Raw genomic sequence first — 94591 nt, 5'->3', positions numbered from 1 at the left:
GGGGCAGGTCGCGGGCGTCAGCCGCCGGGGGCGGGTTGCGTGGGGGTCGGTTCCGGGTCGGGTGCGTCCGCGATGACGAAGGCCTCGGTCGCATCACCGGTCTGCGACAGGTTCGAACCATCGGACGTCGTGACGGTGGCGCGGACCTTCACCGACTTCGCACCCAGCGGAGGAGTCGGTGCCGTCTCACCGGCGTTCCAGCCGGCCGGGAACCCAATCGGGAGGTTGCCGTCGTCATCGAGGTACCAGTAGGCGGTGTACCGGACGGTCCCGCCGCTGGGACCGGCCACCGACAGGGGCTGGCCCTGCTGGGCCGTCGTGATGGAGAGCCGGGTGTCGAACGCCGCCGCGGCGCCGGTCCACGATTGGTCGTCGGTGGTGCAGAACGAGCTCCCCGGGCCTCCACAGGCACGGAGGACCAGCTGGGAAGAGATGTTCCGGCCACCGGCGCCGGGAACGCCCGTCCACGATTGGCCGGGCTGGAGCGTCACGGCCTGCCCACCGGTCTCGAGCTGGTAGTGATCCGCGGGCCGTGACGGCGCCGTCAGGGTCACGTTCCAGATGTTGGCGCTCGTCTCAGTGGTGCGGACGTCCGGTCGGCTCGTACCCGACGGGCGTTCGTAGGTCACGGCGTCGACGTACTCGACGTTGCAGAAGTAGCCGTTGGTCACGGTCACCGCGTACCGGGTCGAGCCGCCGCCGACGCCCGAGTCGCGCGTCGGACTCGAACTGCCGAGCGAGTTCGAGGGCGGAGCAGCACAGTCCACGTTGCCGGATCGGAACACGGCGTACCGCAGGCCGGTCCCGCCGGCGGCGTCGCCGGCGCTCCAGCTCACGGTCACCGTCGACCGGCCGGACGAGTCCGCCTGGTCCCCGGCGACCGCCTGGAGGTTCGTCGGCTTGCCCGGCGTCCCGACGGCACTGCCGGTGGCGGACGCGGAGTTCCACTGCACGACGGTGCCGTTGCGGTCGGCGTCGTTGCGAGCGGACACGGTGACCTTGTACTGGGCAGCGCTCTGGGCGCCGGTGAACGAGGTGTTCGTGGCGGTACCGGTGTGCCGCGTGGTCGACAGGCCCGGGCCCTCGACCGTGACGATGTAGTCGTCGACCGCGCTGCCGTTGTTCGGCGCGGACACCTTGCCCCACTTGACGTCGAGCTGGTTCGGTGTCGCCTTGCTCGGCGTGACCGTGATGCCCTTCGGGGGCGCCGGCACGAAGTCCGCACTCATCGGACCCGAGCGGGACGAGGGCTTCGAGTCACCGATCGCGTTGGTCGCCACGACCTGGAACCGGTACGACGCCTTCGGGTCGAGTCCGGTCAGCGTGCACACCGTCGCGGTCCCGCAGTTCTTCGAGACGCCGTTGGTCCCGACGACCCGGTAGCCCGTGATGGGCGAGTTGTTGCCCTGCGGGGTCGACCACGTGAGCGTGACCTGACCGCCGTCGTAGGAACCGGTGCGGGTGGGTGCACCCGGAGCGTCCGGGACGTCCTGCACCGAGATGGTGACGTCGCCCCAGACGTACCGGTCGGGGTCGTTCGTCGCGTCCGCCACCTGGTACTGCAGGTGGGCGTCACCGGGCTTCGCAGTGTCGGCGACCGAGACCTGCAGGCGCGTACGGTCACCGCTCGGGGTCACGGTGACACCGCTCGGCAGCCCGCCGGACAGGCCCCGGATGTTCACGACGCGCAACCGCTCACCCGGGAACGGGTTGGTCGGCTGGTCGTTCGTGAGCACGTCGATGGTGGTGGTCGCCCCGCGCTTCGTCACCGACCGGTCGGCACCGGGCTGGACCACGGGACGGGTGGAGGCGACGACGCCGACGGTGACGGTGCCGGCGCGACCGGCGTTGGCGTCGTCCGCGACACCGATCCCGATCGACGCGGTGGTGTTCTTCTTCGCGGTGTCGGCGACCGAGATCGTGAGCTGCTGCTTCGCGATCGACGCGGTCGTCCCCGCGGCGGGCCGGCCGACGATCGAGTACCGGAGCTCGGGCAGGTCCCTGGGGTACGGGTAGTCGGTCAGCTTCGTCAGGTCGATCTTGCGCGTCTCGCCCGGCTGCATCTCGACCGAGGAGCCCGTGAACGCCGGCGGCTGGTTCGACCGGGGTGTGACCGTGATCGGGAGCACGAGGGTGGCGACGCGGCCCTTGCCGCCGTTCGCCGACGACCCGTCGGTGACCTCGAACGAGATCGACGCCTTGCCGTAGTAGAGCTTCGACGACGTGAACTGCAGCGTCGACGAGTCCACCACCAGGCTCTGCCCGTTGCCGTGGGTGGCCTTGACCGTGCCACGGTCGGTGATCTTCGCGGTCTCCCCGTTCGCCGTCACGACGAAGTCCTGCAGCGGGATGCGGACGGTGGCTTCGCTCTTCACCGTGACCGCACCGGCGCTGCGGTTGATCTGGGGCAGGGCGTCGTCGAAGCCCGGCACGTTGATGAAGCCGTAGGAGACGATGTCCGGGTGGTCGGCCCGGGCGACCGAGAACGGGATCACCTGCGAGTCGTCGGTCAACCGGACGGTGATGCGGCCGTCGTCGGTGGGCGTCGCGGTGTCGCCGTAGCCGGGGACGACCCCGACCCGGAGGTCGGCCGCGGTGCCCTCGGCGAAGAAGACGTTGTCGAGCACGTCGACGGTCACGCTCTGCCGGTGCAGGATGTCCTGTAGGTCGAGGGTCGTGTCGTCGACCTCGGGCCGGAGCGGCTGCGCGTCGGGGTCGACGGTCACCGTGAGGAAGGCCGTGCTCGATCCCCCGCTGCTGTTCGCGACGGTGTAGAGCACCGCGAAGTCACCGCTCTTCGCCGACTCCGGAGGCGTGACGCGGATCTGCTGCTTCCGGAGGACCTTGGCGGTGACGTCCTCTGCCGTCGGCTCGGCCTGCGCGACGGTCAGCTGCCCGCCTTCGGGGTCGGAGTCGTTCTGCAGGACGCGCACCGTCACCGACCCACCGGGGCGGATCGTGACGTGGTCGGCCTCGGCCACGGGGTTCGAGGCCTGCTCGGCGCGGGGTGCGATGCCGACCCGTACGGTGCCGGTGGCACGGGCCCCGAGGGCGTCGACGACGGTGTAGGTGAACTCGTCGGTGCCGGCCGAGTAGTCGCCCGCCTCGTAGGTAAGGGCGTCCGAGGCGACGTCCGAGACCGACCCCTTGTCGGGGTTGGAGCCCACGCCGACCAGCTGGACGGAGTCGCCGTCCGGGTCGATCCCGTTCAACGGCACGCTGACACGCACCGACGACCCGGCGACGACGCGCGCGGTGACGGTCTGCGGGACGGGCGGGTTGTTCGTGGCGGCGTCGCGTTCGCGCACCGAGATCGACACCGCGGCGTCGGCGTACTGGCCGTCCGGGCCGGCGACCCGGTAGACGGCGGTGTAGTTGCCCGGCGTCTTCGGGGCGAGGTACCGCAGGTGGTCGCCGGAGACGAACAGCAGGCCGCCGTCACCGGGGACGTTCTGCACCAGTTCGGGCTGCAGCGTCAACGGCTCGCCCTCGGGCTGGGTGTCGTTGTCGAGCACGTCGATGTTCGCGACGTCACCGACACGGACGGTGGCGCTGTCCGGCTGGGCGACCGGTGGCTGGATGCGGTCGGGCTTCGGGATCTCGACGACCGTGATCGTGCCGGGTGACGACGCCAGGCCGTTCGTCTCCGTGTACCCGAACGAGACCGGGCCGTCGAGGGGCGCCGTGAGCGTGACACGGACCGTGTGCTGGTCGAGGATGCTCGCCTGCACCCCGCTGCCCCGTGGGGGTCCGTCGAGCGCCGTCACGAGCAGCACCCCGCCCGCCGGGTCGATGTCGGTGGCGGTGACGTCCGTGTCCTTGGTGGACAGGGTGTTGACGAACACCGTCTTCGGCGTGGTGATCGGCGCCGTCGAGGCGTCCGGTGGCGCGAGGACGGTCACCCGGACGATGCCGCTCGAGGTCTTGACGCCGTCGGTCACCGTGTACTCGAGCTGGTGGTCGCCCGCCCGCTCCCCCTGCACCCGGAAGGTCCCGGCGTCGTAGCTCGGGGTGACGGTGAGCCCGGACGCCGACGACACGCTCGTCAGCGTCACGGTGCCGTTGCCACCGCGCACGTGGTCGAGCGGCTCGACCGTGAAGGCCTTGCCGGCGTACCCGGACACGGGGAACGGATCGGCGCGCAGCGGGACGGTGCCCTGCTTGGCGACCCGGACCGTCACGGCACCCCGGCCGTCGGCACGTCCGTCGCTCACGACCAGCTGCACGGAGCGCTCGCCGGTCCGGCCGCTGTCGTTCCGGAAGTCGAGCAGGCCGTCCGGCGTGGTGGACACCCGGTCGCCGTTCGACGCGGTCGCCGACTCCAGGTACACCGGGTCGCCGTCCGGGTCGACCCAGTCGCCGAGGACGTTCGAGACGACATGCCCGTTCTGGACGACGTCGGCCGAGGTGTCACGGACCTGCCGCGGCGCCTCGTTCTGACTGTCGGGGCGCACGCTGATCCGGACGGTCGCGGTGTCTGATCCGCCGTTGCCGTCGGTGATCGTGTACGGGAACGTCACGGTCCCCGTGGCGCGCGACGACAGCGTGACCTGCAGGCGTTGACCGTCGCCGACGATCGCGACGCGGCCGGCGGACTTCGAGATGGCGCCGACCTCGCTCACGATGATCGGGTCACCGTTCGGGTCGTAGTCGTTCAGCAGGACCGGGAGGCTCGTGGTGCGTCCCGGACGAGCGCCCAGTTCGTCGTCCACCGCCACCGGCGGCTTCTGGTCCTTGTCGACCTCGGGGTCGTCGTCGGAGACCTGCTCCTGCTGCTGCTCGTCGTCCTGCTTGATCAGGTCGGCCCAGTTGTCGATGAGCTGCCCGCTCCGGTCGATCGCCCAGGAACGGCCGCTCGTCGGGTCGTTGGCGACGACGGTGTCGCCGTTGTGCAGGATCTGCAGTTCGCTCGTGCCGCCGGTGCTCGCCAGCCGCTGCAGCGCGTTGCCGTCACACGTGTCGATCGCCTGTCCGCCCGCCCACGCCGCGTACGTGCAGGAGCCGTCGACGTAGGGCCGCGCGGCTCGTCCGGCCACCTGGAGCGCGGTGGCGTCCACGGTGCCGGAGGCGCTGACACGGACCAGGCCCGCCGTGCCCGCGACCGTGACCTGGGCCGTGCTGTCGGAGGACCGCTGGAGGGCCGGCGACGACCCCACCCGGTCGCCGAGATCGACGGTGCGGCCGTCGACCGACAGGGCACCGCTCGTGCGGTCGAGCACGGCGAGGTGACCGTCGAACGTGGCGACCTGGAAGTCGTCGCCCCGGTCCATGTCGACCTTCCACCGTTCGGCGACGGTGAGTGTCGTGCCGACGTCGACCAGCGACGCCGTCCCGGTCTTCGCGGAATAGACCGCGACGTGGCCGTCGGAGGCGTCGAAGACCGTGTCGGCGCCCAGGGTCAGGTCGGCCTTGGCCGACGCGTCGAACTCGGCGAGGTCGTTCGCGGGGGTCGCCCAGAGCTCGCCCGTGTCGGCGTTGCCGATGACCGCGGTGTCGCCCGCGAAGAAGACCTGGGGCGCTCCCGCCGGCAGCGTGATCGCATCACCCACGGTGGCGTCGGCGACGTCGACCCGGGCGACCGTGCCCTTGGTCTCGTCCACGCTGTACACCGTGGAGCCGCGCTGCAGCACGGACAGGTCGTCGCTGGCCGTCTCGACCGCGGTGTTGAGTTGCAGGATGCCGGTGTTCGCCCGGCCGACCGCGCCGTACTCGGCCGAGGGCACCCAGACCGTGCCGTCGCCGAGGTCGACGCGTTGCGTGTGGTACCCGGTGGAGACGAGGGCGGTGGTCGCGACGACGGCGGCGACGAGCACCGAGGCACCGGTCGTCACGGCGGCGGAGCGGTGCTTCGCGAGGAGGGCGCGGATCACCCGGCGCTCCCGATCGTCGCGCACTTCTGCGCGCTCGCGGCACCCGTCTTGCCGTCGCGGTTCACGGCGACGGCGATGCACTCCTCGTCGCCGCGCTCGCCCGAGACGACGAACGTCGTGCCGGTCTGCTGGCTCGACGACCCGTTGGAGGAGATGACGTAGGTGTCACCGCTGCGCAGCCCGGGGTCTGTCCAGCTGAAGGACACGGACTGCGGCGACGGCGCGGCTCGGACCTCGGCCACGACCGGGATCGCCCCGGCGCCGAGCCGACCGACGACGACGACCGTGGCGATCGCCAGTGCGGCGACCACGACGACGGCGAGGGACGTCGCCCAGACCAGGGTCGAACGGGTCCGGCGCCGGGCACGCGTCACGGACCCGGTGCGGTGCACGGTGCCGACGCTGTGCGACCCTCCGGCCACGACCCCGCCCTGCACCGCGCGGCGGGTGCGACGACGCCCGCCGACCCGGGTGGGTGGCTGCAGTTCACGGATCACGGTGCGCTCACCGTGCGGGGTCGGCGTCGAGATCGCCCAGGCCTCGACCGCGACGTCGGCGGACGTCTGCGGGATGCCGAGCTCGGCCTCGACCTGCTGGAACCCGCGGACGAGTTCGATCACCGTCGCGGGGCGGCCCTGCGGCTTGCGGGACAGCGCCGAGGCGAGCAGGCGCTCCAGCGAGGGCGGCACGTCGGTGCGACCGGTGGGCTTCACGCCGCCCTTGTCGATCCGGTGCATCAGCTCGTTCGCACCGTTCTTGCCGCCGCGGACCTCGAACGGGCTGCGCCCGGCGAGGAGCGAGTACACGGTCGCCGCGAGCGAGTACACCTCGGACTGGATCGTGCCGCGCGACTCGTCGATCAGGACCTCGGGCGCGGACCACGGGATCGACATGCCGATCGGCTCGTCGGGGTCGGTACCCCCGATCGTCGCGGCGATGCCGAAGTCGGAGAGCACGGGGTTGCCGTAGGCCGTCAGCAGGATGTTCGACGGCTTGATGTCGCGGTGCAGCACGCCCTCACGGTGTGCGGTCTCGAGCGCCGACCCGATGCGGATGCCGATCGACAGCACCTCGGACACCGGGATCGGTTCGCGGCGGTAGCGCTCACTGAGGGACGAGGAGCAGAGCTCCATGACCAGGTAGGGCCGACCGTCGGCGGCGACGCTGGCCTGGAGGACGGTGAGGATCGACGGGTGCGTGCTGAGCCGGGCCATCAGGTTGGCCTCGGCCTGGAACATCTGCCGGACACGGTCGTCGACGACCTCGTCCAGCAGCACCTTCACCGCGACCTGTCGTCGGGGCATGTCCTGCTCGTAGAGGAAGACGTCGGCGAAGCCACCGGACCCGAGGACGTGCACAGGACTGAAACCGCCGATCACGGGCGGGTTGGACGGCAGGCGTCTCGCCATGGTCCTCTCCTCCCCCGGCCGAGCGGCCAGCTCTCTCGACGTGGCCATGTCATTGTACGAAGCGTGGGTGACCGACATTCCGCACGCCGATCCCCCACAGCTCGACGTGTTCCCCCAGTTCGGGGGCCAGCTAGTGGCGCGGCAGCGTGTCCTCGAGGTCACCGTCGTCCGGTGCGGCATCGACCTGCAGCACCACCACGGTGACGTTGTCACGACCGCCGGCCACGACGGCGTCGCCGACCAGGCGCTCCGCCAGGTCCTGCGCGCCCGGCTCACGTGCCGCGATGCGCGCGATCCCGGCGTCGCCGAGTTCCTTGGTGAGCCCGTCGGAGCAGACGATGTAGCGGTCGCCGGCCCGAAGGGGCAGGGTCCACCAGTCCGGCGCCGGCGGTTCGCCGAAGCCGACCGCACGCGTGATGACGTTGCTGTCCGGGTGCTGCTCGGCGTCCTCGGCGCGCAGCAGGCCGGCGTCCACCATCTCCTGCACCACCGAGTGGTCGACGGTGACGCGGCGGAGCACACCGTCCTCGATGCGGTAGGTGCGGGAGTCACCGACGTTGAACACGAGCGCCGCGGGCTGCCCGAGCGAGGCCACGAGCGCGATCCCGGTGACGGTGGTGCCCGCGCCGATGGCGTTGCCGCCGGCTGCACGCTCGATGTCGGCGGTCGCGAGGAGCAGCGCACGCTGGATGCCCTGACGCGTGGTGAACGGTTCGGCCGTCACCTGCTCGAGCCGACGCACGACCGCGTCACTGGCACGGTCGCCCGCGAGGTGTCCGCCCATGCCGTCGGCGACGACGAAGAACGGCGCGCCCACGATGTAGCTGTCCTCGTTGTGGTCACGCCGCCGACCGACGTCGGTCGCGGCTCCCCACGAGAGTGTCAGGGTGGCGCCGTCGGCACCGGGGACGTCGATGGCGTGCGCAGTGGCTGCTCGGCCGAGTTCGGTCACGTGTCAGGATCGCTCTCTGGTGGGTCGGGGCGTGCCGTGTGCTGTCTGATCGGAGGGCCACGGGGGAACCGGAGGCAGCCCCTCTGCCGTCGGTGCGACCCGGAGGTACGGCGAGAGGACCTCGATGGCGTTGCCGTCACCGATCTCGACTACCGTACCCGTCAGCGCGACGATCGACGCACCCGAAGCCATGCGGTAGGCGGGTGCCCCGGCCGGGCGGACGACGGTCCCGTTGGTGGACCGGAGGTCCTGCACGACGACGGCTTCGCCCTCGGCGTGCATCCGGACGTGGGACGACGACACCTGCCCGTACGTCGACCGCACGGTCACGAGTTCGGGCTGCGGGCCACGGGTGACCCGCGGCAGCGACGGCCGTCGCCCGATGACCACCGGGTGGTCGAGCCGGAAGGTGCGGTCGCCGATGCGGATCGAGGGCACGCGTGCCGTGGGGGCGGCGGGCAGCGCCGGGACGGCCGGGAGGCCCGGGGCGGCACCCAGGAACGGGCTCGGCCCGGCACCGGGTCGCGCCGGCACCCGGACGACGGTGTCCTCCGGATCGACATCATCCACCGCTGCGGGTGGCTGGTCGGTCGCCCCGGCCGCGGGCCGGATGACCGTGTCACCGAGGACCCCGTCGTCGGAACCGGGGTCAGAGTCGGAGTCGGGACCGGCTCCCGGAACGACGGGACCTGCGCGCCGGATGACAGTGTCGTCGACGGCGTCCGCCGTCCGGTCGCCCAGCGATCGTCGGGGTCGCCGGATGACGGTGTCCTCGATGTCGTCGTCGTACAACCGGAGCCCTCCCAGCGTGGTCTCCCCCACCGTAGACGATCCGGTCGACCCCACGTCATCGACGCACCCACGACGGCCCGCTGCCCGCGACGACCGAGCGCAGGACGAGCCCCGCGAGCGGGTCGTCCGCGCGGGTCTCGAGGGCGTACCGGGCACGCGTCTCCGCCCGGGCCCACGACCCGAGCGCCCACGCACACCAGGCGCCGAGCGACAGGGCGCCGGCAGCGCCCGACGATCCGTCGAACGGGCCGTCCTGCGCCCGCCACACGCGCCACGCATCGGCACACCGGTCACCGGCGAGCCGCACGCGGGCCCGATCGGGAGCCGGGCCGAAACCGTGGAGCGCCGGCGGTGTCGGGTCCGCGAAGGGGTCGAACACCCGGATCGACCGGGGATCGGGCGTGCCCTGCGCCGCGATGAACGGCACCAGGGCCATCCGGGGCGCGAGTGCGCCGCACGCGGTCACCACGGCCGTCGCAGCGGCCGTCGACAGGTCGGCGCGACCGGGCGCGACCAGCGCGGCCGCCGCAGCGGGGAGGGTGACCGCCGCGGCGATCTCGCGAGGGAAACGGACTGCGGAGCCGGGGCCGGACTGTGCCGTGAGAGGGATCATGCACGCCATCGAAACGTGCTGGGAGCCTCCAGGCAGGGTCGCCCCGACCATCTGTGGACCGGAGCGAGCCCGCTCACGCCTGTGGAGGACGAGCCGACCCGGCACCCGCTCAGGCGACGACGGGCTCCAGGCTCTCGGCGACCAGGTCCCAGCCACCCTCGTTGCGCTCGACGACCACGCCGTTCGCGGCCGCCCAACCGACCAGGTCGTCCATGCTGCCGATGCTCGCGCCGGTGCGGGCGAGCAGCGCCACCAGGCGACCCTTCGCGGTCTTGTTCCAGTGGTTCAGCGCACGACGACGACCGGAGCCGTCGACGCTCACCACCCGTGGTGCCACTGCTCCGGACACGGGACCGAGCTGCCGGTACCCCTCGGACCGCAGGTCGAGCACCAGGCCGTCCGCACGGGTCAGCAGGGAACGGGTCGACACCGCGGGCCAGTGCGCGGCCAACCGGATCGAGCCGAGCCGGGAGTCGTGTGAGAGCCGGTACGCCGGGATCGGGTCACCGGCACCGATGGGGCCGAACATCGCGGACTGCACGATCACGTGTTCCGCCCACCACGCACGGGTCGCCGCATCCGCGTCCTGCGCGCTCAACGGGTCGTAGAGGACCCCGGTGTACCGCTCGATCGCGGGCATGGTACCCGAGGTGTCGAGCTCGAGGTTCCGGAGCCGCTCGGCGATCGACTTCGGACCGAGCTTGAGCGCCGTCCTGGCCGAGGACTCCTCGGAACTGACGAAGCGGGCCGCGGTGATCACCGCGGCCCGCTCATCGGCCAGTTCCGGGAACGAGAGCGCACGCAGATCGAGCGTGCGGCTCGTGTCCCCGCCCTCCCGCTTCGTCTCCGAAGGCGGGAGCAGGACGGTCAGTCCGGTCAGGACGCCAGCGCGGCCTGCCGCGCGACGATCGTCACCGTGTCGTGCTCGACCGACAGGAAGCCGTCCTCGGCGTCGACCGCGACGGTCGACCCATCGGCCCGCGTGATGCGGACCTGACCCTGCGCCAGGATCGCGAGCATCGGCTCGTGTCCGGCGAGGATGCCGATCTGGCCCTCTGTCGTCCGTGCGACGACCATGGTGGTGTCGCCCGACCAGACCTCACGGTCCGCCGAGACGACGCTCACGCTGAGACCCGCCATGTCAGCGGTTCTCCTTCTGGATCTGAGCCCACTTCTCTTCCACGTCGTTGATGCCACCGACGTTGAAGAACGCCTGGGTCGCAACGTGGTCGAACTCGCCGTCGGCGATGGCGCGGAAGGACTCGATGGTGTCCTTGAGCGGCACCGTGGAGCCCTCGACACCCGTGAACTTCTTCGCCATGTAGGTGTTCTGCGAGAGGAACTGCTGGATACGACGAGCGCGCTCGACCGTGATCTTGTCCTCTTCGGAGAGCTCATCGACACCGAGGATGGCGATGATCTCCTGCAGTTCCTTGTTCTTCTGGAGGATCTGCTTGACGCGCGTGGCCGTCTCGTAGTGGTCGGCACCCAGGTAGCGCGGGTCCATGATGCGCGACGTCGAGGCCAGCGGGTCGATCGCGGGGTACAGACCCTGCGATGCGATCTCACGGGAGAGCTCGGTCGTCGCGTCGAGGTGCGCGAACGTGGTGGCCGGAGCCGGGTCGGTGTAGTCGTCAGCCGGCACGTAGATCGCCTGCAGCGAGGTGATCGAGTGACCACGCGTCGAGGTGATGCGCTCCTGGAGCACACCCATCTCGTCGGCGAGGTTGGGCTGGTAGCCCACGGCGGACGGCATGCGGCCGAGCAGCGTCGAGACCTCGGAGCCGGCCTGCGTGAAGCGGAAGATGTTGTCGATGAAGAGGAGCACGTCCTGCTTCTGGACATCGCGGAAGTACTCCGCCATCGTCAGCGCCGACAGGGCCACGCGGAGACGCGTTCCCGGCGGCTCGTCCATCTGGCCGAACACGAGGGCCGTCTTGTCGAAGACACCCGCCTCTTCCATCTCACCGATGAGGTCGTTGCCCTCACGGGTGCGCTCACCGACACCGGCGAACACCGACACACCGCCGTGGTCCTGCGCAACGCGCTGGATCATCTCCTGGATGAGGACGGTCTTGCCGACGCCCGCACCACCGAAGAGGCCGATCTTGCCACCCTGCACGTACGGGGTGAGGAGGTCGATGGACTTGATGCCGGTCTCGAACATCGAGGTCTTGGACTCGAGCTGGTCGAAGGCCGGGGCCTTGCGGTGGATCGGCCAGCGCTCGGTGATCTCGAGCTTCTCGTCCGTGTTGAGCACGTTCCCGAGGACGTCGAAGACCTTGCCCTTGGTGACGTCGCCGACGGGGACCGAGATCGGAGCGCCCGAGTCACGGACCTCCTGGCCACGGACCAGGCCGTCGGTCGGCTTCAGGGAGATGGCACGGACGAGGTCGTCGCCGAGGTGCTGCGCGACCTCGAGGCCGATCTCCTGCGACGAGTCACCGATGGTGATGGTCGTGAACAGGAGGTTGTACATCTCCGGGATTGCGTCGTGGGGGAACTCGATGTCGACGACGGGGCCCGTGACACGGGCGATCCGGCCGACACCGGGCGCCGACGACGTCTCGACCGCGGTGGTTGCGGTGTCGGTCATGGCTGGTGCCTTCCTGAGGGTGGGTATCTGTCCGCGAACGACGCGGACTACTTCTTCTTCGACGAGAGGGCGTCGGCGCCGCCGACGATCTCGGAGATCTGCTGGGTGATCTCCGCCTGACGCGCGTTGTTCGCGAGTCGGGTGAAGTCACGGATCAGCGAGTCGGCGTTGTCGCTGGCCGCCTTCATCGCCTTCTGACGCGCAGCGTGCTCGGAAGCAGCCGACTGCAGCATGGCGTTGAAGATGCGGCTCTCGATGTAGACCGGGAGCAGCGAGTCGAGCACCGCATCGGCGTCCGGCTCGAACTCGTAGAGCGGCAGGGGCTCGTTGCCCTCGGGCTCGTCGATGCCCTCGACGACCTCGAGGGGCAGCAGGCGAACGACCTGCGGCTCCTGGGTCGCCAGGCTGATGAACCGGTTGAACACGATGTGGATCTCGTCCACGCCGCCCTCAGCGGTGTCCTGGAGGAACTTCGCCACGACGGCGTCGCCGATCTCCTTGGCCGTCGAGAACTCCGGCTGGTCGGTGTTGCCGACCCACTGCTGCTCGGACGGACGCTCACGGAACGCGAAGTACCCGACGGACTTGCGGCCGACCAGGTAGTAGACGACGTCCTTGCCCTCGCTGCGGAGCAGGGAGGCGAGCTCCTCGCCCTGCTTGAGGACGTTCGTGCTGAACGCGCCGTTGAGGCCGCGGTCCGAGGTGAAGAGCACGACGGCTGCACGGGTCGACGACTCCGGCTCGGTGGTCAGCACGTGGTCGACGTTCGAGAACGTCGCCACGGCCGACACCGCACGCGTGACGGCCCGCGAGTACGGACCGGACGCAGCCATACGGGCCTGCGCCTTCTGGATCCGCGACGCCGAGATCAGCTCCATGGCGCGGGTGACCTTCTTCGTGGTCTTCGCCGACTTGATCCGCTGGCGGTAGACCCGGACCTGCGCTGCCATCTAGCGACGACCCTTGACGATCTGCTCCTGGTCGACGTCCTCGGCGTCAGCCGCGTCGAACTGCTCGGAGCCGAGGGTCTTGCCGTCGCTCGTCTGGAAGCTCTTCGTGAACTCGTCGATCTGCTTGTCCATCTCGGCGACGGTCTCGTCGCTGAGCTGGTTCGTCTCGCGCAGCGTCGTGAGGACGTCGGAGTTGCGACGCAGGTGGTCGAGCAGCTCGGACTCGAAGCGGAGCACGTCCGGCACCGGGACGGTGTCGAGCTTGCCGTTCGTGCCGGCCCAGATCGAGACGACCTGCTCCTCGACCGGGTACGGCGAGTACTGCGGCTGCTTGAGGAGCTCGGTCAGACGCGCACCGCGCTCCAGCTGGCGACGCGACGCCTGGTCGAGGTCGGACGCGAACATCGCGAACGCCTCGAGCGAGCGGTACTGCGCCAGCTCGAGCTTCAGCGTGCCGGAGACCTTCTTGATCGACTTCACCTGGGCGTCACCACCGACGCGGGACACCGAGATGCCCACGTCGACTGCCGGACGCTGGTTCGCGTTGAAGAGGTCCGACTGCAGGAAGATCTGGCCGTCGGTGATGGAGATGACGTTGGTCGGGATGTACGCCGAGACGTCGTTCGCCTTGGTCTCGATGATCGGGAGACCCGTCATCGAACCGGCGCCGAGCTCGTCGGACAGCTTCGCGCAACGCTCCAGCAGACGGGAGTGCAGGTAGAAGACGTCACCCGGGTAGGCCTCGCGGCCCGGCGGACGACGCAGGAGGAGCGACACCGCACGGTAGGCCTCGGCCTGCTTCGACAGGTCATCGAAGATGATGAGGACGTGCTTGCCCTGGTACATCCAGTGCTGGCCGATGGCCGAACCGGTGTACGGGGCGAGGTACTTGAAGCCGGCCGGGTCGGAGGCCGGAGCGGCGACGATGGTGGTGTACTCCATCGCACCGGCGTCCTCGAGCGCACCCTTGACCGAGGCGATCGTGGAGCCCTTCTGACCGATGGCGACGTAGATGCAGCGAACCTGCTTCTCCTCGTCGCCGGACTCCCAGTTGGCCTTCTGGTTGATGATCGTGTCGATCGCGATGGCCGTCTTGCCGGTCTGGCGGTCGCCGATGATCAGCTGACGCTGACCACGGCCGACGGGGATCATCGCGTCGATGGCCTTGATGCCGGTCTGCAGCGGCTGGTGGACCGACTTGCGGGCCATGACGCCGGGAGCCTGGAGTTCGAGGGCACGACGGCCCTCTGCGGCGATCTCGCCGAGACCGTCGATCGGGGCGCCGAGCGGGTCGACGACGCGACCGAGGAAGGCGTCGCCGACGGGGGCGGAGAGGACCTCACCCGTACGGGTGACCTCCATGCCCTCCTCGATGCCGCCGAACTCGCCGAGCACGATGGCGCCGATCTCGTCTTCGTCGAGGTTCTGCGCCAGGCCGAGCGTGCCGTCCGCGAAGCGGATGAGCTCGTTCGCCATGACGCCGGGGAGACCCTCGACGTGGGCGATGCCGTCACCGGCGTCGGTGACGTGCCCGACCTCGGCCGTGGAGGCCTTCGTCGGCTCGTAGTTCGAGACGAAGTCCTTCAGGGCATCACGGATCTCATCGGGGCTGATGGTGATGTCTGCCATGGGATTTTCCTTGTGGTTTTCCGGGGCCCTTCGGCTCCGAGAGGGTGACGCTGCCGGACTCGGCAGTTCCCGTTGTGGACTTGGGGAGGAGCGGCTTCGACCGTACGCCTAGCCGGCGAGCTGGAGCCGGAGCTCCGAGAGTCGCGTGGACACGGTGCCGTCGATGACGTCGCCGCCGATCTGCACCCGGACCCCGCCGACGACCGTGGGGTCGACGACCTGGTTGATGCTGATGTCCTTGCCGTACCGCTCGGACAGACCGCGCGTGACGCGGGCCGACTGGGCGGGGGTCAGTGGCGTCGCCGTGACGACGGTCGCGACGAGCTTGCCGGCCTGCTCGGCCACGATGCGCGAGGCATCACGGACGATCTCACCGATGCGGCGGCCGCGGGGCTGCTGCACCAGGGCCGACACGATCGTGATCGTCTGCTCCGATGCCTTGGCACCGAGGAGCCGCTCGACGAGCGCGCCCTTCTGCTGGGGGCTGCCGAGCTTGGTGCCGAGCGCCAGCTCGAGGCCGGCGTCCGAGCGGACGGCGGTCTCGAAGGCGAACAGCTCCGACTCGATCGACGAGTCCGGACCCGCGGTGGCGGCGACGGCGCGGATGCCCGCGTCCTCGATGCCCGCGAGCAGGTCCTGCTGCGAGGACCAGCGCGAGCCGGCCACCGCGGTCAGGACCGCACGCGTCGCGTCCGACTGTCCGGCGAAGACGCGGTCGATGAGGACCTTCTTGCCGGCCGCGTCGGCCGTGGGGTCGGACAGCAGCCCGAGCAGCTGCGGCGCACCGGCGATCGCACGCCCGGAGGCGAGGATCTCGGCACCCGCGGCCAGGCCGGCGCTCGGACCGAGGTCCGACAGCACCGCCCTGGTGGACGCGAGTGCTTCTCTGGTAGCGCTGCGCATGCTCAGTGTTCCCCCGTCTTCGTGGCCTGCGAGGCCTCGAGGTCGGCGAGGAAGCGGTCGACCACTGCGGTCGACTTGGCGTCGTCCTTGAGCGACTCACCGATCACACCGGACGCGAGGTCCAGCGCGAGGGTGCCCACTTCGGACCGGAGTGCCTGGACGGCGCTTTGGCGCTCGGCCTCGATCTGCGCCTGGGCGTTGGCCGTGATGCGTGCTGCATCGGCGGCCGCCTGCTCGCGGACCTCGTTGCCGATCGCCGTGGCGTCGGCGCGGGCCTGCTCACGGATGCGCGAAGCCTCGGCACGTGCATCGGCGAGCTGCTTGTTGTACTCGTCGAGCGCAGCAGCGGCCTGCTCCTGAGCGGCCTCGGCCTTCTTGATACCGCCCTCGATGGCCTCGGTGCGCTCATCGAGCATCTTCGTGATGCGCGGCGTGACGACACGCCACATCACCAGGAAGATGATGACGAAGGCGAGCGCCGACCACACGATGTCGTACACCGGCGGGATCAGCGGATTGTGCGCTTCCTCCGCCGCGATGATGAGTGCGTTCTGCATCGAGGAACCTTAGTTGGTGAAGATGAAGTACGTGGCGATACCGATGAAGGCCAGGGCCTCGGTGAAGGCGATACCGATGTACATGAGGGTCGTCAGGCGGCCCTGGAGCTCGGGCTGGCGAGCGACGGACTCGATCGTCTTACCGACGACGATGCCGACACCGATGGCCGGGCCGATCGCTGCGAGGCCGTAGCCAACCGTCGCGATGTTGCCGTTGATCTCCGCGAGAACGGTCGTTGCGTCCACGTGTTTTCCTTTCGAGGTGCGGGTCCGACGGTCGCCGGTCCCGTAGGGGGTCAGTGAGGAATCAGTGCTCGTCAGCCAGCGCCAGCTGGATGTAGACGGCGGTGAGGAGCATGAAGACGTAGGCCTGCAGCAGCGCGACGAGGACCTCGAAGAAGCTGAACGCGATGCCGAACGCGATGGTCCCGACGCCGAAGGCCTTGAAGCCGAGCGAAGCGTCGAAGAAGAAGAACTGCGTGGCCGAGAAGAACAGCACGAGGAGCAGGTGCCCCACGACCATGTTCATCAGGAGTCGCAGCGTCAGGGTGACGGGACGGAGCACGAAGGTGGAGACGAGCTCGATCGGCGTCACGATGATGTACAGCGGCCACGGCACCCCGGGCGGGAAGAGCGAGTTCTTGAGGAACGTGCCCGGGTGCTTGCGGAGACCGGCGTAGATGAAGGCGAGGTACGCGACGATCGCCAGGATCATCGGCATCGCGATGCGGCTGGTGCCGGCGAGGTTCATGCCCGGGATCAGACCGGTCAGGTTCATGAACAGCACGCCGAAGAAGATCGTCGCCAGGAGCGGCAGGAAGCGCTTGCCGTCCTTCTCTCCGAGGTTGTCGAAGGTGTTGCGGCGGACGACGTCGAACGCGTACTCGATGAACGCCTGGCCGCGGTTCGGCACGAGCTTCAGTGCACGGGTACCCACGAACGCGAACACCAGCAGAACGGCGACGGCGAAGAAGCGGATGAGGACGACCCGATCGATCTCGAACGGCGTCCCGGCGAAGAAGATCGCATCCGGGAAGAACTCGTTGATCGACGGACCATGGAACTCGGCGGCCTTGCTGCTCCCCGCCGCGACGGTGTCAACCGCAGCGGAGAGGGACAGGGGAAGAGCGTGGGATAGCAGCGCTGTCTCCTGTGTCGGCGCGCGCACATCATGGCACGCGATGGTGGACGTTGTGGAGGCTCGTCCGCCCCGAGCGAAAGGCTCCGGTAGCGGACTTCGAGAAGCCTATCAGGTGCGAGAGGCTTCCCGGCTTCTCAGACGCGGGGGGTCGGGTTCCCAGCGTCCGCGGAGTCGTCGAGGCCGTCGCCCGGCAGCCGGACGCCGATCGGGGTGCGGGCCTTCGCGACGGCGACGACGTCGATCACCAGGGAGCCGACGACCCCCGCGATGATCACGATCGCCAGCACCGGGAAGTCGACCCAGTCGCGGTCCTTGAGCAGGACCAGCAGCACGATGAAGACGATGAACTTGAGCAGCCAGGTGCCCATCACGATGCCGAAGAAGGCACCGGAGATCATCTGGCCCTTCGAGACGCGCAGCGCGACGAGGACACTGACCGCGGTGAGCCCGAGGAACACGACGCTCAGCACGGCGCCGAGCAGTCCCCCGACCAACCCCGGGCCGTCCGCGACGAGGAACCCGATGAGCCCGCCGACCACCGCGAGGGCGACGGCGAGGACCGCTCCCCAGGTGATGATGCGGCGGAACACCGGCCGGACGTGGTCGAGCGCGTTCGGTGCGGTCACGTGATGTCTCCAGGGATGGTGCGGTCGTTGGCGGCCCGGTCGAGCGGGTCGAGGCTGGCGTCCACCACGGCGGCGGAACGGTTGGCGGTCTGGGCGGCGATCTCCGTGCGCTTCCGGCCGAGCGGCGCGAACGTCGCGACGGCGCAGACGGTGAAGCCGACGGACACGAAGACGACGACCCAGTACCAGTCCACGAAGAGGAACAGCAGGCACCCGAAGGCGACGGTCGCAGTCCACGCGTAGAAGATCAGCACCGCGTGGAAGTGCGAGTGCCCCATGTCGAGCAGGCGGTGGTGCAGGTGCTTCCGGTCCGCCGAGAACGGCGACTTGCCCGCGCTGAGCCGTCGGGTGACCGCGAGACCGAAGTCCAGGATCGGGACGATCAGGATCGCGAACGGCAGCAGGATCGGGATGAACGCCGGCAGCAGCGCCTGGCGTGTCTGCACCGCGGCCGGGTCGATGTTGCCCGTGACCGAGACCGCGCTCGTGGCCATCAGGAACCCGACGAGCAGCGCGCCGGCGTCGCCCATGAAGAGCTTGGCGGGGTGCCAGTTCAGGATGAGGAAGCCGAAGCAGGCCCCGACGAGCACCGCGGTGAGCAGCGAGGGCAGGTTGAAGAAGAACTCGGTCTGGACGACCACGCGGTTGATGAAGAACGTGTAGAGGAAGAACACCCCACCGGCGATGATCGCGACGCCGGCCACAAGCCCGTCGAGCCCGTCGATGAAGTTCACCGCGTTCATCACGAGCACCACCGCCAGCACGGTGAAGATCAGACTCATGTACGACGAGCCGACGCCCAGCGTGTTGCCGATGGGCAGCGAGACGATCGCGACGCCCTGCCAGGCGAGGATGCCCGCCGCGATGATCTGCCCGGCGAGCTTCGTCATCCAGTCGAGGTCCCAGATGTCGTCCGCCACACCGAGGACCACGATGATGGTCGCTCCCCCGAGCACCGCGAGGACGCGGCCGGGTTCGGAGAACACGAGCCGGAAGTAGTCGGTCCCCGCGATCGACGGGAACAGGAACCAGGCCGCGAGCAGCGAGACGATGACGCCGATGTACATCGCGATGCCACCGAGCCGCGGCGTCGGGGTGCGGTGCACGTCCCGCTCGCGGACCTGCGGGTACCACTTGTACTTCAGCCCGAGCTTCCAGACGATCAGGCTCATCACGAAGCTCACGACCGCGGCGATGGCCCCCGCGAGCAGGTAGTACTTCATGTGACGAGGTCGGCTCCGACGACCCGGATGATCTCCTCGTCGGGGATCACCCCGTGCCGGACGATGCGGAGCTTCCCGCCGTCCGACAGCCCGGTGGCGTCGACGATGGTCGAGCCGGTGCTGGCCTCGAAGCCGTCGTGCACCTCGACGGGTCCGCCGTCCAGGTAGATCGCGACACTGTCACCGAGCATCCGCTCGGCGGCGTCGACGTCCATCGCGGCCGGGTCGCCGGTAGAGTTCGCGGACGAGACCGCGAGCGGCCCGACCTCCTGCAGGAGCTCGAGGGCGATCCGCGAGTCCGGCATCCGCAGCGCGACCGTGCCGCGCGTCTCGCCGAGGTCCCAGTCGAGCGACGGCTGTGCGTGCAGGATGACGGTCAGCCCGCCCGGCCAGAACTCCGCCACCAGGTCGCGCACCGGCTGCGGGACCTCGCTGGCGAGGGCGTCGAGCGTGGGCGGACCGGGGATGAGCACGGGCGGCGGCGACTGCCGCGTGCGGCCCTTCGCGTCGAGCAGCCGCTGGACGGCCGTCGCGCTGAAGGCGTCCGCGGCGAGGCCGTAGACGGTGTCGGTGGGGACCACGACGAGCTCTCCGCGTCCGAGGGCGGCACGTGCGAGCCGCATCCCGGTCAGGAGCCCGTCGGAGTCGGTGCAGTCGTATCGGGATGCCATGACTCGACGATGATAGTGCGACACAATGGTGGACATCGTGAACGAGACGCCCGCACCCCCGCTCCTGTTCCTCTTCGACATGGACGACGTCCTGGTCCGGTACGACTGGCAGGTGCGCATGGCCGCACTCTCCGAGTTCACCGGACACGAGTTCCAGGAGCTCCGTCGCCGCTGGTGGGACTGCGGTCACGAGATGCGTGCCGAGGCCGGTGGGTTCGCCGACGGCGACGAGTACCTCGCCGCGTTCGAGCGCGCGATGGAGTGCGACGTCCCCGAGGCCGACTGGGCCCGGATACGCGGATCCGCCATGACCGAGCTGCCGGAACGCATCGAGGCGGTCAGGATCGCGAGCGAGCACGGGCGTGTCGGGCTGCTCACCAACAACGGTCCGCTCGCCGGCCGCTGGATCCACGAGTGGGCGCCGTCCCTGCCCGAGGTCTTCGGCGAGCACCTGGACACCTCGAGCAACTTCGGCGCCCGGAAGCCCGAGCCCGAGGTCTTCCAGCGCGCGATCGCCCACCACGGCGTCCCCGCGGAGCGCACCTTCTTCGCCGACGACATGCCCGAGAACATCGCGGGTGCGCGGAGCGTCGGCATCCACGCGGTCCTGGTCGAGCACGACACCGACCTGCGGGAGCACGTCCGCGCCTTCGTCGCGGCGCAGCAGCGCGAGGCCTCCCCCGTCTCGTAGCCCACCACTCCCGTTCCTTCCCATCGCGGTCGCGCTGGAAAGCAGGAACGGGCACACCTGGTCATTCCAGACGACCCGGTACGCCCGATCCCACCAGGTACGCCCGGATCCCGGCACACGCACGCGCGGGTGAGCGACGGGAGGCCCGCCCCACGCCCGCCACGCCCGTTCCTTCCCATCGCGGTCGCGCTGGAAAGCAAGAACGGGCACACCTGGTCATTCCGAACGACCCGGTACACCCGATCCCACCAGGTACGCCCGGATCCACGCGGCACACGCAGCACGGCCGAGCGACGGGAGGCCCGCCCCGCGCCCGCCACGCCCGTTCCTTCCCATCGCGGTCGCGCTGGAAAGCAGGAACGGGCACACCTGGTCATCCCGAACGACCTGGTACGCCCGATCCCACCATGTACGCCCGGATCCCCCCGGCACACGCACGCGCGGCCGAGCGACGGGAGGCCCGGCTCGGCTCCGGCTAGCGCGTCGCGGTGGTCGTACGGTCGCGCCCCGTCAGGTCGACGTGCGTCTCCGGGGTGCGGAACCCCCGGCGCGCCAGGACCTGCCGGACGCCGGCGCCCTGCGGCTCGGCGTGCTCGATGACCAGGACTCCCCCGGGCACCAGCAACCGCCAGGCCGTCTCGGCGAGAGCCCGGACGGCGTCGAGGCCGTCCGGCCCGCCGTACAGGGCCATCGCCGGGTCGTGGTCGCGGACCTCGGGGTCGATCGGGATCGCGTCGTCCGGCACGTACGGCGGGTTCGACACGACGACGGACACGGTGCCGTCGAGTTCCGGCAGCGCGTCGGCGAGGTCGCCCTCGACGAGCCGGACCGTCCCACCGTGGGCGTCGACGTTCCGCCGGGTCCAGGGCAGGGCCTCGGCGGACCGCTCGACGGCGTAGACCACGGCGTTCGGCACCTCGGTGTCCATCGCGATCGCGATCGCACCGCTGCCGGAGCCCAGGTCCACGGCGATCGGCTCGGGGACCGCGGTCGCCCGCAGCGCGTCGATGCCGAACTGCACGACGCCCTCGGTCTCCGGGCGGGGCACGAACACGCCCGGTCCGACGGCCAGGGTGAGCGCACGGAAGTACGCCTGCCCGGTGATGTGCTGCAGCGGCTCACGGGTGGACCGACGGGCGACGGCGTGCCGGAAGCGCTCGACGTGCTCCGGGGCGATGCCGCCGCCGATCAGCGCACGGGCTTGGACAGCTCCGCGCGAGGTGTCGGTCGCCCACGCGAGCAGCAGCTCCGCGTCGACCCGGGGCGTCGGCACGCCGACGGCGACGAGCGCCGCGGTCGCCTGCTCGAGCAGGCGATCCGCGGCGTACGTGAGGGGCGTGTCGGCGGTGATCCGGGCCTCCAGGCTGGGGGTGCGCTTACGCGTCCTGGTCGCCGATGGCGGCCAGACGTGCCTCTTCGTCCGCCTGGATGGCGGACTGGATGACGGGCTCGAGGGCACCGTTCATCACGCGGTCGAGGTCGTACGCCTTGTAGCCGGTGCGGTGGTCCGCGATCCGGTTCTCCGGGAAGTTGTACGTGCGGATGCGCTCCGAACGGTCCATCCCGCGGATCTGCGACTTGCGCGCGTCCGAGGCGATCGCGTCGAGCTCCTCCTGCTGGCGCGCGAGGATGCGTGCGCGGAGCACGCGCATGCCGGCCTCGCGGTTCTGCAGCTGCGACTTCTCGTTCTGCATCGCCACCGTGATGCCCGTGGGCAGGTGAGTGATGCGGACCGCGGAGTCCGTCGTGTTGACGGACTGCCCGCCCGGGCCGGAGGACCGGTAGACGTCGATCTTGAGGTCGTTCTGGTTGATCTGGACCTCTTCGGGCTCGTCCACCTCGGGGAACACCAGCACGCCGGTGGTCGAGGTGTGGATGCGCCCCTGCGACTCGGTCTGCGGCACACGCTGGACGCGGTGCACACCGCCCTCGTACTTCAGGTGCGCCCAGACGCCCTGGGACGGATCGGTCGTGTTCGACTTGATCGCGACCTGGACGTCCTTGTAGCCACCCAGGTCGGACTCGGTGCGCTCGAGGAGCTCGATCTTCCAGCCCTTGGTCTCGGCGTAGTGCGAGTACATGCGCAGGAGGTCGGCCGCGAACAGCGCCGATTCCTCGCCGCCCTCGCCGCCCTTGATCTCCATGATGACGTCACGGCCGTCGTCGGGGTCGCGCGGGATGAGCAACCGCCGGAGACGCTCCTGGCGCTCCGACAGCTGCTCCTCGAGCCCGGGGACCTCGTCCGCGAACGCTGCGTCTTCACGCGCGAGTTCCTGGGCGGCGGCGAGGTCGTCCCCCGCCGCCTGCCAGGCCTCGTACGCGGACTTGATCTGGTTGAGCTCGGCGTACCGCCGGTTCACCTTCTTCGCCCGGGCCGCATCGGCGTGGAGCGCGGGGTCCGACAGCTGCTGTGTCAGGTCCTCGTGTTCCGCCAGCAGCCCCGCTACCGACTCGAACACGCGTTACTCCTGGTGGCCGTTGTGGTGGGCGCCGGTCGAGGGGACCGACTTCTGCACCTGCACCAGGAACTCGACGTTCGACTGCGTCTCCTTGAGGTTCCGCAGCACGATCTCGAGGGCCTGCTGCGGGTCGAGCCCGGCGAGGGCCCGGCGCAGACGCCAGGTGATCTTGACCTCGTCGGCGGAGAGCAGCTGCTCCTCGCGACGGGTGCCCGAGGCGTTCACGTCGACGGCGGGGAAGATCCGCTTGTCGGCGAGGTGACGGTTCAGGCGGAGCTCCATGTTGCCGGTGCCCTTGAACTCCTCGAAGATGACCTCGTCCATCTTGGAGCCGGTCTCGACGAGCGCGGTCGCGAGGATGGTCAGCGAGCCGCCGTCCTCGATGTTGCGCGCGGCGCCGAAGAAGCGCTTCGGCGGGTAGAGCGCAGCCGAGTCGACGCCACCGGAGAGCACGCGGCCCGACGGCGGGGTCGACAGGTTGTACGCACGGCCCAGGCGGGTGATCGAGTCGAGCAGCAGCACGACGTCGTGGCCCAGCTCCACCAGGCGCTTCGCACGCTCGATGGCGAGCTCCGCGACGGTGGTGTGGTCCTCGGCGGGACGGTCGAAGGTCGAGGCGATGACCTCGCCCTTCACCGTGCGCTGCATGTCGGTGACCTCTTCGGGCCGCTCGTCGACGAGGACGACCATCAGGTGCGCCTCGGGGTTGTTCTTGGCGACGGCGTTCGCGATGGCCTGCAGCACGACGGTCTTGCCGGCCTTCGGCGGGGACACGATGAGACCGCGCTGGCCCTTGCCGATCGGCGACACGAGGTCGATGATGCGGGTCGACAGCTTGCCCGGCTCCGTCTCGAGGCGCAGGCGCTCGTTCGGGTACAGCGGGGTGAGGTCGTTGAAGTCGACACGGGCCGCGGCCTCGTCGGCGGACTGGCCGTTGATCGACTCGACGGCCACGAGCGCGTTGTACTTCTGGCGGCTCTGCTGCTCGCCGTCACGCGGCTGCTTGATCGAACCGACGACGGCGTCGCCCTTGCGCAGGTGGTACTTCTTCACCTGGCCGAGGGAGACGTAGACGTCGCTCGGGCCCGGCAGGTACCCGGTGGTGCGGACGAAGGCGTAGTTGTCGAGGACGTCGAGGATGCCCGCGATCGGGATCAGGACGTCGTCCTCGGTGACCTCGGGCTCGAAGTCGTCGTTCTGGCCGCCACGGCCGCGCTTGCGGTCGCGCTGGCGACGGCTGCGGCCGCTCTCGGCCTCGTCGGCGTGCTGTTGCTGCTGCTGCTTCTGCTGGCCGCTCGTCTGCTGCTTCTGCTGACCGGCGTTCTGCTGCTGCTTCTGGTCGGCCTTGTCGTCCTGCTTAGCCTCGGCCTGCTTCGGCTGGTCGTTCTGCTTCTGCTGGCCGCCGTTCTGCTGACCGTTCTGCTGCTCGCCGCCGTTCTGCTTCTGCTGGCCGCCGTTCTGCTGGTCGGCACCGTTCTGCTTCTGCTGGCCGCCGTTCTGGCCGCCGTTCTGCTGCTCGGTGCCGTTCTGCTGCTCGCCGTTCTCGGCGTTCTGGCCACGGCCACGACCGCGACCACGGCTGCGACGACCGCGACGCGAGCCGCCCTCGCCCTGCTCGGAGTTCTGGTCGCCCTGGTCGTTCTGGTCGCCGGACTCGTTCTGGTCCTGGTCGGCCTGGACGGCGGACGTCGGGGCCTGCTGGCCCTGCTGGGCCGCCTGGCTCGGCTGCTCGGCCTCGGCGGGTGCCGACGCCTGCTGGCCCTGGTCGGCGGCGCGCTGCTCGGTGCCACGCTGGTCGGTGCCACGCTGCTCGGCGTTCCGCTGGCCACGGCCGCGACGCTGGGAGCCGGACTGCGCGGCTTCCTGGGCGTCCTTCTCGGCGCGGACCTGGTCGAGCCCGGCGAGGAGGTCCTCGGTGCCGGTCTGGCCGTGGTTGGTGTGCTCGGCGGCCGAGGTCGGCGCGGCGTTCACGGTGCCACCGGACGACGCGCGGCGCGAACGACGGGCACGGCTTGGGGCGGCCGACTCGGCGGGTGCCTCGGGGTCGGCGACGGGTGCCTCGGCAGCGGGCTGCGCGGGGGTCTCGGCGGGCTCCGGCAGGGTCGGCTGCTCGGTGGCGGCCGGCTCGGCGGGGGTCTCGGCGACGACGGCGGCGGCCGGGGCGGCCGGCGTCTCGTCGACGGGACGCTTGTCCTCGATGGAGGCGATCAGGTCGCCCTTGCGGAGCTTGGAGAGCCCGGTGATGCCGAGCGAGGAGGCGATGCGCTGGAGCTCCGGGAGACGGAGGGCACGCAGGTCGCTGGGGATCTCCACCTGGGCGGAGTTGTTGTCGGTCAAGGTCGGTGTTTCCTTTCGAACCGCAGAACGCGGAGAGTTTCCACCGTCCCGGATGCAGGGTGAGCATCGACCGCCGTTCAGACGACGGATCGGGATTCGGTGATCAGAAAGAGATGCACACTCGCGCACCGGACCCTGCGACGTCGCAGGAGCTGTCCTGAGGACGAGCGATCCGTACGGTTACGCGGGTTCGGCTTCGAGCGCCGAGTGCGCTGCCACTGTAGCACCACCGAGATCGACGGCCAGCATGAGCGGCCGCCAGTCGGATTCGGCGTGTCGCTGCACCAGTTCGGCGGCGGTCAGGCGCTGTGCCGGGTCGCTGCCGAGGACGAGCAGGCTCGGCCCGGCACCGGAGACCACCGCGGCGAGGCCGTGCTGCCGGAGCAACCGGATCAGGGCGTCGGTCTCGGGCATGGCGCTGGCGCGGTACGCCTGGTGCAGCCGGTCCTCGGTCGCGGCGAGCAGCAGCTCGGGGCTCTGGATGAGCGCCGCCACGAGCAGCGCCGAACGGGAGACGTTGAACGCGGCGTCGGCGTGCGGGACCTGCTCGGGCTGCAGGGAGCGCGCGAGCTTGGTCGAGAGCGTCGAGGTCGGCACGAACACCACCGGGGCGACACCGCGGTGCACCAGGAGCCGCTTGTAGGCCGGGCCCTCGGCGGTCATCCACGCGATCGTCAGCCCGCCGAAGAGTGCCGGCGCGACGTTGTCCGGGTGGCCCTCCATCTCGGTGGCCAGCGTCAGGAGCGTCGAGGCGTCCAGGTCGACGATGCCCTCGAGGAGCCCACGGGCCGCCATCAGCCCGGCGACGATCGCCGCGGCGGAGGAACCGAGACCGCGGCCGTGCGGGATCGCGTTCGTGGCGTGCAGCTCGAGACCGGGCTGGTCGACACCGGCGTGCTCCAGGCCCCGGCGGACCGCACGGACGACGAGGTTCGTGTCGTCCGTGGCGACCTCGCCGGCACCGACGCCCTCGACGGTGACGGTCGCGCCGGGTTCGGGGCGGACGCGCACCACGACCTCGTCGTAGAGCGAGAGCGCGAGGCCGAGCGAGTCGAAGCCGGGGCCGAGGTTCGCCGACGTGGCCGGCACCCGGACGCGGACCGCCGATCCGGTCGGCAGCGCACGGACCGCCCGTCCGGCCGGTACAGCACTGCGGGCGGTCATGCCCTCACCCGGTCCGGACGAGCGGTCGGAGATCACTGCTCGCTGACCAGACCGAGCACGTCGGCGATCGACTTCGTGTCGACCGGCACGCTCGTCGGGGTGACCTCGCCACCGTCCGGCGTGCGGAGGGCCCACTGCGGGTCCTTCAGGCCGTGGCCCGTGACCGTGATGACGACCTTCGCGCCCTTCGGCACGACACCGGCGTCGGCACGCTCGAGGAGCCCGGCGACACCGATGGCGGAGGCGGGCTCGACGAAGACGCCGACCTCGGCCGACAGGATGCGGTGTGCCGCGAGGATGGCCTCGTCGGTGATGGCACCGAAGTAGCCGTCGGTCTCTTCCCGCGCCTCGAGCGCGAACTGCCACGAGGCCGGGTTGCCGATGCGGATCGCCGACGCGATGGTGTCGGGGTGCCGGACGACCTCGCCGTGCACGATCGGGGCGGAACCGGCGGCCTGGAACCCGAACATGCGGGGCAGCTTGGTGCTGCGGCCGGCGGCGACGTCCTCGCGGTAGCCGCGCGAGTACGCGGTGTAGTTGCCCGCGTTGCCGACGGGCAGGAAGTGGAAGTCCGGTGCGTCACCGAGGACGTCGACGACCTCGAACGCGGCGGTCTTCTGCCCCTCGATGCGGTCGTTGTTGACGGAGTTGACGAGGTGCACCGGGTAATTCGCCGCCAGGTCGCGGGCGATGTCGAGGCAGTCGTCGAAGTTGCCCTGCACCTGCAGCAGCTGGGCGTCGTGGGCGACGGCCTGGCTGAGCTTGCCCATGGCGATCTTGCCCTCGGGCACGAGGACCGCGGCGGTGATGCCGGCGTGCGTGGCGTACGCGGCGGCCGAGGCGCTGGTGTTGCCGGTCGAGGCGCAGATGACGGCCTTCGCGCCGTGCTCGACGGCCTTCGAGATCGCCATCGTCATGCCGCGGTCCTTGAACGAACCCGTCGGGTTCATGCCCTCGAACTTCACGTAGACCTCGGCGCCGGTGCGCTCGGAGAGCCGACGAGCGGGGATGAGCGGCGTGCCGCCCTCACCGAGCGTGACGATGGGCGTCGCCTCGGTCACGTCGAGTCGGTCGGCGTACTCGCGCAGGACTCCCTGCCACTGGTGGGCCATCAGGCTTCTCTCTCTGTCCGGTGGGGTGGATCTGGTGGTGGTGCGGCTCGGTGGGCCGGCTGGTCGGCCTGGAGGCCCGTGGTCGCGTCAGCGACCGACGACGCGCAGGACGCTGGTGACGTCCAGGACGACGTCCTCGCCGCGGAGGGCGACGACGGTGTCCGCCAGGTCGGCCTCGCGCGCCAGGTGGGTGCCGATGACGAGCGTCGCGGTCCCCTCGGCTGCGCCGGTGGTGGTCTGCTCGACCGTCTCGACGCTGACGCCGTGCTTCGCGAGCACGCCGGCGACCGTCGACAGCACGCCGGGGGCGTCCGTGACGTGCAGGGTGATCTGGTAGCTCGTGCGGACGGTGCCGATCGGGAACACCGGCAGCTCGGACTGCGTCGACTCGGCGACACCCGGGCCGCCGATGACGTGCCGACGGGCCGCGGAGACCAGGTCGCCGAGGACCGCCGAGGCCGTCTCGACACCACCGGCACCCGCGCCGTAGAACATCAGGTCGCCGGCGGCCTCGGCCTCGACGAACACGGCGTTCTTCGCACCGTGCACGCTCGCGAGCGGGTGCGACTCGGGCACGAGGGCCGGGTAGACGCGGGCGCTGACGCCCTCGCGGCCGTCCTCGTCGGTCAGACGCTCGGCGGTCGCCAGGATCTTCACGACGTAGCCGGCCTTGCGGGCGGCGCGGACCTGGTCGATCGTGACGTGGGTGATGCCCTCGCGGTGCACGGCGGCGAGCGGCACCGAGGTGTGGAACGCCAGCGAGGCCAGGATCGCGGCCTTCTGCGCGGCGTCGTAGCCCTCGACGTCGGCGGTCGGGTCGGCCTCGGCGTAGCCGAGCTCCGTCGCGGTGGCCAGGGCATCCTCGAACGTGGAGCCCTTGCGGTCCATCAGGTCGAGGATGAAGTTCGTGGTGCCGTTGACGATGCCCATGATGCGGACGATGCGGTCACCGGCGAGCGAGTCGTGCAGCGGGCGGATGATCGGGATCGCCCCGGCCACGGCGGCCTCGTAGTAGAGCTGCGCGCCGACCTGCTCGGCCGCGGCGAAGAGTTGCGGGCCGTGGGTCGCGAGCAGCGCCTTGTTGCCGGTGACGACGTCCGCGCCCGACTGCAGGGCCTGGAGCACGAGGGTGCGCGCCGGCTCGATGCCGCCGATGAGCTCGACGACGATGTCCGCGCCGAGGATGAGCGATGCCGCGTCCGTGGTGAAGAGCTCCGCCGGCAGGTCGACGTCGCGCTGCGCGTCCACGTCGCGCACGGCGATCCCGACCAGCTCCAGCCCGGCACCGGCGCGCGAGGCCAGCTCGTCGCCGTGCTCGAGGAGCAGTCGCGCGACCTGGGAACCGACCGAGCCGGCCCCGAGCAGCGCGACACGGACGTTGCGGTATTCGATCATCTGGTAGCGGTTCCTGTCGGTGGGGGTGCGCCCTGCGGGGTGGGCGGACCCGATCGGGTCGGGGGTCAGCGGCCGGTGCCGTCGGCGGGCACGGCGGCGACCCCGGTGTCACGGGCGAGGAGGTCGTCGATCGTCTCGCCCCGCACGAGGATACGGGCTGTGCCGTCCGCGACGGCGACGACCGGCGGGCGGCCCACGTGGTTGTAGTTGCTCGACAGCGCCCAGCAGTAGGCCCCGGTGGCCGCGACGGCCAGCAGGTCGCCGCGCTGCACGTCGCCGGGCAGGTACTCGTCGTTCACCACGACGTCGCCGCTCTCGCAGTGCTTGCCGACGACGCGGCTCAGCACCGCGGGCGCGTCCGAGGTGCGGGCGAGCCGGGCCGTGTAGTCGGCGCCGTACAGGGCGGGACGGATGTTGTCGCTCATCCCGCCGTCGACCGAGACGTACGTGCGGGTCGCGCTGCCGCCGTCCTCGGGCTCGAGCGTGACGGGCTTGATCGTGCCGACGCGGTAGAGCGTCACCCCGGGCGGGCCGATGATGTAGCGGCCCGGCTCGACGGCGATGTCCGGCACCGGGATGCCGCGCTCGGCACAGGCCTCGCCGATGATCGTGGCCAGTGCGTCGGCGACGTCCTCGGGGGCGAAGGCCGAGTCGGCCTCGGTGTAGTCGATGCCCCAGCCGCCGCCGAGGTTCAACTCGGGCACCGGCCCGGAGGCCACGAGCGTCGCGTGCACGTCCATGAGCCGGCGTGCGGCCTCGCGGAAGCCGGCGTCGTCGAAGATCTGCGAGCCGATGTGCGAGTGCAGCCCGACGAAGGCGAGCGAGGGCTCGGCGCGGACGGCTGCTGCGGCTTCGACGGCCTCGGACAGCGGGATGCCGAACTTCTGGTCCTCGCGAGCGGTCGCCAGGTACTCGTGGGTGGACGCGTGCACACCGGTGTTGATCCGGATGCGCACACGCTGCACGACCCCGGCGTCGGCGGCGGCACGGGCGACGCGCTGCACCTCTTCGTGGCTGTCGAGCACGATCGTGCCGATGCCGACCTCGACCGCGCGGGCGATCTCGGCGTCGGACTTGTCGTTGCCGTGGAAGCCGAGCCGGCCGGGGTCGATGCCGCCGGCCAGGGCGACCGCGAGCTCACCGGCGGTGCAGACGTCCACGCGCAGGTCGGCCTCGGCCATCCACGCGACGACCTGCGTCGTCAGGAAGGCCTTGCCGGCGTAGTAGACGTGCGCGTGGCTGCCGATGCGCTCGAACGCCTCGGTGAACGCGTTGCGGACGCGGACGGCGCGGGACTGGACGTCACGCTCGTCGACGACGTACAGGGGCGTGCCGAACTGAGCGACCAGGTCCGTCGCGCTGATGCCGCCGATCGCCAGGGTGCCGTCGTCGGTCCGCGTCGCGGACGCGGGCCAGATGCGGTCCACCAGTTCGGAGGCGTCCGTCGGGAACCGCAGCCGCGGCGGTGCAAGGGGGTTCTCGCTCACGGGACCCGATCCTACCGACGCGCGCCGTTCCTCCAGGCCGCGTTACGCACCCGTCCGCTCAGCCGCAGCTGCCGACCGTCCGCAGGCCGTCCTCGTTGAGCGGCAGCGCGTCCGCGGTGATCCGGACCGTCGCGTCCGACTTCGACACGTCGAGCGAACGCACCCGCAGCGCCTCGGGCAGGAACTGCGCGGTGCAGACCTGCACCGGGACGCCGGTGACGCCCGGGATCGAGTCGACCTTGAGGCCGAGGTCGGAGTTCGTGATCCGCACGCTCTCCGGGGTGATCGAGATGCCGCGGCCGTCGTCCTGCGCGACGACGGCGCCCTTCGCCGCGTAGGTGATGTCGTAGCCGAGCACCGACGACGACCCCGTCAGTTCCACGCCGCCGTCGACCAGGTTCAGCCGGTCGAACAGCGGGCTGTACTTCGCCAGGTCCTTGACGCTCGACGACGCCAGCGTGACCGTGCCGTCGACGTCACGGACGTCGCCCTTGCCGTCCACCGGCACGTCCTGCGCGGTGACGTCGGCGGCGAGCGGGATGCCGTCCACCGTGAGCTTCTCCGAGGAGATCTCGACGCGGTCGAGCGTGCCGCTGATGAGCTGCGGGATGACGATGCCCTCCGCGTGGGCGTCGACCTCGCCGGTCGTGCCGTCCGGCAGCGACTGCTCGACCTGCTGGGCGATGATCCGGTCGACGACGCCGCGCAGCACGAACTCGGCGACGACGACGAGGGCGGCGAGCACGACGACGACCACGAGCAGGACGACGGGCCAGCGGCGGCGCGTGGTGGGGCGTTCGGTGGCTGCGGGCATGCGTCCCACCCTGCCAGTCCGTCCCGGCAGCCTGCCTGGAGGCCCGGTGCGCGTCCGGCGCGGCGGCTTGCTGTGACACCGTGGAACGGACACAGCACCGCGGATCTCCGCGGTGCTGTGTCCGGAACCTGGTTCCGGGGCAACGGGGCGACCGCTACATGCGGGACGGAGCCGACACGCCGAGCAGGCCGAGGCCGTTCCGGACGACCTGGCCGGTGGCGTCGTTCAGCCACAGGCGCGTCCGGTGCAGGTCGGTCACGGGCTCGTCGCCGAGGGGCGTGACACGGCAGGAGTCGTACCAGCGGTGGTACAGGCCGGCCAGCTGCTCGATGTACCGCGCGATGCGGTGCGGCTCGCGCAGTTCGGCGGCGTGCCGGACCACCCGCGGGTACTCGGCGAGGGCTCCGAGGAGCGCGCTCTCCGACTCGTGGGTCAGCAGCGAGGCGTCGAACACGGACCGGTCGACCCCGGCCGCCGCGGCGTTCCGGGCCACCGACTGGGTGCGGGCGTGGGCGTACTGCACGTAGAAGACGGGGTTGTCGTTCGTGCGCTTGGTGAGCAGGTCGAGGTCGATGTCGATCGCGGTGTCGCTGGCGAACCGGACCAGGGCGTAGCGGCCGGCGTCGACACCGACGGCGTCGACGAGGTCCTCCATCGTGACGATGGTGCCGTTGCGCTTCGACATGCGCATCGGCTCGCCGTCCTTGAGCAGGTTGACCATCTGCCCGATCAGGATCTCGAGGTTCTTGCCCGGCTCGTCCCCGAACGCGGCGCACATCGCCATCATGCGGCCGACGTAGCCGTGGTGGTCGGCGCCGAGCATGATCAGGTTCCGCTCGAACCCGCGCTCGCGCTTGTCGAGGTAGTACGCCAGGTCGCCGGCGATGTACGCGGGCTCGCCGTCCGACTTGATGACGACGCGGTCGCGGTCGTCGCCGAAGTCGGTCGTGCGGAGCCACTCGGCACCGTCGGCCTCGTACATCACGCCGGCCGACCGCAGTCGGGCGATGGCACGCTCGACGGCCTTCGACTCGTGCAGGGCGTTCTCGTGGAAGTAGACGTCGAAGTCGACGCCGAAGTCGTGCAGTGACGACTTGATGTCGGCGAACATGAAGTCGACGCCCTCGCGACGGAAGAGCTCCTGCGCCTCGTCACGCGGCAGGTCGCGGACGTCCATGCCCGGCTCGAGGGTCGCGATGACCCGTGCCGCGATCTCGGCGATGTAGGCGCCGCCGTAGCCGTCCTCGGGCGTGGGCTCACCGAGGGCGCTGGCCACGAGGGAGCGGGCGAACCGGTCGATCTGCGCGCCGTGGTCGTTGAAGTAGTACTCACGGGTGACGAGTCCGCCCTGCGCCTGGAACACGCGGGCCAGGCTGTCGCCGACCGCGGCCCAGCGGACGCCGCCCATGTGGATCGGGCCGGTGGGGTTGGCGGAGACGAACTCCAGGTTGATCCGGACGCCGTCGTACAGGTCGCCGGTGCCGAAGGACTCGCCGCCGTCCACGATGGTGCGCGCGATCTCGCCAGCGGCGGCCGCCTCGAGCGTGATGTTGATGAAGCCGGGGCCGGCGACGTCGACGGAGTCCACACCGTCGAGCTCGGTCAGCTCACCGGCGATCTCGGTCGCGAGCTCGCGCGGGTTCGTGCCGAGCCGCTTCGCGAGCTGCATGGCGGCGTTCGAGGCCCAGTCGCCGTGGGCGCGGTTCTTCGGACGCTCGAGCACCACGTGGGACTCCTCGATCGTCACGGTCTCGGACGCGCCTCGGCGCTCGACGATCCCGGTCAGGATCGACAGGTACGCGGCGGAGAGTTCGGCAGGAGTCACGAGGACCGATCCTACCGGGACGCCCAGGTCCGCACCGGTCGATGCAGCATCATGTCGGGATGACCCCCCGCAGCCGTGCCCGGGCGCTCACCGTCGCCACCCTCACCACCGCAGCAGCCGTCGTGCTCGCCGGGTGCTCGGGCGGCGGGGACAGCACTCCGTCGGCCAGCGCGACCCCGGCGGGCAAGCCGGTGTCGCAGACCTGCGCGGAGCTCCTGCCGGCGAGCGCACTGTCGGTGTACGGGCAGACCTTCGAGCTCGACGACTCCTTCACCCCGGCGAAGGGCTCCCCCGCCGCGACCATCGCGAAGCAGCAGGGTCGCGTGTGCCGGTTCGTCAGCACCGACGCCGACGCCACGGCGATCACGCTCGCGGTCGCCGACCTGCCTGAGAAGTCGCTCACCAACCTGAAGGACGCCCTGTACGAGCGGGGCGGGTCCGTCCCCACCTACCGCGTGGAGGGCTACTTCGCCCTGAGCGGCGACGTCGGCCGCGCGGACGCCTTCGCCGACCCGTACTGGATCACCGCGCAGTCGACGCTGTTCACCGAGCCGGGTGGGGCGCAGCCCGTCGTCGACGCGGTGCGCGCCGCGCTGCAGCCGTCCGCGTCTGCGACGGCGACGCCCGCGGGCTGACGGGGCCGCGCCGGCACGGTGCGGGCTCCGCCGTCCGGTGCGAGGTTGCGCACGTGGTGCGCGCTTGCAGCGCCGCACGGAACACGGAACCTCGCACGGGATCGCGACGGACGCACCGTGCGGACGGGAGGCCCGTGGCGGGCCCGCACCGCGCCTCCCGTCGATAGCAGCCACGCACCGTGCCGGGTCCGCCGCCTGGTGCGAGGTTGCGCGCGTGGTGTGCGCTTGTAGCGCGGCACGGAACGCGGAACCTCGCACCGGCTCGCGACGCTCGCACGGTGCCGGGTCCGCCATCTGGTGCGAGCTTCCGTGCGTGGTGCGCGCCTGCAACGCGGCACGGAACGCGGAACCTCGCACGGGAACGCGACGCACGCACCGTGCGGACGGGAGGCCCGTGGCGGGCCCGCACCGCGCCTCCCGGCCGGCGACGGCCACGCACGGTGCCGCGTCCGTCGTCTGGTGCGAGGTTGCGCACGTGGTGCGCGCTTGCAGCGCCGCACGGAACACGGGACCTCGCGCCGGCTCGCGACGCTCGCACGGTGCCGGGTCCGCCATCCGGTGCGAGGTTCCGTGCGTGGTGCGCGCCTGCTGCGCCGCACGGAACACGGAACCTCGCACCGGAACGCGACCCGCCCACCGTGCGGACGGGAGGCCCGTGGCGGGCCCGCACCGCGCCTCCCGGCCGTCCGACGGCACGTCCACAGCGCGACACGCGCTGTCCAGGACCACCCGCCGGACCTGCTACGGTTGTTGACACCCCTTGGCCCCCATAGCTCAGGGGATAGAGCACTGCCCTCCGGAGGCAGGGGCGGAGGTTCGAATCCTCCTGGGGGCACAGTCACATCTCCGCGGAAGCAGTTGTCTTCGCTTCGGTCAGTCAGCTGTACGCGATGTCGCCTGCGGCGACCTTCCCCGTTGAGACTCCTCCGGGTTCGTCGGTCAGCGCTTCTCGGCGCGGACGCCGAAGAGGTTCCCGAAGGGATCGAGCAGCTGGCAGAGCCGCTCTCCTGTGAACACCGTCTTCGGGCCCCGGTGCGCAACGGCACCGTTGGCGACCCAGTCCTCGACGACGGCGTCCACGTCGGCCACCGTCCAGTACGGCACCGTGCCGGACGGCCCCGGCGTGTTCAGTTCGTCGGTGCGGTGCAGCGTGAGACGGACGCCGTCGATGTCGAACGCGACGAGCGCGCCACCACGCACGACCGGTTCGCGGCGGAGCCTGGCCGCGTACCAGGCGACCGCGGCGTCGAGGTCGTCGACGAACAGGAAGACGTTGCCGACCGGGCCGATCGGGAGCGGAGCTGTGGAGTCGTCGTGCACGGGGGTCCTCCTTCGTCGCGCGCCGCTCAGCGGTGCTCGACCCCGAGCGTCTGCGCGAGGAATGTGAGCGATCCGGGCAACGCGTGGTCGGTGTAGCCCTCGGCGTGCCGGAGACCGGGGATCAGCTGCAGCGTGTTCGGGACGCCGACCGCGGCGAGCGCCGCCTGCAGGGCGATCGGGTCCGACCGCGGGACCCACTCGTCCAGCGAGTTGGCGAGGTAGACGGGGCCCGTCGACGCCGTCACGTGCTCGATCGTGGACGCCGCGGCGAGCGCCGACCGGTCGCCGCCGACCTCCTGCAGGATCACCCAGCGGAGGAACGGGTCGTCCCGCCCGGTCTGGTCGATGTCGGCGCTGCGCATCGCGTCGAGGTCCTGGGTCGTCGGCGCCGCGGAGACCGTGCCGTCCGTCGCGCGGATGATCTCGGCGAGGCCGAAGATCCGGGACCAGCTCACGGAGGGACGGCCGGTCACGATGCCGCCCTCGACGGCGAGGTTCCCGCCGGCCGACCCGCCGAAGAAGGCGACCTTGCTCCGGTCGAAGGGGACGTCGGACTGCAGCGCCCACTCGTGGGCGGTGAGCACGTCGTCCCTGCTCGCGGGGAACACGTCCGTCGGTGCCAGCCGGTAGTTCGGGACGAAGACCGTGTACCCGGCGTCCACGAGTCGGGCGGACAGGCCGTCCTCCTTGGACTTGTCCCCGCGGAACCAGCCGCCACCGTGCACGAGCACGACGGCGCCGGTGCTCGGGGGCGATCCGGTGCCCGGGCTGTGGACGTCGAGGACCAGGGCGTCGTGCCGGTCCGAGTACCGCACGTCGCGGTCGATGTGGGGAGGTGGCTGGGTGGGCATCGGTGACGACCTTCCTCGGGTTCCCGACGCCGCGACCGGCGGCGGTTCGTGGAATCCGATTCTCATCGACGGTGTCACGGGGCGATTGGGTCGGATGACTCGATGCGGGTCGGTCCCGGGGCGAGGAGCGGCACAACCGGGTCCGGAGCATCCCGGTAGCGTTCCGGCATGACGATGACGTTCCCGGTGCCCGGAGTCCACGCGCTGCGGGGCGGCCCCGTGCTCCGGTGGGGTGTGATCGGCCCCGGGGAGATCGCGAACGACTTCACCACGACGCTGCACGCGAACTCCGACCAGCGCGTCGTCGCCGTGGGGTCCCGCTCCCCCGAGCGTGCTGCGGCCTTCGCCGCCCGCCACGGCGTGCCCGGTGTGCACGGGTCGTACGAGGCCCTCGTGGCGGACCCGTCCGTCGACGTGGTCTACGTCGCCTCGCCGCACCCGCAGCACCTCGGGCACGCGTTGCTCGCGATCGCCGCCGGCAAGCACGTGCTCGTCGAGAAGCCGATGACGACCTCGGCAGCGGACACCCGCACCCTCGCCGACGCCGCACGGGCCGCGGGCGTCCTCGCGATGGAGGCGATGTGGACCCGGTACCTGCCGGGCACCACGGTCATCGCCCGTCTGCTCGCGGACGGGGTCCTCGGCGACGTTCGCCTCGCGACGGTCGACGTCGGGTGGCCGCACGACCCGGACCCGGCGGACCGGATGTTCGACCCCGCCGCAGGTGGGGGTGCCCTCCTCGACGCCGGTGTGTACGGGCACTGGTTCGCACGGTTCGCCACCGGCGCCCCGGTGACCAGCAGCACGACGGGGGCGGTCTCGGATCGCGGGGTGGACCTCCAGTCCGTCACGGTGTCGACGGCGGAGGGTGGCGCGCAGGCGGTGGTGACCACGTCGATGACGGCGTGGACGCCGGGGCTGGCGGTGATCGCCGGGAGCCGGGCCACGGTCCGGTACACCGACCACTTCGTGTTCCCGGCGTCGTTCACGGTCCACCACCGGGGTGGGGAGGACCACTGGGCGGAGCCGACGGGGCTGCGGGGTCGTCAGGGACTCGTGTGGCAGGCGGCGGCACTCGCGCAGTACGTGGCGGAGGGTCGTACGGAGTCCCCGGTGCACTCGCTGGACGACTCGGTGGGGATCGCGACGGCGCTCGACGCGGCACGTGCGGCGCTCGACCCGACCGGTGCGGCACTCGGACCGACCGCTGCGGCACCGTCCGTTCCCGAGCAGGACACCTCGACCCTCTAGGATCACGGGCCGGTCGTCCCGCACACGACCGGGAAGAGGCCTCGATGACCATCGGCACCGGGAACGCGCAGCTCGAACTCGCCCGCGGCGGCGACGCACCCGCCCCACGGACCCTGTTCGACGTCCTGGCGGCGACCGCGGCGACCCACCCTGACGCGACGGCGCTCGAGGACCCGGCCGGCAGCGTCGACTACGCCGCCCTGCTCGACCTCGTGCGCGCGCAGGCCGACGATCTGGCCCGCCGCGGTGTCCGTCGCGGCGACCGGGTCGGGGTGCGCATCCCCTCCGGTGGGCGTGACCTGTACCTGTCGATCCTCGCCGTGCTCGCCGCCGGAGCGGCCTACGTGCCGGTCGACGCGGACGACCCCGAGGAACGCGCCACCCTGGTGTTCGGCGAGGCCGGTGTCGTCGGGGTGGTCGGTGCGGGCGGTGTCCTGCGCGACCGCGACGGCACGGAGCTGCCGGTGACGGACCCTGCGGCGAGCGCCGAACTCCCCCGCGAGACCGACGACGCGTGGATCATCTTCACGTCCGGGTCGACCGGGGTGCCGAAGGGGGTGGCGGTCACCCACCGCAGTGCAGCGGCGTTCGTGGACGCCGAGGCACGGATGTTCCTGCAGGCGGCGCCGATCGGTCCGGGTGACCGGGTGCTGGCGGGGCTGAGCGTGGCGTTCGACGCGTCGTGCGAGGAGATGTGGCTGGCGTGGGGGCACGGTGGCGCGTTGGTGCCGGCGCCCCGGTCGTTGGTGCGGACGGGGGTGGACCTGGGGCCGTGGCTCATCGCGCACACGATCACGGTGGTGTCGACGGTGCCGACGCTGGCGGCGCTGTGGCCGGACGATGCGCTGGAGCAGGTACGGCTGGTGATCTTCGGTGGTGAGGCGTGCCCGCCGGAGCTGGCGGCGCGCATCGCGAGTCGTGACCGTGAGGTGTGGAACACGTACGGGCCGACCGAGGCGACGGTGGTGGCGTGCGGGTCCCTGCTCGACGGGAGCCAGCCGATCCGGATCGGGTTGCCGCTGGACGGGTGGGACCTGGCCGTGGTGGACGGTGCCGGGCAGCGAGTGGAGCCGGGCGGCGTCGGGGAGCTCGTGATCGGCGGGGTCGGGCTGGGGCGGTACCTGGACCCGGCGAAGGACGCGGAGAAGTACGCGCCGTTCCCGGAGCTCGGGTGGGAGCGGGCGTACCGGAGCGGGGACCTGGTGCGGTACGAGCCCGAGGGGCTGGTGTTCCAGGGGCGCGCGGACGACCAGGTGAAGCTCGGCGGCCGTCGGATCGAGCTCGGGGAGATCGACGCGGCGCTGCAGGCTCTGGACGACGTGGCGGGTGGTGCGGCGGTGGTGCAGCGGACCCCGGCGGGCAACCAGGTGCTGGTCGGGTACGTGGCTCCGGTGGCCGGGGCGACGGTGGACGTGGCCGCGGCGAACGCCCGGTTGCGGCAGGAGCTGCCGGCGGCGCTGGTGCCGTTGGTGGCCGTGGTGGAGTCGCTGCCGACGCGGACGTCGGGCAAGGTCGACCGCGCGGCGCTGCCGTGGCCGTTGCCGGGGGCGACGGACGCGGCGATGCTGCCGGACACGGTGGCGTGGATCGCCGAGCGGTGGTCGGCGATCCTCGGGGTGCCGGTGGCGAGCGTCGACGACGACTTCTTCGCGCACGGCGGTGGGTCGCTGACGGCGGCGCAGCTGGTGTCCGCCATCCGGGAGCGGTTCCCGACGACGACGGTGGCCGACGTGTACGACCACCCACGGATCGGGGCGTTGGCGGCGGCGCTGGACGAGTCCGGCCCGGTCGAGGCCTCGTCGCGTGACGTCACGCCGGTGCCTCCGGCGACGGGGTTGCTGATGACGCTGCTCGGGCTGCCGGTGCAGGTGCTCCGGGGGTTGCGGGTGCTGACGTGGACTGCCCTGGTGGCCGCGGTGCTGCACGCGACGACGCTGCCGTTCCTGCCGGTGCTGCCCTGGCCGGTGCTGGTGCTGGCGCTCCTGGTGTTCGTGACGCCGATCGGCAAGATGGCGCTGACGGTGGTGCTCGCGCGGCTGCTGCTCGCCGGGGTCCGGCCGGGGTCGTACCCCCGTGGCGGTTCCGTGCACCTGCGGGTGTGGCTGGCCGAGCGCATCGCCGAGGCGGTCGACGGCCCCTCGACGGCGGGCGCCCCGTGGATCAGCTACTACGCCCGGGCCCTCGGCGCGCGGATCGGCAGGGACGTCGACCTGCACACGCTGCCGCCGGTGACGGGGATGCTCACGATCGGCAAGCGTGCGTCGATCGAGCCTGAGGTCGACCTGGCCGGGCACTGGCTCGACGGCGACGTGTTCCACCTGGGGCACATCCGCATCGACGAGGACGCCGTGGTGCGCAGCCGGACGACGCTGCTGCCCGGGGCGCACGTCGGCGCGGGTGCCGAGATCACCGCGGGTTCCGCCGTCGGCGGCCCCGTGCCCGCGGGCGAACGCTGGGCAGGGGCGCCGGCGGAGCGCACCGGGTCGGCTCGTGACGACCGGGAGGCCCGCCCCGCGACCCGTCGACGCTGGCTGCTCGCGTACGGGGCCGGGTCCCTGGCCGTGGCCGGGTTGCCGGTGGTCGGTGTCGCGGTCGGACTGCTGGTCGCCCTCGCCCTGGTCGGGCGGGCGTCGACCCTGGGCGACGCGGTGCTCCGTGCGCTGCTGACGGTCCCCCTGGCGACGGTCGTCGCCGGTGCCGTGTACGCGCTGCTGGTGGTGGTCGCGGTGCGGCTGCTCGGCATCGGCCTGCACGAGGGGCGGCACCCGGTGCGCTCCCGGATCGGCTGGCAGGTGTGGTCGACCGAGCGGGTGCTCGACGCGGCGCGCACCCTGCTGTTCCCGCTGTACGCATCGCTCGTGACGCCGGTGTGGCTGCGGCTGCTCGGTGCCCGGGTCGGTCGGGACACCGAGATCTCGACGGTGCTGCTCATCCCGGCGTTGACGCAGATCGCGTCGGGGGCGTTCCTGGCCGACGACACGATGGTGGCGACGTACGAGCTGGGCGGCGGTCGGGTGCGGATCGGTCGTTCGAAGGTCGGCCGTCGGGCGTTCCTCGGCAACAGCGGGATGACGGGCGCCGGACGCTCGGTGCCGCGCGAGGCCCTGGTGGCGGTGCTGTCCGCGGTGCCGAAGAAGGCCAAGCGCGGGTCGTCGTGGCTCGGGTCGCCCCCGGTGCGGCTGCGGCGTGCGGCGACGGAGTTCGACGAGGCGCGCACGTTCCGCCCGTCCAGGCGGCTCAAGGTCGCCCGCGGCTGCTGGGAGCTGCTGCGCCTGGTGGCCCCGATGGTGTCCGCCGCCATCGCGCTCGGCGTGGCCGGAGCACTGCTGGCGCTGTGGTCGGCCGTCGGGATCGGGTGGACGGTGCTGCTCGCCGGGCCGGTGCTCATCGCTGCCGGTGCCGTCGCCGCCGTGGTGTCGACGATCGCGAAGTGGGCGTTCGTCGGCCGGATCACCGCCCGGGAGCACCCGCTGTGGTCGTCGTTCGTGTGGCGCAACGAGGTGCAGGACACCTTCGTCGAGACCGTCGCGCGCCCCTGGTTTGCCGAGCAGGCCACCGGCACCCCCGCGCTGGCCGTCTGGCTGCGGAGCCTCGGTGCGACGATCGGCCGCGGCACCTGGCTCGAGACGTACTGGCTGCCCGAGGCCGACCTGGTCACCATCGGCTCCGGCGCCTCGGTGGCACGCGGGACGGTCGTGCAGACGCACCTGTTCCACGACCGCGTGATGCAGCTCGACACCGTCCGGATCGACGCGGGTGCGACGCTCGGGCCGCACAGCGTGGTCCTGCCGGCGGCCGGCATCGGTGCCGGGGCGACCGTCGGGCCGTCCTCGCTCGTGATGCGGGGCGAGCAGGTGCCGACGGGCTCCCGCTGGTCCGGCAACCCGATCGCTCCGTGGACATCGGCGGCACCGTCGGTGACCGCCCCACCGGCGCCATGAGGTTGACTGTCCCCGTGCCCTCCGATCCCGCCGCAGACCCGTACACCCCGCACAGCGGCGACCGACGGTGGAGCGCCGAGCACTACGAGCTCCGTCTCGACTACCGCGTCGCCACGAACCGCCTGGACGGCACCGCCACGATCACCGCGCGTGCCCTCGAGCCGCTCGACAAGGTCGTGATCGACCTGCACGGGCTCACGGTCGACCGGGTCGACGTCGACGGACGCCGGGCCAAGAAGGTCTCGACCGCGACGCACAAGGTGACGGTCACCCCGGCCGAACCCATCGCCGCGGACACCGTGTTCAGCGTGCACCTGCGGTACCGCGGCACCCCGCACCCCGTCCGGAGCGCGTGGGGGCAGCTCGGCTGGGAGGAACTGTCCGACGGCGTCATCGTCGCCGCGCAGCCCACGGGAGCGCCGTCGTGGTTCCCGTGCAACGACCGCCCCGACGACAAGGCCACGTACCGGATCGAGATCGCGGCCGAGGCGGCGTACGACGTCCTGGCGAACGGGGAGCTGCTCGCCAAGGAGCGCGACCGCGTCGGCACCCGCTGGACCTACGCCACCACCGAGCCGATGGCGACCTACCTGGCGACCGTGCAGATCGGCCGGTACCGCACCACGAAGCTGCGCACGAGCGGGGTCCCCGTCACGCTGCACCACCCCGCCGACCTCGCCGCCGCCGCGAAGACCGACTTCGGCCAGGTGCCGGAGATGCTCGCGCTGTTCGGTGACCGGTTCGGCCCGTACCCGTTCGCGGCGTACGGCGTCGTGGTGACCGACGACGACCTCGAGATCCCGCTCGAGGCCCACGGCCTGGCGGTGTTCGGCCGGAACCACGTCGACGGCGAGCACGGCACCGACCGCCTCATCGCCCACGAGCTCGCCCACCAGTGGTTCGGCAACTCCGTCACGGTCACCCGGTGGCAGGACATCTGGCTGCACGAGGGGTTCGCCTGCTACGCCGAGTGGCTGTGGTCCGAGGACCGCGGCGACGACACCGCCGACCAGCTGGCCGAGCGGTACCGGCAGGGACTGCTCGAGCAGCCGGAGGACCTGGTCGTCGGTGACCCGGGCGCGAAGGACATGTTCGACGACCGCGTCTACAAGCGCGGTGCCCTCGCCCTGCACGCCGTCCGCCGCACGTTCGGCGACGACGCCTTCTTCGCCGGGCTGCGGAGCATCACCGAGCGGCACCGTCACGGATCCGTGACCGTGCCGGACGTGCTCCGTGCGTTCGCGGACGCCGCCGGCCGTCCCGTCGCGGACGTCGGTGCGGTGACCGGACCCTGGATCGACGAAGCGTCCGTGCCGGCACTGCCCGCTGGCTAGCAGGCTCCGCCGCCGCGCCGGTCAGCAGGCTCCGCCGCCGCGTCGGCCAGCAGGCTCCGCCGCCGCGTCGGCTAGCCCGCGAGCTCGCCGTCGACCGGCTCGCAGCTGACCTCGGACCACACCGCGTCGAGCGACAGGCCGACCACACGGGCGACCGACGCGATCGTCGAGAACGCCGGCGTCGCGATGCGGCCGGTCTCGATCTTCCGGAGCGTCTCCGGCGAGATCCCCGCGGCCAGGGCGGTGTCCACGATCGACCGCGGACCTCGGGCACGACGGAGCAGCGCACCGAGGCGACGACCGCGCGCGACCTCGTCGGGGCGGAGTGGGAGACGGACCATGACCACATAGTAATACCGGTATGATCATCCGCGTGATCGAGATCCTGACCCCCGCCGAGGTCGACAAGGGCCGCGCCACCGGAGCCCTCGTCGGCACGATCCTGCAGACCCTGCGCGAACGCACCCGCGTGGGCACGAACCTGCTCGAGATCGACCGGTGGGCGAAGCAGATGATCGAGGCCGCCGGTGCCGATTCCTGCTACGTCGACTACGCCCCCTCGTTCGGCCGCGGCCCGTTCGGCCACCACATCTGCACGGCCGTGAACGACGCCGTCCTGCACGGGCTGCCGCACGACCAGGTGCTGCAGGACGGCGACCTGCTGACCCTCGACCTCGCGGTGTCCCTGGACGGCATCGCCGCCGACGCCGCGATCAGCTTCGTCGTCGGTACCGCACGCCCCGAGGACCTCGCACTCATCGACGCCACCGAACGCGCGCTGGCCGCGGGCATCGCCGCCGCCGGACCGGGCGCCCGCATCGGTGACCTGTCCCACGCGATCGGCACCGTGCTCGAAGCGGCGGGTTACCCGGTGAACGTCGAGTTCGGCGGGCACGGCATCGGCTCGACCATGCACCAGGACCCGCACGTGTCGAACACCGGGCGCGCCGGTCGCGGCTACACCCTCCGGCCCGGGCTCCTGCTCGCGCTCGAACCGTGGGTGATGGCCGACACCGACGTCCTGGTCACCGACGCCGACGGGTGGACCCTGCGGAGTGCCACGGGAGCGCGGACCGCCCACACCGAGCACACCATCGCGATCACCGAGGACGGCGCCGAGGTGCTCACGCTCCCCCGCTGACCGCCCCGACGACCTCGACGGGCAGGCCACCCGCCGCCACCACGAGCACCACATCTGGCGCGGGGTACAGCACGGTGAGCGGTTGTTCGGCACCCTCCAACCGGGCGGTACCGGCGGCCACGTCGACCTCCACCGCGAGCGGGTCGACGCGCAGCCCGCGTCCGTCGCGTTTCAGCACCGCTTCCTTCGCCGCCCACGCTGCCGCGAGGAGCGCCGGGTCTCCGTCAGCCCGGAGCAGCTCCCTCGGAGTGAAGGCGTCGAGCGGCGCAGCGGCGACCCGCGAGACCCGTTCGACGTCGACGCCGAGTGCCGACGGTCCGACCGCGAGGGCGACGACGCCCGGTGCGCGCGACAGGCTCACGCCGACCGAGACGCCCGCGACGGTCGCCCACGGACGACCGTGGTCGGTCCGCGCGCAGTGCGGACAGACGCGCCCCGCGCGCACGGCGACCGGCTCGACGCCGGTCGCCGATGCGACGGCGGCGACCAGGGCCTCCCGGTCGTCCGCGCGGTCAGCAGCCGGCGTCCGGAGCGTCACCGTGACGGTCTGGAGGCGCGACCCACCGACCGGGGCAGCGCCCGTCGGTCGTGTGGTCGCGGCCAGAGCGGATCAGGCGTGCGTCAGCGCGATGAGCGCGACGTTCATGGTGCTGTACTGCCCCTCGGAGCGGGTCGCCTGGCGAACTCGTCCGCGCAGGACCTCGTAACGGCCGTCGTGCTCGCGCACGAAACCGATCACACCCGTCGCCGGAGTCGACACCCGGTGGTAGCCGTCCTCGAGCGGGACGACCTCGGTGCTCGTGGTGCGTTCCATCGTTCTTCCCCTTCCGTTCATCCTCGAACAGTGGCGCCAGCATACCCCGGTACGGGGGACAAGACGTCCACAGGAAGCACGGTCCGGAGCGTTCCCCCAGAGTCTGGCGGTGCCCCTGCGTGGCCTGGATAGACTCCGGGCGACAGCGCACTCGTGGCGCGGTCCGGTGCGGTGCCACGGGGTACCGACCGGCGACGGACGGAGGACGGATGCGAGCGGTCCAGCACGGATCGGGCACGGACGGATCGAGCGGGCACAGGGGGACAACGCGGCTGTGGAGCCGTGTGACGGCCGCCCTCGTCGCGATGCTGATCGTCCTGGCTCCGGCAGCGACCGCCCACGCCACGGCGCCCGTCGACCTGGGCGGCGCGTACGTCCTCGACGAGGCTGACGCGCTGACCGCATCCCAGCAGTCGAAGGTCGAGCAGGCCGTGCAGGACCTGTACTCCGAGACCCAGACGCAGCTGTACGTCGTGTTCGTGCCGTCCTTCACCGACCCCACCGACCACACCGAGTGGGGCCGGGCCGTGATGGAGCAGAACCAGATCGACACTGACGGCATCCTGCTCTCGGTCGCGGTCGACGAGCGCAACTACGACGTCCAGCAGACGAACGAGACCGCGATCTCCTCGTCCGACGTGGAGAACGCCGTCAACGACTCACTGCTCCCCCAACTCAAGCAGGGCGACTGGTCCGGCGCAGCCGTGGCCTTCGCCGACGGGCTGACCGAGTCGCAGGCCCCGGTGGACCTGACCTGGCTGTGGATCCTGCTGCTCGTCGTGGTCGTCGGGCTCATCGTCGTGGTCCTGGTCGTCCGGACCCGGAACAAGCGCCGCACCGCCGCAGCGACGAAGGCGCAGGAAGCCTCGCTCGCCGACCTCGAACGCACCGCCGGCGGCGCCCTGGTCACCATCGACGACGAACTCCGCACCGCCGAACAAGAGGTCGGGTTCGCGAGCGCGCAGTTCGGCCCCGACGCCGCCAAGCCCTTCGCCGACGCCGTGCAGGCCGCACAGCGCGAGGTCCGCAAGGCCTTCACGATCCGGCAGCAGCTCGACGACGAGATCCCCGACACCCCGCAGCAGCGCGCCGAGTGGGCGAACCAGATCATCGTGATCTGCGAGCGTGCGCACGCCGCGATCGAGGAGCAGACCGAGGCGTTCGACCAGCTCCGGTCGCTCGAGGACGGCGTCGAGGACGCCGCCGCGTCGCTCGCCCAGGCCGTGGCCGCCGCACCGGCCTCGGTCGGAGCCGCCGCCGCTGCACTCGACCGCGTCCGCGCCCGCTACACCGGCCGCACCCTCGCCACCGTGGCGAACAACGTCGACCAGGCCCACCAGGTGCTCGCCTTCGCCACCGAACGCTCGAACGCCGCCACCGCCTCCATCGCCGCCGGCGACAAGGGCGAGGCGGTCGTCGCCGTGCGCGACGCCCAGCACGCGCTCGCACAGGTGCAGCAGCTCACCGACGGCGCACTCGCCGCCGAGCAGTCCTTCGACGAGGCCACCGCCCGCGCCGAGGCGATGCGCATCGACATCCAGGGCGACGTCGCCGCCGCCCGCAGCCTGCGCTCGGGCGGGCCGGACCTCGCCGCAGCGGTCACCCGTGCCGAGACCGTGCTCCGCCAGGGGCTCGACCCGAAGGACCCCGTGGCGGCCGTCGACGCGCTGACCCGGGCGAACACCGAGATCGACCAGGCCATCGCCACGGCGCGGGGTGCCGAAGAACAGCGCCAGCGGGCCACCCAGGCGCTCGACGCCGCCCTGCGCGACGCCCGGAACCGGATCAGCCAGGCCCGCGACTACGTCTCCCTGCACCGCGGCGGCATCGGCCCGACCGCCCGGACCCGGCTGTCCGAGGCCCAGCGCGCCTACGACGACGCCGTCGAACTCGCCCCGAGCAACCCGGGCCAGGCACTCAACGCCGCCCGCGCTGCCGAGCAGTACGCGGCCGCCGCGATGGATGCCGCCAACGACGACCTCGGCGGCTGGGGCGGCGGCCAGGGCGGTGGCGGCGGCGGTGCCCAGCTCGGCGGCCTCGTCACCGGACTCGTCCTCGGCGGCCTGCTCGGCGGTCGCGGCGGCAGCTACGGCGGCGGTTCCTTCGGGGGCGGCGGCTTCTCCGGCGGCGGCCGATTCTGACCCGACGCCCGCCCCCGGCACCCAGAACCAGACACGACCCGACAACACCGTCCACAGGACTTCCACGAAAGGGAACAGCAATGGCCAAGCAGACCATCTTCGGACGCATCTCCACCCTCGTGCGCGCGAACATCAACCAGATCATCGACGACGCCGAGGACCCGCAGAAGATGCTGGACCAGCTCGTCCGCGACTACACGAACAACATCGCCGACGCGAAGACCGCGATCGCGCAGACCATCGGCAACGTGCGCCTGCTCGAGCAGGACCACGAAGAGGACAAGAAGGCCGCGGTCGAGTGGGGCCAGAAGGCCGCCAACGCCTCCACCGCAGCCGACAAGTACCGCTCCGAGGGCAAGTCGGCCGAGGCGGACAAGTTCGACAACCTCGCCAAGATCGCGATCGGCAAGCAGATCGCCGCCGAGCAGGAGGTCAAGGACGCGGAGCCGAACCTGGCGTCGCAGAACGAGGCCGTCGAGAAGCTCAAGACCGGCCTCGCCGGCATGGAGCAGAAGCTCGAGCAGCTCCGCGCGAAGCGGGACAACCTCGTCGCCCGCTCGAAGACCGCCGAGGCGCAGTCCCGCGTCAACGACGCCCTCGGCAACATCGACGTGCTCGACCCGACGAGCGACCTCGGCCGCTTCGAGGAGAAGGTCCGCCGCGAAGAGGCGAAGGTGCTCGGCCAGCAGGAGCTGCAGTCGTCGAGCCTCGACGCACAGTTCGAGAGCCTCGAGGACGTCGGCAAGGACGCCGAGGTCGAGGCACGGCTCGCCGCGCTGAAGTCCGGCGGATCCTCGAGCATCTGACGAACGCCCTGACGACGCCGGACCCCAGCTGACAGACTGAGACGATGCACTTCCTCGTGGTCGGTCAGTGGCAGGGTTCGGCGTCGTCGCGCGCGATGCGCCTCGGGGACGGTGCGTCGGCGATCGCGGCCGACCTCCCCCGGGCGTCCACCACCGTGGTCGACGTCCCGGCCGGGGCCGGTGATCGCCTCGAGACCGCCGTCGCCCGCTACACCTCGGTGCTCGCCGTCGCGGAACGCGTCGCCGAGGAAACCGCCGTCGCCACCGAACCGGTGCTCGTCGTCGGCGGTGACGGCGCCAGTGTCCTCGGGGCGACCGCCGCCCTCGCGCCGGACACCGCGTTCGTCCGCATCTCCGGTTCCAGCGGGTACCGCGCGCTCAACCGGGCCCAGCCCGTCGCCGCCGAGACCGCCGCCCTGCGACTGCTGGTCGACCGTCCCGACGACCTGTTCCCCGGCCTACCCGTGGTGCCGGCGTCCTCGGTCGTCGTCGCCGGGGTCCGCGGGGTCGAGGACGCCGAACGGGCCGCCCTCGACAAGGCCGGGATCGTGCACCTCGACGTCGACGCCGCCACCCCGGACGCCCTCGCCGCAGCGGTCGAGCGGACCGGTGCCTCGTCGGTGTTCGTGCACGTCGACCTCGACGTCCTCGACCCGTCCGAGGTCGACGGACTCCTCGAACCCGTCCCGTTCGGCCTCGACGGCGCAGCGCTCGTCGAGCGCATCAAGGCCGCGACCCGCGGCCGGCGCCTCGTCGGCGCTGCGCTCACCGGATTCGCCCCCGTCGACCCGGACCGGGCGGTGGACGACCTCGGCGTGATCCTGCGCGTCGTCGGAGCGGTGACCAGCGCCTCCCGGGTGGGCTGACCACACGCACGACGCGACCGGCGGACCCCCTGCCGGTCCGCGTACGCTCGGCAGCATGACGGACTACGACCTCATCGTGATCGGAGCCGGCGCTGTCGGCGAGAACGTGGCGGACTACGCCAGGAAGCGCGACCTGTCGGTCGCGATCGTGGAGGCCGAGCTCGTCGGCGGCGAGTGCTCCTACTGGGCGTGCATGCCCTCGAAGGCGCTCCTGCGCAGCGGACACGCCCTCGCCGCCGCCAAGCGGCTCGACGGTGCGAAGCAGGCCGTGACCGGCACGCTCGACGCCGCCCACGTGCTCGCCCGCCGCAACTCGTTCACCTCGGACTGGAAGGACGACAGCCAGGTCTCGTGGCTCGAGTCCGCCGGCATCGACCTGATCCGCGGGCACGCCCGCATCACCGGCCCGAAGACCATCGACGTCGACGGCGAGACGCACACCGCGCGCGCCGCCGTCGCGGTCGTCACCGGCTCCCTGCACACGCTGCCCCCGGTGCCCGGTCTCGCCGAGGCGAAGCCGTGGGGCACCCGCGAGGGCACCAGCGCCCAGCAGGTCCCCGAGAGCCTGCTCGTCATCGGCGGCGGTGTCTCCGGCTCCGAGCTCGCGACCGCGTGGGCGTCCCTCGGCGCGAAGGTCACCCTCGTCGCCCGGCACGGTCTGCTCGGCGGCATGGAGCCCTTCGCCGGGGAACTCGTCGCCGACTCCCTGCGCGAACTCGGTGTCGACGTCCGCACCGGCGTCAACCCGGTCCGGGTCGACCGCGACGAGCACGGTCTCGTCACCACGGAGCTCGACGACGGCACCACGGTCATCACGAGCGAGGTGCTCGCCGCCACCGGCCGCGCCGCACACACGCGTGACCTCGGGCTCGAGACCGTCGGCCTGACCGCGGGCGACTGGCTCGACGTCGACGACACCATGCTCGTGCACGGCACCGACTGGCTGTACGCCGTGGGTGACGTCAACCACCGCGTCCTGCTCACCCACCAGGGCAAGTACCAGGCGCGTGCCGCCGGCGAGGCGATCGCCGCCCGGTACCAGGGCACGCCGCTGCACACCGAGCCGTGGGGTGCCCACGTCGCCACCGCCGACCACGCCGCCTCGCCGCAGGTCACCTTCACCGACCCCGAGGTCGCGAGCGTCGGACTGACCGAGGCGAAGGCCCGCGAGCAGGGGCTGAACGTCCGCGCGGTCGAGTACGACCTCGGTGCGATCGCCGGGTCCTCGCTGCAGGCCGACGGCTACACGGGCCGCGCGAAGATGGTCGTCGACGAGGACCGCGGGGTCGTCGTCGGCGTCACGTTCGTCGGCCAGGACGTCGCCGAGATGCTGCACGGCGCCACCGTCGCCGTCGTGGGCGAGGTCCCGATCGACCGCCTGTGGCACGCGGTGCCGGCCTACCCGACGATGAACGAGATCTGGCTCCGCCTGCTCGAGACGTACGGCCGCCCGGCCTGAGCGTGCGCAACCCGCTGCTCGACTCCCCCGTGTCGCGTGCGGGGTGGGTGTTCGCGACCGCTGTCGGGCTCGCCGTGGGCGTCCCCCTGTCGACCGGGCGGATCCGGGTGGAGGACGGGCTCGTGGTCTGCACGGGGCTGCCGCGCTGGGTGTTCCGGCGCGGCGGCACCTGCGTCGGTTCGGTGTACCTGACGCGCGACAACGACGGCCCTCGGGTGCTCCGGCACGAGCGGGTGCACGTCGAGCAGTGGCGCCGGTACGGGATGCTCATGCCGCTGCTCTACGCCGTCGCCGGGCGGGATCCGCTGCGGAACCGGTTCGAGGTCGAGGCCGGTCTGGAGGACGGGGGGTACCGCTGACGCGTGCGGCGGGTGCGGGGCGGGTGCGTAGGTGTGCTGCGGTCGCACGACACGCCGCGTGCGCATCGTCGTGGTCGCGCGAACTGTCGCCCCGACGCCGTTCGGGCGGAGGTTCGTGCGACCTCGGCGCGCCCGCCCGCCGGTCGCAACACCCCGCCGGGCGCGCGGCGAGCGGTCGCAGACCGTCGCGTGCGGCGCCGCCAGCCGACAGTTCGTGACCGCTCGACGCCGACCCACGACGAGTCGTGACCACTCGGCGGCGGGCGGCCAGGCGACGGAACGCGACCAGTCGACGGCCTGGAGGCGCGTGGCGGCGCCGCCCCCGGGCCTCCAGGCCGCCGCGCCCCACGCCCACCGCGCCCGCCCGCCGGTCGCAACACCCCGGCGGGTGCGCGGCGAGCGGTCGCAGACCGTCGCCTGCGGCGCCGCCAGCCGACGGTTCGTGACCACTCGGCGCCCCACCGACGACGAGTCATGACCACTCGGCGGCGGCACGTGACCGAAGTCGCGCGACATGCCGCGTGCGCATCGTCGTGGTCGCGCGAACCGTCGTCCCGACGCCGGGCAGGCGGCAGATCGTGCGACCTCGGCCCGGCCCGGCGCCAGCCGGCCCGCGCGTCAGGCCGCGCGCCGCCGCGGCACCACGAGGGGCGTGCCGGTCTCGGGGTCCGGGACGACGACGCACGGCAGGCCGAAGACGTCCTCGACGAGGTCCGCGGTGAGCACCGACGACGGCTCCCCCGCCGAGACGATCGCCCCGTCGCGCATCGCGATGACGTGGGTGGCGTAGCGCGCGGCCTGGTTCAGGTCGTGCAGCACCGCGACGACCGTGCGACCGGCGGCGTGCAGCGTGGAGGCCAGTTCGAGCACGTCGTACTGGTGCGCGATGTCGAGGAACGTCGTCGGCTCGTCGAGCAGCACGATGTCGGTCTGCTGCGCGAGCACCATCGCGATCCACACCCGCTGCCGTTGCCCGCCGGAGAGCTCGTCGACGCTCCGCTCCGCCAGTTCCACCGTCGACGTCTGCTCGAGTGCAGCCTGCACCGCCTGCCGGTCGGAGCCGGACGACGGGTGCAGCAGGTCCTGGTGCGGGAACCGGCCCCGGGACACCAGGTCACGCACGGTGATGCCGTCGGGGGCGATCGGGGTCTGCGGGAGCATGCCGACCCGCCGGGCGACGGCCTTCGGGCGGTACGAGTCGATCGGCGCCCCGTCGAGGAAGACCGTGCCGGCGCGCGGCTTCAGGGTGCGGGCGAAGGACTTCAGGAGCGTCGACTTGCCGCAGGCATTGGGCCCGACGATGACCGTCAGTTCGCCGTCGGGGATGTCGACGTCGAGCGTGTCCACCACGACCCGGTCGTCGTACGCCAGGGTCAGCCCACGGGCCCCCAGTGCGGTGGTCGGGACCGGACCGAGCGCGGTGCCCGAGGTCGGCATCAGTGCTCGGCCTTGCCGTGCCGCCAGTAGCCCATGAACGCGACCTGCTTGCGGTCGATGCCGACGCCGCGCACCAGGTGGCGGCGGAGTTCCTTGACGCAGCCGGCCTCGCCCGCGATCCACGCGTAGACGGGGCGCTCGTCGACGGGCGCGGGCACGTCCCACAGCACCTGCTCGTCGACGTCGACGTCGGTGAGCTCGGCGGCCGGCTCGCACGCGGCGGCGGACGACGCGACGGTGGAGGCCCAGGCGTGCACCTGGTCGGTCATCCGGACCCCGTGGGTGGCGCCGTTGCGGGCGATCCAGCGGACCTCGACCCCGGCGGGCGCGGTGACCGGCAACCGGTCGGCGTCGGTGGGCACCTCGATGAACACGTGGCCGACGGTCGAGACGTCGAGGGCTTCGAGGATGGCGCAGATGGCCGGTGCGGCGGTCTCGTCCCCGGCGAGCAGGATCCGGTTCGCGTGCCCGGGAGCGAACTCGGCGGCCCCGGTCGGCAGGTCCTCCGGCGACTCGGGGACGCGCGGCCCGACGATGCGCAGCTCGTCACCGACGCGGCAGGCCGACACCCAGCGCGACGCCGGACCGGTGTCGCCGTGGGCGACGAAGTCGATGTCGAGCTCGCGGGCGTCCGGCCGGAACGAGCGGACCGTGTACGTGCGGAGCGGGTTGCGGGCGTCGTCCGGCAGCGCGCGCCAGGCGGCGTACCAGTCCTCGTCCTCCGGCAGTTCGGAGAAGCCGATGCCGGGCAGGGGCAGCACGATCTTGATCCGCTGGTCGAGACCGACCGAGGAGAAGTCGGCGAGCGCGTCGCCCGTCAGCGTGACCCGGACGAAGTTCGGGGTGAGCGACGTGACGGCGGCCACACGGACGGAGAAGACGCGATACCGGGTTGCCACGGAATCGAGTATGGCATGCCTTACCTAACGTCTCCAGGGCCCCGGAACGGTGCGAGGATCGTCCCCGTGTCCGAAGCCCCCGACGACGAATTCGCCGACCTGCCCGCCCTCGCCAGCGCGAGCGGCGTGACCACGCCGCTCCGCGCCTCCAGGCAGGTGGTCTGCACCGCGGACGGGCAGGAGACCTCCGCGATCCGGTGGGGCGACGACGGCCAGGAGGCCCGGATCACCTACCTGCACGGGCTCGGCATCGACGCCCACAGCTTCGACACCACGGCACTCGCCGTGGGCGAGCCGGCGGTCGCCCTCGACCTGCCCGGCCACGGCCGGTCGTCGTGGCGGGAGGACGCGGACTACGCGGCGGCCGCGACGGCGCCGAGCGTGCTCGCCGCGCTCGACGCGCTCGCGGTGCCGCCGGGCATCGTCGTCGGGCACTCGCTCGGCGCCATCCTGTCGGCTCGACTCGCGGCCACCGCGCCGGAGCGGGTCACCGGACTCGTGCTCGTCGACATGTCGCCGGACTTCGCGCAGCGTGCGGTGGACCGGATCGCCCGCGCGCTCGAGGCCGAGGAGCCGTTCGAGTCCCTCGAGCAGGTCGTCGACCGGGCGATCGAGGCGCGGGTCGGCGACGACCGGCAGGTGCTGCTCCGTGAGGCCCGGCACACGACGGCCCTCGGTGCGGACGGGCGACTCGTGCGCCGGCACCACTTCCCGCACCTGCCCGCCGGGCGGACGTCGTCGGTGGGCCGCTTCGCCGATGCGTGGCCGGACCTCGAGGCCCTGCGCGTGCCGATCCTGCTCGTCCGGGGTGACCGCGGGTACGTCTCCCCGAAGCTGCACGCCGGGTTCGCCGAACGCCTGCCGGACGCCGAGATCGTGACGGTGACCTCGCGGCACGCGGTGCAGAACCAGGCACCCCTCGAACTGGCTTCGGCGATCCGGGCATGGGCGGAGCGGCACGGATTGTTGCACCCGATCGAAGAACCGTCGCCGGACGGCACCAGCCGCCGGTACCCTCGTGCGAGCGCGAGGCCCGATCCCAGCCCTCGTGCCCGGAAGGAACCCACCACCCCATGAGTCCGCTCCTGCCCCGTCGCACCGCGCGCACCTCGCGCATCGGGCGCGCTGCCCTCGCCGCCACCGCGATCGCCGTCGTCTCCGCCCTGGCGCTGGCCGGCTGCTCCGGCTCGTCCGACACCACCGGCGGCAAGGACGCCACGGTGCGCGTCGGGCTGGTGCTCGAGCCGACGAGTCTCGACATCCGCACCCAGTCCGGGGCGGCGCTCGACCAGGTGCTCATCGACAACGTGTACCAGGGGCTCGTCGGCCGGACCGCCGACGGCGAGATCCGTGACGTGCTGGCCTCGTCGCACGAGGTCTCGAAGGACGGCCTGACCTACACGTTCACGCTGCGTGACGGCACGACGTTCCAGGACGGCAAGCCGGTCACCGCGGCCGACGTCGTGTGGTCGCTCGAGCAGGTCAAGTCGAACGACTCGTACGTCGACTCGGCCAAGCTCGCGGGCGTCACGTCGATCACCTCGCCGTCGGACGACTCCGTCGTGCTGCAACTCGCGAAGCCGGACTCCGACCTGCTCTGGAACCTGACCGGCCGCTCGGGCCTGGTGCTCGAGAAGGCCGCGGACAACGACCTGTCCGACAGCGCCAACGGCACCGGTCCATTCGAGGTCGCGAGCTGGAAGCAGGGCGACTCGCTCACCTTCGACCGCAACGAGGACTACTGGGGCACGAAGACGAAGGTCGCGAAGATCGTCTTCCGGTACATCACGGACCCGTCGACCGCCGTCAACGCGATGGCGAACGGTGACCTGGACGTCCTGAACCCGGTCGACGGCACGCTCAAGAGCCAGCTGCAGGGCAACGCCGACATCGCGCTGCACAGCGGCAAGACGACCGACAAGTACACGCTCGCGTTCAACGACCGCAAGGAACCCTTCACCGACGAGCGCGTGCGCCGGGCCATCCGGCAGGCGATCGACGCGAAGGCGCTCATCAAGGCGATCGGCGGCACCGGCGTGGAGCAGGGCGGTCCGATCCCGGAGCTCGACCCCGGCTACGAGGACCTGACCGACATCGACGCGTACGACCCCGCGAACGCGAAGAAGCTCCTGGCCGACGCCGGCCAGCAGGACCTGAAGCTGACGCTCACCTACGCGAACATCTACCCGACGACGATCGGCGACGTGCTGAAGTCGCAGCTCGCCGACGTCGGGATCACCCTGACGGTCAAGCGTGTCGACTTCGCCACCTGGCTGTCCTCGGTGTTCCAGGCACCGAAGTCCGGCGAGCGGGACTTCGACCTGTCGATGGTCGACCACGTCGAGGCCCGTGACTTCGGCAACTGGGCGAACCCGGACTACTACTTCGGGTACGACAACCCGAAGGTGCAGGCCCTCTACGCCCAGTCGATCGCGGCGACCGACGAGGCCACGAAGACCGAGGCACTCCGCAAGGCGGCACGCATCGTCAGCGAGGACGCGGCCGGCGAGTGGCTCTACACGGCGACCGAGATCACCGCGGTGCGCTCCGGCGTGACGGGCTTCCCGGTCGACGGCGGCAACTCGCGCCTCGACCTGGCGAAGCTCGCGGTCAAGTGACCCGGAGCGACCGCGGCGGGGTGTCCGTCCCCGTAGCATCGGTGTCGTGACCCGGTTCCTCATCGGGCGGGTGCTCCTGCTCGTCGTCGGCCTGCTCGTGGCGAGCGTCATCATCTTCGCCACGCTCCGCGTGCTGCCCGGTGACGTCGCCCAGGTCGTCGCCGGCACGCAGTCGACCCCCGCGCAGGTGGAGCAGCTCCGGCAGCAGCTCGGACTCGACCGGCCCGTCGTGATGCAGTACCTCGACTGGATCGGTGGGGTGTTCCGGGGTGACCTCGGCCGCTCGCTGGTGACGAACGGTGCCGTCGCGCCGGAGATCGCGCAGAAGCTCGCGATCACCCTGCCGCTCGCCGCGATGTCGCTGGCGACCGCCCTGGTGATCGGCGTCCCGCTCGGGGTGGTCGCCGCGGTGCTCCGTCGCCGCCCGGGTGGCGCGGTGATCGGGTTCGCTGCGCAGGCCGTCGCCGCCGTGCCCGTCGTGTGGGCCGGCATGCTCCTCGTCGCCCTGTTCGCGGTGACGCTGCACCGGCTGCCGACGCAGGGCTTCCCGCTCGACGGCTGGTCCGAACCCGGGCGGGCGTTCGCGTCGCTCGTGCTGCCCGCGCTGACGATCGGTGCCGTCGAGGGCGCCGTGATCCTCCGGTTCACCCGGTCCGCCACGTTGTCCGTCCTCGATGCCGACCACCTGCGCACCGCCGCCGCCGTCGGGCTGACCCGCACGCAGGCGCTGCTCCGCCACGGTCTGCCGAGCGTCGCCCTCACGGTGCTCGCCGTGCTCGGGGTCCAGATCGCCGGGCTGCTCGTCGGTGCCGTCGTCGTCGAGCAGCTGTTCTCCCTGCCCGGGGTCGGTCGGATGCTCGTGACCGACGTCGGCCGCCGCGACATCACGAAGGTGCAGTCGGAACTGCTCGTGCTCACCGGACTCGTGCTGCTCGTCGGGTTCGCCGTCGACGTCGTGCACCGCACCCTCGACCCCCGACAGCGCGAGGTGCAGGGATGATCCGCCGTCTGGTGTCCCGACCGACCGGGGTCTTCGCCGTCGTCGTGCTCGGCCTGCTGCTCGTGCTCGCAGCCGTGTCGCTCGTCTGGACGCCGCAGAACCCGTTCCGCGCCGACCCGTTCCACCAGTGGGAGGGTCCGAGCGCCGCGCACTGGTTCGGCACCGACGCCGCCGGCCGCGACATCGCGAGCTACCTGCTCGCCGGCACCCGCACCACCGTGCTCGTCGCCGTCGGCTCCGGGGTGATCGCGAGCGTCGTCGGCATCGTCCTGACCGCGATCGGTTCGCTCACCGCCCGCTGGGTGCGCGAGGGCACCGCGGTCCTGCTCGACATCCTCGTGGCGTTCCCGACCCTGCTCACCGCGATGCTCCTGACCGCGGTGTTCGGCGGGTCGCTCGGCGTGGTGATCGTCAGCGTCGGGCTGTCCTTCGGCGTGACGATCGCCCGCGTGGCCCGCGGCGAGATCCGGCGGATCGCCCGGAGCGACTACGTCACCGCAGCGCGGGCGTCCGGCGTCGGCGGTGCCGGGGTGCTCTTCCGTCACCTGGTGCCGAACGCGGCGCCGCTGTTCACCGTGCAGTTGTCACTCGCGATGGCCACTGCGGTGCTCGCCGAGGCCGGGCTGTCCTACCTGGGCTACGGCGCCGGATCGGACACCGCGTCGTGGGGCAGCCTGCTGTCCGACCTGCAGACCTACATCGGGGTCCACCCGTGGAGTGCGACCTGGCCGGGAGCCGCCATCGCGATCGTCGTCGCGGCACTGTCGTTGCTCGGCGACGCGGTGCGGGACGCCTCGGACCCGCGGCTGACGACGAGCGACCGGAACGCCGACCCGGCGACCACCACCCCGGGGGTGACCGCATGACCGGCCACGCAGCCGGCACCGCCCACGCAACCGCAGCCTCCGGACTCGAGGTGCGCGGGTTGTCGGTCCGCATCACGGGGCGGGCGATCCTCGACGACGTCACCTTCACCGTGCCTCCCGGCCAGCGCGTCGGCGTGATCGGCGCGAGCGGATCCGGCAAGTCGATGACCTCGCTCGCCCTGATGGGCCTGGAGCCCACCGGCGCCGTCGTGACCGGCAGCGTCCGCCTGGACGGCACCGAACTCGTCGGCCTGCCCGACCGCGAGCGCGCGCGCCACCGTGGATCGGGCATCGCGATGGTGTTCCAGGAGCCGGGCACCGCGCTCGACCCGCTGCGGCGGGTCGGCGCGCAGATCGCGGAGCCGCTCCGGCTGCACCGCGGGCTCGACCGACGCGCGGCGCGCGCGGCAGCCGTCGACCTGGCGGCGTCCGTGGGCCTGCCCGACCCGGAGTCGTTGCTGCGGCAGTACCCGCACCAGCTGTCCGGCGGGCAGCGGCAGCGGATCTGCATCGCGATGGCGATGGCGGGCGAGCCGTCGTACCTGGTCGCCGACGAGCCGACGACGGCGCTCGACGTCACCACCGAGGCCCGCATCCTCGACCTGTTCGAGCACCTGCCGGCGGGCATGGTGTTCGTCACCCACGACCTCGCCGTGCTCGCGCGCATCGCCGACACCGCCGTGGTGCTCGACGCCGGCCGGGTGGTCGAGCAGGGCCGCGTGGCGGACCTGCTCGCCGCACCGCAGCACCCCGCCACCGCCGCGCTCGTCGACGCCGCCCGCGCCACCGCCAGGAGGACCGCCCCGTGACCCTCCCCGTCCTCGAGACCACCGGTCTCCACCGCACCTACCGACTCCCCCGCCGCGGCCCGTTCGAGCCCGGTCCGGTCCGCACCGCCGTCGACGGCGTCGACCTGACGGTCGCCCCCGGCGCACGGCTCGGCATCGTCGGCGAATCGGGATCCGGCAAGTCCACGCTGGTCCGGCTGCTCGCCGGCCTGGAGGCTCCTTCCGCCGGCACCGTCGCCGCCTCCGGCCGTCCGGTGGTCGCGTCCCGGTCCGCGCGTGCGTTGCGCTGGTTCCGTCGCGAGACCGGGGTGGTGTTCCAGGACCCGTACGCGTCCCTCGACCCGCGGATGCGCGTCGGCGCGATCGTCGCCGAGCCGCTGCGGGCCCTGCAGGTGCCGGGGTCGCACGACGAGCTCGTGCGTGCCGTGCTGGAGCGCGTCGACCTGCCCGCCGACACGGTCGACCGGTACCCGCACGAGTTCTCCGGCGGGCAACGGCAGCGGATCGCGATCGCCCGGGCCGTGGTGCACTCGCCCCGGATCCTGTTCGGCGACGAGCCGATGAGCGCCCTCGACGTGGTGGTCCGCGCTCGGGTGATCGAGCTGTTCCGGTCGCTCGCAGACGACCTCGGGCTGACGCTCGTGCTGGTGTCGCACGACATCGGCGTCGTGCAGCGGCTGTGCGACACGGTCGCGGTGATGTCCGACGGCCGCATCGTCGAGCACGGGCCGGTGTCGCTCCTCGACGCGCCGCAGCACCCGGTGACGCGGGCGTTGGTGGCGGCGGCGCCGACGCTGCCGTAGGCGGGCTGCGCGGGGCGGGGCGGCGGGGCACGCGTGCAGACGTCGAACGACACCGTCGACGTCGTACGACTCCGACATCGTCGCCCGCCCGCGCGTGCAACCGTTGCGGACGCGTTGGTGCGACAGGATCGCTGTCGTACGACGACGACTTCGTCGCACCGGTTCGACGCACCTGACGCACGAGCACGCAGCGCGCGTCGGGCGGGACCCTCGCGACGACCCGGCCCCGGGCCTCCCGTCAGGCGGTCCAGGCAGCCGGGTGCCGCCGCTGCCAGCGCAACCGGCGCTCGAGCTGCGCGCCGATCGCGAGCAAGACGCGCTCGCCGCCGGGGCGTCCGATCAGCTGCACGCCCATCGGCAGCCCGCCACCGTCCGGGTGGTCGTCGTCGGTCACGTCGACCGGCAGGGTGATCGCGGGGAGCCCGGACACGTTCGCCATCGACGTCCACGGCGAGTACGCGCACTGGCGGCGGAAGTCCTCGTCGGGGTCGTCGCCGTACCAGCCGAGGGGCCGCGGCGTCATCGCGAGGGTCGGCGTGAGCACCGCGTCGAACCGGTCGAACGCACCGATGAGCGTCGTCGAGAAGGTGTCGAGCGTCGACATCGCCTCGAGGACCTGCGTGCCGGACAGTGCCTGCCCCCGGGCCACGAGCCACGCCACGAGCGGGGTCAGCGACGACAGGTCGATGCCGGGCACCTGCGGCAGGCGGGCGGCGGAGCTCTCCCACGCCACCCGGAACGCCTCGGCGTAGGGCGCGCGGGGCATCCGGACGTCCTCGACGCCGTGCCCGACCTCGCCGAGCATCCGCACGGCGGTCTCCACGGCAGCCCGTGCAGCGGGGTCGACGACCACGTCGACGGTGTCGTCCCACGGCGAACCCTCGAGCACCCCGACGACGAACCGGCCCTCGCCGCGGACGGCGGCCGCGGTGAACGGCCCCTCGCCGACGTCGGGGGTGACGAGGGCGTACGGCGACGGTTCCGGCAGCCCGGTCGGCGCGACCAGCGCGTCGAGCAGCATGCCCGCGTCGGCGACGGACCGGGTGAGCGGCCCGGCCACGGACAGGCCGCCGACGCCGGAGCGGCCGGGCATCGACGGCACGCGGCCGCGGCTCGGCTTCAGGCCGACGAGTCCGGTCGCCGCGGCGGGGATCCGCACCGATCCGCCGCCGTCCGAACCGACTGCAGCCGGCACGAGTCCGGCGGCGACGGCCACGGCCGCACCGCTCGACGACCCGCCCGGCGCGCGCGTGGTGTCGTAGGGGTTCCGCGTCACGCCGAGCCGGGTCTCGGACGACGAGGACATGCCGAACTCCGGTGACGCCGTCTTGCCGAAGCTCACGGTGCCGGCCGCGTCGAGCGCGGCGACGAGCGGGTGGTCGGCCGACGCGGGCCGCTCCGGCAGGCTCGCGGTGCCGTTCCGCGTGGGGACCCCGGCGCGGTCGTACAGGTCCTTGTCGGCGGACGGGAGGCCCCACAACGGTCTCGACGTCGGCACCAGGTGGCCGAGGCGATCGGCTCGGGCCCGGGCCGCGTCCGCGGTGACCGTCACGAAGGCACCGAGTCCGGCGTCCAGGCGTTCCACGCGGGCCAGGTAGTGCTCGGTGACCTCGAGGGCGGTCGCCTCGCCCCGGCGGATCCAGTCCCAGAGTTCCTGTGCGGAGAGGTGGTGGAGTTCGAACACGGCTCCGAGCCTAGGCGGCGGTGGCCCCGTATCCTTCGACGGTGGACACCACTCTCCCCTCCGGCACGACGAAGCGCCGGATCGAACTCCGGCTCGTCCGACCCTTGTTCGCCTGGTTCGCCCGGCCGACCGTCACCGTCGACGGTGTGGGGCACCCGGCCCAGTGGGGCACCGGCACGTGGGCGGTGCCGGACGACGGCGACACGGTGATCGGCGTGTACCTGTTCAACCGAGCGTGGCGGTTCGGGGCGGCCTCGGTGTCGGTCGGCGGCGCGACGGCGCTCGAGTACCGGGGCGGGCTGCTGCCGGTGGGTGCGGGTCGGTTGGTGCCGCGGGGATGAGGGTCGCGCCGGGCCGGGCAGGGTCTGCCCGGGCGGCTACTCGAACATCTCGGCGAGGAGCGCGTGCGGGTCACCGTCGACCAAGTGCGCGGATCGTCGCTCCGGCCAGTGCGTCGTGGCGTCGTCCGGCCAGCACGGCACGACGTGGAGGTGCAGGTGCGGCACGCTCTGACCGGCGTCCGCACCCGATGCCTGCAGCACGACGGTCCCGGTCGCGCCGAGGGCACCCTTCATCGCACGGGCGACGCGCTGCGCCAGGGCCGTGGTGGCGGCGAGTGCCGCGGGTCCTGCACTGAGCAGGTCAGCGGTGTGCTCGACCGGCACGACCAGGGTGTGGCCCGGAGCCAGCGCCGAGTCGGGCAGGGGTGCGAAGGCGACGGCGTGCTCCTCGCGTTCGACCCACACGGCGGGTTCGTCACCGGCGATCACGGCACAGAAGACGCAGGAGTCCATCGGCCCAGTCTGCTGCACGTGGGGTGCCCGCTCCGCGTGGGACGATGGGCGCATGACCGCCACGCTCGTCGCCAAGGGCCTGTCCGGCGGGTACGCCGCTCGCACGCTGTTCGACTCCCTCGACCTGACGGTGGCGCCGGGCGACGTGATCGGGGTCGTCGGCGTGAACGGTGCCGGCAAGTCCACGCTGCTCCGGCTGCTGGCCGGGGTCGACGAGCCGCTGGCCGGCACGGTGTCGCTGGCGCCGACGGACGCGTTCGTGGGGTGGCTCCCCCAGGAGCACGAGCGCATCGCTGGTGAGACCGTCGCGGCGTACCTCGGGCGGCGGACCGGCTGCACCGAGGCGACGGCGACGATGGACGCAGCGGCGGCGGCGCTCGGGGACCCCGATGCCGGCGACGCAGCAGCCGACCGGTACTCGGCGGCGCTCGACCGCTGGCTCGCCGCAGGGGCCGCGGACCTGGAGGACCGGATCCCGGCGGTGCTCGCCGACCTCGGCCTCGAACCCGGCACCGGCGACTCCGGAGCGGACGGCGTCGGCCCGGACTCCCTGATGACCGCGCTGTCCGGTGGGCAGGTCGCCCGCGTCGGGCTCGCCGCGCTGCTGCTGTCGCGGTTCGACATCGTCCTGCTCGACGAACCCACCAACGACCTCGACCTGGACGGCCTCGACCGGCTCGAGGCGTTCGTGCGCGGGCTGCGCGGCGGGGTGGTGCTCGTCAGCCACGACCGCGAGTTCCTGGCGCGCTCGGTGACCTCGGTGCTCGAGCTCGACCTGGCACAGTCGTCGAACCGGCTGTTCGGCGGTGGATACGACTCGTTCCTCGAGGAGCGCGAGATCGCCCGGCAGCACAAGCGTGACGCGTACGACGAGTTCGCGTCGACGAAGGCCGACCTGGTCTCGCGGGCACGGACGCAGCGCGAGTGGTCGAGCCAGGGTGTCCGGAACGCGATGAAGAAGAGCCCGGACAACGACAAGATCCGCCGCCGTGCCGCCTCGGAGTCGAGCGAGAAGCAGGCGCAGAAGGTCCGGCAGATGGAGTCCCGCATCGCCCGGCTCGACGAGGTCGAGGAGCCGCGCAAGGAGTGGCAGCTCGAGTTCACGATCGGCAGCGCACCCCGGTCCTCGGCCGTCGTCGCGACGCTGTCGAACGCCACGTTCACCCAGGGCGACTTCACCCTCGGACCGGTCTCGCTGCAGGTCGACGGCGGTGACCGGATCGGCATCACCGGCCCCAACGGCGCCGGCAAGTCCACCCTGCTGCGGGCGCTGCTCGGCAAGCAGGCGCCGACGACGGGCACGGCCTCGCTCGGGTCCAGCGTCGCGGTCGGCGAGGTCGACCAGGCGCGTGCGGCGTTCACCGGTGACCAGCCCCTGGCAGCGGCGTTCGAGGCGATCGTCCCCGAGTACACCACCGCCGACGTCCGGACGCTGCTCGCGAAGTTCGGGCTGAAGGCGGACCACGTCGGCCGACCTGCCTCGGCGCTCTCCCCCGGTGAGCGCACCCGGGCCGGACTCGCGCTGCTGCAGGCCCGCGGGGTGAACGTGCTCGTCCTCGACGAACCGACCAACCACCTGGACCTCACCGCGATCGAGCAGCTCGAGCAGGCGCTGGAGTCCTACGACGGGACCCTGCTGCTCGTCACACACGACCGGCGCATGCTGGAGACCGTCCGACTCGACCGGCAGTGGCGGGTCGAGGGCGGCACCGTCACCGAACGCTGACGGATCGACCGAGGGGGAAGCACCATGCGACGCAACACCTGGATCGCGACGACTGCCGGGGTGGTGGTGCTCGCCGTCGCTGCCGTCGTGGTGGGGGTGACCGTCGGGTCGCCAGCACCGGAGCCGACCCGCGCGGCCCGGGCCACGACGACACCGACCCCGAGCGCCACGCCGAAACCGAAGCCGACGCTCGCGGCCGTCCCCGCCGCACCGTCCGACGCGACCCTGGCCGCGCTGCCGTTGGCGTTCCACGACGCCGTCGTGCCGCAGTTGCTCGACGGCGGGGACGTGGAGCCCGAGGACACGTGGCAGATCGCGACCCCGCGCACGCAGCTCGTCGCCCTGTACGCGAGCCCGTCGAGCCGCGCCCGGCCGGTGGCGACCCTGTCCCACCTGGTGTCGACGATCAACCGACCCGCGGCGACCGCGGTCTGGGGTCGCTCCCCCGGCAAGGACGGCGGGATGCTCCTGGTGTCGACGCCGTCCCGCAACCGCACCCCCGGTGACGGCGGCGACCCGGACGCCCCGAGCGCGACGTTCGCCTGGGCCCGGGCCGCCGACTTCACCGTGACGCGCACCGACCGGATGATCACGGTCGACGTCGCCGCCAGCACGGTGTCCGTCGTCACCCGGAAGGGGAAGGTCACCGCCACCGAGGCCGCGCGGCTCGGGACCCCGGAGGACCCGACCCCGGCCGACACCGCCACCTACGTCGAGGCGGCGTACGTCGACACCCGCGTCGCGTACACGCAGGGCAACCCGATCATCCTGACCGGGGCGCACTCGTCGCGGATCCCGTCGTACGGCGGCAACGCCGCGCTGACCGCGTTGCACTACTACCCGGACCCGACCGGCAGCTCGCACGGCTGCGTCCGGATCTCGGCGGAGATGACGAAGACGCTCGCGGCGCTGCCCGTCGGCACCCCGATCCGGTTCAGCTGAGCCTCGGTACGGCGGATCAGGCTCTCGGGATCCGCACCAGTCCGAGCCGTGCCACGACCTCGGCGCTCTCCTCTTCCGGGGTGCGGTCGGCGGCGATCGTCAGGTGGGCCTCGTCGGACTGCGGCGGCTCGAGTGTGGCGAGCTGCGACTGCAGCAGCGACGTCGGCATGAAGTGCCCGGAACGCTGCGACATCCGCTCCTCGATGAGCGCGCCGTCACCGGCCACGTGCACGAACACCACGCCAGGAGCTCGCAGCACGTCGCGGTACGAGCGCTTCAGGGCCGAGCAGGTCACGACGCCGTTCGTCCCGGCGTCCAGGTGTCCGCGGATCCAGCCGGCGACGACGTCGAGCCACGGCCAGCGGTCCTCGTCGGTGAGCGGGGTGCCGGCGTGCATCTTGTCGACGTTCGCTGGCGGGTGCATCGCGTCGCCCTCGGCGAACTCCCACCCGACCTGCTCCGCCACCATGGCGGCGACGGTCGACTTGCCGGACCCGGAGACCCCCATCACCACCAGGACGCGGGCGTCCAGCCCGGCGTCGGCCGCACCGGCAGCAGCAACTCCTCCTGCGCCGCTCATCGGATGAACACCCCGGCCAGCAGGACCCCGAGGAGACCGAACACCGAGATGAGGCACTCGAGCACCGTCCACGTCTTGAACGTCTGCCCCACCGTGGTGCCGAGGTACCCCTTCACCAGCCAGAACCCGGCGTCGTTCACGTGCGACAGGAACACCGAGCCGGCGCCGATCGCGAGCACGAGCAGGGAGGTCATCGGCGTCGACAGGTCGGCGGCGATCGGCGCCATGATGCCGGCGGCGGTCACGGTGGCGACCGTGGCCGACCCGGTCGCCACGCGCACCAGGGCCGAGACGACCCAGGCGACGAGCAGCACCGAGACGCCGGAGTCCTTGACGGCGTCGGCGATCACGCCGCCGATCCCGGTGTCGATGAGCACCTGCTTGAAGCCACCGCCGGCACCGACGATGAGCAGCACCCCGGCGATCGGGGGCAGCGCGCTCTCGAGCGACTTCGACACCGCTGAGCGGTCCATCCCGCCGCCGATCGCGAAGAAGACCATCGCGTAGACGGCCGCGATGCCGATGGCGATCATCGGCGAGCCGAGGAAGTCGAGCAGGCTCACCCACGAGCCGGCGGCATCGGGGGCGGTGGCCTCACGGATCGCCTGGGCGAGCATGAGCACGACCGGCAGCAGGATGCCGATCAGGGCGACGGTGAACGACGGGCTGCGCGGCTCGCTGATGACGCGCGTGAAGTCGCTCTTGCCGTTGGGTAGGGACGCGGTGTCCTGTGTGGCGGGGCCGCGCCGGGCCTCCCGTCCGGGGTGTGCCGGGTCGTCGGCGAAGGCGGCGGACCCGGAACCCGACCCCGGGCCGGCGGTGGCAACCGCCCCACGCGACCCGAACATGTCGGGGACGGGGATGTCGACCCAGCGGGCCGCGAAGCGGGCGAAGAGCGGCCCGGCCAGGATGATCACCGGGATCGCCAGCACGATGCCGAAGGCGAGCGTGGTGCCGAGGTTCGCACCGACGGTGGAGATCGCGACGAGCGGGCCGGGGTGCGGCGGGACGAACGCGTGCATCGTCGACAGGCCGACCAGCGCGGGGACGGCGATCTTCATGATCGGCACCTCGCTCCGCTTGGCGACCAGCACGATGATCGGGATGAGCAGGACGAGCCCGACCTCGAAGAACATCGGCAGCCCGATGAGCGCCCCGATCAGGGCCATCGTCCACGGCAGCGCCGCCTTCGACGACTTCCGCACCAGGGTGTCCACGACGCGGTCCGCTGCGCCGGAGTCGACGAGCATCTTGCCGAACATCGCCCCGAGCCCGACGAGGATGCCGACGCTCGTCATGGTCGCGCCGAAGCCGTCACCGAAGCTGGTGACCGCCTTGTCGGGAGCGAGCCCCGCGCCGATGCCGACGCCGAGCGCGCCGATCGTGAGCGCGATGAACGGGTGCACCTTCAGCCAGGTGATGAGCGCGATGATCACCACGATGCCGGCGAGTGCCGCGATGATCAGCTGCGGGATCGAACCGGACGGGTCGACCGTCTCGGTGGTGCCACCCGCGGCGAGCAGGTGGTCCGGGAGAGCGTGAGGCATCAGCGCCCCTTCCTGGAGTCGCTGCTGCGCGGCTCCGTCGCCTTCGTGTCGAGGGTGGACTGGCACGACGAACGCCGACCCTCAATAATCTGATTAATCAGACTATACGACGTCGTCCCGCGCGCCAACCGCCCGTCCCCGGAGTCTGCCGCTTCGATGGGACCGGCGTCACGACGACCGCGTGACCCGTACTGCACGGAGGAAACGATGCCCACCGCACGCGGACTGCACGCCCACGTGCTCGACACCCTGGGCCAGCGGATCGTCGACGGCGAACTGCCCACGGGTTCCGTCGTGCGACCCGAGCTGGTCGCCGACGAGTTCGGGGTGTCCCGCTCGGTCGTCCGCGAGGCCCTGCGCGTCCTGCAGTCCCTCGGCCTGGTCGAGCCCCGGCAGCGGGTCGGCACGCTCGTCCGCGACATCACCGCGTGGGAGCTGCTCGCCCCCACCGTGATCCGGTGGCGCGGTACCTCACCGGCGTACTTCGTGCAGCAGCGCGAGCTCGTCGAGCTCCGGCTCGGCGTCGAACCCGTCGCGGCATCCCTGACCGCCGGCTCCGCGGGGGCGGACGCCGTGCTCACCGCCGCCGAGGACATGCTCGACGCCTGCGGGCGCGAGGACAGCCGCGCCTACCTGGAGGCCGACGTCCGCTTCCACCGTGCCCTGCTCACCGGGTCGGGGAACGCCGTGTTCGCGCACTTCGCCGGCACGGTCGAGGCGCTCCTGCGCACCCGCACGTCGGAGTCGCGCGACCCCATCACGCGCTGGACGCGCGAGGCGGCGCTCCGGCACCATGCCGTCGGGCGCGCAGCGGTCGACGGTGACGCGGACGCCGCCGCGGCGGCGGCCACCGCGCTGCTCCGCGTGACGCGCGACGAGTTCATCACCGAGGCGCCGGCGGGCTGACGCGACCGGGCGACGGCCTGGAGGCGCGTGCCGGGGCCGCCACGGGCCTCCCGTCCGCCCTGTGGCCGCGTCTCGAGCGTGACGCGCGTCGACCGCGTCGGCTCCGTCAGCGTCGTCGCGCGAACAGCCGCGGGCCGCGCAGGCGGAGCCGCATCGTGACGGTGCCGAGCCAGCGGTCGTACTTGTAGCCGACCTTGCCCATCCGGCCCACTTCCTCGAAGCCGAGCCGCTCGTGCAGCCGGATCGACGCCTCGGCCTGCCGGTCCGCGATGACGGCGACGACCTCGCGCACACCGGCCGAGCGGCACTCGTCGAGCAGTGCCTCCATCAGCGCGCGGCCGAGCCCCTTGCCACCGGACGCGGCGCCGAGGTAGATCGAGTCCTCGACGACGTGGTTCGAGCGGTCCCGCGGGTTCCACGCGTCGACCAGGGCGTACCCGAGGATCTGCCCGGCGGGGTTCTCCGCCACCAAGAACGGCAGGCGGCGCTTCCGGATGTCGTCGTAGCGCTTCTTCCACGCGGCGTACGTGAACGCCGCCGGGTCGAAGGTCACCGACGAGTTGCGGACGTAGTGCGTGTGGATCTCGCGCACGTGGGGTAGGTCCCCCACCTCGGCCGCACGGATGCGGTACTCGAAGGCCGTCTCGGTCGCCGCCGGGGCACGCAGGTGTCGCGGCAGGACCCGCCGTCGCTGGTATTCCTCCTCGAGCACGTGCCGAGCCTACTGAGCGGGCAGCGTCCAGTCGACGGGCGGTGCGCCCTGCGACTCGAGCAGCGCGTTCACCTGCGAGAACGGGCGGCTACCGAAGAACCCGCGCGACGCGCTGAGCGGGCTCGGGTGGGCCGACGCGACGACCGGGGTGTCGCCGAGGAGCGGTCGCACCGAACCGGCCTGCGCGCCCCAGAGCACGGCGACGAGCGGGGTGCCACGGGCGACCAGGGCACGGACGGCCTGGTCGGTCACCGATTCCCAGCCCTTGCCGCGGTGGCTGCCGGCCTCGCCCGCCTGCACGGTGAGCACCCGGTTGAGCAGCAGGACGCCCTGGTCGGACCACGCACGCAGGTCGCCGTGCGGCGGGGGCGTCACCCCGAGGTCGTCGGCGAGCTCGCGGTAGATGTTCGCCAGGCTCCGCGGCACCGGACGGACTGCGGGGTCGACCGCGAAGGACAGGCCGATCGGGTGGCCGGGCGTCGGGTACGGGTCCTGCCCGACGACCAGCACCTTGACGGCGTCGAACGGGGTCGTGAACGCGCGGAGCACGTCGCCGCCGGCGGGCAGGTAGTGCCGACCGGCCGCGGTCTCGTCGCGGAGCCACGCACCGATCCGGTGCACGTCGGGCTCGACCGGCGCGAGGGCATCGGCCCAGCCGGGGTCGACCAGGTCGGCGAGCGGCCGTGGTTCCACGTCGGCTACGCGCCCATGGTGGCGACGGCCACCGACTCCTCGCCGGCCATCACGCGCCAGACGCTGCCGGTCCCGCGGACCTCGAGCGCGCCCTCGCCGACGACGAGCGTGGTGTCCTCGTCGATCGCGAGTCCGGCGGTGACGAACTCGGCCTCGGCGCTGGCGATGAGCCGCGCGAGCGTGCCGGACTGCACCGCGTGCACGTCGATGGTCAGGTCGACCAGGCCGAGGCCCTCGCGGAGCTCGACCTCGTCCAGCCCCTCGGACGCCGCCTCGGGGCAGATCTCGACGCCGCCGATGCGCCAGCCGCCCACCAGGGCACGGTCGGCGGCGATCATCGCACCGGCCGAGTAGCCGAGGTAGGGCAGACCGTCGGCGACGAGCAGCCGGAGCTGGTCGACGAGCGGGGCGATCGCCGCCAGGTAGTCGGGGGTGACGCCGCCGCCGATCACCAGGGCGTCGACGTCGCTCAGGACGGTGGTGTCGAAGACCTGACCGGCCGCGACCTCGGTGACGAGCACCTCGGCCGTGCGCGGGCCCCCGAGGACCTCGGCGATGTCGGCCGTCGACGACGGGCTGCCGCCGTCCGGGCCCGCCACGGAGAGCAGGGCGATGCGCGGGACGCTCCGGCCGACCGCTGCCGAACGGGCGGTCGCCTCGGCGAGGAACGGTGCTGCGGCGTCCGCGGCGGCGAAGAGACCGCCGCCGACCAGGTGGATGCTCACGACTCGGCCGTCACGGGGGCGAGGGCGCTCCACGGGAACGTGATCCAGCCGTCGACCCGGCGCCACACGTGGTCGGGCTCGAGGACGGTGCCGGGCTTCGAGTACAGGCAGGCGCTCCGGACGTCGGCACCGGCGTTCCGGATGATGTCGACCACCAGACGCAGGGTGCGGCCGGAGTCCGACACGTCGTCGACGACGAGGACCCGCTTGCCGGACAGGCTCGGGGCGTCGAGGGCGGGGGCGAGCACGACCGGCTCCTCCAGCCGCTGCTCGACGTCGGTGTAGACCTCGACGTTGATCGAGCCGCACTCCTTGGTGCCGAGGGCGTACGCCACGGCGCCGGCGATGATCAGTCCGCCGCGGGCGACGGCGACGACGACCTCGGGCTCGAAGCCGCTGGACAGGACGTCCTTGGCGAGCAGGCGTGCGGCGTCACCGAACTCGAGCCAGCCGAGTACCTCGGGCCCGCTCGTCACGGTCACGGTGGACGGAGCCGCGGGCTCGGGTTCGCTGCTGATCGGCATCCGACCACGGTACCGGCAGGGAGCCCGCGCCCGCGACCCGCGGCAGCAGCCCGGGCGCTGCGCGGGTCCGGCGCGGGTCCGGCGCGGGTCGGCTCAGCGGGGCGTCAGCGGGCCACGCGCCAGCTTGTGCTGCGCCGACTGCGCCACCGGCCGGATCGTCACGAGGTCGAGGTTCACGTGTGCCGGCAGTTCCACCGCGTGCACGATGGCCTCGGCGACGTCGTCGGCCACGAGCGGCTCCGGCACGTCGTCGTACACCGCGGCGGCCTTCTGCTCGTCGCCACGGAACCGGGTGAGTGCGAACTCGTCGGTCTTCACCATGCCCGGCGCGATCTCGACGACCCGGATCGGCTCGCCGTTCAGCTCGAGCCGGAGCGCGCCGACCAGGGCGTGCTCGGCGAACTTCGCGGCGTTGTAGCCGCCACCGTTCTCGTACGCGACGAACCCGGCGGTGCTGGTCACCGTGACGATGTCGGCGCTCCCGGACTCCCGGGCCCGGTCGCGCAGGTGCGGCAGCAGCGCGGAGACAACCCGCTTCGTGCCGATCACGTTGACCTCGAACATGGCGCGCCAGTCGTCGACGTCGGACTCCTCGACGCTCGCCGAACCGAACGCCCCACCGGCGTTGTTCACGAGCACGTCGGCACCGCCGAGGTCCGCGACCCGCGCGGCGAGCGCCGCCACGTCGTCGGCGTCCGTGATGTCGGCGACCAGGGTGTCGGCCCCGGTCTCCGCGGCGAGCGCCTCGAGCTTCGCGGTGCGGCGGGCCACGGCGAGCACGTCCCAGCCCCGCGACCGGAACAGCCGGACGGTGGCCGCCCCGATGCCCGAGCTCGCTCCGGTGACGACTGCGCGCCGTGCTGCCATGTGATCTGCCTCCTGCGTCGGTGACCGGGGCACGTGGTTGCCCGGTCCGCCCACCGTACCGAGCGGGACGGTTCCGGCACCGCACCGGGCCGTCCAGATCACGATCCGGTAACGTGACCGGCGATGACGACGGATGCCGCCCCTCCCGCCCCCTCGGCCCCGGCGACGCAGCTCGAGCCCGGTCGAGCCCCGCGCCGGATCCCGATGTGGGACACCGCGCGGTTCGTCGCGGTCACGCTCGTGGTCATCGGCCACGCGATCCAGCGGCAGACGCCGGCGAGCGAGCACGCCCTGGCGCTCTACACGTTCATCTACGCGTTCCACATGCCGGCGTTCGGCGTGATCAGCGGCTACTTCTCGTCGGCGGACACCCCGACGGCGAGGCGGATGCGCCGGACGATCACGGACATCGTCGTGCCGTACATCATCATGCAGACGATCTGGACCGTGGTGCAGGGCATCGTCGAGGGCGGCAAGGACTTCAACCCGACGAAGCCGACGTGGACCCTGTGGTTCCTGCTGGCCCTGGGCATCTTCAAGCTGATCCTGCCGTACCTGGCGCAGCTGCGGTGGCCGCTGTTCTGGGCGGTCGTGTTCAGCATCGGCGTCGGCTACTTCGACAACGTCGACTCCACGCTCTCGCTGTCCCGCGCGATCAGCCTGCTGCCGTTCTTCCTGCTCGGGTGGCAGGTCAAGCAGTGGGGCGTCTTCGACCGCTGGTACGAGGCGTCCCGTCGCACGGTCGTCCGGGTGCGGATCGCCGCCGTCGTGGTGTTCGCCGCGTGGGCGGTGTCGTGCGCGGTCTGGATCCCGCAGTTCAAGGAGTTCGACCTGCACCACTGGTTCTTCTACGACGACTCCTACTCGGGGCTCGGCGAGGACGCCTGGTGGGCCGGTGCGGTGCGCTTCGGCCTGATGCTGCTCGCGACCCTGCTGACGGCGTCGTTCCTGGTGCTCATCCCCCGTCGGAACGTCTGGATCACCCGGTTCGGCGCGGCGACGATGTACGTCTACCTCCTCCACACGTTCGTGCTCTACCCGATCCGGGAGTCCGGCGTCCTGGCCGGCGAGCACTCGGCCTGGCCGTTCGTGCTCCTGATGGTCGTCATCGCGTGCGCCGTGAGCCTCTTCCTCGCACAGCCCTTCGTGCGGCGGGGAATGCGCTGGCTGCTCGAGCCGAAGGTCGACTGGCTGTTCCGCCGCGACGGGTGACATTTCCGCGCAAGCAGTCGTCTTCGCTGCGCTCAGTCGGCAGCGCGCGACGTCGCGGCAGGCCGCGACCGATCCCCCGTGGTCGCCGCCGTCAGCCCCGGGCACCATCCTGGCCGGGAGGCGCGGGGCGGGACCGGCGGGCGCGTTACGTCCCGAGGCGGGTGCGGTGGTGCGGGCCCGGCCACCTGCGTACCGTGACACCCGACGCACAGCCGCGCCGCGCCTCCAGGCCGAGCGCAGGGCGACCCGACGACCAGCCGCACCGGACAGGAGCACCAAGATGACCGAGCACGACGCCGCGCAGTGGCAGTTCGAGACCACCCAGGTCCACGCCGGCGCACAGCCGGACCCGACCACCGGGGCCCGAGCGACGCCGATCTACAAGACGACCTCGTACGTCTTCGCGAACTCGGACGAAGCGCGCGACCTGTTCGCGCTCGCCAAGCCGGGCAACATCTACTCCCGGATCATGAACCCGACGAACGACGTCGTCGAGCAGCGGATCGCCGCGCTCGAGGGCGGTTCCGGGGCCCTGCTCGTCGCGTCCGGCCAGGCTGCCGAGACCTACGCGGTGCTGAACATCGCCGGGGCGGGTGACCACATCGTGTCGTCGTCGTCGATCTACGGCGGCACGTACAACCTGTTCAAGTACACGCTGGCGAAGCTCGGCATCGAGACGACGTTCGTCGAGGACCAGGACGACCTCGAGGAGTGGCGCCGCGCGGTCCGCCCGAACACGAAGCTGTTCTTCGCCGAGACCATCGGCAACCCGAAGATCAACGTCCTCGACATCACGGGCGTCAGCGACGTCGCCCACGAGTCCGGCGTCCCGCTGATCGTCGACAACACGATCGCGACGCCGTACCTGATCCGTCCGTTCGAGCACGGCGCGGACATCGTGGTGCACTCGGCCACGAAGTTCCTCGGCGGCCACGGCACGGTCATCGGCGGGATCATCGTCGACGGCGGGAAGTTCGCCTGGTCGCAGCACGCCGACCGGTTCCCGGAGTTCAACACGCCCGACCCGTCGTACCACGGTGCGGTCTTCGCCGAGGCGGTCGGCAACGAGCTCGCCTACATCGTGAAGGCCCGTGTGCAGCTGCTGCGTGACCTCGGTGCGTCGAACTCGGCGGACACGGCGTTCGCGCTGCTGCAGGGCATCGAGACCCTGTCGCTCCGCATCGAGCGGCACGTGTCGAACGCGCAGGAGATCGCGGAGTGGCTCGACCAGCACCCGGACGTCGCCACGGTCGCCTACGCCGGGCTGCCGACGTCGCCCTGGTACGCCGCCGCGAACCGGTACGCGCCGAAGGGCGTCGGCGCCGTGCTGTCGTTCGAGCTCAAGGGCGGGGTCACCGCGGGCAAGGCGTTCGTCGACAACCTGCAGCTGTTCTCGCACCTGGCGAACATCGGCGACGTCCGCTCGCTCGTCATCCACCCGGCGTCGACCACGCACTCGCAGCTCACCCCCGAGCAGCAGCTCACCACCGGGGTGACGCCCGGCCTGGTGCGCCTGTCGGTCGGCATCGAGAACATCGCCGACCTGAAGGCCGACCTCGAGGCCGGGCTCGCCGCGGCCCGGGCGATCGCGCAGGAGAGCCAGCGCGCGTAGCGTTCGCCCGTCCTGGGGCACCGGCTCGGAACGACAAGGTCGACGTCGCACGACGTCGACCTTGTCGTTTGCCCGCCCGTGCAACAGTTGCCGACGCGGCGGTGCGACTTCCTCGATGTCGTACGACGTCGACGTTGTCGCACCCGCCCACGCACCAACCCGCAGACGCCCGGACCAGGACGACGCGAGCACGGCCCGAAGGCCGGCCACGCGCCGGGCGTGACGTAACACGGCGGCGACGACCCGCGCCTCCCGGCAGACTGGACGCACGATGGACTGGCAGACGACCCCCGAGGACTCCGTGCCGTCCACCCTGGTGCCCGGCACCGAACTCGGCACCCTCGGCAAGCCGCCCGTGACCGGTGCCTGGCGTCCCGGTGACCACCCGGGTGCGCGCCACTTCGAGTCCCTCGGCGAGCAGTGGGTGCGCGGCGGTCGCCTGCCGTCCGTGCGCGTGGCGTACGAGACGTGGGGCACGCTCAACGCCGCCCGTGACAACGCGGTGCTCGTCCTGCACGCACTGACCGGGGACTCGCACGTGACGGGTGCAGCCGGCCCGGGCCACCGCACCGCCGGCTGGTGGGGCGACGTCGTCGGCCCCGGCCGGGCGATCGACACCGACCGGTGGTTCGTCATCGCGCCGAACATGCTCGGCGGCTGCCAGGGCACCACCGGGCCGTCGTCGGTGTCGCCGTCGGGCGCGGAGTGGGGCTCGCGGTTCCCGTTCGTGACGGTGCGCGACCAGGTCGAGGTGCAGGCGCAGCTCGCCGACCGGCTCGGCATCGAGACCTTCGCGGCCGTCGTCGGCGGGTCGATGGGCGGCATGCACGCCCTCGAGTTCGCGGTCTCGCACCCCGCGCGCGTGCAGCGGCTGGCGGTCCTCGCGTCGACGGCGCAGACCACCGCCGACCAGATCGCGGCGAACTCGCTGCAGCGGGCGGCGATCCAGATGGACCCGGCGTTCGCGGGCGGCGACTACTACGAGGCCGACGTCGGCGAGGGCCCGCACCGGGGGCTGTCCCTGGCCCGGCGGATGGCGCTCATGACGTACCGGGCGTCGGACGAGCTGAACAGCCGCTTTGCGCGGTCCTGGCAGAGCGACGTCTCCCCGCTCGGCGACGACGGCCGGTTCTCGGTGGAGAGCTACCTCGACTTCCACGGCAACAAGTTCACCCGGCGGTTCGACGCCTCGAGCTACGTGACGCTGACGTACGCGATGGACTCGCACGACGTCGGCGCCGGGCGCGGCGGGGTGTCGGCGGCACTCGGGCTGGTGACCGCGCGGACCCTGGTCGTGGGGATCTCGAGCGACCGGCTGTTCCCCGTCGAGGACCAGCACCGGATCGCCGCGGGCGTGCCGGACGCGCTCGACGGGGACTCCGCAGCGGTGATCGAGAGCGAGTTCGGACACGACGGCTTCCTCATCGAGCACGAGCAGGTCGGGGCACACCTGCGACGGCTGCTCGAGTCCTGAGCGGGCCCACCAGCCACCGCGGCGCGCCGAAGACCCCCCAACGGGTGGCGCGCGTGGAATGATGGCGTGGGGCTCGGCACTGACCGACGCTCGGTTTCCCGCACCGCCAGATCGTCACCAACCAGGACATCGATGGACTTCATCGCACAGGAACGCGACCGCTTGCTGCGGTCGGCGACCCGTGTCGTGGGCATCGTCTGCGCGCTCGTCAGCGTCGTGGGCATCCTCTCCGCCGCCGCCGTGCCCACGCCGCCCCTCATCGGCGCACTCCTCTGCATCGCCGCGATGATCACCGCGCTCGTGTGCTTCGGCCGCGGCGGTGAAGTGTGGTGGACCGCCGCCATCGTCGTCGCCGGGCTCGCCACGATGGTGCTGCTCTTCACCGGCGTCGACGACTCGGCGCGGCCCCTCGTCGCCAGCGCCGTCATGCCCCTGGCCGCCGGCGGGCTCTCGGCACCGCTGATGGCCCAGCGCGGGCACCCGGTCGGTCTCGGCATCACGATCGCCGGGGGCGGCGCTGTGGTGGTGCTCATGGTCTGGGGCTCGGGCTCGCTCCTGTCGACCCCGGTCAGCGGCGCACTGCTCGGGTGGATCCTGATGGCCGTCGTGGCGATCTGGATCTCGCGCAGCATCCCCCGGGTGGCCCGTCGCATCTACAGCATCGGCACCGCCCACCGCGCCGAACGGCAGGCCAGCGAGACCGAGGCACAGCGCCGCCAGGGTGCACGCCTGCTGCACGACACCGTGCTCGCGACCCTGACGCTGCTGGCGCACTCCGGCGTCGGCGTCTCCGAGCAGGCGATGCGCGAGCAGGCCGCCGAGGACGCCCGACTGCTGCGGCACCTGCGCCTCGGTGCGACCCCGCAGCCCTCGCAGTCCGGTGACTACTCGCTCACCCGCGAAGAGGAATCGCCGCTCGGACAGACCCTCGAGTCGGTCAAGCAGCGCTTCGGCCGGATGGGGCTCGAGGTCAGCTGGCACGGCACCGGGCAGGTCCTGCTGCCGTCGAACGTGCTCGACGCGTTCCTGCTCGCGCTCGGCGAGTGCCTCGAGAACGTCCGTCGGCACGCCGGCGTCGGCGAGGCGCACGTCACGATCGTCCACGACAACGAGGTCGTCCGTGCGATGGTCACCGACTCCGGCGTCGGCTTCGACCTCACCACCGTCAGTGCCGAACGACTCGGCTTCAAGGAGAGCGTCGTGAACCGCCTGCGCGAGGTCGGCGGCGACGCCAAGCTCTTCTCCGCGCCGGGCTCCGGCACCACCGTCGTCCTGGAGGCACCGCGATGACCCGGGTCCCCGAGGACACCATCGGCCGCAGCCTGCCCGGCGAGACCGCTCCGCCTGCACCTCGCACCCGCCGCGAGGCGCGCGAGCGGTACCGCACGAGCGAGCGCCGGCAGGCCAGAGGGCTCCCGTCGACGTCCACCGGTGCCCGGTCCCTGCGGCAGGCCGCGAAGCCCGGCGCGTCGCTCGGTGCCGGGTACCTCGGCCTCGGCGCCGCGGTCCTCACCGCGATCGAGGCCGTCGCCGGCATCGCGTTCTTCCTGGTGCGCTGGAACGAGTACTCCGACCCGTGGTTGCCCGCGGTCGCCTGGGGGCTCTACATCGTCGCCGCCGTCGGGGTCGGACTCAGCGTCCTGACCTACGGCGAACGGCTGACGGGTCCGGCCTTCGCGTTGATCTGCGTCGTGCTGGCCTGCGTGGTCACGCTCGACTTCATCGGCATCTGGCCCGAGCACGACATCGCGCACACCGCGACCGCGTCGATGGCCGCCGGGTTCGCCCTGCTGCCGATCGCCACGCTCCGCCCCGCCCGCGAGGTCGCCGTCGCCATCGGTGCGCTCGGCATCGCGTTCATCGTGATGGCCGTCGCGTCGACGCCGATCACGCACGACACCATGCCCGGCATCGTGTCCCTGCTGTCGCTCGTCGTCGTGCCGCCGGCGCTCGCGCTGTACGTCGTGCAGCGGTTCCGCCAGCTCGTACAGCGCGAACTCGACCGGGTGCTCGTGCAGAGCAACGTGCAGGCGCCGCAGTTCGCCGTCGGCATGCTCGCCTCGGACGAGCTCGCCCGGCTCGACCTGGCCGCCGAGAAGCTGCTCGACGCCGTCGCCAACGGCACTGACCCGCTGCCGCTGTCCGACGCCTCGAGCTCCGTCGCCGCGTCGCTCGCCACCGAGCTCCGCCTGCACCTGATCGAGGGGCGCCGCGAGACCTGGCTCTACCACGCGATCACCGAGTCCGACCACCTCGGTCGCTCGGTGAGCGTCGCCGACCCGACCGCCCTGGCGGGGCACCTCTCCCCCACCCAGCGCGACGGGCTGCTGCAGGCGATCTGGCAGATGGTCGGCGACGGCCGCACCGCGCAGCCCGGCATGCCCGTCGTCTCCGTCACCCTCGGCCCCATCGGTTCCGACGGTCACCCGGTCAGCGACGACACCATGGACGTGCCCGTCGTCATCGAGTCCCGCGGGGTGCCCCGGCGCAGCCTCGGCCCGACGGCGTGGAGTGCCCTGCAGCGCATCGGCCCGTACACGGAGACCGTCCGCGACGGCGCGCTGCACATCGTCGCGCACTGCGTCGTGAACCGACATCCGTCGATGTAGCCGCCGGACACCCGCATGCCTGACCGACTTCCGGCCCGCATCCTCCTAGGATCGGCCGAGCAATCCGCACCGAGAAAGGACGCCAGCATGGCGACTCCAGAGGAACCGATCCGACTCGCACTGGTCGACGACCACAGGATGCTCCTCGGCGCGCTCACGGAGTGGATCCGGAACGCGGCCGACGACATCACCCTGGTGGCCGCCGTCACGACCTGGCCCGAGCTCCTGACGAGCCCGGCGTTCCCGGTCGACGTGGTGCTGCTGGACCTGGACCTCAAGGACTCCATCCCGGTGTCGCTGAAGATCTCGACGCTCAAGACCGCGGGCGTCAAGACCGTCGTGATGAGCACGTACTCGGAGCCGAACGTCGTGCGCGAGGCCCTCGGCGCCGGTGCCCTCGGGTACCTCGTCAAGAGCGAGGACGCCGACATGATCGTCGAGGCGATCCGCTCCGCCCAGCGCGGCGAGCAGTACGTCTCGGCCGAGCTCGACCTCGCCATCAACAGCGGCGACGTCGGCGGCGTCCCGAAGCTCAGCGCGCAGGAGCGTCGCGTGATGGCCCTGTACGGCGGTGGCGAGCCCGTCAAGAGCGTCGCCTACCAGCTCGGCATCTCCGAGGAGACCGCGAAGAGCTACCTCAAGCGCATCCGCGAGAAGTACCGCGTCGCCGGCTTCGACGTGGGCACGAAGGTCGCGCTGCGGAAGCGTGCGATCACCGACGGCATCATCGTGCAGGACGGCAGCCCCCTGGGGCTCTAGCGCGCGGCTGCGCGTTGCGCTTCGTGAGCAGCAATGGTCGGGTCCCGTCACGGGACCCGACCATTGCTGCTCACCATGTGCGGTGGCCGGGCCAAGTGACGGACGGGACGCCCGTGGCGGCGTCGCCACGGGCCTCCCGTCCGGTGGGTGCGTGCGCGCACCCCGCGGGTCAGGCCGTCGGGACCGGTGCGGTGATCGGGCCGGTGGACGGTGACGAGGAGCGGACCGCGGCACGACGGGTGCTCCGCCGCTCGACCGCGTAGCTGACCATCGTCACCAGGACGCCGAGCAGCGCGAGGCCGATGCCGAGCCAGCCCGGTGCGAGGAACCCGAAGCCGGCGGCGATGACGGCGCCACCCAGGGCCGCACCGATCGAGTTGCCGATGTTGAACGCCGAGTGGTTCAGCGCCGCCGCGATCGTGCGGGCATCCCCCGCGACGTCCATCAGGCGCGACTGCACCGCCGGCGGGATCGCCGACGAGGTCGCACCGAGCAGGAACGCGCCGAGCAGCATGCCCCAGAGCCACTGCGCGGTCAGGACCGTGATGAGCAGGGCGCCGATGAGCGAGAACATGCCGACGTAGATCGTGCGCTTCACGCTGTGGTCGGCCAGGTGTCCGCCGAGCACCCCGCCGACGACCATGCCGATGCCCACGACGACGAGCACGATCGGCACGAACGACTCGGGCATCCCGGTGACGTTCTGCACGAGCGGCGAGATGTACGAGTACACGGCGAAGAAGCCGCCGAACCCGACGGCGCCGAGGCCCATCACGATCCACACCTGCGGCACGCGGAACGCCCGGAGCTCACGGCCGATCGTGGCGTGCTCGTCGCGGGCGCTCTTCGGCACGAAGGCCGCGACGGCCAGGAACGTCAGGGCGAACAGCGCGGCGACGACACCGTAGGCGACCCGCCACCCGGCCACCTGTCCGACCCACGTGATCGCCGGGACCCCGACGACGTTCGCGACCGACAGGCCGAGCAGCACCATGGCGATGCCCTTGCCGCGCTTGCCCGGGCCCATCATGTCGCCGGCCACGATCGACGCGATGCCGAAGTAGGCGCCGTGCGGCAGACCGGCGACGAAGCGGGCGACGAGCACCAGACCGAACGAGGGCAGCAGCGCGCTCGCGATCGTCGCGACGACGAACCCGACGAGCAGCACGAGGATCAGGCCCTTGCGCGGGAACCGGGCGGACATCGCCGCGATGGTCGGCGCGCCGACCACCACCCCGAGGGCGTACGCGCTGACGAGCCAGCCGGCGTGGGCGATCCCGGCGTCGGGGTCGATGCCGTACTGCTCGGGGAGCAGGGCCTGCGCGATGTTCGGCAGCAGTCCCATCGCGACGAACTCGGTCGAGCCGATGGCGAACCCGCCGAGGGCGAGCGAGATGAGCGCGAGGGTGCGACGCGCAGGCGTGAGCGGTGACATGGGGCCTGTTCTCGTGCGGGCGGAGCGGGACGACGGTGCAGCACCCCACCGGACGGGGCGGCCGTGATGTCCTGGTCCGTCGAGTGTAGACCGCTCCAACGGACCAACGAAAGCCCGCGGGAGCTCAGGCCGCCTGGCGCTCCGGCGTGCGGGTGCGCGCCGGGGTCTGCCCGGGCAGCTCGTCGCGGTGCACCCATCCGGTGCCGCACTCCGCGCAGGTCGCCCAGGCGTTGTCGCCCTGTTCGTCCGTGTCGATGACGACCGTTCGCAGGTCGCAGTCGGGGCACCAGCCGTCGTGCATCATCACGCGCTCCTCATCGTCGTCTCGCAGGCCACCGGAAGTGGCTCGATGCAGACCATGAGACACCCGGCCACCGACATCCGAGGGACCGCTCCGGCGTGTCGGGCGACGCTGCGGTGCAGGATGACGACGTGCCCACCGTCACGACCGTCCTGGCCTCCTGCGCCGCCGGCGCGCCCGCGAACTGCGAGGACGTCACCGACCCGCTCGGGATCGTCGTCGTCGTGGTGTTCACGGTCGCCGGCCTCGTCCTGCTGACGGTCGCGGCGGTCGTCGGCACCGACCCCCGTCGCCGCAGGCGTCCGCGTCGGCGCCGCTGACCGCTACTCGCCGAGCGCGGCCTCGAGCCGTTCGAGCTTGCCGTCGATCTCGCCCGTGTGCCCGGGGCGGATGTCGGCCTTCAGCACGAGCGACACCCGTGTGCCGTACGCACCGACGGCCTCGGTGGCGCGCTTGACGACGTCCATGACCTCGTCCCACTCCCCCTCGATCTCGGTGAACATCGACGAGGTGCAGTTCGGCAACCCGCTCTCGCGCACCACGCGCACGGCGGCCGCGACGGCGTCGTGCACGGACCCGTCGGACGTTGCAGCGGGACCACCGGACGGAGCGACGGAGAAGGCGACGATCATGCGTCCATCCTGCCCGGCTCGGGCTGGTCGCGCACGGACGACGATGAGCGCGCCGACACCCGTCCGGACCCCGCAGTTCGTCCCATCGGCACCAGTACGACGACGCTCCACACCAGGATCGCCACCTCGAGCACGTTCCGCACCGTGAGCACCACGAGGATCCACGGCTGCACGCCGAGCAACTGGTCGTAGTAGCCCGGGTAGACCAACTGCGTGAGCAGGGCCATCGGCAGCGCGAGCACCGCGATCGGCACGAACCGACGCGCACTCGGGGCACCCGCCGCGAGGCCCCAGAGGATCGGCACCGCGAACCAGCCGATGTACTGCGGCGACCCCACCTTGTTCGTCGCGATGAGCGCCGCGACGAACAGCAGCGCCAGGACCGGCGCGAGCTCGGCCCGACGGGCACCCCGGTGTGCGGCCCAGAGCGCGAGCACGACCCCGGCCACCACGACGACGGCCATCAGCGGCGTCGACACCGCGGCGGCGGCGGACGTGCCGGCACCGGACACCTCGAAGGTCAGGATCTCCTGGTCGTAGAACACCGCCGCTCCGGGGACGCCGAAGGCTGCGGCCCACATGAAGGGCGTCGCGAGCGGTGACTCGATCTGCAGCCCACGGCCGGTCTGCTCACCGACGAAGGACAGCAGGTACGGCGCACCGCCCCACAGCACGTCGACGAGCACGATCAGGGCGCTCAGCACCAGGGCCCCGGCGAGCACACCCCGGCGGTGTCCGCGACGCAGGAGCAGCAGCACCGCGACGAGCGCCGCGGGCCACACCTTCGTCCAGGCACCGGCGGTGAAGAGCGCGGACGCGACGGCCGGCCTCGAGGCCACGAACGCCACGCCCACCAGCGCGAACACCGTCGCGACGGTGTCGATCCGACCGAGCGCGATCGGCCCGAGCGCGAGCAGGAACAGCAGCCACCACCAGACGACCCGCACCCCGTGCACGCCGAAACGGTCGGACGATCCCACACGCGCCCGGAACCGCCACAGGAACGCGCACGCCGCGGCGTCGAGCAGCACCATCAGCAGCAGCCAGCCGGTGCCGATCGATGCGACTCCCCCGAGGGCCGCTGCCGCCATCGGCACGATCGCCAGGATCGGGTACACCCAGGCGCCGTCGATGCCGACCCAGAAGTCCGCGGTCCGCCCGGTCTCGATCCAGCGGCTGTAGGTGATGGTCACGTCACCGAGCGGCAGGTTCGCCGACACGAGGGTCAGCCACCACAGGAACCCGTGCACGGCGACGAACGCCAGGACGAAGCCGGCGAGTTCGAGCCACCGGGTCGAGGTCCTCTGCACCGGACGAGCGTAGCGGCCGGACCGGGGGCGATGGCTGCCACGGACTCAGGGTCTCCCGAGCATGACGTGTCACCGTTCTGCTCGTGACCTCCGACACCCCGCGCAAGCGCCGCAAGGCCGTCATCTGGATCTCCGTCATCGCCGCCGTCGTCGTCCTCGGCGTCGTGGGCGCGGTGGTCTTCACGAACGTCTACACGAGCAACGAGAACGCGAAGGCCTCGGCCGCGCCGTCCGTCGCCGCGACGCGCGAGGCCTCCACCCTCGACGACACGGACCTGTCCGGCGAGTGGACGGTCGGCGGCGACTCCGAGGCCGGGTACCGCGTCCACGAGGTCCTGAACGGCTCCGACGTCACCGTCACCGGCCGCACCGACAGCGTCTCCGGCACCGCGACCGTCGACGGCACGAGCATCACCGCGGCGAAGATCACGGTGCAGGTCGCCGACATCACCACCGACTCCGACCAGCGCGACGCCTACTTCCGCGACTCCGCGATGGACGCGGCGGCCTTCCCCGAGGCCACCTTCGAACTCACCGGACCGATCGCCGACGCGGTCCCGAGCGGTTCCGACACGACGACCGTGACGGCTCCGGGGAAGCTCACCCTGCACGGCGTCACGAAGGACGTCACCGCGAAGCTGCAGGTCGGCCTGAACGGCGACGGCGTCGACATCTCCGGTTCGGTCCCGATCACCTTCTCGGACTACGGCGTGCAGGCCCCGAGCCTCGGCTTCGTCAAGGTCGACGACGCCGGTTCCGTCGAGTTCCTGGTGCACGCGACCCCCGCCAGCTGACGTCCGCGACGCGCGTCACGCCCGTGACGTGACCGCCGACGGCCGGGAGGCGCGGTGCCAGCTGGCACCGCGCCTCCCGGCCGTCCGTCGTCGTGTCCGGGGCCGCACCCGTGCGGGCCACGCGCGTTGCGTCCGCAACCGGCGACACGGTCGTCGTCGTACGACGTCGGCCCTGTCGCTGCCGCGCGTCCGCAACGGTGCGCCTGCACAACGAACGACGACGTCGATGTCGTACGACGTCGACACCGTCGTTCCGCGTCGGTGACTACCCGCGCGCGTCGCCGTCCACGACCAGGTCCCGCACGACCCCCGGCAGCTCGGCGATGAGCGTCGTCATCGGGAACGGTCCGCCGCCGGAGGCCCGCCGCGCCGCGACCCCGTGCACCACCGCGGCCGACGCGGCCAGGTGCGCGAGGTCCGACGGCGTGAGCGACGAACCGGCCGCCTCGACGGAGCCCTGCCGCGCGGCGACGAGCGCCCCGAGGACCCCGCCCAGCACGTCCCCGGCACCGGCCGCCGCGAGCCACGGCGTCGCCGAGGACGCCACGAGCCGCACCGACCCGTCCGGGGTGACCACGTGGGTCCGCTCGCCCTTCAGCAGCACGACGCTGCCGGTCTGCTCCGCCGCACGGAGCGCTGCGGCGGCCGGGTCCTGCTCGATCTCGGCGCGATCGGCCCCGAGGAACGAAGCGAGCTCACCGGCGTGCGGGGTGAGCACGGCGAGCGGCCCGAGGTCGACGAGCGGGATCGCCCCGGCGTCGACGACGACCGGCACGCCGTCGTCGGACGCGTGCGAGAAGCCCGACGCCGTCGTCGCGTCCAGGTCACCGAGCGTCGGCGCCGAGATCCCGGAGCCGACGAGCCAGGCCTGCACGCGGCCGACGCCGGACACGACCTCGGGGCGCCGGGTGAGCACGTGGTCGGTGGCGCGTGACGGTCCGACGTACCGGACCATGCCGACGCCGGTGTGCACGGCGGCGTCGACCCCGAGCACCGCGGCGCCGGGGTACTGGTCGGACCCGGTCGCGATGCCGAGCACCCCACGGCGGTACTTGGTGGACTCCCCCGTCGGCGCGGTGACCCACGCGGCGGCATCGGACGGTCGGACGGGCACGAAGTCGTTCACCGGCCCCACGTTACGGTGGAGCACATGAGCCTGTTCCTGCCTGGTCGCGTGGTGGTCTTCGACTACGGCGAGGTGATCAGCCGGACGCCACACGCCTCGCGGGACGCCCTCGTGGCCGCCACCGGGGTCCCGGCGGACGAGCTGTTCCCGGTGTACCAGGAGCTCCGGCACGACCTGGACCGCGGCGACCTGTCCGTCGTGGCGTACTGGCGTGCGATCGCGGAACGGACCGGACGGACCTGGAGCATCTCGGAGATCCACCGGTTCTGGGCGATCGACTTCACCGGGTGGTTCGAGGTCGAGCCGGAGACCCTCGAGATCGTCGAGGAGCTGCACGACGCCGGCACCCGTGTGGCCCTGCTCTCGAACGCGGGCTTCGACTTCGGTGACCCGTACCGCCGTTCCCCGATGGGCTCGCTGTTCGAGACCGTCGTGGTGAGCGCCGAGGAGCACGTCCTGAAGCCCGCGGCATCCATCTACCGCGACACCTGTGCGCGCTTGGGAATCGACCCGGGTCAGATGGTGTTCGTGGACAACAGGGCCGAGAACGCCACCGGTGCGGAAGCAATCGGGGCGGTCGGCCACCACTACACGTCGCCGGCGTCGCTGCGGTCGTTCCTGACGGAACTGGCCGAGGCGCCGGCACCCGTCCTCTGAGGAGCCCGCGTGACGCACGCCCTGTTCGACCCGATCACCGTCCGTGACCTGACCGTCCGCAACCGCATCTGGGTCTCCCCGATGTGCCAGTACTCGGTGGACCAGCAGGACGGCGTCCCGACGCCGTGGCACCTCGTGCACCTGGGCGGGTTCGCCAAGGGCGGCGCCGGCGCGGTCGTCGTCGAGGCGACGGGCGTCGTGCCCGAGGGACGGATCACCCCGCAGGACCTCGGGCTGTGGAACGACCAGCAGCGCGACGCGTTCAAGCCGATCGTCGACTTCCTGCACGAGCAGGGGGCCGCGGCGGGCATCCAGCTCGCACACGCCGGGCGCAAGGCGTCGACCTACCGCCCCTGGGACACCACGCACGGCACCGTCCCCGCCGACCAGGGCGGCTGGACCACGGTCGCGCCGTCGGCCGTGGCCTTCGACGGCTACGACGTCCCGCGCGAGCTCGCGGTCGAGGACATCCGCGTCGTCGCCCTCGCCTTCGCGCAGTCCGCCCGCCGCGCGGTGGAGGCCGGGTTCGACCTGGTCGAGATCCACGCAGCCCACGGCTACCTGCTGCACCAGTTCCTCTCGCCGATGAGCAACCAGCGCACCGACCAGTACGGCGGCTCGCTCGAGAACCGTGCCCGCGCGCTGCTCGAGGTCGTCGACGCCGTGCGCGCCGAGGTCGGCGAGGGCTTCCCGATCGTCGTCCGCTTCTCGGCCACCGACTGGGTCGACGGCGGGCTCACGCTCGACGAGACCACCGTCGTCGCCCGCTGGGCCGCCGAGCACGGCGCCGACCTGGCCGACGTGTCGACCGGCGGCAACGTCGCGAGCGCGCCGATCCCGGTCGGCCCCGGCTACCAGGTGCCGCACGCCGCGGCGATCAAGCGCGACGCCGGCATCCCGACGATCGCCGTGGGCATGATCTCCGAGGCGTTCCAGGCCGAGCAGATCGTCGCGACCGGCCTCGCCGACGTCGTGATGATCGGTCGCGAGATGCTCCGCGACCCGTCGTTCGCGCTCCGTGCCGCGCTGGAACTCCGCGTGCCCGTCGACTACGAGCCGCAGCAGTACCACCGCGCGCGGATCACGGCCTAGCCGCGGTCGGTTCTGTACGGATTCACGGTCCGGCGACCGCGCAGGCAGTACGATTGGCAGCACTGTGGACGATCCCCCGAATAGTTCTTCGCCTCACTCATCCGCCGCTCACTCGGTGAGCTGCACGTCATCCCTGTGCGCGAACGGGGGTGAATCATGAGTCCGATCGACATCGTCATGCTGATCGGCGGCATCCTGCTGACCCTCGGCACGGGTGTCTTCGTCGCGTCCGAGTTCGCGCTGGTCAACCTCGACCGCGCCGACGTCGAAGCGCGGCGCGACCGCGGTGAAGCCGGCCTCGCGCCGGTCATCGGCGCGCTGAAGGTCACCTCGACGCACCTGTCCAGCGCACAGCTCGGCATCACGCTGACCACGCTGCTGACCGGCTACCTGCTCGAACCCTCGATCGCGAAGTTGCTCGAGGCACCGTTCCTGGCGATGAACCTGCCGGAGGGCATCGTCGAGACCGTCGGCTCGATCGTGGCGCTCGTCATCGCGACCCTGCTGTCGATGATCCTCGGCGAACTCGTGCCGAAGAACTTCGCGCTCGCGCTGCCCCTGCAGACCGCCAGGCTCGTGGTCCCGCTGCAGATCGCGTTCACGACGGTCTTCAAGCCCGCCGTCGCGCTGCTGAACGGCACCGCGAACGCCGTGCTCCGGTCGCTGGGCATCGAGCCGCAGGAGGAACTCTCCGGTGCCCGCAGCGCCGAGGAACTCACCTCGCTGCTGCGCCGGTCGGCATCCGAGGGTTCGCTCGAACAGGACACCGCGACGCTCCTCGAGCGCACCATCTCGTTCTCCGAGCTGAGCGCCAGCGACGTGATGACCCCGCGCCCGAGGCTCTCCACCATCCGCGTGTCCGAGTCCGCCGAGGACGTCATCGCCCTCGCCCGCAAGACCGGCTTCAGCCGCTTCCCCGTCATCGAGGAGGACGCGGACGACGTCGTCGGCATCGTGCACGTCAAGCAGGCCGTCGCCGTGCCGCGCGAGAAGCGTCCGGAGGTCCCCGTCGGGGCGCTCATGACCGACGCCGAACGCGTGCCGGAGACCATGCCCGGCGACACCCTGCTCGCCGAGGTCCGCGGCCGCGGCTACCAGATGGTCATCGTCGTCGACGAGTACGGCGGCACCGCCGGGGTCGTCACGCTCGAGGACCTGATCGAGGAGATCGTCGGCGAGGTCTCCGACGAGCACGACCGCGCCCGCATCGACGTGGTCCGCTCCCGCGACTGGCTGACCTTCCCCGGTCTGCTGCGTCCCGACGAGCTCGAGGACCGCGCCGGCGTGAAGGTGCCCGAGGAGGGCCCGTACGAGACCGTCGGCGGGTTCGTCATGTCGACGCTGGGCCGCCTGCCCGTCGTCGGCGACGAGGTGCCCCTGGACGGCGGCGTGTTCCGCGTCGAGCGGCTGGACGGCCGTCGGATCGACCGCATCCGCTGGACCCCGACGCGCCCGTCGACCGACACGGCGGCGACCGCGATCATCATCCCGTCCACCAAGAGCACCCCGACCATCACGAAGGCCTCGGCCACCACGACGAAGGGCAGCACCCGATGAGCTCTGACTGGTGGGGGATCTTCTGGCTCGTCGTCCTCTTGATGGGCAACGCGTACTTCGTCGCGGCCGAGTTCGCCGTCATCTCCGCACGCCGCTCGCAGATCGAGCCCCGCGCGGAAGAGGGCTCGAAGGCCGCGCAGATGACGCTCTGGGCGATGGAGCACGCCACCCGCATGCTCGCGACGACCCAGCTCGGCATCACGGTCTGCTCGCTGCTCATCCTGAACGTGTCCGAGCCGGCGATCCACCACCTGCTCGAGGTCCCGCTGCACCTGACCGGCTGGAGCGCCGAGGTGATCGGCACCGTGGCCTTCGTGTTCACGCTGCTGCTCGTGTCGTTCCTGCACGTGGTGTTCGGCGAGATGGTGCCGAAGAACATCTCGTTCTCGATGCCGGACCGCGCCGCACTGCTGCTCGTCCCGACGCTCTGGTACATCGGCCACGGCCTGCACTGGGTCATCGTCGGCCTGAACGAGGTCGCGAACGCCGTGCTGCGGCTGTTCCGCGTCGAGCCCAAGGACGAAGCGGTGAGCGCCTTCACGGTGGAGGAGGTGCAGACCATCGTGGAGCAGTCCCGCCGCGAGGGCACCCTGACCGATGACGGCAAGCTCGCCCTGGCGTTCGAGTTCACCGAGAAGAAGGTCCGTGACGTCGCCGTGCCGATGGCCGAGCTCGTCACGTTGCCCGACGACGCCACCCCCGCGGACGTCGAGCACGCCGTGGCACAGCGCGGGTTCTCCCGCTACGTGCTCGTCGGCGAGGACGGCTCCCCCACGGGCTACGTGCACGTGAAGGACGTCATCGACCTGCGTCCGGACGAGTTCGACGACCCGGTGCCGCCGAAGCGCATCCGTCAGCTCATCTCGCTGTACACCGAGATGGACCTCGAGGACGCGCTCGCGACCATGCGGGCCGCCGGCCGCCACGTGGCCCGCGCCTTCGACGCGGACGGCCGCACGATCGGCGTGCTGTTCCTCGAGGACATCCTCGAAGAACTGGTGGGCGAGGTCGAGGACGCGACCCGACGCCGGTAGACCCACCGGCAGACGGACGGGAGGCGCGGTGCCAGCTGGCACCGCGCCTCCCGTTCGTTCGTGGTCGCGACCAGGGCGACGCGCCCCGTCCGCGCTACCAGCTGACGGGCAGGGGCTTGCCTTCCTCGTACCCGGCGGCGGACTGGATGCCGACCAGCGCACGCTCGGAGAACTCGGCGAGGGACGACGCGCCCGCGTAGGTGGCGGAGCTGCGGACGCCGGTGGTGATCATGTCGAGCAGGTCCTCGACGCTCGGACGCTCCGGGTCGAGGTAGATCGTCGACGACGAGATCCCCTCGGCGAAGAGCGCCTTGCGGGCCCGCTCGTACGGGTCGAGCCGCTCGAACCGCTCGCGCACGGCCTTGGCCGAGGCCATGCCCCAGCTCTCCTTGTACGCCTTGCCGGCGGCGTCGCGGCGCAGGACACCGGGGGCCTCGAGCGTGCCGGCGAACCACGAGCCGATCATGACGGCGGACGCCCCGGCTGCCAGCGCGAGGGCGACGTCGCGCGGGTAGCGCACCCCGCCGTCCGCCCAGACGTGCGCACCGAGCGAGCGGGCAGCCGCGGCGGTCTCGAGCACGGCGGAGAACTGCGGGCGACCGACGGCCGTCATCATGCGGGTGGTGCACATGGCGCCCGGTCCGACGCCGACCTTGATGATGTCCGCTCCGGCCCCGACCAGGTGCGCGACGGCGTCGGCGGTGACGACGTTGCCGGCGACGAGCGGGATGCCGAGCTGCAGCGACGCGACCGTACGGAGTGCGCGGAGCATGCCGTCCTGGTGACCGTGCGCGGTGTCGAGGACCAGGACGTCCACGCCCGCGGCGGCCAGCGCCTTCGCCTTGGCGGCGACGTCGCCGTTGATGCCGAGCGCGGCGGCGACCCGGAGCCGGCCGGAGGCGTCGACGGCGGGCGTGTAGATGTCGGAGCGGATCGCGCTCGTCTGGCTCGTGGTCCCGACGACCCGGCCGTGCCGCATGATCGGCGCGAAGTCGACCTCAGCGGCCGAGAGCACGTCGTACACGTGGCGGGGTGTGCCGGCGTCCTCGGCGTCGATCGCGGTCGAGGCGCCGTGCAGCAGGTCACCCAGGACGGCGTCGGGGCCGGCGGTGCCGAGGCGGGTCGCGGGCACGCAGCCGAGGTACTCGCCGTCGGCGTCGCGGACGACCACACCACGGCCGGCCACCGGCAGGAGCTGCTCGAGGGCCTCGGCGACGGTCGTCTGCGCACCCATGTCGTAGGCGGTGTCGAAGTCGACCGGCTGGTCCTTCACCCAGCGGATCGCGGCGTCGAGGTCCTGCAGGTGCATGTCCTGCGGCAGCACGCCCAGACCACCGCGGCGGGCCAGGGTGGCGGCGAGCCGGGGGCCGGTGACGGAGTTCATGTTGGCGCTGACGATCGGGATCGTGGCACCGCTGCCGTCGTTCGCCGCCAGGTCGACGTCGAAGCGGCTCGTCACGCCCGAACGGCTCGGGACGAGGAAGACGTCGGAGTAGGTCAGGTCGTGCGTCGGCCGCGTCTCGTAGAACCTCATGCGCTCCACTGTACGGCTCCCGTCAGGCCCCCGACCGGGTGCTCGGGGGCTGCCGACTCGCGCCGCGGCTGACACGGAACGGACATGTCGGAGCGGCTAGGCTTGGCACCTGTGCGGCGCAGGGTTGCTCCGCACGACACACACGAGCATCTATCGACGGAGAGTGGGCGATCGGCTGTGTCGAGCCATCTGACCGGAACGGACGAGACCGCGGGCGAATTCGGGGCGAACGAGTGGCTCGTCGACGAGCTCTACGAGCAGTTCGTCGCGGACAAGGAGTCGGTCGACAAGTCCTGGTGGCCGGTCCTCGAGAGCTACCACCGCACGCAGGTCGGTGACGCTCCGACTCCGGCGGGCTCCCCCGCGCAGCAGGTGCCGGCTGGGCAGCAGGCGCCGGTTTCGCAGCAGGCACCCGCCCAGCAGCAGTCGTCGACGCAGCAGCCGGCCACCGGGGACACCCCGGGCGAGGCGAAGTCGGGCCCGATCCAGGCGAAGACCACCTCGCGCCAGCCGGCACCGCAGCCGATCCCGGCCGAGGCGAACGACGCCGCCGACGACCACGAGGAGACCCACGAGGACGTGGCGACCCCGCTCCGGGGCATGGCGAAGACGCTGGCGTCGAACATGGACGCCTCGCTGACCGTCCCGACCGCCACGAGCGTCCGGACCATCCCGGCGAAGCTGATGATCGACAACCGGATCGTCATCAACAACCACCTGCGACGCGCCCGCGGCGGCAAGATCTCCTTCACGCACCTGATCGGGTGGGCGATGGTGCAGGCGCTCAAGGACTTCCCGAGCCAGAACGTCTACTACGAGGAGCGCGACGGCAAGCCGTTCGTCGTCGCCCCGGCGCACGTGAACCTCGGCATCGCGATCGACGTCCCGAAGAAGGACGGCACCCGCTCGCTCCTGGTGCCGAGCATCAAGCGCGCGGAGACCCTGACGTTCGGCCAGTTCCTCTCCGCCTACGAGGACCTCGTCAAGCGCGCCCGCGACAACAAGCTCACCCCGGCGGACTTCCAGGGCACGACGATCTCGCTCACCAACCCGGGCGGTATCGGCACCGTGCACTCGGTCCCGCGTCTGACGAAGGGGCAGGGCTCGATCATCGGCGCCGGTGCCCTCGAGTACCCGGCGCAGTTCCAGGGATCGGCGTCGAAGACCCTGGTCGAGCTCGGCATCGGCAAGACCATCACCCTGACGAGCACCTACGACCACCGCGTCATCCAGGGCGCCGGTTCGGGTGAGTACCTCAAGCACGTGCACGAGCGCCTGATCGGCGAGCACGGCTTCTACGACGGCATCTTCGCCGCGCTCCGGATCCCCTACAAGCCGATCCAGTGGGCGAACGACATCAACGTCGACCTGGCACACCGGGTGAACAAGACCGCTCGCGTGCAGGAGCTCATCAACAGCTTCCGCGTCCGTGGGCACCTGATGGCCGACATCGACCCGCTCGAGTACCGCCAGCGCACGCACCCCGACCTCGAGATCGAGAGCCACGGGCTGACCTTCTGGGACCTCGACCGCGAGTTCGTCACCGGCGGCCTCGCCGGCACCACCTCGGCACCGCTCCGCGACGTCCTCGGGATCCTGCGCGACGCCTACTGCCGCACGGTCGGCATCGAGTACATGCACATCCAGGACCCGGAACAGCGTCGCTGGGTGCAGGAGCGCATCGAGGTGCCGTACTCGAAGCCCTCGAAGGAAGAACAGCTCCGTGTCCTCGGCAAGCTCAACGAGGCCGAGGCGTTCGAGACCTTCCTGCAGACCAAGTACGTCGGCCAGAAGCGCTTCTCGCTCGAGGGCGGCGAGTCCACCATCGCCTTCCTCGACACCCTGATCCAGCACGCCGCCGGAGCCGGGCTGGCCGAGGTCGCGATCGGCATGGCCCACCGCGGCCGCCTGAACGTGCTGACGAACATCGCCGGCAAGACCTACGGGCAGATCTTCCGTGAGTTCGAGGGGTCCTCGCTGCCGGGCACGGTGTCCGGTCAGGGCTCCGGCGACGTGAAGTACCACGTCGGCACCGAGGGCGTGTTCCGCACGTCCGACGGCTCGAGCATCCCGGTGACGATCGCCGCGAACCCGTCCCACCTCGAAGCCGTCGACGGCGTGCTCGAGGGCATCGTCCGCGCCAAGCAGGACCGCGAGGCCCCCGGCAGCTTCGGTGTGCTCCCCGTGCTCGTGCACGGCGACGCGGCGATGGCCGGCCAGGGCGTGGTCGTCGAGACGCTGCAGATGTCGCAGCTCCGCGGCTACCGCACCGGCGGCACGGTCCACCTCGTCATCAACAACCAGGTCGGGTTCACCACCCCGCCCGAGTCGGCGCGCAGCTCGGTGTACTCCACCGACGTCGCGAAGACGATCCAGGCACCGATCTTCCACGTGAACGGTGATGACCCCGAGGCCGTCGCCCGCGTCGCCGAACTCGCCTTCGCGTACCGCGAGGAGTTCCACCGCGACGTCGTGATCGACCTGATCTGCTACCGCCGTCGTGGGCACAACGAGGGCGACGACCCCTCGATGACGCAGCCGCTGATGTACAACCTCATCGAGGCGAAGCGCTCCGTCCGCACGCTGTACACCGAGGCCCTCGTCGGCCGCGGTGACATCACGCAAGAGGAGTACGACGAGGCGCACCGAGACTTCCAGGACCGCCTAGAACGCGCCTTCGCCGAGACGCACGAGGCACAGACCGGCACCATCCCGGTCATCGAGGTCGACGACGACGGTGCGGTGCAGGGGCTCGAACGCCCGGCCGCGCAGCGCGACGACTCCGAGGTCGAGGTGCACGAGACTGCCGTGTCGGAGGAGCTCGTCCGGGCGATCGGCGACGCGCACAGCAACCCGCCCGCCGGGTTCTCGATCCACCCGAAGCTGCAGCAGCTGCTGACCAAGCGCACCGAGATGACGCGCAACGGCGGCATCGACTGGGCGATGGCCGAGCTCATGGCGATCGGCTCGATCCTGGTCGAGGGCAAGCCCGTCCGCCTCGCCGGACAGGACGCCCGACGCGGCACCTTCGTCCAGCGCCAGTCGGTGTTCCACGACCGGGTGAACGGCCAGGAGTGGCTGCCGCTATCGAACCTCACCGAGGACCAGGCCCGGTTCTACGTGTACGACTCGCTGCTGAGCGAGTACGCGGCGATGGCCTTCGAGTACGGCTACTCGGTGGAACGCCCCGAGTCGCTCGTGCTCTGGGAGGCGCAGTTCGGCGACTTCGCGAACGGCGCCCAGATCGTCATCGACGAGTTCATCTCGTCCGCCGAGCAGAAGTGGGGACAGCGCTCCGGCCTCGTCCTGCTGCTGCCGCACGGGTACGAGGGCCAGGGGCCGGACCACTCGTCGGCACGCATCGAGCGTTACCTGCAGCTGTGCGCCGAGGACAACATGATCGTCGCGCGCCCGTCGACCCCGGCGTCGTACTTCCACCTGCTCCGCCGGCAGGCCTGGGCCCGTCCGCAGAAGCCGCTCATCGTGTTCTCCCCGAAGGCGATGCTCCGGCTCCGCCAGGCGACGAGCGCGGTCGAGGACTTCACGACGGGCACGTTCGAGCCCGTGCTGGACGACGCACGGATCACCGACAAGAGCGCCGTGCGTCGCGTGGTGCTGCACTCCGGCAAGGTGCACCACGACCTGCGTGCCGAGGTCGACAAGCGCGGCGTCACCGACGTCGCACTCGTCCGCCTCGAGCAGCTCGCCCCGCTCCCCCTCGACCGCATCCTCGAGGTCCTGGCGGGCTACCCGGACGCCGACGTCGTGTGGGCGCAGGAGGAGCCGGAGAACCAGGGCGCCTGGCCGTTCGTCTGCATGAACCTGTCGCCGCACCTGGGCGGTCGGCCGTTGTCCGTCGCGGCCCGCTCGGCGAGTGCTGCACCGGCCACGGGGTCCTCGAAGCGCTCCGCGCACGAGGCCGCCGACGTCATCAACACGGCACTGAGCGCGTCGGCCTAGTCACGAGCAAGCGCCCCGTGCGGGAGTCCGAGGGACTCCCGCACGGGGCGCTTCGACGTTCGCCAGGAAGGCGGCACTACGCGATCTTCGTGTACCGCACCCCGGCGTCGTGGTACCCGCGCTTCTGGTAGAACCGGTGCGCGCTGTCCGTCGCGGCCGCGCTGACGGCGCTGAGGCGACGTGCGCCCTGCTCGACCGCCCATGCTTCGAACGTGCCGATGAGCGCCGAACCGGTGCCGAGCCTCCTGGCCGTGTCGTCGACGACCAGCAGCAGCAGCTGCGCCGTCGGCTCGTCGCTGGCGTACGCCCACGTGACCTGGGCGCCGGCGACCGCGACGACCCGGCCGTCGTCCCCGCGGACCACCCACGTGCGGTGCCCGGCTTCGGGGGTGAGCCGGTCGAGGCGGGCGCGCATCGAGGCATCGTCGACGTCGTGACCGAGCAGGCGGACGAGGGCGGCGACGTCGGCGACGTCCGTGTCGGACCAGGTGGTGGTCGACTCGACGGAGAGGGTCATGTCGGCCAACCTACCCGGGCCGTCGGTCGTGTTGCGACGGGGTTCCATAACAACTGATATTCATATACGCTGCTGTCATATCACCCGCCGGGTGAACCGACCGACAGGACAGCCATGCACATCACCTCCCGCCACGGCCGCACCGCCGCCTGGATCGCCTTCCCGCTCGCCGTCGTCGCGAGCGGTGCCCTCATCGCAACCGCCTCGTACGCCGCCTTCTCGAGCAGCACCGACAACGCCGCGAACAGCTGGCGCACCGGTGCCGTCTCCCTCACCGACGACGACCAGGGCGTCGCGCTGTTCGACGTCGACGACCTGGTGCCCGGCTCCGCCGGATCGAACTGCATCACCGTGACGGCGAACACCACCAACGCCTCGACCGTGAAGCTCTTCACCACCGACCCGGCCGACGACGACGCACTCGCCGAGCACGTCGGCCTGACGGTCGAGCGCGGCAGCCTCGGCACCCCCGACGACTGCAGCACGTTCACCACGACGACGACCGTGCACGACGGGACGCTCGCCGGCCTCATGGCGTCCGAGTCCTTCGGCACCGGTGTCGACGCGTGGAAGCCGGCGACGGGTACGGCGAGCACGACCTACCGCTTCAGCTACGACCTGAGCGAGGGCGCGCCGAACACCGTGCAGTCGTCCGAGGCCGGCACCACGTTCGTGTGGGAAGCGCAGACGGACTGATCCCCGTCCCCACCCTGATCCGCCCCACCCGAACC

84 protein-coding genes and 1 tRNA gene are annotated in these 94591 nt (G+C 71.8%); 36 read left to right on the top strand and 49 right to left on the bottom strand.

The genetic code is table 11. The features are described 5' to 3' along the window. Nucleotides 1–17: 17 nt before the first annotated feature. From DEJ02_RS16120 to DEJ02_RS16040, 17 genes are all read right to left on the bottom strand, one after another. On the bottom strand, nucleotides 18–5870 hold the full coding sequence (locus tag DEJ02_RS16120; protein WP_111033773.1) for an Ig-like domain-containing protein: 5853 nt from the start codon (nucleotides 5868–5870) through the stop codon (nucleotides 18–20). Further along, the gene (locus tag DEJ02_RS16115) at nucleotides 5867–7279 is read right to left on the bottom strand and encodes a serine/threonine-protein kinase (RefSeq protein WP_111033772.1); all 1413 of its coding nucleotides are present in this window, start codon (nucleotides 7277–7279) and stop codon (nucleotides 5867–5869) included. Before DEJ02_RS16115 ends, DEJ02_RS16120 begins: the two co-directional genes overlap by 4 nt. A gap of 130 nt (nucleotides 7280–7409) precedes the next feature. After that, nucleotides 7410–8231, bottom strand: a complete 822-nt coding sequence (locus tag DEJ02_RS16110) for a PP2C family serine/threonine-protein phosphatase (RefSeq protein WP_017885739.1) — start codon at nucleotides 8229–8231, stop codon at nucleotides 7410–7412. Nucleotides 8232–8234: 3 nt separating this feature from the next. Beyond that, the gene (locus DEJ02_RS16105) at nucleotides 8235–9053 is read right to left on the bottom strand and encodes an FHA domain-containing protein (RefSeq protein WP_146249313.1); all 819 of its coding nucleotides are present in this window, start codon (nucleotides 9051–9053) and stop codon (nucleotides 8235–8237) included. A gap of 25 nt (nucleotides 9054–9078) precedes the next feature. Beyond that, a complete protein-coding gene (locus DEJ02_RS16100; protein WP_111033770.1) occupies nucleotides 9079–9636 on the bottom strand; it encodes a hypothetical protein in 558 nt (185 codons plus the stop codon). A gap of 109 nt (nucleotides 9637–9745) precedes the next feature. Then, nucleotides 9746–10498, bottom strand: a complete 753-nt coding sequence (locus DEJ02_RS16095; RefSeq protein WP_258378763.1) for a YaaA family protein — start codon at nucleotides 10496–10498, stop codon at nucleotides 9746–9748. A gap of 14 nt (nucleotides 10499–10512) precedes the next feature. Beyond that, nucleotides 10513–10776: a F0F1 ATP synthase subunit epsilon gene (locus tag DEJ02_RS16090; RefSeq protein WP_027465776.1), complete on the bottom strand. Its 264-nt coding sequence runs from the start codon at nucleotides 10774–10776 to the stop codon at nucleotides 10513–10515. 1 nt (nucleotide 10777) lies between these two features. Next, a complete protein-coding gene (gene atpD / locus DEJ02_RS16085) occupies nucleotides 10778–12232 on the bottom strand; it encodes a F0F1 ATP synthase subunit beta (RefSeq protein WP_017885744.1) in 1455 nt (484 codons plus the stop codon). Between the two features lie 47 nt (nucleotides 12233–12279). Further along, on the bottom strand, nucleotides 12280–13182 hold the full coding sequence (locus DEJ02_RS16080) for a F0F1 ATP synthase subunit gamma (protein ID WP_110864050.1): 903 nt from the start codon (nucleotides 13180–13182) through the stop codon (nucleotides 12280–12282). Then, entirely contained in the window at nucleotides 13183–14811 is a 1629-nt protein-coding gene (atpA, locus tag DEJ02_RS16075) for a F0F1 ATP synthase subunit alpha (RefSeq protein WP_027465778.1), read from the bottom strand. A gap of 108 nt (nucleotides 14812–14919) precedes the next feature. Beyond that, a complete protein-coding gene (locus DEJ02_RS16070; RefSeq protein WP_111033768.1) occupies nucleotides 14920–15714 on the bottom strand; it encodes a F0F1 ATP synthase subunit delta in 795 nt (264 codons plus the stop codon). Between the two features lie 2 nt (nucleotides 15715–15716). Continuing rightward, nucleotides 15717–16271 carry a F0F1 ATP synthase subunit B gene (locus DEJ02_RS16065; protein ID WP_110859012.1) on the bottom strand — a complete coding sequence of 185 codons (555 nt, stop codon included), beginning with the start codon at nucleotides 16269–16271 and terminating at the stop codon, nucleotides 15717–15719. 9 nt (nucleotides 16272–16280) lie between these two features. Then, nucleotides 16281–16517 (bottom strand): ATP synthase F0 subunit C, encoded by a 237-nt coding sequence (gene atpE / locus DEJ02_RS16060; RefSeq protein ID WP_027465781.1) that lies wholly within the window; start codon nucleotides 16515–16517, stop codon nucleotides 16281–16283. 61 nt (nucleotides 16518–16578) lie between these two features. Continuing rightward, on the bottom strand, nucleotides 16579–17439 hold the full coding sequence (atpB, locus tag DEJ02_RS16055; protein WP_027465782.1) for a F0F1 ATP synthase subunit A: 861 nt from the start codon (nucleotides 17437–17439) through the stop codon (nucleotides 16579–16581). Between the two features lie 107 nt (nucleotides 17440–17546). After that, entirely contained in the window at nucleotides 17547–18038 is a 492-nt protein-coding gene (locus DEJ02_RS16050) for a hypothetical protein (RefSeq protein ID WP_217499674.1), read from the bottom strand. Next, nucleotides 18035–19261, bottom strand: a complete 1227-nt coding sequence (locus DEJ02_RS16045; RefSeq protein WP_027465783.1) for an MraY family glycosyltransferase — start codon at nucleotides 19259–19261, stop codon at nucleotides 18035–18037. Before DEJ02_RS16045 ends, DEJ02_RS16050 begins: the two co-directional genes overlap by 4 nt. After that, nucleotides 19258–19932 carry an L-threonylcarbamoyladenylate synthase gene (locus DEJ02_RS16040; protein ID WP_027465784.1) on the bottom strand — a complete coding sequence of 225 codons (675 nt, stop codon included), beginning with the start codon at nucleotides 19930–19932 and terminating at the stop codon, nucleotides 19258–19260. Before DEJ02_RS16040 ends, DEJ02_RS16045 begins: the two co-directional genes overlap by 4 nt. Nucleotides 19933–19969: 37 nt before the next feature. Here DEJ02_RS16040 and DEJ02_RS16035 point away from each other — a divergent pair, with 37 nt between their 5' ends. Then, nucleotides 19970–20623, top strand: a complete 654-nt coding sequence (locus DEJ02_RS16035) for an HAD family phosphatase (protein ID WP_181440402.1) — start codon at nucleotides 19970–19972, stop codon at nucleotides 20621–20623. Between the two features lie 475 nt (nucleotides 20624–21098). Here the strand turns inward: DEJ02_RS16035 and prmC are convergent, their stop codons facing one another. The 9 genes from prmC to argS form a co-directional block, all read right to left on the bottom strand. Continuing rightward, nucleotides 21099–21896: a peptide chain release factor N(5)-glutamine methyltransferase gene (gene prmC / locus DEJ02_RS16030; protein WP_375342371.1), complete on the bottom strand. Its 798-nt coding sequence runs from the start codon at nucleotides 21894–21896 to the stop codon at nucleotides 21099–21101. Nucleotides 21897–21999: 103 nt separating this feature from the next. Next, nucleotides 22000–23082, bottom strand: coding sequence for a peptide chain release factor 1 (gene prfA / locus DEJ02_RS16025; RefSeq protein ID WP_111033766.1), 1083 nt, complete (start codon nucleotides 23080–23082; stop codon nucleotides 22000–22002). 3 nt (nucleotides 23083–23085) lie between these two features. Beyond that, entirely contained in the window at nucleotides 23086–25419 is a 2334-nt protein-coding gene (gene rho, locus DEJ02_RS16020; protein ID WP_111033765.1) for a transcription termination factor Rho, read from the bottom strand. 180 nt (nucleotides 25420–25599) lie between these two features. Continuing rightward, a complete protein-coding gene (gene thrB / locus DEJ02_RS16015; protein WP_181242960.1) occupies nucleotides 25600–26583 on the bottom strand; it encodes a homoserine kinase in 984 nt (327 codons plus the stop codon). Nucleotides 26584–26615: 32 nt separating this feature from the next. Continuing rightward, entirely contained in the window at nucleotides 26616–27695 is a 1080-nt protein-coding gene (gene thrC / locus DEJ02_RS16010; RefSeq protein ID WP_071404606.1) for a threonine synthase, read from the bottom strand. Nucleotides 27696–27782: 87 nt separating this feature from the next. Continuing rightward, the gene (locus tag DEJ02_RS16005) at nucleotides 27783–29090 is read right to left on the bottom strand and encodes a homoserine dehydrogenase (RefSeq protein ID WP_111033764.1); all 1308 of its coding nucleotides are present in this window, start codon (nucleotides 29088–29090) and stop codon (nucleotides 27783–27785) included. Nucleotides 29091–29155: 65 nt separating this feature from the next. Beyond that, nucleotides 29156–30577, bottom strand: a complete 1422-nt coding sequence (gene lysA / locus DEJ02_RS16000; RefSeq protein WP_111033763.1) for a diaminopimelate decarboxylase — start codon at nucleotides 30575–30577, stop codon at nucleotides 29156–29158. Nucleotides 30578–30635: 58 nt separating this feature from the next. Continuing rightward, on the bottom strand, nucleotides 30636–31391 hold the full coding sequence (locus DEJ02_RS15995; protein ID WP_111033762.1) for an LmeA family phospholipid-binding protein: 756 nt from the start codon (nucleotides 31389–31391) through the stop codon (nucleotides 30636–30638). Between the two features lie 154 nt (nucleotides 31392–31545). Then, nucleotides 31546–33216 (bottom strand): arginine--tRNA ligase, encoded by a 1671-nt coding sequence (gene argS / locus DEJ02_RS15990; RefSeq protein ID WP_111033761.1) that lies wholly within the window; start codon nucleotides 33214–33216, stop codon nucleotides 31546–31548. A 59-nt stretch (nucleotides 33217–33275) separates the two neighbouring features. Between argS and DEJ02_RS15985 the strand changes: the two genes are divergently transcribed. Beyond that, nucleotides 33276–33851 (top strand): hypothetical protein, encoded by a 576-nt coding sequence (locus DEJ02_RS15985; RefSeq protein ID WP_111033760.1) that lies wholly within the window; start codon nucleotides 33276–33278, stop codon nucleotides 33849–33851. A gap of 763 nt (nucleotides 33852–34614) precedes the next feature. Next, nucleotides 34615–34686, top strand: a tRNA-Arg gene (locus tag DEJ02_RS15980). Between the two features lie 104 nt (nucleotides 34687–34790). Here the strand turns inward: DEJ02_RS15980 and DEJ02_RS15975 are convergent. Together DEJ02_RS15975 and DEJ02_RS15970 are read right to left on the bottom strand one after the other, a co-directional pair. After that, the gene (locus tag DEJ02_RS15975; RefSeq protein ID WP_111033759.1) at nucleotides 34791–35171 is read right to left on the bottom strand and encodes a VOC family protein; all 381 of its coding nucleotides are present in this window, start codon (nucleotides 35169–35171) and stop codon (nucleotides 34791–34793) included. A 26-nt stretch (nucleotides 35172–35197) separates the two neighbouring features. After that, complete coding sequence (locus tag DEJ02_RS15970) at nucleotides 35198–36022, bottom strand: alpha/beta hydrolase (protein ID WP_181440401.1); 825 nt, start codon at nucleotides 36020–36022, stop codon at nucleotides 35198–35200. Between the two features lie 168 nt (nucleotides 36023–36190). On the opposite strand from DEJ02_RS15970, the gene DEJ02_RS15965 reads away from it, so the two are divergent. From DEJ02_RS15965 to DEJ02_RS15955, 3 genes are read left to right on the top strand one after another with little or no spacing between them, the layout of a single operon-like run. Then, complete coding sequence (locus DEJ02_RS15965) at nucleotides 36191–37273, top strand: Gfo/Idh/MocA family protein (protein ID WP_258378762.1); 1083 nt, start codon at nucleotides 36191–36193, stop codon at nucleotides 37271–37273. A 44-nt stretch (nucleotides 37274–37317) separates the two neighbouring features. Beyond that, nucleotides 37318–41214: a Pls/PosA family non-ribosomal peptide synthetase gene (locus DEJ02_RS15960; protein WP_111033757.1), complete on the top strand. Its 3897-nt coding sequence runs from the start codon at nucleotides 37318–37320 to the stop codon at nucleotides 41212–41214. A 14-nt stretch (nucleotides 41215–41228) separates the two neighbouring features. Beyond that, nucleotides 41229–42548, top strand: coding sequence for a M1 family metallopeptidase (locus DEJ02_RS15955; RefSeq protein WP_258378761.1), 1320 nt, complete (start codon nucleotides 41229–41231; stop codon nucleotides 42546–42548). Nucleotides 42549–42619: 71 nt separating this feature from the next. Here the strand turns inward: DEJ02_RS15955 and DEJ02_RS15950 are convergent, their stop codons facing one another. Continuing rightward, nucleotides 42620–42889, bottom strand: coding sequence for a helix-turn-helix domain-containing protein (locus tag DEJ02_RS15950; RefSeq protein ID WP_111033778.1), 270 nt, complete (start codon nucleotides 42887–42889; stop codon nucleotides 42620–42622). 32 nt (nucleotides 42890–42921) lie between these two features. Here DEJ02_RS15950 and map point away from each other — a divergent pair, with 32 nt between their 5' ends. After that, nucleotides 42922–43689, top strand: a complete 768-nt coding sequence (gene map, locus DEJ02_RS15945) for a type I methionyl aminopeptidase (protein WP_111033777.1) — start codon at nucleotides 42922–42924, stop codon at nucleotides 43687–43689. Here the strand turns inward: map and DEJ02_RS15940 are convergent. Beyond that, nucleotides 43673–44227 (bottom strand): 4'-phosphopantetheinyl transferase superfamily protein, encoded by a 555-nt coding sequence (locus DEJ02_RS15940; protein WP_146249311.1) that lies wholly within the window; start codon nucleotides 44225–44227, stop codon nucleotides 43673–43675. The two genes, map and DEJ02_RS15940, sit on opposite strands and share 17 nt — an antisense overlap. Nucleotides 44228–44299: 72 nt before the next feature. Then, complete coding sequence (locus DEJ02_RS15935; RefSeq protein ID WP_017885770.1) at nucleotides 44300–44503, bottom strand: hypothetical protein; 204 nt, start codon at nucleotides 44501–44503, stop codon at nucleotides 44300–44302. Between the two features lie 284 nt (nucleotides 44504–44787). Between DEJ02_RS15935 and DEJ02_RS15930 the strand changes: the two genes are divergently transcribed. The 5 genes from DEJ02_RS15930 (at nucleotide 44788) to DEJ02_RS15910 (ending at nucleotide 50134) form a co-directional block, all read left to right on the top strand. Beyond that, nucleotides 44788–46644, top strand: a complete 1857-nt coding sequence (locus DEJ02_RS15930; RefSeq protein ID WP_181440400.1) for a YgcG family protein — start codon at nucleotides 44788–44790, stop codon at nucleotides 46642–46644. An 80-nt stretch (nucleotides 46645–46724) separates the two neighbouring features. Continuing rightward, nucleotides 46725–47450: a PspA/IM30 family protein gene (locus DEJ02_RS15925; RefSeq protein WP_017885772.1), complete on the top strand. Its 726-nt coding sequence runs from the start codon at nucleotides 46725–46727 to the stop codon at nucleotides 47448–47450. 44 nt (nucleotides 47451–47494) lie between these two features. After that, the gene (locus DEJ02_RS15920) at nucleotides 47495–48316 is read left to right on the top strand and encodes an arginase family protein (RefSeq protein ID WP_111033753.1); all 822 of its coding nucleotides are present in this window, start codon (nucleotides 47495–47497) and stop codon (nucleotides 48314–48316) included. A gap of 55 nt (nucleotides 48317–48371) precedes the next feature. Next, on the top strand, nucleotides 48372–49775 hold the full coding sequence (locus DEJ02_RS15915; RefSeq protein WP_027465800.1) for an NAD(P)/FAD-dependent oxidoreductase: 1404 nt from the start codon (nucleotides 48372–48374) through the stop codon (nucleotides 49773–49775). 2 nt (nucleotides 49776–49777) lie between these two features. Continuing rightward, nucleotides 49778–50134: a Fe-S oxidoreductase gene (locus tag DEJ02_RS15910; RefSeq protein WP_175330772.1), complete on the top strand. Its 357-nt coding sequence runs from the start codon at nucleotides 49778–49780 to the stop codon at nucleotides 50132–50134. A gap of 618 nt (nucleotides 50135–50752) precedes the next feature. On the opposite strand, the gene DEJ02_RS15905 is transcribed toward DEJ02_RS15910, so the two are convergent. Beyond that, a complete protein-coding gene (locus tag DEJ02_RS15905; protein ID WP_111033752.1) occupies nucleotides 50753–51571 on the bottom strand; it encodes an ABC transporter ATP-binding protein in 819 nt (272 codons plus the stop codon). Next, nucleotides 51571–52470 (bottom strand): siderophore-interacting protein, encoded by a 900-nt coding sequence (locus DEJ02_RS15900; protein WP_258378760.1) that lies wholly within the window; start codon nucleotides 52468–52470, stop codon nucleotides 51571–51573. The genes DEJ02_RS15905 and DEJ02_RS15900 overlap by 1 nt, the downstream gene beginning before the upstream one ends. A gap of 66 nt (nucleotides 52471–52536) precedes the next feature. On the opposite strand from DEJ02_RS15900, the gene DEJ02_RS15895 reads away from it, so the two are divergent. The 6 genes from DEJ02_RS15895 to DEJ02_RS15870 are packed head-to-tail and all read left to right on the top strand — an operon-like array spanning nucleotide 52537 to nucleotide 58545. Beyond that, on the top strand, nucleotides 52537–53547 hold the full coding sequence (locus DEJ02_RS15895; protein WP_181440399.1) for an alpha/beta fold hydrolase: 1011 nt from the start codon (nucleotides 52537–52539) through the stop codon (nucleotides 53545–53547). Then, complete coding sequence (locus tag DEJ02_RS15890) at nucleotides 53544–55088, top strand: ABC transporter substrate-binding protein (protein WP_111033749.1); 1545 nt, start codon at nucleotides 53544–53546, stop codon at nucleotides 55086–55088. Before DEJ02_RS15895 ends, DEJ02_RS15890 begins: the two co-directional genes overlap by 4 nt. Before the next feature lie 46 nt (nucleotides 55089–55134). Continuing rightward, nucleotides 55135–56088 (top strand): ABC transporter permease, encoded by a 954-nt coding sequence (locus DEJ02_RS15885; protein ID WP_111033748.1) that lies wholly within the window; start codon nucleotides 55135–55137, stop codon nucleotides 56086–56088. Then, nucleotides 56085–56954, top strand: coding sequence for an ABC transporter permease (locus DEJ02_RS15880; RefSeq protein ID WP_111033747.1), 870 nt, complete (start codon nucleotides 56085–56087; stop codon nucleotides 56952–56954). The genes DEJ02_RS15885 and DEJ02_RS15880 overlap by 4 nt, the downstream gene beginning before the upstream one ends. Next, nucleotides 56951–57763, top strand: a complete 813-nt coding sequence (locus DEJ02_RS15875) for an ABC transporter ATP-binding protein (protein ID WP_111033746.1) — start codon at nucleotides 56951–56953, stop codon at nucleotides 57761–57763. The genes DEJ02_RS15880 and DEJ02_RS15875 overlap by 4 nt, the downstream gene beginning before the upstream one ends. Then, nucleotides 57760–58545: an ABC transporter ATP-binding protein gene (locus tag DEJ02_RS15870; protein WP_111033745.1), complete on the top strand. Its 786-nt coding sequence runs from the start codon at nucleotides 57760–57762 to the stop codon at nucleotides 58543–58545. The genes DEJ02_RS15875 and DEJ02_RS15870 overlap by 4 nt, the downstream gene beginning before the upstream one ends. 238 nt (nucleotides 58546–58783) lie before the next feature. Here the strand turns inward: DEJ02_RS15870 and DEJ02_RS15865 are convergent, their stop codons facing one another. Further along, entirely contained in the window at nucleotides 58784–60229 is a 1446-nt protein-coding gene (locus DEJ02_RS15865) for an amidase (RefSeq protein ID WP_111033744.1), read from the bottom strand. A gap of 41 nt (nucleotides 60230–60270) precedes the next feature. Here DEJ02_RS15865 and DEJ02_RS15860 point away from each other — a divergent pair, with 41 nt between their 5' ends. Next, nucleotides 60271–60570, top strand: coding sequence for a hypothetical protein (locus tag DEJ02_RS15860; RefSeq protein ID WP_110864030.1), 300 nt, complete (start codon nucleotides 60271–60273; stop codon nucleotides 60568–60570). Between the two features lie 36 nt (nucleotides 60571–60606). Here the strand turns inward: DEJ02_RS15860 and DEJ02_RS15855 are convergent, their stop codons facing one another. Continuing rightward, nucleotides 60607–61023 (bottom strand): HIT family protein, encoded by a 417-nt coding sequence (locus DEJ02_RS15855; RefSeq protein ID WP_111033743.1) that lies wholly within the window; start codon nucleotides 61021–61023, stop codon nucleotides 60607–60609. A 52-nt stretch (nucleotides 61024–61075) separates the two neighbouring features. Between DEJ02_RS15855 and DEJ02_RS15850 the strand changes: the two genes are divergently transcribed. Both DEJ02_RS15850 and DEJ02_RS15845 read left to right on the top strand, forming a co-directional pair. Beyond that, complete coding sequence (locus tag DEJ02_RS15850; RefSeq protein ID WP_071404584.1) at nucleotides 61076–62749, top strand: ABC-F family ATP-binding cassette domain-containing protein; 1674 nt, start codon at nucleotides 61076–61078, stop codon at nucleotides 62747–62749. A gap of 24 nt (nucleotides 62750–62773) precedes the next feature. Then, nucleotides 62774–63691: a L,D-transpeptidase gene (locus tag DEJ02_RS15845; RefSeq protein ID WP_111033742.1), complete on the top strand. Its 918-nt coding sequence runs from the start codon at nucleotides 62774–62776 to the stop codon at nucleotides 63689–63691. Between the two features lie 16 nt (nucleotides 63692–63707). Here DEJ02_RS15845 and DEJ02_RS15840 read toward each other — a convergent pair whose 3' ends face one another. Together DEJ02_RS15840 and DEJ02_RS15835 are read right to left on the bottom strand one after the other, a co-directional pair. Beyond that, nucleotides 63708–64271: a gluconokinase gene (locus DEJ02_RS15840; RefSeq protein WP_110864025.1), complete on the bottom strand. Its 564-nt coding sequence runs from the start codon at nucleotides 64269–64271 to the stop codon at nucleotides 63708–63710. Next, nucleotides 64268–65818, bottom strand: a complete 1551-nt coding sequence (locus DEJ02_RS15835; RefSeq protein WP_220034912.1) for a GntP family permease — start codon at nucleotides 65816–65818, stop codon at nucleotides 64268–64270. The genes DEJ02_RS15840 and DEJ02_RS15835 overlap by 4 nt, the downstream gene beginning before the upstream one ends. A 207-nt stretch (nucleotides 65819–66025) precedes the next feature. Here DEJ02_RS15835 and DEJ02_RS15830 point away from each other — a divergent pair, with 207 nt between their 5' ends. After that, nucleotides 66026–66724, top strand: a complete 699-nt coding sequence (locus DEJ02_RS15830; RefSeq protein WP_181440398.1) for a FadR/GntR family transcriptional regulator — start codon at nucleotides 66026–66028, stop codon at nucleotides 66722–66724. Nucleotides 66725–66830: 106 nt separating this feature from the next. Here DEJ02_RS15830 and DEJ02_RS15825 read toward each other — a convergent pair whose 3' ends face one another. The 5 genes from DEJ02_RS15825 to DEJ02_RS15805 form a co-directional block, all read right to left on the bottom strand. Then, nucleotides 66831–67436, bottom strand: a complete 606-nt coding sequence (locus DEJ02_RS15825) for a GNAT family N-acetyltransferase (protein WP_027465815.1) — start codon at nucleotides 67434–67436, stop codon at nucleotides 66831–66833. Nucleotides 67437–67445: 9 nt separating this feature from the next. Beyond that, nucleotides 67446–68129 carry a uracil-DNA glycosylase gene (locus DEJ02_RS15820; RefSeq protein WP_111033740.1) on the bottom strand — a complete coding sequence of 228 codons (684 nt, stop codon included), beginning with the start codon at nucleotides 68127–68129 and terminating at the stop codon, nucleotides 67446–67448. A gap of 5 nt (nucleotides 68130–68134) precedes the next feature. Beyond that, entirely contained in the window at nucleotides 68135–68854 is a 720-nt protein-coding gene (locus DEJ02_RS15815) for a Type 1 glutamine amidotransferase-like domain-containing protein (RefSeq protein WP_181440397.1), read from the bottom strand. After that, nucleotides 68851–69378, bottom strand: coding sequence for a phosphoribosyltransferase (locus DEJ02_RS15810; RefSeq protein ID WP_181440396.1), 528 nt, complete (start codon nucleotides 69376–69378; stop codon nucleotides 68851–68853). Before DEJ02_RS15810 ends, DEJ02_RS15815 begins: the two co-directional genes overlap by 4 nt. Nucleotides 69379–69471: 93 nt before the next feature. Next, on the bottom strand, nucleotides 69472–70245 hold the full coding sequence (locus DEJ02_RS15805; RefSeq protein WP_111033738.1) for an SDR family oxidoreductase: 774 nt from the start codon (nucleotides 70243–70245) through the stop codon (nucleotides 69472–69474). 123 nt (nucleotides 70246–70368) lie between these two features. Between DEJ02_RS15805 and DEJ02_RS15800 the strand changes: the two genes are divergently transcribed. The 6 genes from DEJ02_RS15800 (at nucleotide 70369) to DEJ02_RS15775 (ending at nucleotide 77911) form a co-directional block, all read left to right on the top strand. Further along, nucleotides 70369–71457 (top strand): acyltransferase family protein, encoded by a 1089-nt coding sequence (locus tag DEJ02_RS15800; protein WP_111033737.1) that lies wholly within the window; start codon nucleotides 70369–70371, stop codon nucleotides 71455–71457. A gap of 280 nt (nucleotides 71458–71737) precedes the next feature. Further along, nucleotides 71738–73069, top strand: coding sequence for a bifunctional o-acetylhomoserine/o-acetylserine sulfhydrylase (locus DEJ02_RS15795; protein WP_071404574.1), 1332 nt, complete (start codon nucleotides 71738–71740; stop codon nucleotides 73067–73069). A gap of 271 nt (nucleotides 73070–73340) precedes the next feature. Beyond that, nucleotides 73341–74543, top strand: coding sequence for a homoserine O-acetyltransferase (locus tag DEJ02_RS15790; protein WP_111033736.1), 1203 nt, complete (start codon nucleotides 73341–73343; stop codon nucleotides 74541–74543). Between the two features lie 132 nt (nucleotides 74544–74675). Then, entirely contained in the window at nucleotides 74676–75833 is a 1158-nt protein-coding gene (locus tag DEJ02_RS15785) for an ATP-binding protein (RefSeq protein ID WP_111033735.1), read from the top strand. Beyond that, on the top strand, nucleotides 75830–77152 hold the full coding sequence (locus DEJ02_RS15780; protein WP_111033734.1) for a hypothetical protein: 1323 nt from the start codon (nucleotides 75830–75832) through the stop codon (nucleotides 77150–77152). Before DEJ02_RS15785 ends, DEJ02_RS15780 begins: the two co-directional genes overlap by 4 nt. 87 nt (nucleotides 77153–77239) lie before the next feature. Then, on the top strand, nucleotides 77240–77911 hold the full coding sequence (locus DEJ02_RS15775) for a response regulator transcription factor (protein WP_017888182.1): 672 nt from the start codon (nucleotides 77240–77242) through the stop codon (nucleotides 77909–77911). A gap of 169 nt (nucleotides 77912–78080) precedes the next feature. On the opposite strand, the gene DEJ02_RS15770 is transcribed toward DEJ02_RS15775, so the two are convergent. Beyond that, on the bottom strand, nucleotides 78081–79346 hold the full coding sequence (locus DEJ02_RS15770) for an MFS transporter (protein WP_111033733.1): 1266 nt from the start codon (nucleotides 79344–79346) through the stop codon (nucleotides 78081–78083). Between the two features lie 124 nt (nucleotides 79347–79470). Further along, nucleotides 79471–79650 (bottom strand): hypothetical protein, encoded by a 180-nt coding sequence (locus DEJ02_RS15765; RefSeq protein WP_111033732.1) that lies wholly within the window; start codon nucleotides 79648–79650, stop codon nucleotides 79471–79473. Nucleotides 79651–79778: 128 nt separating this feature from the next. Between DEJ02_RS15765 and DEJ02_RS15760 the strand changes: the two genes are divergently transcribed. After that, complete coding sequence (locus DEJ02_RS15760) at nucleotides 79779–79967, top strand: hypothetical protein (protein WP_146249310.1); 189 nt, start codon at nucleotides 79779–79781, stop codon at nucleotides 79965–79967. A 3-nt stretch (nucleotides 79968–79970) separates the two neighbouring features. Here DEJ02_RS15760 and DEJ02_RS15755 read toward each other — a convergent pair whose 3' ends face one another. Both DEJ02_RS15755 and DEJ02_RS15750 read right to left on the bottom strand, forming a co-directional pair. After that, on the bottom strand, nucleotides 79971–80279 hold the full coding sequence (locus tag DEJ02_RS15755; RefSeq protein WP_111033730.1) for a thiamine-binding protein: 309 nt from the start codon (nucleotides 80277–80279) through the stop codon (nucleotides 79971–79973). Beyond that, nucleotides 80276–81589 carry a glycosyltransferase 87 family protein gene (locus DEJ02_RS15750; protein ID WP_111033729.1) on the bottom strand — a complete coding sequence of 438 codons (1314 nt, stop codon included), beginning with the start codon at nucleotides 81587–81589 and terminating at the stop codon, nucleotides 80276–80278. Before DEJ02_RS15750 ends, DEJ02_RS15755 begins: the two co-directional genes overlap by 4 nt. 83 nt (nucleotides 81590–81672) lie before the next feature. On the opposite strand from DEJ02_RS15750, the gene DEJ02_RS15745 reads away from it, so the two are divergent. Beyond that, entirely contained in the window at nucleotides 81673–82383 is a 711-nt protein-coding gene (locus DEJ02_RS15745; protein WP_111029191.1) for a YceI family protein, read from the top strand. A gap of 265 nt (nucleotides 82384–82648) precedes the next feature. Here the strand turns inward: DEJ02_RS15745 and DEJ02_RS15735 are convergent, their stop codons facing one another. Then, nucleotides 82649–83509, bottom strand: coding sequence for an ADP/ATP-dependent (S)-NAD(P)H-hydrate dehydratase (locus DEJ02_RS15735; RefSeq protein WP_111033727.1), 861 nt, complete (start codon nucleotides 83507–83509; stop codon nucleotides 82649–82651). A 24-nt stretch (nucleotides 83510–83533) separates the two neighbouring features. On the opposite strand from DEJ02_RS15735, the gene DEJ02_RS15730 reads away from it, so the two are divergent. The 4 genes from DEJ02_RS15730 (at nucleotide 83534) to DEJ02_RS15715 (ending at nucleotide 87849) form a co-directional block, all read left to right on the top strand. Further along, on the top strand, nucleotides 83534–84166 hold the full coding sequence (locus DEJ02_RS15730) for an HAD family phosphatase (protein WP_071244826.1): 633 nt from the start codon (nucleotides 83534–83536) through the stop codon (nucleotides 84164–84166). A gap of 9 nt (nucleotides 84167–84175) precedes the next feature. Then, nucleotides 84176–85258 (top strand): NADH:flavin oxidoreductase/NADH oxidase, encoded by a 1083-nt coding sequence (locus DEJ02_RS15725; protein ID WP_111033725.1) that lies wholly within the window; start codon nucleotides 84176–84178, stop codon nucleotides 85256–85258. 156 nt (nucleotides 85259–85414) lie between these two features. After that, nucleotides 85415–86815 (top strand): hemolysin family protein, encoded by a 1401-nt coding sequence (locus DEJ02_RS15720; protein ID WP_111033724.1) that lies wholly within the window; start codon nucleotides 85415–85417, stop codon nucleotides 86813–86815. Further along, nucleotides 86812–87849 (top strand): hemolysin family protein, encoded by a 1038-nt coding sequence (locus DEJ02_RS15715; protein WP_027465832.1) that lies wholly within the window; start codon nucleotides 86812–86814, stop codon nucleotides 87847–87849. Before DEJ02_RS15720 ends, DEJ02_RS15715 begins: the two co-directional genes overlap by 4 nt. Before the next feature lie 94 nt (nucleotides 87850–87943). Here the strand turns inward: DEJ02_RS15715 and DEJ02_RS15710 are convergent, their stop codons facing one another. After that, nucleotides 87944–89383 (bottom strand): GuaB1 family IMP dehydrogenase-related protein, encoded by a 1440-nt coding sequence (locus tag DEJ02_RS15710; protein ID WP_111033723.1) that lies wholly within the window; start codon nucleotides 89381–89383, stop codon nucleotides 87944–87946. A 177-nt stretch (nucleotides 89384–89560) separates the two neighbouring features. Here DEJ02_RS15710 and DEJ02_RS15705 point away from each other — a divergent pair, with 177 nt between their 5' ends. After that, nucleotides 89561–93343, top strand: a complete 3783-nt coding sequence (locus tag DEJ02_RS15705; RefSeq protein WP_181440395.1) for a multifunctional oxoglutarate decarboxylase/oxoglutarate dehydrogenase thiamine pyrophosphate-binding subunit/dihydrolipoyllysine-residue succinyltransferase subunit — start codon at nucleotides 89561–89563, stop codon at nucleotides 93341–93343. Between the two features lie 76 nt (nucleotides 93344–93419). Here the strand turns inward: DEJ02_RS15705 and DEJ02_RS15700 are convergent, their stop codons facing one another. Next, nucleotides 93420–93860, bottom strand: a complete 441-nt coding sequence (locus DEJ02_RS15700; protein WP_027465835.1) for a GNAT family N-acetyltransferase — start codon at nucleotides 93858–93860, stop codon at nucleotides 93420–93422. Between the two features lie 114 nt (nucleotides 93861–93974). Between DEJ02_RS15700 and DEJ02_RS15695 the strand changes: the two genes are divergently transcribed. Beyond that, the gene (locus DEJ02_RS15695) at nucleotides 93975–94556 is read left to right on the top strand and encodes a hypothetical protein (protein ID WP_111033722.1); all 582 of its coding nucleotides are present in this window, start codon (nucleotides 93975–93977) and stop codon (nucleotides 94554–94556) included. Nucleotides 94557–94591 lie beyond the last annotated feature (35 nt).

This window comes from Curtobacterium sp. MCLR17_042 (assembly GCF_003234695.1).
GTDB classification, from domain to species: domain Bacteria; phylum Actinomycetota; class Actinomycetes; order Actinomycetales; family Microbacteriaceae; genus Curtobacterium; species Curtobacterium flaccumfaciens.
Note: the sequence above shows the minus strand (reverse complement) of the source record. Positions and strands in the feature narration are given on the sequence as shown.

Bases quoted from the DNA above. Each gene is read 5' to 3' on its own strand.
- DEJ02_RS16070 (WP_111033768.1), bottom strand. From the start codon at position 15,714: ATGCGCAGCGCTACCAGAGAAGCACTCGCGTCCACCAGGGCGGTGCTG.
- DEJ02_RS15835 (WP_220034912.1), bottom strand. From the start codon at position 65,818: ATGCCTCACGCTCTCCCGGACCACCTGCTCGCCGCGGGTGGCACCACC.
- DEJ02_RS15915 (WP_027465800.1), top strand. From the start codon at position 48,372: ATGACGGACTACGACCTCATCGTGATCGGAGCCGGCGCTGTCGGCGAG.
- DEJ02_RS15730 (WP_071244826.1), top strand. From the start codon at position 83,534: ATGAGCCTGTTCCTGCCTGGTCGCGTGGTGGTCTTCGACTACGGCGAG.
- DEJ02_RS15830 (WP_181440398.1), top strand. From the start codon at position 66,026: ATGCCCACCGCACGCGGACTGCACGCCCACGTGCTCGACACCCTGGGC.
- DEJ02_RS16115 (WP_111033772.1), bottom strand. From the start codon at position 7,279: ATGGCGAGACGCCTGCCGTCCAACCCGCCCGTGATCGGCGGTTTCAGT.
- DEJ02_RS16045 (WP_027465783.1), bottom strand. From the start codon at position 19,261: ATGAAGTACTACCTGCTCGCGGGGGCCATCGCCGCGGTCGTGAGCTTC.
- DEJ02_RS15985 (WP_111033760.1), top strand. From the start codon at position 33,276: ATGACCCCCCGCAGCCGTGCCCGGGCGCTCACCGTCGCCACCCTCACC.
- atpA (WP_027465778.1), bottom strand. From the start codon at position 14,811: ATGGCAGACATCACCATCAGCCCCGATGAGATCCGTGATGCCCTGAAG.
- DEJ02_RS15785 (WP_111033735.1), top strand. From the start codon at position 74,676: ATGGACTTCATCGCACAGGAACGCGACCGCTTGCTGCGGTCGGCGACC.
- DEJ02_RS15925 (WP_017885772.1), top strand. From the start codon at position 46,725: ATGGCCAAGCAGACCATCTTCGGACGCATCTCCACCCTCGTGCGCGCG.
- DEJ02_RS15755 (WP_111033730.1), bottom strand. From the start codon at position 80,279: ATGATCGTCGCCTTCTCCGTCGCTCCGTCCGGTGGTCCCGCTGCAACG.
- DEJ02_RS15850 (WP_071404584.1), top strand. From the start codon at position 61,076: ATGACCGCCACGCTCGTCGCCAAGGGCCTGTCCGGCGGGTACGCCGCT.
- DEJ02_RS15935 (WP_017885770.1), bottom strand. From the start codon at position 44,503: ATGGAACGCACCACGAGCACCGAGGTCGTCCCGCTCGAGGACGGCTAC.
- DEJ02_RS15810 (WP_181440396.1), bottom strand. From the start codon at position 69,378: ATGCCGATCAGCAGCGAACCCGAGCCCGCGGCTCCGTCCACCGTGACC.
- DEJ02_RS15995 (WP_111033762.1), bottom strand. From the start codon at position 31,391: ATGCCCGCAGCCACCGAACGCCCCACCACGCGCCGCCGCTGGCCCGTC.
- DEJ02_RS16065 (WP_110859012.1), bottom strand. From the start codon at position 16,271: ATGCAGAACGCACTCATCATCGCGGCGGAGGAAGCGCACAATCCGCTG.
- DEJ02_RS16005 (WP_111033764.1), bottom strand. From the start codon at position 29,090: ATGATCGAATACCGCAACGTCCGTGTCGCGCTGCTCGGGGCCGGCTCG.
- thrC (WP_071404606.1), bottom strand. From the start codon at position 27,695: ATGGCCCACCAGTGGCAGGGAGTCCTGCGCGAGTACGCCGACCGACTC.
- DEJ02_RS16080 (WP_110864050.1), bottom strand. From the start codon at position 13,182: ATGGCAGCGCAGGTCCGGGTCTACCGCCAGCGGATCAAGTCGGCGAAG.
- DEJ02_RS15890 (WP_111033749.1), top strand. From the start codon at position 53,544: ATGAGTCCGCTCCTGCCCCGTCGCACCGCGCGCACCTCGCGCATCGGG.
- DEJ02_RS15875 (WP_111033746.1), top strand. From the start codon at position 56,951: ATGACCGGCCACGCAGCCGGCACCGCCCACGCAACCGCAGCCTCCGGA.
- DEJ02_RS15800 (WP_111033737.1), top strand. From the start codon at position 70,369: ATGACGACGGATGCCGCCCCTCCCGCCCCCTCGGCCCCGGCGACGCAG.
- thrB (WP_181242960.1), bottom strand. From the start codon at position 26,583: ATGACCGCCCGCAGTGCTGTACCGGCCGGACGGGCGGTCCGTGCGCTG.
- DEJ02_RS15840 (WP_110864025.1), bottom strand. From the start codon at position 64,271: ATGAGCGGCGCAGGAGGAGTTGCTGCTGCCGGTGCGGCCGACGCCGGG.
- DEJ02_RS15880 (WP_111033747.1), top strand. From the start codon at position 56,085: ATGATCCGCCGTCTGGTGTCCCGACCGACCGGGGTCTTCGCCGTCGTC.
- DEJ02_RS15780 (WP_111033734.1), top strand. From the start codon at position 75,830: ATGACCCGGGTCCCCGAGGACACCATCGGCCGCAGCCTGCCCGGCGAG.
- DEJ02_RS16090 (WP_027465776.1), bottom strand. From the start codon at position 10,776: ATGGCGGGTCTCAGCGTGAGCGTCGTCTCGGCGGACCGTGAGGTCTGG.
- DEJ02_RS15770 (WP_111033733.1), bottom strand. From the start codon at position 79,346: ATGTCACCGCTCACGCCTGCGCGTCGCACCCTCGCGCTCATCTCGCTC.
- DEJ02_RS15790 (WP_111033736.1), top strand. From the start codon at position 73,341: ATGGACTGGCAGACGACCCCCGAGGACTCCGTGCCGTCCACCCTGGTG.
- DEJ02_RS15960 (WP_111033757.1), top strand. From the start codon at position 37,318: ATGACCATCGGCACCGGGAACGCGCAGCTCGAACTCGCCCGCGGCGGC.
- DEJ02_RS15695 (WP_111033722.1), top strand. From the start codon at position 93,975: ATGCACATCACCTCCCGCCACGGCCGCACCGCCGCCTGGATCGCCTTC.
- DEJ02_RS15805 (WP_111033738.1), bottom strand. From the start codon at position 70,245: ATGGCAGCACGGCGCGCAGTCGTCACCGGAGCGAGCTCGGGCATCGGG.
- DEJ02_RS15855 (WP_111033743.1), bottom strand. From the start codon at position 61,023: ATGGACTCCTGCGTCTTCTGTGCCGTGATCGCCGGTGACGAACCCGCC.
- DEJ02_RS15950 (WP_111033778.1), bottom strand. From the start codon at position 42,889: ATGGTCCGTCTCCCACTCCGCCCCGACGAGGTCGCGCGCGGTCGTCGC.
- DEJ02_RS15700 (WP_027465835.1), bottom strand. From the start codon at position 93,860: ATGACCCTCTCCGTCGAGTCGACCACCACCTGGTCCGACACGGACGTC.
- DEJ02_RS15970 (WP_181440401.1), bottom strand. From the start codon at position 36,022: ATGCCCACCCAGCCACCTCCCCACATCGACCGCGACGTGCGGTACTCG.
- DEJ02_RS15715 (WP_027465832.1), top strand. From the start codon at position 86,812: ATGAGCTCTGACTGGTGGGGGATCTTCTGGCTCGTCGTCCTCTTGATG.
- DEJ02_RS15920 (WP_111033753.1), top strand. From the start codon at position 47,495: ATGCACTTCCTCGTGGTCGGTCAGTGGCAGGGTTCGGCGTCGTCGCGC.
- DEJ02_RS15765 (WP_111033732.1), bottom strand. From the start codon at position 79,650: ATGATGCACGACGGCTGGTGCCCCGACTGCGACCTGCGAACGGTCGTC.
- DEJ02_RS16040 (WP_027465784.1), bottom strand. From the start codon at position 19,932: ATGGCATCCCGATACGACTGCACCGACTCCGACGGGCTCCTGACCGGG.
- DEJ02_RS15845 (WP_111033742.1), top strand. From the start codon at position 62,774: ATGCGACGCAACACCTGGATCGCGACGACTGCCGGGGTGGTGGTGCTC.
- DEJ02_RS15905 (WP_111033752.1), bottom strand. From the start codon at position 51,571: ATGCCGACCTCGGGCACCGCGCTCGGTCCGGTCCCGACCACCGCACTG.
- DEJ02_RS16100 (WP_111033770.1), bottom strand. From the start codon at position 9,636: ATGATCCCTCTCACGGCACAGTCCGGCCCCGGCTCCGCAGTCCGTTTC.
- DEJ02_RS15795 (WP_071404574.1), top strand. From the start codon at position 71,738: ATGACCGAGCACGACGCCGCGCAGTGGCAGTTCGAGACCACCCAGGTC.
- DEJ02_RS15775 (WP_017888182.1), top strand. From the start codon at position 77,240: ATGGCGACTCCAGAGGAACCGATCCGACTCGCACTGGTCGACGACCAC.
- DEJ02_RS15965 (WP_258378762.1), top strand. From the start codon at position 36,191: ATGACGATGACGTTCCCGGTGCCCGGAGTCCACGCGCTGCGGGGCGGC.
- DEJ02_RS15720 (WP_111033724.1), top strand. From the start codon at position 85,415: ATGAGTCCGATCGACATCGTCATGCTGATCGGCGGCATCCTGCTGACC.
- atpD (WP_017885744.1), bottom strand. From the start codon at position 12,232: ATGACCGACACCGCAACCACCGCGGTCGAGACGTCGTCGGCGCCCGGT.
- DEJ02_RS15710 (WP_111033723.1), bottom strand. From the start codon at position 89,383: ATGAGGTTCTACGAGACGCGGCCGACGCACGACCTGACCTACTCCGAC.